Origin of the sequence: Leifsonia sp. 2TAF2, assembly GCF_052115085.1 — a bacterium.
Taxonomy (GTDB): Bacteria; Actinomycetota; Actinomycetes; order Actinomycetales; family Microbacteriaceae; genus Leifsonia.
This window is the reverse complement of record NZ_JBFRFY010000001.1, coordinates 1,123,470-1,235,404: the sequence shown is the minus strand read 5'-3', so window position 1 is coordinate 1,235,404 and position 111,935 is coordinate 1,123,470. Positions and strand designations below refer to the sequence as shown.

At 69.9% G+C, this 111,935-nt stretch carries 109 protein-coding genes and 2 tRNA genes (1 of these 111 only partly in view); 50 read left to right on the top strand and 61 right to left on the bottom strand.

The genetic code is table 11. The annotated features are described in order from the left end of the window. Nucleotides 1-9: 9 nt before the first annotated feature. Together AB4Z18_RS05955 and AB4Z18_RS05950 are read right to left on the bottom strand one after the other, a co-directional pair. A complete protein-coding gene (locus tag AB4Z18_RS05955) occupies nt 10-333 on the bottom strand; it encodes a DUF7882 family protein (protein WP_441781769.1) in 324 nt (107 codons plus the stop codon). A gap of 1 nt (nt 334) precedes the next feature. Then, nucleotides 335-712 carry a DUF7882 family protein gene (locus tag AB4Z18_RS05950; RefSeq protein WP_441781768.1) on the bottom strand — a complete coding sequence of 126 codons (378 nt, stop codon included), beginning with the start codon at nt 710-712 and terminating at the stop codon, nt 335-337. 85 nt (nt 713-797) lie between these two features. On the opposite strand from AB4Z18_RS05950, the gene AB4Z18_RS05945 reads away from it, so the two are divergent. From AB4Z18_RS05945 to AB4Z18_RS05930, 4 genes are all read left to right on the top strand, one after another. Beyond that, nucleotides 798-1,043: a hypothetical protein gene (locus AB4Z18_RS05945; protein ID WP_441781767.1), complete on the top strand. Its 246-nt coding sequence runs from the start codon at nt 798-800 to the stop codon at nt 1,041-1,043. A gap of 57 nt (nt 1,044-1,100) precedes the next feature. Then, complete coding sequence (locus tag AB4Z18_RS05940; protein WP_441781766.1) at nt 1,101-2,513, top strand: MFS transporter; 1,413 nt, start codon at nt 1,101-1,103, stop codon at nt 2,511-2,513. 48 nt (nt 2,514-2,561) lie between these two features. Further along, the gene (locus AB4Z18_RS05935; RefSeq protein ID WP_441781765.1) at nt 2,562-3,248 is read left to right on the top strand and encodes an MgtC/SapB family protein; all 687 of its coding nucleotides are present in this window, start codon (nt 2,562-2,564) and stop codon (nt 3,246-3,248) included. A gap of 344 nt (nt 3,249-3,592) precedes the next feature. After that, on the top strand, nt 3,593-4,240 hold the full coding sequence (locus AB4Z18_RS05930) for an alpha/beta hydrolase family protein (protein WP_441781764.1): 648 nt from the start codon (nt 3,593-3,595) through the stop codon (nt 4,238-4,240). A gap of 15 nt (nt 4,241-4,255) precedes the next feature. On the opposite strand, the gene AB4Z18_RS05925 is transcribed toward AB4Z18_RS05930, so the two are convergent. Further along, entirely contained in the window at nt 4,256-4,717 is a 462-nt protein-coding gene (locus AB4Z18_RS05925; protein ID WP_441781763.1) for a phage tail protein, read from the bottom strand. Between the two features lie 111 nt (nt 4,718-4,828). On the opposite strand from AB4Z18_RS05925, the gene AB4Z18_RS05920 reads away from it, so the two are divergent. From AB4Z18_RS05920 to AB4Z18_RS05910, 3 genes are all read left to right on the top strand, one after another. Continuing rightward, on the top strand, nt 4,829-5,380 hold the full coding sequence (locus AB4Z18_RS05920; protein ID WP_441781762.1) for a sugar O-acetyltransferase: 552 nt from the start codon (nt 4,829-4,831) through the stop codon (nt 5,378-5,380). Nucleotides 5,381-5,389: 9 nt separating this feature from the next. Further along, nucleotides 5,390-5,743 (top strand): antibiotic biosynthesis monooxygenase family protein, encoded by a 354-nt coding sequence (locus AB4Z18_RS05915; protein WP_441781761.1) that lies wholly within the window; start codon nt 5,390-5,392, stop codon nt 5,741-5,743. A gap of 192 nt (nt 5,744-5,935) precedes the next feature. Next, nucleotides 5,936-6,778 carry a hypothetical protein gene (locus AB4Z18_RS05910; RefSeq protein ID WP_441781760.1) on the top strand — a complete coding sequence of 281 codons (843 nt, stop codon included), beginning with the start codon at nt 5,936-5,938 and terminating at the stop codon, nt 6,776-6,778. A 13-nt stretch (nt 6,779-6,791) separates the two neighbouring features. Here the strand turns inward: AB4Z18_RS05910 and AB4Z18_RS05905 are convergent, their stop codons facing one another. The 5 genes from AB4Z18_RS05905 to AB4Z18_RS05885 all read right to left on the bottom strand — a co-directional run bounded on the left by AB4Z18_RS05905 (nt 6,792) and on the right by AB4Z18_RS05885 (nt 12,479). After that, on the bottom strand, nt 6,792-8,003 hold the full coding sequence (locus AB4Z18_RS05905; RefSeq protein WP_441781759.1) for a toxic anion resistance protein: 1,212 nt from the start codon (nt 8,001-8,003) through the stop codon (nt 6,792-6,794). Between the two features lie 100 nt (nt 8,004-8,103). Then, nucleotides 8,104-9,273 (bottom strand): acyl-CoA thioesterase/BAAT N-terminal domain-containing protein, encoded by a 1,170-nt coding sequence (locus AB4Z18_RS05900; protein ID WP_441782981.1) that lies wholly within the window; start codon nt 9,271-9,273, stop codon nt 8,104-8,106. Nucleotides 9,274-9,696: 423 nt separating this feature from the next. After that, entirely contained in the window at nt 9,697-10,380 is a 684-nt protein-coding gene (locus AB4Z18_RS05895) for a hypothetical protein (RefSeq protein WP_441781758.1), read from the bottom strand. 226 nt (nt 10,381-10,606) lie between these two features. Next, nucleotides 10,607-11,680, bottom strand: a complete 1,074-nt coding sequence (ychF, locus tag AB4Z18_RS05890) for a redox-regulated ATPase YchF (RefSeq protein WP_441781757.1) — start codon at nt 11,678-11,680, stop codon at nt 10,607-10,609. 52 nt (nt 11,681-11,732) lie between these two features. After that, entirely contained in the window at nt 11,733-12,479 is a 747-nt protein-coding gene (locus AB4Z18_RS05885) for a class I SAM-dependent methyltransferase (RefSeq protein WP_441781756.1), read from the bottom strand. A 199-nt stretch (nt 12,480-12,678) separates the two neighbouring features. On the opposite strand from AB4Z18_RS05885, the gene AB4Z18_RS05880 reads away from it, so the two are divergent. Both AB4Z18_RS05880 and AB4Z18_RS05875 read left to right on the top strand, forming a co-directional pair. Continuing rightward, nucleotides 12,679-13,260 (top strand): exonuclease domain-containing protein, encoded by a 582-nt coding sequence (locus AB4Z18_RS05880; RefSeq protein WP_441781755.1) that lies wholly within the window; start codon nt 12,679-12,681, stop codon nt 13,258-13,260. 142 nt (nt 13,261-13,402) lie between these two features. Beyond that, complete coding sequence (locus AB4Z18_RS05875) at nt 13,403-14,803, top strand: DNA recombination protein RmuC (protein ID WP_441781754.1); 1,401 nt, start codon at nt 13,403-13,405, stop codon at nt 14,801-14,803. 7 nt (nt 14,804-14,810) lie between these two features. Here AB4Z18_RS05875 and glpX read toward each other — a convergent pair whose 3' ends face one another. Further along, complete coding sequence (glpX, locus tag AB4Z18_RS05870) at nt 14,811-15,812, bottom strand: class II fructose-bisphosphatase (protein ID WP_441781753.1); 1,002 nt, start codon at nt 15,810-15,812, stop codon at nt 14,811-14,813. A 216-nt stretch (nt 15,813-16,028) separates the two neighbouring features. Between glpX and fbaA the strand changes: the two genes are divergently transcribed. Beyond that, nucleotides 16,029-17,054 (top strand): class II fructose-bisphosphate aldolase, encoded by a 1,026-nt coding sequence (gene fbaA / locus AB4Z18_RS05865; protein ID WP_441781752.1) that lies wholly within the window; start codon nt 16,029-16,031, stop codon nt 17,052-17,054. Between the two features lie 79 nt (nt 17,055-17,133). Next, the gene (locus AB4Z18_RS05860) at nt 17,134-17,793 is read left to right on the top strand and encodes a DUF6264 family protein (protein ID WP_441781751.1); all 660 of its coding nucleotides are present in this window, start codon (nt 17,134-17,136) and stop codon (nt 17,791-17,793) included. A 24-nt stretch (nt 17,794-17,817) separates the two neighbouring features. On the opposite strand, the gene AB4Z18_RS05855 is transcribed toward AB4Z18_RS05860, so the two are convergent. After that, a complete protein-coding gene (locus tag AB4Z18_RS05855) occupies nt 17,818-18,849 on the bottom strand; it encodes a 4-hydroxy-3-methylbut-2-enyl diphosphate reductase (RefSeq protein ID WP_441782980.1) in 1,032 nt (343 codons plus the stop codon). A 130-nt stretch (nt 18,850-18,979) separates the two neighbouring features. Here AB4Z18_RS05855 and xseA point away from each other — a divergent pair, with 130 nt between their 5' ends. From xseA to AB4Z18_RS05825, 6 genes are read left to right on the top strand one after another with little or no spacing between them, the layout of a single operon-like run. Beyond that, on the top strand, nt 18,980-20,269 hold the full coding sequence (xseA, locus tag AB4Z18_RS05850; RefSeq protein WP_441782979.1) for an exodeoxyribonuclease VII large subunit: 1,290 nt from the start codon (nt 18,980-18,982) through the stop codon (nt 20,267-20,269). Between the two features lie 10 nt (nt 20,270-20,279). Further along, nucleotides 20,280-20,528, top strand: a complete 249-nt coding sequence (locus AB4Z18_RS05845; protein WP_441781750.1) for an exodeoxyribonuclease VII small subunit — start codon at nt 20,280-20,282, stop codon at nt 20,526-20,528. Next, nucleotides 20,525-21,184 carry a DUF4245 domain-containing protein gene (locus tag AB4Z18_RS05840; RefSeq protein ID WP_441781749.1) on the top strand — a complete coding sequence of 220 codons (660 nt, stop codon included), beginning with the start codon at nt 20,525-20,527 and terminating at the stop codon, nt 21,182-21,184. The genes AB4Z18_RS05845 and AB4Z18_RS05840 overlap by 4 nt, the downstream gene beginning before the upstream one ends. 35 nt (nt 21,185-21,219) lie before the next feature. Next, complete coding sequence (locus AB4Z18_RS05835) at nt 21,220-21,816, top strand: carbonic anhydrase (protein WP_441782978.1); 597 nt, start codon at nt 21,220-21,222, stop codon at nt 21,814-21,816. Between the two features lie 34 nt (nt 21,817-21,850). Continuing rightward, entirely contained in the window at nt 21,851-23,257 is a 1,407-nt protein-coding gene (locus AB4Z18_RS05830) for a class II fumarate hydratase (RefSeq protein WP_441781748.1), read from the top strand. Nucleotides 23,258-23,295: 38 nt separating this feature from the next. After that, the gene (locus AB4Z18_RS05825) at nt 23,296-23,862 is read left to right on the top strand and encodes an AAA family ATPase (RefSeq protein WP_441781747.1); all 567 of its coding nucleotides are present in this window, start codon (nt 23,296-23,298) and stop codon (nt 23,860-23,862) included. 81 nt (nt 23,863-23,943) lie between these two features. Here the strand turns inward: AB4Z18_RS05825 and AB4Z18_RS05820 are convergent, their stop codons facing one another. The 3 genes from AB4Z18_RS05820 to AB4Z18_RS05810 all read right to left on the bottom strand — a co-directional run bounded on the left by AB4Z18_RS05820 (nt 23,944) and on the right by AB4Z18_RS05810 (nt 27,471). Next, entirely contained in the window at nt 23,944-25,308 is a 1,365-nt protein-coding gene (locus tag AB4Z18_RS05820; RefSeq protein WP_441782977.1) for a PhoH family protein, read from the bottom strand. A gap of 221 nt (nt 25,309-25,529) precedes the next feature. Then, nucleotides 25,530-26,648 carry an aminotransferase class V-fold PLP-dependent enzyme gene (locus AB4Z18_RS05815; protein ID WP_441781746.1) on the bottom strand — a complete coding sequence of 373 codons (1,119 nt, stop codon included), beginning with the start codon at nt 26,646-26,648 and terminating at the stop codon, nt 25,530-25,532. A gap of 37 nt (nt 26,649-26,685) precedes the next feature. Next, a complete protein-coding gene (locus AB4Z18_RS05810) occupies nt 26,686-27,471 on the bottom strand; it encodes an isoprenyl transferase (protein ID WP_441781745.1) in 786 nt (261 codons plus the stop codon). Between the two features lie 72 nt (nt 27,472-27,543). Between AB4Z18_RS05810 and trhA the strand changes: the two genes are divergently transcribed. Then, nucleotides 27,544-28,377: a PAQR family membrane homeostasis protein TrhA gene (trhA, locus tag AB4Z18_RS05805; RefSeq protein WP_441781744.1), complete on the top strand. Its 834-nt coding sequence runs from the start codon at nt 27,544-27,546 to the stop codon at nt 28,375-28,377. Nucleotides 28,378-28,717: 340 nt separating this feature from the next. On the opposite strand, the gene AB4Z18_RS05800 is transcribed toward trhA, so the two are convergent. After that, nucleotides 28,718-29,170 (bottom strand): Lrp/AsnC family transcriptional regulator, encoded by a 453-nt coding sequence (locus AB4Z18_RS05800; RefSeq protein WP_441781743.1) that lies wholly within the window; start codon nt 29,168-29,170, stop codon nt 28,718-28,720. A gap of 95 nt (nt 29,171-29,265) precedes the next feature. Here AB4Z18_RS05800 and AB4Z18_RS05795 point away from each other — a divergent pair, with 95 nt between their 5' ends. Next, entirely contained in the window at nt 29,266-29,901 is a 636-nt protein-coding gene (locus AB4Z18_RS05795) for a LysE family translocator (RefSeq protein WP_441781742.1), read from the top strand. 35 nt (nt 29,902-29,936) lie between these two features. Here AB4Z18_RS05795 and AB4Z18_RS05790 read toward each other — a convergent pair whose 3' ends face one another. After that, the gene (locus tag AB4Z18_RS05790; RefSeq protein WP_441781741.1) at nt 29,937-30,203 is read right to left on the bottom strand and encodes a hypothetical protein; all 267 of its coding nucleotides are present in this window, start codon (nt 30,201-30,203) and stop codon (nt 29,937-29,939) included. After that, nucleotides 30,200-31,054, bottom strand: coding sequence for a mycothiol conjugate amidase Mca (gene mca / locus AB4Z18_RS05785; RefSeq protein WP_441782976.1), 855 nt, complete (start codon nt 31,052-31,054; stop codon nt 30,200-30,202). The genes AB4Z18_RS05790 and mca overlap by 4 nt, the downstream gene beginning before the upstream one ends. Nucleotides 31,055-31,170: 116 nt before the next feature. Here mca and AB4Z18_RS05780 point away from each other — a divergent pair, with 116 nt between their 5' ends. Together AB4Z18_RS05780 and greA are read left to right on the top strand one after the other, a co-directional pair. Further along, on the top strand, nt 31,171-31,572 hold the full coding sequence (locus AB4Z18_RS05780) for a DUF4307 domain-containing protein (RefSeq protein ID WP_441781740.1): 402 nt from the start codon (nt 31,171-31,173) through the stop codon (nt 31,570-31,572). Between the two features lie 118 nt (nt 31,573-31,690). After that, entirely contained in the window at nt 31,691-32,179 is a 489-nt protein-coding gene (gene greA, locus AB4Z18_RS05775) for a transcription elongation factor GreA (protein ID WP_441781739.1), read from the top strand. A gap of 112 nt (nt 32,180-32,291) precedes the next feature. Here greA and ilvA read toward each other — a convergent pair whose 3' ends face one another. The 6 genes from ilvA to AB4Z18_RS05745 form a co-directional block, all read right to left on the bottom strand. Continuing rightward, nucleotides 32,292-33,551: a threonine ammonia-lyase gene (gene ilvA, locus AB4Z18_RS05770; RefSeq protein WP_441781738.1), complete on the bottom strand. Its 1,260-nt coding sequence runs from the start codon at nt 33,549-33,551 to the stop codon at nt 32,292-32,294. 62 nt (nt 33,552-33,613) lie between these two features. Continuing rightward, nucleotides 33,614-34,876, bottom strand: a complete 1,263-nt coding sequence (locus AB4Z18_RS05765; RefSeq protein ID WP_441781737.1) for an AI-2E family transporter — start codon at nt 34,874-34,876, stop codon at nt 33,614-33,616. 100 nt (nt 34,877-34,976) lie between these two features. Next, nucleotides 34,977-36,050, bottom strand: a complete 1,074-nt coding sequence (locus AB4Z18_RS05760; protein WP_441781736.1) for an ABC transporter ATP-binding protein — start codon at nt 36,048-36,050, stop codon at nt 34,977-34,979. A gap of 1 nt (nt 36,051) precedes the next feature. Further along, nucleotides 36,052-36,906 (bottom strand): ABC transporter permease, encoded by an 855-nt coding sequence (locus AB4Z18_RS05755; RefSeq protein ID WP_441781735.1) that lies wholly within the window; start codon nt 36,904-36,906, stop codon nt 36,052-36,054. Continuing rightward, entirely contained in the window at nt 36,894-37,889 is a 996-nt protein-coding gene (locus AB4Z18_RS05750) for an ABC transporter permease (RefSeq protein ID WP_441782975.1), read from the bottom strand. The genes AB4Z18_RS05755 and AB4Z18_RS05750 overlap by 13 nt, the downstream gene beginning before the upstream one ends. Next, complete coding sequence (locus AB4Z18_RS05745) at nt 37,868-39,004, bottom strand: ABC transporter substrate-binding protein (protein WP_441781734.1); 1,137 nt, start codon at nt 39,002-39,004, stop codon at nt 37,868-37,870. The genes AB4Z18_RS05750 and AB4Z18_RS05745 overlap by 22 nt, the downstream gene beginning before the upstream one ends. 139 nt (nt 39,005-39,143) lie before the next feature. Between AB4Z18_RS05745 and AB4Z18_RS05740 the strand changes: the two genes are divergently transcribed. After that, nucleotides 39,144-40,361, top strand: coding sequence for a winged helix-turn-helix domain-containing protein (locus AB4Z18_RS05740; RefSeq protein ID WP_441781733.1), 1,218 nt, complete (start codon nt 39,144-39,146; stop codon nt 40,359-40,361). 20 nt (nt 40,362-40,381) lie between these two features. Next, nucleotides 40,382-40,822, top strand: coding sequence for a hypothetical protein (locus AB4Z18_RS05735; RefSeq protein WP_441781732.1), 441 nt, complete (start codon nt 40,382-40,384; stop codon nt 40,820-40,822). 183 nt (nt 40,823-41,005) lie between these two features. On the opposite strand, the gene AB4Z18_RS05730 is transcribed toward AB4Z18_RS05735, so the two are convergent. From AB4Z18_RS05730 to AB4Z18_RS05720, 3 genes are read right to left on the bottom strand one after another with little or no spacing between them, the layout of a single operon-like run. Continuing rightward, the gene (locus tag AB4Z18_RS05730) at nt 41,006-41,740 is read right to left on the bottom strand and encodes an ABC transporter permease (protein WP_441781731.1); all 735 of its coding nucleotides are present in this window, start codon (nt 41,738-41,740) and stop codon (nt 41,006-41,008) included. Then, the gene (locus AB4Z18_RS05725; RefSeq protein ID WP_441781730.1) at nt 41,737-42,543 is read right to left on the bottom strand and encodes an ABC transporter ATP-binding protein; all 807 of its coding nucleotides are present in this window, start codon (nt 42,541-42,543) and stop codon (nt 41,737-41,739) included. Before AB4Z18_RS05725 ends, AB4Z18_RS05730 begins: the two co-directional genes overlap by 4 nt. 33 nt (nt 42,544-42,576) lie before the next feature. After that, entirely contained in the window at nt 42,577-43,203 is a 627-nt protein-coding gene (locus AB4Z18_RS05720; RefSeq protein WP_441781729.1) for a TetR/AcrR family transcriptional regulator, read from the bottom strand. A 219-nt stretch (nt 43,204-43,422) separates the two neighbouring features. Between AB4Z18_RS05720 and AB4Z18_RS05715 the strand changes: the two genes are divergently transcribed. Next, entirely contained in the window at nt 43,423-43,989 is a 567-nt protein-coding gene (locus AB4Z18_RS05715) for a LemA family protein (protein ID WP_441781728.1), read from the top strand. Between the two features lie 7 nt (nt 43,990-43,996). Beyond that, nucleotides 43,997-44,884, top strand: a complete 888-nt coding sequence (locus AB4Z18_RS05710) for a M48 family metalloprotease (protein ID WP_441781727.1) — start codon at nt 43,997-43,999, stop codon at nt 44,882-44,884. Between the two features lie 230 nt (nt 44,885-45,114). On the opposite strand, the gene AB4Z18_RS05705 is transcribed toward AB4Z18_RS05710, so the two are convergent. The 4 genes from AB4Z18_RS05705 to AB4Z18_RS05690 are packed head-to-tail and all read right to left on the bottom strand — an operon-like array spanning nt 45,115 to nt 49,617. Beyond that, on the bottom strand, nt 45,115-46,428 hold the full coding sequence (locus AB4Z18_RS05705; protein ID WP_441781726.1) for a D-arabinono-1,4-lactone oxidase: 1,314 nt from the start codon (nt 46,426-46,428) through the stop codon (nt 45,115-45,117). Next, nucleotides 46,425-47,714, bottom strand: a complete 1,290-nt coding sequence (locus tag AB4Z18_RS05700; RefSeq protein WP_441781725.1) for an amino acid deaminase/aldolase — start codon at nt 47,712-47,714, stop codon at nt 46,425-46,427. Before AB4Z18_RS05700 ends, AB4Z18_RS05705 begins: the two co-directional genes overlap by 4 nt. Beyond that, on the bottom strand, nt 47,714-48,970 hold the full coding sequence (locus AB4Z18_RS05695) for an MFS transporter (RefSeq protein WP_441781724.1): 1,257 nt from the start codon (nt 48,968-48,970) through the stop codon (nt 47,714-47,716). The genes AB4Z18_RS05700 and AB4Z18_RS05695 overlap by 1 nt, the downstream gene beginning before the upstream one ends. Next, entirely contained in the window at nt 48,967-49,617 is a 651-nt protein-coding gene (locus tag AB4Z18_RS05690) for a TetR/AcrR family transcriptional regulator (protein ID WP_441781723.1), read from the bottom strand. Before AB4Z18_RS05690 ends, AB4Z18_RS05695 begins: the two co-directional genes overlap by 4 nt. A 191-nt stretch (nt 49,618-49,808) precedes the next feature. Between AB4Z18_RS05690 and AB4Z18_RS05685 the strand changes: the two genes are divergently transcribed. After that, complete coding sequence (locus AB4Z18_RS05685; RefSeq protein ID WP_441781722.1) at nt 49,809-52,085, top strand: Ig-like domain-containing protein; 2,277 nt, start codon at nt 49,809-49,811, stop codon at nt 52,083-52,085. Here the strand turns inward: AB4Z18_RS05685 and AB4Z18_RS05680 are convergent. Beyond that, complete coding sequence (locus tag AB4Z18_RS05680) at nt 52,025-52,435, bottom strand: YchJ family protein (protein WP_441781721.1); 411 nt, start codon at nt 52,433-52,435, stop codon at nt 52,025-52,027. The two genes, AB4Z18_RS05685 and AB4Z18_RS05680, sit on opposite strands and share 61 nt — an antisense overlap. 359 nt (nt 52,436-52,794) lie before the next feature. Here AB4Z18_RS05680 and AB4Z18_RS05675 point away from each other — a divergent pair. Together AB4Z18_RS05675 and AB4Z18_RS05670 are read left to right on the top strand one after the other, a co-directional pair. Further along, nucleotides 52,795-52,868 (top strand) — tRNA-Leu (locus AB4Z18_RS05675). Between the two features lie 123 nt (nt 52,869-52,991). Further along, the gene (locus AB4Z18_RS05670) at nt 52,992-54,131 is read left to right on the top strand and encodes a Fic family protein (RefSeq protein ID WP_441781720.1); all 1,140 of its coding nucleotides are present in this window, start codon (nt 52,992-52,994) and stop codon (nt 54,129-54,131) included. 5 nt (nt 54,132-54,136) lie between these two features. On the opposite strand, the gene AB4Z18_RS05665 is transcribed toward AB4Z18_RS05670, so the two are convergent. Genes AB4Z18_RS05665 through fae form a run of 6 tightly spaced genes read right to left on the bottom strand, consistent with a single transcriptional unit; the run spans nt 54,137 to nt 60,759 of the window. After that, nucleotides 54,137-55,543, bottom strand: coding sequence for an FGGY-family carbohydrate kinase (locus AB4Z18_RS05665; RefSeq protein ID WP_441781719.1), 1,407 nt, complete (start codon nt 55,541-55,543; stop codon nt 54,137-54,139). Further along, nucleotides 55,540-57,012, bottom strand: a complete 1,473-nt coding sequence (locus AB4Z18_RS05660; RefSeq protein WP_441781718.1) for an FAD-binding oxidoreductase — start codon at nt 57,010-57,012, stop codon at nt 55,540-55,542. Before AB4Z18_RS05660 ends, AB4Z18_RS05665 begins: the two co-directional genes overlap by 4 nt. Nucleotides 57,013-57,050: 38 nt before the next feature. Continuing rightward, on the bottom strand, nt 57,051-57,827 hold the full coding sequence (locus tag AB4Z18_RS05655) for an SDR family oxidoreductase (RefSeq protein WP_441781717.1): 777 nt from the start codon (nt 57,825-57,827) through the stop codon (nt 57,051-57,053). A 3-nt stretch (nt 57,828-57,830) separates the two neighbouring features. Further along, nucleotides 57,831-59,309, bottom strand: coding sequence for an NAD-dependent succinate-semialdehyde dehydrogenase (locus AB4Z18_RS05650; protein WP_441781716.1), 1,479 nt, complete (start codon nt 59,307-59,309; stop codon nt 57,831-57,833). After that, nucleotides 59,306-60,235 carry an NAD(P)-dependent oxidoreductase gene (locus AB4Z18_RS05645; protein WP_441781715.1) on the bottom strand — a complete coding sequence of 310 codons (930 nt, stop codon included), beginning with the start codon at nt 60,233-60,235 and terminating at the stop codon, nt 59,306-59,308. The genes AB4Z18_RS05650 and AB4Z18_RS05645 overlap by 4 nt, the downstream gene beginning before the upstream one ends. Next, the gene (gene fae, locus AB4Z18_RS05640) at nt 60,232-60,759 is read right to left on the bottom strand and encodes a formaldehyde-activating enzyme (protein ID WP_441781714.1); all 528 of its coding nucleotides are present in this window, start codon (nt 60,757-60,759) and stop codon (nt 60,232-60,234) included. The genes AB4Z18_RS05645 and fae overlap by 4 nt, the downstream gene beginning before the upstream one ends. Before the next feature lie 119 nt (nt 60,760-60,878). Here fae and AB4Z18_RS05635 point away from each other — a divergent pair, with 119 nt between their 5' ends. After that, the gene (locus tag AB4Z18_RS05635; protein WP_441781713.1) at nt 60,879-61,721 is read left to right on the top strand and encodes an IclR family transcriptional regulator; all 843 of its coding nucleotides are present in this window, start codon (nt 60,879-60,881) and stop codon (nt 61,719-61,721) included. 106 nt (nt 61,722-61,827) lie between these two features. After that, the gene (locus tag AB4Z18_RS05630; RefSeq protein ID WP_441781712.1) at nt 61,828-63,189 is read left to right on the top strand and encodes an MFS transporter; all 1,362 of its coding nucleotides are present in this window, start codon (nt 61,828-61,830) and stop codon (nt 63,187-63,189) included. A gap of 86 nt (nt 63,190-63,275) precedes the next feature. On the opposite strand, the gene AB4Z18_RS05625 is transcribed toward AB4Z18_RS05630, so the two are convergent. The 8 genes from AB4Z18_RS05625 to eno all read right to left on the bottom strand — a co-directional run bounded on the left by AB4Z18_RS05625 (nt 63,276) and on the right by eno (nt 70,162). Next, nucleotides 63,276-64,691, bottom strand: a complete 1,416-nt coding sequence (locus AB4Z18_RS05625; RefSeq protein ID WP_441781711.1) for an NAD(P)/FAD-dependent oxidoreductase — start codon at nt 64,689-64,691, stop codon at nt 63,276-63,278. Between the two features lie 39 nt (nt 64,692-64,730). After that, the gene (locus AB4Z18_RS05620; RefSeq protein ID WP_441781710.1) at nt 64,731-66,113 is read right to left on the bottom strand and encodes a S8 family peptidase; all 1,383 of its coding nucleotides are present in this window, start codon (nt 66,111-66,113) and stop codon (nt 64,731-64,733) included. 13 nt (nt 66,114-66,126) lie between these two features. After that, complete coding sequence (locus tag AB4Z18_RS05615; protein ID WP_441781709.1) at nt 66,127-66,642, bottom strand: DUF501 domain-containing protein; 516 nt, start codon at nt 66,640-66,642, stop codon at nt 66,127-66,129. Between the two features lie 9 nt (nt 66,643-66,651). Further along, nucleotides 66,652-67,182, bottom strand: a complete 531-nt coding sequence (locus AB4Z18_RS05610) for an FtsB family cell division protein (protein ID WP_441781708.1) — start codon at nt 67,180-67,182, stop codon at nt 66,652-66,654. A 108-nt stretch (nt 67,183-67,290) separates the two neighbouring features. Continuing rightward, a complete protein-coding gene (locus tag AB4Z18_RS05605) occupies nt 67,291-67,536 on the bottom strand; it encodes a hypothetical protein (RefSeq protein ID WP_441781707.1) in 246 nt (81 codons plus the stop codon). After that, a complete protein-coding gene (locus tag AB4Z18_RS05600; protein WP_441781706.1) occupies nt 67,533-68,129 on the bottom strand; it encodes a hypothetical protein in 597 nt (198 codons plus the stop codon). Before AB4Z18_RS05600 ends, AB4Z18_RS05605 begins: the two co-directional genes overlap by 4 nt. A gap of 127 nt (nt 68,130-68,256) precedes the next feature. Continuing rightward, nucleotides 68,257-68,637 carry a hypothetical protein gene (locus AB4Z18_RS05595; RefSeq protein ID WP_441781705.1) on the bottom strand — a complete coding sequence of 127 codons (381 nt, stop codon included), beginning with the start codon at nt 68,635-68,637 and terminating at the stop codon, nt 68,257-68,259. Nucleotides 68,638-68,881: 244 nt separating this feature from the next. Then, the gene (gene eno, locus AB4Z18_RS05590) at nt 68,882-70,162 is read right to left on the bottom strand and encodes a phosphopyruvate hydratase (RefSeq protein ID WP_441781704.1); all 1,281 of its coding nucleotides are present in this window, start codon (nt 70,160-70,162) and stop codon (nt 68,882-68,884) included. A gap of 168 nt (nt 70,163-70,330) precedes the next feature. Between eno and AB4Z18_RS05585 the strand changes: the two genes are divergently transcribed. From AB4Z18_RS05585 to AB4Z18_RS05570, 4 genes are all read left to right on the top strand, one after another. Further along, nucleotides 70,331-70,618, top strand: a complete 288-nt coding sequence (locus AB4Z18_RS05585) for a hypothetical protein (RefSeq protein ID WP_441781703.1) — start codon at nt 70,331-70,333, stop codon at nt 70,616-70,618. Between the two features lie 205 nt (nt 70,619-70,823). After that, nucleotides 70,824-72,017: a hypothetical protein gene (locus AB4Z18_RS05580; RefSeq protein ID WP_441781702.1), complete on the top strand. Its 1,194-nt coding sequence runs from the start codon at nt 70,824-70,826 to the stop codon at nt 72,015-72,017. Then, entirely contained in the window at nt 72,014-72,418 is a 405-nt protein-coding gene (locus tag AB4Z18_RS05575; protein ID WP_441781701.1) for a hypothetical protein, read from the top strand. The genes AB4Z18_RS05580 and AB4Z18_RS05575 overlap by 4 nt, the downstream gene beginning before the upstream one ends. A gap of 394 nt (nt 72,419-72,812) precedes the next feature. Further along, entirely contained in the window at nt 72,813-73,202 is a 390-nt protein-coding gene (locus tag AB4Z18_RS05570; RefSeq protein ID WP_441781700.1) for a hypothetical protein, read from the top strand. Between the two features lie 7 nt (nt 73,203-73,209). On the opposite strand, the gene hisS is transcribed toward AB4Z18_RS05570, so the two are convergent. After that, the gene (gene hisS / locus AB4Z18_RS05565) at nt 73,210-74,502 is read right to left on the bottom strand and encodes a histidine--tRNA ligase (RefSeq protein ID WP_441781699.1); all 1,293 of its coding nucleotides are present in this window, start codon (nt 74,500-74,502) and stop codon (nt 73,210-73,212) included. A 440-nt stretch (nt 74,503-74,942) separates the two neighbouring features. On the opposite strand from hisS, the gene AB4Z18_RS05560 reads away from it, so the two are divergent. From AB4Z18_RS05560 to AB4Z18_RS05545, 4 genes are read left to right on the top strand one after another with little or no spacing between them, the layout of a single operon-like run. After that, nucleotides 74,943-75,992 (top strand): iron-siderophore ABC transporter substrate-binding protein, encoded by a 1,050-nt coding sequence (locus AB4Z18_RS05560; RefSeq protein WP_441781698.1) that lies wholly within the window; start codon nt 74,943-74,945, stop codon nt 75,990-75,992. A 6-nt stretch (nt 75,993-75,998) separates the two neighbouring features. Then, on the top strand, nt 75,999-77,072 hold the full coding sequence (locus tag AB4Z18_RS05555) for a FecCD family ABC transporter permease (RefSeq protein WP_441781697.1): 1,074 nt from the start codon (nt 75,999-76,001) through the stop codon (nt 77,070-77,072). Beyond that, nucleotides 77,069-78,145 (top strand): FecCD family ABC transporter permease, encoded by a 1,077-nt coding sequence (locus tag AB4Z18_RS05550; protein WP_441781696.1) that lies wholly within the window; start codon nt 77,069-77,071, stop codon nt 78,143-78,145. Before AB4Z18_RS05555 ends, AB4Z18_RS05550 begins: the two co-directional genes overlap by 4 nt. A 3-nt stretch (nt 78,146-78,148) precedes the next feature. Then, nucleotides 78,149-78,964, top strand: a complete 816-nt coding sequence (locus tag AB4Z18_RS05545) for an ABC transporter ATP-binding protein (RefSeq protein ID WP_441781695.1) — start codon at nt 78,149-78,151, stop codon at nt 78,962-78,964. Nucleotides 78,965-78,976: 12 nt separating this feature from the next. Here AB4Z18_RS05545 and AB4Z18_RS05540 read toward each other — a convergent pair whose 3' ends face one another. Then, nucleotides 78,977-79,693: a MazG family protein gene (locus AB4Z18_RS05540; protein ID WP_441781694.1), complete on the bottom strand. Its 717-nt coding sequence runs from the start codon at nt 79,691-79,693 to the stop codon at nt 78,977-78,979. 113 nt (nt 79,694-79,806) lie between these two features. On the opposite strand from AB4Z18_RS05540, the gene nhaA reads away from it, so the two are divergent. Beyond that, nucleotides 79,807-80,994 carry a Na+/H+ antiporter NhaA gene (nhaA, locus tag AB4Z18_RS05535; protein WP_441781693.1) on the top strand — a complete coding sequence of 396 codons (1,188 nt, stop codon included), beginning with the start codon at nt 79,807-79,809 and terminating at the stop codon, nt 80,992-80,994. 234 nt (nt 80,995-81,228) lie between these two features. On the opposite strand, the gene mfd is transcribed toward nhaA, so the two are convergent. Continuing rightward, nucleotides 81,229-84,846: a transcription-repair coupling factor gene (gene mfd, locus AB4Z18_RS05530; RefSeq protein ID WP_441781692.1), complete on the bottom strand. Its 3,618-nt coding sequence runs from the start codon at nt 84,844-84,846 to the stop codon at nt 81,229-81,231. Nucleotides 84,847-84,915: 69 nt separating this feature from the next. Beyond that, a complete protein-coding gene (locus tag AB4Z18_RS05525) occupies nt 84,916-85,620 on the bottom strand; it encodes an alpha/beta fold hydrolase (RefSeq protein WP_441781691.1) in 705 nt (234 codons plus the stop codon). An 85-nt stretch (nt 85,621-85,705) separates the two neighbouring features. Here AB4Z18_RS05525 and AB4Z18_RS05520 point away from each other — a divergent pair, with 85 nt between their 5' ends. Next, on the top strand, nt 85,706-86,242 hold the full coding sequence (locus AB4Z18_RS05520; RefSeq protein ID WP_441781690.1) for a hypothetical protein: 537 nt from the start codon (nt 85,706-85,708) through the stop codon (nt 86,240-86,242). A gap of 42 nt (nt 86,243-86,284) precedes the next feature. Here the strand turns inward: AB4Z18_RS05520 and pth are convergent, their stop codons facing one another. Together pth and AB4Z18_RS05510 are read right to left on the bottom strand one after the other, a co-directional pair. Then, the gene (gene pth, locus AB4Z18_RS05515) at nt 86,285-86,899 is read right to left on the bottom strand and encodes an aminoacyl-tRNA hydrolase (RefSeq protein WP_441781689.1); all 615 of its coding nucleotides are present in this window, start codon (nt 86,897-86,899) and stop codon (nt 86,285-86,287) included. An 8-nt stretch (nt 86,900-86,907) separates the two neighbouring features. Further along, nucleotides 86,908-87,519 carry a 50S ribosomal protein L25/general stress protein Ctc gene (locus tag AB4Z18_RS05510; RefSeq protein WP_441781688.1) on the bottom strand — a complete coding sequence of 204 codons (612 nt, stop codon included), beginning with the start codon at nt 87,517-87,519 and terminating at the stop codon, nt 86,908-86,910. Between the two features lie 240 nt (nt 87,520-87,759). Here AB4Z18_RS05510 and AB4Z18_RS05505 point away from each other — a divergent pair, with 240 nt between their 5' ends. Together AB4Z18_RS05505 and AB4Z18_RS05500 are read left to right on the top strand one after the other, a co-directional pair. Continuing rightward, nucleotides 87,760-88,197 carry an SRPBCC family protein gene (locus AB4Z18_RS05505; protein WP_441781687.1) on the top strand — a complete coding sequence of 146 codons (438 nt, stop codon included), beginning with the start codon at nt 87,760-87,762 and terminating at the stop codon, nt 88,195-88,197. Further along, complete coding sequence (locus tag AB4Z18_RS05500; protein ID WP_441781686.1) at nt 88,190-88,663, top strand: MarR family winged helix-turn-helix transcriptional regulator; 474 nt, start codon at nt 88,190-88,192, stop codon at nt 88,661-88,663. Before AB4Z18_RS05505 ends, AB4Z18_RS05500 begins: the two co-directional genes overlap by 8 nt. A gap of 12 nt (nt 88,664-88,675) precedes the next feature. Here the strand turns inward: AB4Z18_RS05500 and AB4Z18_RS05495 are convergent, their stop codons facing one another. Further along, entirely contained in the window at nt 88,676-89,191 is a 516-nt protein-coding gene (locus AB4Z18_RS05495) for a gluconokinase (RefSeq protein ID WP_441781685.1), read from the bottom strand. 185 nt (nt 89,192-89,376) lie between these two features. Here AB4Z18_RS05495 and gndA point away from each other — a divergent pair, with 185 nt between their 5' ends. Together gndA and AB4Z18_RS05485 are read left to right on the top strand one after the other, a co-directional pair. Then, a complete protein-coding gene (gene gndA / locus AB4Z18_RS05490; protein ID WP_441781684.1) occupies nt 89,377-90,834 on the top strand; it encodes an NADP-dependent phosphogluconate dehydrogenase in 1,458 nt (485 codons plus the stop codon). A 119-nt stretch (nt 90,835-90,953) separates the two neighbouring features. Beyond that, nucleotides 90,954-91,322: a hypothetical protein gene (locus AB4Z18_RS05485; protein ID WP_441781683.1), complete on the top strand. Its 369-nt coding sequence runs from the start codon at nt 90,954-90,956 to the stop codon at nt 91,320-91,322. On the opposite strand, the gene AB4Z18_RS05480 is transcribed toward AB4Z18_RS05485, so the two are convergent. Continuing rightward, complete coding sequence (locus AB4Z18_RS05480; protein WP_441781682.1) at nt 91,273-91,941, bottom strand: TetR/AcrR family transcriptional regulator; 669 nt, start codon at nt 91,939-91,941, stop codon at nt 91,273-91,275. The genes AB4Z18_RS05485 and AB4Z18_RS05480 overlap by 50 nt on opposite strands. Nucleotides 91,942-92,010: 69 nt before the next feature. Between AB4Z18_RS05480 and AB4Z18_RS05475 the strand changes: the two genes are divergently transcribed. Then, nucleotides 92,011-93,342: a glycosyltransferase gene (locus tag AB4Z18_RS05475; RefSeq protein WP_441781681.1), complete on the top strand. Its 1,332-nt coding sequence runs from the start codon at nt 92,011-92,013 to the stop codon at nt 93,340-93,342. Nucleotides 93,343-93,356: 14 nt separating this feature from the next. Here AB4Z18_RS05475 and AB4Z18_RS05470 read toward each other — a convergent pair whose 3' ends face one another. The 3 genes from AB4Z18_RS05470 to AB4Z18_RS05460 all read right to left on the bottom strand — a co-directional run bounded on the left by AB4Z18_RS05470 (nt 93,357) and on the right by AB4Z18_RS05460 (nt 95,892). Then, complete coding sequence (locus AB4Z18_RS05470) at nt 93,357-94,334, bottom strand: ribose-phosphate diphosphokinase (RefSeq protein WP_441781680.1); 978 nt, start codon at nt 94,332-94,334, stop codon at nt 93,357-93,359. Then, nucleotides 94,335-95,792, bottom strand: coding sequence for a bifunctional UDP-N-acetylglucosamine diphosphorylase/glucosamine-1-phosphate N-acetyltransferase GlmU (gene glmU / locus AB4Z18_RS05465; RefSeq protein WP_441781679.1), 1,458 nt, complete (start codon nt 95,790-95,792; stop codon nt 94,335-94,337). Nucleotides 95,793-95,820: 28 nt separating this feature from the next. Further along, a tRNA-Gln gene (locus tag AB4Z18_RS05460) sits at nt 95,821-95,892 on the bottom strand. Between the two features lie 66 nt (nt 95,893-95,958). Between AB4Z18_RS05460 and AB4Z18_RS05455 the strand changes: the two genes are divergently transcribed. Beyond that, nucleotides 95,959-96,462 carry a MarR family winged helix-turn-helix transcriptional regulator gene (locus tag AB4Z18_RS05455; RefSeq protein ID WP_441781678.1) on the top strand — a complete coding sequence of 168 codons (504 nt, stop codon included), beginning with the start codon at nt 95,959-95,961 and terminating at the stop codon, nt 96,460-96,462. Nucleotides 96,463-96,509: 47 nt separating this feature from the next. Continuing rightward, nucleotides 96,510-99,014 (top strand): CDP-glycerol glycerophosphotransferase family protein, encoded by a 2,505-nt coding sequence (locus AB4Z18_RS05450; RefSeq protein WP_441781677.1) that lies wholly within the window; start codon nt 96,510-96,512, stop codon nt 99,012-99,014. Nucleotides 99,015-99,074: 60 nt separating this feature from the next. Here the strand turns inward: AB4Z18_RS05450 and AB4Z18_RS05445 are convergent, their stop codons facing one another. Continuing rightward, entirely contained in the window at nt 99,075-100,700 is a 1,626-nt protein-coding gene (locus AB4Z18_RS05445) for an acyl-CoA dehydrogenase family protein (protein WP_441781676.1), read from the bottom strand. A gap of 43 nt (nt 100,701-100,743) precedes the next feature. On the opposite strand from AB4Z18_RS05445, the gene AB4Z18_RS05440 reads away from it, so the two are divergent. Together AB4Z18_RS05440 and AB4Z18_RS05435 are read left to right on the top strand one after the other, a co-directional pair. After that, complete coding sequence (locus tag AB4Z18_RS05440; RefSeq protein ID WP_441781675.1) at nt 100,744-102,567, top strand: ABC-F family ATP-binding cassette domain-containing protein; 1,824 nt, start codon at nt 100,744-100,746, stop codon at nt 102,565-102,567. Between the two features lie 139 nt (nt 102,568-102,706). Next, nucleotides 102,707-105,526, top strand: coding sequence for an AAA family ATPase (locus AB4Z18_RS05435; protein WP_441781674.1), 2,820 nt, complete (start codon nt 102,707-102,709; stop codon nt 105,524-105,526). Between the two features lie 175 nt (nt 105,527-105,701). Here the strand turns inward: AB4Z18_RS05435 and AB4Z18_RS05430 are convergent, their stop codons facing one another. The 5 genes from AB4Z18_RS05430 to rsmI form a co-directional block, all read right to left on the bottom strand. Then, nucleotides 105,702-106,637, bottom strand: a complete 936-nt coding sequence (locus AB4Z18_RS05430; protein WP_441781673.1) for a 4-(cytidine 5'-diphospho)-2-C-methyl-D-erythritol kinase — start codon at nt 106,635-106,637, stop codon at nt 105,702-105,704. A gap of 151 nt (nt 106,638-106,788) precedes the next feature. Then, nucleotides 106,789-107,640 (bottom strand): 16S rRNA (adenine(1518)-N(6)/adenine(1519)-N(6))-dimethyltransferase RsmA, encoded by an 852-nt coding sequence (gene rsmA / locus AB4Z18_RS05425; RefSeq protein WP_441781672.1) that lies wholly within the window; start codon nt 107,638-107,640, stop codon nt 106,789-106,791. Next, on the bottom strand, nt 107,637-108,566 hold the full coding sequence (locus AB4Z18_RS05420; protein ID WP_441781671.1) for a TatD family hydrolase: 930 nt from the start codon (nt 108,564-108,566) through the stop codon (nt 107,637-107,639). The genes rsmA and AB4Z18_RS05420 overlap by 4 nt, the downstream gene beginning before the upstream one ends. Then, nucleotides 108,563-110,152 carry a methionine--tRNA ligase gene (metG, locus tag AB4Z18_RS05415; RefSeq protein WP_441781670.1) on the bottom strand — a complete coding sequence of 530 codons (1,590 nt, stop codon included), beginning with the start codon at nt 110,150-110,152 and terminating at the stop codon, nt 108,563-108,565. Before metG ends, AB4Z18_RS05420 begins: the two co-directional genes overlap by 4 nt. 97 nt (nt 110,153-110,249) lie before the next feature. Beyond that, nucleotides 110,250-111,068: a 16S rRNA (cytidine(1402)-2'-O)-methyltransferase gene (gene rsmI / locus AB4Z18_RS05410; protein WP_441781669.1), complete on the bottom strand. Its 819-nt coding sequence runs from the start codon at nt 111,066-111,068 to the stop codon at nt 110,250-110,252. Nucleotides 111,069-111,125: 57 nt separating this feature from the next. On the opposite strand from rsmI, the gene AB4Z18_RS05405 reads away from it, so the two are divergent. Continuing rightward, a protein-coding gene (locus AB4Z18_RS05405) for a dolichyl-phosphate-mannose--protein mannosyltransferase (RefSeq protein ID WP_441781668.1) crosses the window boundary here: on the top strand, nt 111,126-111,935 show its 5' portion. It continues 804 nt past the right edge of the window; the window shows 810 of its 1,614 coding nt (coding positions 1-810); it begins with the start codon at nt 111,126-111,128; its stop codon lies off the right edge, out of view.

Below are 111,935 nucleotides of genomic sequence, written 5' to 3'. Positions count from 1 at the left end.
CGGCCGGGATCAGTGCTCCCGTGCGCCCTGTTCCGCCTCCGCCTCGGAGACGACGACCATGCCTCCCGTGCGCTGACTCGAGCGGAGCAGCGCCTCCATCCACCGCTCGTTGAGCTTCGGCGGCCTGTTGCTGTTGAAGACGAACGCCATGGGGACTTCGCGGCTGATCCATAGGCTGATCCGGCCCCCGCCGCGGTCGGCAGGAACCTGCCAGTTCAGGAGGAAGCTCTCGTGCCTCCGGAGCTTCGTGACGATCGCCATCTTGACGTGCGACAACGTTCGGTCGTCGAACTCGTACTCCCGGTTGAGGTACCCGTAGATCAGGGTCGCCACGTCACGCCCCGTCCGGCCGCTTCCCGTTCCTGGATTTGCTCGCGCGGTAGCTGCCCTGCGGTACCTCTTCGCGGATCTCGGCCCGCAGGTCGTCTTCAAGCATCAGCCCGGAGTTGCTGTTGGCGCGCTCACTCAGCAGGGTGAGCCAGTCGCGGTTCAGCTCCGGAAGCGTCGGCCCGGCGAACACGAACTGCACCGAGATGGACGGGTCGAGCCAGATCGAGCGCAGGATGCCGTCCGCCCCCGCCGTGCGGTCCGTCCAGATGAGGAGGAACCCCTCCCGGCGCCTCAGTTTCGTCTGGATGACCGCCTGCAGGTGCGCCAGCACCCGGTCATCGAACGTGAAGCCGTCGGCACCGTCGTAGATCAGCGTTCCCACGCGTCTCCCTCCTCGTGTGATCACTTTCTCCAAACGACCGCGCGCCGTCAAGTCCGGCCCCCGCGCGCCGAAGTAAAGTCCGGTCATGGACGCTCTTACGCGAACCATCAAAGCGGCCCTCCTCTACGAGGACGGCCGGACCCTCGACAGCGTCGTGGTCGTGCCGCTGATCGGCGGCTGCCCGCCGGGCGAGATCCGCGTCGCCACCACGTTCGCAGGCGCACTCGCCTACGACGTCTACGAGCTGGCCGACGAGGAGGAGTACTCCTCGATGCCGGCCTACCCGTACCGTTCCACCGTCCCCGTGACCACCGACGACCTGGCCGACTGATCACCCGCGGCGCCCGTCGGCCCAGTGCGCCCGTTCCGCGCGGGTAGCCTTGCCGGAGTGACTCCCTCCGACGAATCGCCGCGCCCGCGCACCGGTGCAGCGGTCGCCGCGCTCAGCCTCGGCACGCTCCTCAACCCGCTCAATTCGTCGATGATCGCCGTGGCCCTGGTGCCGCTCCAGCACGACTTCCGGGTGGATGTGACCGCCGTCACCTGGGTCATCACCTCCTTCTACCTGGCCTCGGCGGCCGGGCAGCCGCTGATGGGCCGGCTGGCGGACCGCTTCGGCCCGCGCAGACTCTTCCTGTTCGGGATGCTCGTCGTCGCGCTCGCGTGCGCGCTCACCCCGTTCGCCGGGTCGTTCGCCGCGGTGTGCGCCGGCCGCGTGGCGCTTGCCATCGGGACGGCGACGGCGTTCCCGTCTGCGATCGCCATGCTCCGCCCGCTGTCGAAGGGGTCGGGCGTCGGAACGCCTCGGCTGCTCGGCCGCATCCAGATCGCCAACACCTCCGGCGCCGCGATCGGACCGGTCCTCGGCGGCGCGCTGATCACATTCCTCGGCTGGCAGTCGATCTTCTGGGTGAACGTGCCGCTCGCGCTGGTCGCGTTCGTGGGCGCCTGGCTGTTCGCGCCTCATGACGCGGTGCGAGCGCGCACCTCCCTGGGGCGCACCCTGATCGAGTCGGACATCCCCGGCATCCTGCTCTTCATCGCCACCCTCACCTCGCTCCTGGTGTTCCTCCTCGATCTCCGGCCGCAGCCGCTGTGGTGGCTGCTGCCGGTCAGCGTGGTCGCCGCGGCGCTCTTCGTCTGGCGGGAACTGCGCTCGTCCCACCCGTTCCTCGACCTGCGGCTCCTGGCTAAGAACCGCCGGCTGCTGATGGTGTACCTGTCGTTCGCCATCTTCAACGTGGTCTACTACTCGGCGTTCTTCGGCCTGCCGCAGTACCTGCAGACCCACGGCGGCTACTCTGCGGGCGTCGCAGGTCTCTTGATGTTCCCCCTCGCGGCCGTCACGATCGTCGTGACGCCCGTCGCCGCGCGGGCGATCGAGTCGATCGGGCTGCGTCCGACGCTCATCGCGGGCGCCATCGCGCTGGTGGCCGGAGCCGCCCTGCTGGCGGTTGCCGCGGCCACGACCGCGCCGTGGGTCGTGCTGCTCCTCACGGCCGCCCTCGGTATCCCCTACTGCGTGGTCAGCATCGGGATGAATCAGGCGCTGTACGCGTCGGCGCGCCCGGAGGACAGCGGCGTCGCCGCGGGAATCTTCCAGACCTCCCGCTACATCGGCGCGATCGTCGCGACGACCGTGCTGGGTCTGCTGTTCAGCGGCGGGACCACCGCCGCGAGCTGGCTCACCGCGGTCGCTGTCGCGACGACGCTTTCCGTCGTGCACCTGGCGCTGCTCGTGCTCGTGCGCCCACGGGGGCCTCGCGCGGCGGGGCCGAGCGCGCAGCCGGCGGCGGGCTGACGCAGATCACCGGTGCGCGGTTGGAGTCGCCGCACCTACAATCCCCCCATGGCGCTCTGGCTGGGCGGGACCGAACTGGTGACAGAACTGCTGCTGCTCCTGTTCGCGTTCGTGCTGTCTGCCGTGATCGGGATCGAGCGGGAGCGGCGGCTGAAGAGCGCGGGGCTGCGCACGCACATCCTGGTCGGCCTGGGATCCGCCCTCTTCACGCTGGTCTCGGCCTACGGATTCGCGCCGCTCGGGCTCGAGACGACCGATCCGTCCCGGATCGCCGCGCAGGTCGTGACCGGGATCGGCTTCGTCGGCGCCGGAGTGATCTTCGTCAACCGCGGCAACGTGGTGGGACTGACGACGGCAGCATCCATCTGGGTGACGGCTGCCGTCGGGATGGCGTGCGGCGCCGGGCTGCCGCTGATCGCCCTGGCCGGGACGGCGCTTCACCTCGTCGCGGTGGGAACGCTCCCGACCGCCGAACGGCTGCTGCGCCGCACCTCCGGGACGCTGGTCACGATCCAGGCGGAACGGGCGGGCGATGCTCTCGCCCGTGCGCTCGAGGCGTGCGCGACGTCCGGAATCCGAACCCACGTCGGCGACCTGCGGAGCATCGCCGGCACCGATCGGGTGGAAGTCGGCGTACGTGTGCGCGGGAACGCGTCCGACACCCAGCGGTTGGTCACCGAGCTAGCTGCCCTCGACGGCGTGACGAGCGTGCACACGGGTCCGCTCGTGCAGTGAGGCTGATGCTCGGTGCCGGCGGCTCAGGCCACCAGCGTGGCGCTGCCGGGTGGGGCGGTGCGCTGTTCGGTCGTCGACAACGGGCACAGCGGATTCCGGCAGCCCACCGGCACCGTCACCACCGCCCAGCTCCCCCGGGACGTCGGCATCAGCCGCCGCTCCGCAGAGATCGGCCCTCCGCACACTCTGCACACTTGTGAGTCCGCGACCATCGTGATCATCCCCATCCGACCCGTGGCGCCCGCTTCGCCACTTCCATGGTCCGCCCGCGGAGCGCCGGAATCAAGAGCCCGCGGAGCGCCGGAATCAAGAGTCAGAGGGCCGAGTCGAGTAGCGTCGGGACCATGCAGCTCGACATCCCCACCTCCGTCGGTCCCGGGCGGCTGACGGTCGCCGCCGCCGAGGACGCCCGTGCCGTGCTGTGGCTCGGGCACGGCGCGGGCGGCGGCATCGACGCTGTGGACCTGTCCGTCCTCGCGTCCCGCCTGCCCGCTAGGGGCATCACTGTCGTGCGCTACGAGCAGCCGTGGCGGGTGGCCGGGAAACGGGTCGCGGCGAGGCCTGCGACCCTCGACATCGCGTGGCGGGAGACCGCACCGGCGGTGCGCGACCTCGCGGACGGCCTGCCGCTGGTGACAGGCGGTCGCAGCGCGGGCGCCCGCGTCGCCTGCCGCACCGCGGACGAGATCGGGGTGGCGGGAGTGGTGTGTCTCGCGTTCCCGCTGCACCCGCCGGGAAGTCCCGACAAGTCGCGGTTGGAGGAGCTGCTGGCGCCGGTCGCGCCTACGCTGGTGGTGCAGGGCGGAGGCGACACGTTCGGGAGCGCGGAGGACGTCAGAGCGGCGGTCGGGCCGTCGGACCGCATCCGGATCGTGGAGGTTCCCGGTGCCGATCACGGCATGAAGGTGCCCAAGGCGTCGCCACTCGGCGCGGCCGGCGTCCGCGACCTCGTCACGGCAACGGTCGCCGAGTTCGTCCTCGCTCTGGTCTGAGATCGCCAGTCGCCGTCAGTACTCGCCCTTGATGACGAAGTACGAACCGCGGATGGTTCCGGCGAGCTTCGACTTCTGGCGGGCGAATTTGAAGGTCGACAGCTCGTCGGGCACATCCATCCCGTCGGAGAGTTTGAAACCGACCGCGCGCTTCCCGCCCTCGGCCAACGTGTACATCACGTTGATGGACAGGCCGGACTCGTAGAAGACGTAGGTCATGTGGATGCCGTCGACCTCGAAGTCCGTCGCCTCGAGCGGCCGGGACGCGATGACGATGCCGCGCTCCTCTTTGAGGATGTGCGCCACGCGCTCGACCGCATCCGCCTCCTCCGCTGCCGTCCCGACCGTGAACGTGTGGTCGTACTTGTTGCGGTGGTAGCGCGCCTCGTTCGCGCGCAGGCCGGCAAGGGCGTCCGGGACCGGAGACGACTCCAGCCCGGTGGTGGAGACGTTCTCGAAGTCGACGACGTACGGCATGGGACCTCCCGGGGTGCGGTGTTCCGACCAACCGTAGCGCGCGGGCGCCGATCGGGGTCGCGCGGGCGTGTCCGCTATCCGCCGCGCCGGCGGCGGTCCAGGATCGGTGAGGTGTCCGAGTTGCTCATGCGCATCCACAGTCCCGAGTTCCAGGCAATGTCCGAGCGGGTGCTGGAGGTGACCGCGCTGACGTCGCGACTCAACGTGCTGCCGTTCGACGACGAAGCGGGAAAGGCAGCCCTGTTCGAGCAGATCCTGGGCGCTCCCCTGCCGCAGCGGACGACCATCTACCCGCCGTTCTTCACCGACAACGGCCGCAACCTGCACCTCGCCGAGCGGGTGTTCATCAACCAGAACTGCACGTTCCTCGACTACGCGGGGATCCGGCTGGCCGAGCGGGTGATGGTCGCGCCGAAGGTGACCTTCATCACCGTCGGCCACCCGGTCGACACCGACGACCGGCGCGTGTGGCTGACCGGCGGTCCCATCCACGTCGAAGAGAACGTGTGGATCGGCGCGGGCGCGACCATCCTGCCCGGGGTGACGATCGGCCGCGACTCGGTCATCGCCGCCGGCGCCGTCGTGGCCGACGACGTCCCCCCGCGGAGCCTGGTCGCCGGGACGAAGGCAGCCGTCCGCCGCACCTGGGCCACCGCTGACTAGGATCGCGTCATGAGCAGCGCGGCCGTCTACACCTCCACCTTCATCTTCGAGACGAAGCCGTACGACGACGACTTCCACCGCCTCAACGACGAGATCGCCGAGCGGGCCCGCGCCATCCCCGGCTTCCTCGGCGAAGAGTCGTGGCACAACCCGGAGACCGGCCTGCACTCGGAGGTCTACTACTGGAGCAGCCTGGACGCCCTGCACCAGCTCATCGGAATGGACACCCACCGCGAGGCGAAGCGCCTCCACGAGCGGTGGATCGGCCCCTACCGCGTCGTCATCGGCCAGGTGCTCAGCACGTACGGCCAGCCCGGGCTCGGCCTGGAGCACGTGCCGGAGTCGGCGCGGCTGCCGGGCTGACGTGCGCATCCCGCCGCGCCTCCTGTTTTCAGGATGCGGATTCGGCACGAATGTCGATAATCACCCCCCGAAAGTCGACATTCGTGCCGAATCTCGCCAGGGTTTCCGAGCGGCGGCCGAGAAGGACGCCGGCAGTGTTCTCCAAACGCGTCGGAAGTGCTTGGATGAGCGGGTCAGGCATGGAGCACAAGTATGGAGCTGGACAGGCTGAGCAGAGCGGGAACGGACTCCGACGCGGAGTCGCTCCTGCGTGAACTCATCGACAGCGTGACGCGTTCGCTCCCGGCCGACGTCGCCTCGAGTGCGCTCTCCGTCGAACGCACTCGCTCCCTGTCCGATCGGATCGCCCACCGCCCCGGCGCCATCACCCGAGTCCGGCTGTCCGGCCAGACCGAGGCCCTGTCCCTACGGTGGGAGCCGGGACCTCGCTGGACTGCGGAGGTCGAGCAGCATTACGGAGCCGTCTCGCTCTCGACCCGCACCATCCCTCTCGGTCAATGGTTGACGGCGTTCGCCCAGCTCGTCGCCCGCCTGGCCGTTCATGCCGCCGAAGATTCGGCGGATTCGGCGCGCGCCCTGCAGACGCTGGGCATTCTGCCGCCCGGCTCGGAGATCCACGTCGACGATGCGAACCTCGCACGCGACCTGCTGACCCTTGCCGCGCGCGTCGGGCGCCGTATCCCGGACGAGGCCGTGGCGGCCGTCGGCCGGATCGGTGAGCTGCTCGCCGACACCCTTCCGCGCGTGGCCGGGTCGGGCGAGCCGGAGGTGATCGTGCGGGTGGCGGCGACCGTCTACCTTCCCGACACGTTGCGGGCCTACCTCGCTCTGCCCGCCGAATGGGCTGCCGAGCACGTGCTGGCCGGCGGACTCACACCGGCCCAGGCGCTGATCGCTCAGCTCGACGCGCTCGAATCCGCGGCGCGGACGATGAGGGATGCGGCGGTCGAGCAGGATGCGTCCGCCCTGCTGATCAACGGCCGCTTCCTGGCCGACCGGTTCGCCGGGTCGAGGCTGAAGCTCGACCTGCCGTGACGTGCCACGGCGCTCAGCTCGTGCTGGAGCGCGACCGGTCCAGGTAGCTCCGCGACCGCGCCACCTGCTGTTCGAGCGCATCGACGGTGACGGCCATCGACTCCACCGCTTTCGCGCGGTACCCGTCGACGGCGTCGATCGTCGCGAAGACGTTGTCGAAGGCGCGCTGCAGCGTCTCCACGCTCACCCCCGACGACGACGCCTGATCGTGGACCATCCCGGTCTGCTGCTTCAAAAGCTCGCTCGTGCGGTCGATCATCGAATTGGTGGTTTCGTTGAGGGCGCCGATCTGGTCGAGCACCAACCGCTGGTTCTCGAGCCCGTCGGCCACGACCACGGCGGTGCGGAGCGCTGAGATGGTCGTCGTGCGTGCGCGCTCGACAGCTTTGATGAGCTCCGCGTTGTTCTTCCGGAGCACATCCAGCGCCAGATAGCCCTGCACCGACACGGCGATCTGCGTGGTCAGATCCTGCCGGCGCTGACGGATGGGGAACAGGGCGTCCGCAGTCATCGTGTCGGCCCGCGCAGGGTCGGACGCCCGAAGCTCCGCGATCCGGGCAGCAGTGGCGCCGTCGAGCGCGGAGGCGAGGGCGTTGTACTCAGCGAGCGTGCCCATCGTCGTCCAGAGTCTCTCCCGTTCAAGCTCGATCGCGGCGTTGTCTTTCAGGAGCTCATCCTGACCCGAGATCAGCGCTCTGAGGATCGCGTCGAGCTGCTTCTGCGCCGACTGGTACCGCTCGAAGTAGCGCGTCAGCTTGCGGCCGCCCGGGATACGGATCAGCGCACGCTTGGGCGCGGTCAGGTCCGCGCGGCCCGGGTCGAGGTCGGTGATGGTCGTTCGCAGGTCCTGCAGCGCACGCGCCACCTGCGCCTGCGGTTCCGACGCCGCGCCGCGTCCCCGCGCGGCCGCGAGCGAGGTCGACGGCCGCTCGAGCATCCGGTTCGCCATATCCGCGGACGAGCGGATCTCCTTCTCGCCCAGGCGTGTGACGTCGACGATCTTGCGGGTGAACTCCGGGCTGCCAGGCTCAAGAGCAGCCAGCTCGTCCACAAAGGTCTGCGCCTTATCCTGCAGCTCGGCGCGTTTCCCCGGCGGGACCGCGACCATGCCGATCGCCTGCTCCTCCCGAATCTCCGGGACGGCAGCGGGCGGCGTGAGGACGACTCCAGCGTTCTCGGGGCCTTCGGGCAGGGTGGACGGCTGGTCCCCCTCGAGTTCGGACATGCGCGTCTCCTCTCAGGAGCGGCAGTGCCCCCGAGGTCAAGAGTAGAACGACTGGCCTTCCGCGCCGTGGCAGAATTGCTCGCCCCGCGACGTCACCTCTTCAGTCGGCCACTTCTCGCAGCACCCGACTGACCGCATCCCAGAATTGCACCCTCGCCTTCTCCGTGGCTTGGGCGGTCTCGCCCTCCGGCAGCGCGATCGGCAGGCCCGGGGGCGCTGTCATCTCATGCACCGCGTCGGGGGCGCGAATGATCACATCCCCGACCCGTGGACCCCGAATCCGCACGGCCGCGTCGAGCCAGGGGCAGGCGTTCGGTAACACGTCGTCGCGACCCGCGCAGCCGAGCACGACGGGGGCCGTGACCGATCCGAGCGGGAGGAGGGCGCCGTCGTCGATCACGTCGGCTCGCTGGTGGCACGGGACAGGTACGCCGTTCTCCGACACGGGCGAAGCGCCGGCTCCGCGCAGGCAGAGCAAAGCAGTGGCTCCGCCGGCGGCGAAAACGCCTGCTACGCGATCATTGAAACGGGCAGCCGCCCACAGCGCGAACTGAGCCGACTGAGAAGTGCCATAGGTGAACACTTTGCGCTTGTCCACGTCGGGACGCTGGTCGAGCCAGTCGAGCAACGCTGCAAAAGCCGTCGTGTCGAACACGCTCGCAGCATAGACTCCGGAATCGCTGACCGTCACCGGCAGCACGAAGACGGCCGCACCGAACCGCCTCAGCAAGGGTCCGATGTAATCGGACGACTCCCCCACGGCTTGGTCATCGAAGACGATCACCGTGGGCGCCCGTGATCCCGGCGCGGATCGTGCGGCGAAATAGGACCCGATCGCGGTGTCTTCCCGGGAGCTCTGAGGCAGGAACCTCTCGCCCGCTGCGACGGCTGACTGGGCGAGATCGAAGGTGCTGACCGTGATGGGCGCTGCCGCTGCCCCGTACCCGCCGAGGGGGAACTTGCGGCTTGCGATGATCCGGCCCCTTTCGCTGGCCTCCACCGTCACCGCCACAGTGGACCGGGTCCAGAGTTGCACCAGTTCAGATGACGCGACGTCAGGCCCCCGCAACGACCAGAACAGCCCGCTCGAATCGGGCTCCGTGAATGCGGCAAGTTGTGGCCTGGCAGTGCCTAGATCGAGAATCCCCGATCCCGGCACGGAGTAGCTCGCTGATGACGCCCACTTGCCAAGCTCCGTGTCGAGCCACGCTCTGAGGTGGATCCGGCTGCCTGGTGCGACATCCACAAGACGCAGGTCCCGGGCCCACATCATTGCCGTTTGGCTGACAGGCGGCGATGTCACAAAACGCGGTCCCTGGCGGCTGTTCAGCGCGACGGTGCACCCGGCGAGAACAACAGCCGCAGTCAGCGCCAGAGCGACGGAAGTCGCCGCTCTGCTTTTACGCCCCCGGCGTCGCATACCGTCACCGTCATCCTCGCCAACCGAACGGTTCGCAGAGCGCGCATACCGCCAGTGCTCTCGCCGACGGATCGGCCGTGGAGATGACCATCGGTCCACTCCTCATCAGGTGTTCCGCTGAGAAGGGAAGCCCGATCGGTCTGCGGGTCGACAGTCAGCGGATCGCCCCAGTATGAACCCCGACCCCTCGGCCGGGAAGGGTCTGAGGCGAGCTGAGGGGAGCGATCAGCCAAGAAGTCAGACGGTGAAGCGGCGGGGGCGCCACCGTGCCGGTCAGTCGCAGACGTCGATGACGTTGTTCCTGCTCGTCGAGAGCATGCTGATGACGGTTCGCGCGCCAGACGGTGCCGCGGCGACCTGGAACACGAGGTAGCGCCCACCGGACGGGCCGTCCGCGTACGTGGTGTACCCCATCGAGTCGTCATACTTGGAGTGCGTCTTCTGAATGTTCGGGTACGCAGCCAGGAGATCGGACTCCGTCGATCCGATCCGGATCCCCGCGTCGGTGGAGGGTGAAGACGAGACAACCGCCTCCGACGGTTCACGCACCGCGAACCGCGCGTACGAGAAGGTCGGGTCCGGCACCGCAGTCCCCCGCGAACCCTCTTGCATCACCGAGATGTTGATCGCAGCGGGCGGCGCCTCCGGGTCAGTCCAATACCCGGGCGGGCAGTCGACCGTGTCTTCCACAGGCACCAGCTCGGCTGCGGACGCGAGGGCGGTCAGCGACTGACCGACACGGACGTCGGCAACCCGGTCGAACCCCAGAATCCAGGTGCTCGGGTCGGCAGGATTCTGAGTCGGTTCCGGAGTCGCGGACTCGATCGCAGTGGGGTTCGGAACCTGTGTCACCGTCGTGCTGGGGCTCACTGGCACGGCCGGGACCGCTGACGCGCATCCGCCGAGAAGCAGGACCACGGCGATCCATACTGCTCCAGCAACCGTTCGTGACTTCATGTTTCCTCCGATAGGCGTTTACCTACCAATGTCCGGTCGGGTCGATATGGTTCCCTTTCAGGTTCGCCGCAGAACTGCCCCGGCGTCCTGTGTTCGGGAGTTTGATCAAACGGATGCGACCACGATGGAAAGCGCCCTTGCCTTCATCGAGCGACCGTCTCGGGTCCGGCTACCCGATCAGAGGCCCTTCAATCAGGCACGAACGTAGCAGGAAACCCCAGATCAGCTAGACGTTGAACCGGAACTCGACCACGTCGCCGTCCTGCATGACGTAGTCCTTGCCCTCCATGCGTGCCTTGCCGCGGGAGCGGGCCTCGGCGATGCTTCCGGCATCCATCAGGTCGTCGAAGGAGATGACCTCGGCCTTGATGAAGCCCTTCTCGAAGTCGGTGTGGATGACGCCGGCCGCCTGCGGGGCCTTCGAGCCCTTCCGGATGGTCCAGGCGCGCGACTCCTTCGGGCCCGCCGTCAGGTAGGTCTGGAGGCCGAGGGTGTCGAAGCCGATGCGGGCGAGCTGGTCGAGGCCGGACTCCTCCTGGCCGGTCGACGCGAGCAGTTCGGCGGCGTCGGCGGCGTCGAGGTCGATGAGCTCCGACTCCAGCTTGGCGTCGAGGAAGACGGCCTGGGCCGGCGCAACCAGGGCAGCCAGCTCGGCGCGACGGGACTCGTCGGTCAGGACGTCCTCATCCACGTTGAACACGTAGATGAACGGCTTAGCGGTGAGGAGGCCCAGCTCGCGGACGGGCTCCAGGTCGATGGACGAGGTGGAGAGCGGCTTGCCCGAGTTCAGGTACTCGATCGCGGCGCGCGCGGTCTCGAGGACGATCGGCTCGAGCTTGCGGCCCTTGACTTCCTTCTCGTACCGCTGCTCCGCCTTCTCGAGGGTCTGCAGGTCGGCGAGGATGAGCTCGGTGTTGATGGTCTCCATGTCACCGGCGGGGTCGGTCTTGCCGGCGACGTGCACGACATCCTCGTCGCTGAAGCCGCGCACGACCTGCGCGATGGCGTCCGCCTCGCGGATGTTCGCCAGGAACTTGTTGCCCAGGCCTTCGCCCTCGCTCGCGCCCTTCACGATTCCGGCGATGTCGACGAACGAGACGGGTGCGGGCACGATGCGCTCGCTGTGGAAGAGCTCGGCCAGCTTGTCGAGCCGCGAGTCGGGCAGGTTCACCACGCCGACGTTCGGCTCGATGGTCGCGAACGGGTAGTTCGCGGCGAGCGCGTCGTTCTTGGTCAGCGCGTTGAACAGGGTGGACTTGCCCACATTGGGCAGCCCGACGATTCCGATAGTGAGAGCCACGGTCGTCCATTCTACGGGCCGGGGTGGATGCGACCGGTCGGTCCTCCTGTATTCAGGACTCGCGGGCGGCCCGATAGCTGCGCGTCACGTACGGCAGCTCGAAAGTGTCGCGGCCGGCGAGGTCGGGATGCTCGCGCGCGAGCCGGCGGAGCGACTGGATCACCGCGGCCTGGGCGTCCGGATCCTTCGTGATGAAGTAGCTGCGCGAGCGGGCGAGGTCGAGCAGCCCGTCCAGGTCGAGCGGCTGCACCCATCGCGTCTCGTGCTTCTCGATCGGACCGAACGGAGACGCCAGAACCGGGTCGGCCTCGTCGTCGAAGGAGGCCGAGCCCGCATCCATCAGCTCGCCGAGCTCCTCGACCCAGGCGACGCTCTCGTCGCGTTCGTTCCAGATCAGCCCGAGGCGGCCGCCCGGGCGGAGCACGCGCGCGACCTCGGGGATGGCGCGGTCCGCATCCACCCAGTGCCACGCCTGTGCGACGACGACCAGTGCGAAGGAGGAGTCGGGCGAGGGGATGCGCTCGGCGGCTCCCTCGCGCACCTCGGCTTCCGGGATGCGGTCGCCCAGCACGCGCAGCATCTCCGGCGACGGGTCCACCGCCGTGACGTCGAACCCGCGCTCGACGAGGGCGGCGGTCAGCTTGCCGGTGCCTGCCCCCAGGTCGAGGACCGGGCCGTCGATCCCCTCGGTGAGCCAGCTCACTGCGTCGGCGGGATACGAGGGACGCGCGGCGTCGTAGACGTCCGCCGCCTGCTCGAAAGACGCCGCGTGGAGGTCGCGCTGGTGACGGGATCGCATGCCGCCGATCGTACGCGCGGGCGGGCCTCCGTGACCCCGGCTGGTCGCCGAGGTGCTCGTAGTTGCGCTCACGTGCGGCGTGTCGGGCGCAACAACGAGCACCTCGGCAAAGCGTCGCGGTGCGAAGGCGAGCAGCGGATGCGGCGGCGCGCGGTTCGGGATGCGAGGCGGCGTCGGTGGGCCGTGTCAGCATGACGACGTGACCCTGGATTTCACCGCCATCGACTTCGAGACCGCCAACTCCTCCGCCGCGTCGGCCTGCTCGGTCGGGCTCGTGAAGGTCAGGGATGGGAAGGTCGTCGATCGGGCGGGATGGTTCATCCGGCCGCCGCTGGGGCACGACCACTTCCAGGAGTGGAACGTCCGCATCCACGGCATCCAGCCGGAGCAGGTGGCCGACGCGGCCGGCTGGGTCGACCAGCTCGCCGACCTCGTCGAGTTCGCGGAGGACGACCACCTGGTGGCCCACAACGCGGGATTCGACATGGGCGTGATCCGCGCGGCGTGCGCCGCCACCCTGGTCGCCTGCCCCGAGTACAGCTATCTCTGCAGCCTCCAGGTCGCCCGGCGCACGTACCACCTGGCGTCGTACCGTCTGCCCGTCGCGGCGATGGCGGCAGGATTCGAGGACTTCGCGCACCACGATGCGCTGGCGGACGCCGAGGCGTGCGCTGCGATCGTGATCCACGCGGCTCGGCGGCATGAGGCTGCCACGATCGCGGACCTCGCGGCCCTGACCGGCGCGCGCCTCGGCCGCATCGGGGTGCCGGTCGCGGCCTGAGCCGCGCTAGCGCCGCCTTCTCGCTCGCTGAGTGGTGACATCTCGTCGCAACTCGCGCCCGATTCCCGCGATTACTCACGTCTCGGCGGGACTCGCGGGGCGCGGAACCTCCAGTGTCGGCGGCCGCTGACACACTGAGGACATGGACATCCTCGCCCTGCTCCTCGGCCTCCTGATCGGGCTCCTGGCCGGCGCCATGGGCGCGGGCTTCGCCGTCGCGAAGCTCATGCGCTCGCGCGCCTCCGCCGAGCCGGCGGTCCCGGTGGTCGACCCCGCTCTGCTCGCCGCGCAGCATCAGGCGGAGGTCGCAGAGGTGCGCGCCGCAGAGGCGGCGGTGCAGGCCGAGATCCGGGCCGACCTCGCGGCCGCGCACGGACGAGTGGATGCACTTCAGGAGCAGGTGCGCGCCGCCCAGGAGCAGTACCGCGAGACGGTCGAACGGCACCGCGCCGAAATCGCGGCGCGGGAGGAGCGGGAGCGCGCCGAGAGCAAGGTGCTGCAGGCGCTGGCCCCTGTGCGCGAGAGCCTGAGCGACATGCAGCGCAAGGTGATCGAACTCGAGACGCAGCGCAGCCAGCAGCACGGTCAGCTCACTCAGCAGCTGCGTTCCGCCGCAGAATCCGAGGAGCGGCTGCGCAGCACCGCCGAAGCGCTCGCCTCCGCGCTGCGCTCGAACAGCACCCGAGGCGTCTGGGGCGAGACGCAGCTCCGGAGTGTGGTCGAGGCGGCCGGGCTGCTGGAGCGGGTGGACTTCGATGTGCAGTCCAGCATCCACTCGGAGTCGGGCGCCGGCCGGCCGGACATGATCGTGCGGCTGCCCGGAGGCAAGAACATCGCGCTCGACGCCAAGGTGCCGTTCAACGCGTACCTGGAAGCCAGTCAGATCCCGGCGACCGCGACCGGCGCGGAAGGCGCGCAACGGCAGGCGCTGCTCAAGCAGCACGTGAAGGCCGTCCGCGACCACATCACGGCCCTCGGCAGCAAGGCGTACTGGACCGGCCTGGAGTCCTCGCCGGAGCTGGTGATCGCGTTCATCCCGAGCGAGTCGCTGGTGTCGTCCGCGCTCGAGGCCGACCCGTCCATCATGGAGTTCGCCTTCGGCAAGCGGGTGGCGCTCGCGTCGCCGGTGACGCTCTGGTCGGTGCTGAAGACCGTGGCGTTCAGCTGGCAGCAGGACGTCCTGACGCAGGAGGCCAAGCAGCTCTTCGACCTCAGCCGGACGCTGTACAGCCGGCTCTCCACGACCGCCACCCACATCGAGAAGCTGGGCCGCTCGCTGGAGCGCACGGTCAAGGACTACAACGGATTCGTCGGATCCTTCGAGCGTCAGGTGTTCCCCGCCGCCCGGAAGCTCAACGCCCTCGACGAGTCGAAGGTCATCGGGGCGATGGCGGGCATCGAAGAGGCACCGCGCGAGCTGACCGCGTTCGAACTGGTCAGCGAGCTGGAGCCGCGCGACATGCACGGCATCGACAAGCTCGCCATCGAAGAGAAGGAGCGCGCCCACGCCCTCGACGCCGAGAACGAGTCCGGCGTGGCGTAGTCGCAGGTCAGAGCTGGTCGCGCTCCAGCCACTTCTCCGCGAGGTGGTCGGCGATCACGCGGCGGGCCGTGCCCGACTTCGAGCGCAGCACGATCGACTCGGTCCGGATGATCGGACCCTTGCGACGCACGCCCGCCACCAGCTGACCGTCGGTGACGCCGGTCGCCACGAAGAAGGTGTTGTCGCCCTTCACCAGGTCGTCCGCGTCGTGCACCTTGTCCATGTCGAGACCGGCGGCAATACCCCGCGCGCGCTCGGCGTCATCCTTCGGGGCCAGCCGGGCCTGCATGAACCCACCCAACGCCTTGATCGCGCAGGCTGTCGTGACACCCTCCGGGCTGCCGCCCACCCCGACACACATGTCGATGCTCGACTCATACCGGGCCGCATTGATCCCACCGGCGACGTCCCCATCCAACATCAACCGCGTGCCGGCGCCGGCGGCACGGATCTCCTCGATCAAACCCTCATGCCGCGGACGATCCAGCACCGCCACCCGGATCTCCCCTACGGGCTTGCCCTTCGCCTTCGCCAGCTCCCGGATATTGTCGCCGATCGACTGCGAGAGGTCCACCACGCCGTGGCCCACGGCGCCGGTCACGATCTTCGACATGTAGAACACGCTCGACGCATCCAGCATCGTCCCGCGATCCGACACCGCAATCAGCGACACCGCGTTCTGACGGCCGGCTGCCGTGAGCGAGGTCCCGTCGATCGGGTCGACGGCGATGTCGACCGCCGGTCCCCGCCCGTTGCCGACGTGCTCCCCGTTGAAGAGCATGGGCGCGTTGTCCTTCTCGCCCTCGCCGATCACGATCACGCCGTCGAAGTTGACCGTCCCGAGGAACTTGCGCATCGCATCCACCGCCGCGCCGTCGGCCGCGTTCTTGTCGCCGCGCCCGATCCATGGCGTGGCCCGGATGGCCGCCGCCTCCGTCGCCCGCACCAGCTCCATCGCGAGGTTCCGGTCCGGGTGCTGATAGTTGGTGGCGGTGTCGGTCATGCTCATGATGGGTCCTCCCGGACGGATTCGGAACGTCGTCGTCGATGCCGCCGCGGGACGGGACCCGTGCGGTCGCTGCCAGTGTATCGAGCGGCCTGCACGGCGTCAGGGGGTGTGCACGAACGTCCAAGCGCAGTTCCCCGCGAGAGGCCCGGCCGCCGAGCGGCACACACCGCGCCGGTATGATGAGGGCGTTCGACATCCCCATCCCAAGGAGCCGCAATGCCCATCGCCACGCCGGACCAGTACGCAGAGATGCTCGACAAAGCGAAGGCCGGCGGGTTCGCCTACCCCGCTTTCAACGTGTCGTCGTCGCAGACGATCAACGCGGTGCTGCAGGGTCTGACCGAGGCGGGCAGCGACGGTATCATCCAGGTCACCACAGGCGGCGCCGACTACTTCGCGGGCCAGACCGTGAAGGCCCGCGCCACCGGCGCGCTCGCCTTCGCGAAGTTCGCGACCGAGGTGGCCAAGAACTACCCCATCACGGTCGCTCTGCACACCGACCACTGCCCGAAGGATGCGCTCGACGGCTTCGTCCTGCCGCTCATTGCCGCCTCCGAGGAGGAGGTGAAGGCGGGCCGCAACCCGATCTTCCAGTCGCACATGTGGGACGGCTCGGCCGTGCCGCTCGACGAGAACCTGCGGATTGCCGAGGACATGCTGAAGCGCACCAAGGCCATCAACGCCATCCTCGAGGTCGAGATCGGCGTCGTCGGCGGCGAGGAGGACGGCGTCAGCCACGAGATCAACGAGCACCTGTACACGACGCTCGACGACGCCATCAAGACTGTCGAGGCTCTGGGCCTCGGCGAGCAGGGCCGCTACATGGCGGCTCTCACCTTTGGCAACGTCCACGGCGTGTACAAGCCGGGCAACGTCAAGCTCCGCCCGGAGCTCCTGAAGGACATCCAGGACGGCCTGGCCGCGAAGTACGGCCACGGACCGAAGCCGCTCGACCTGGTCTTCCACGGCGGCTCCGGCTCGACCGACGAGGAGATCGCGGAGGCCGTGCGCAACGGCGTCGTGAAGATGAACATCGACACGGACACGCAGTACGCCTTCACCCGCACCATCGCCGGGTACATGTTCGACAACTACGACGGCGTCCTCAAGATCGACGGCGAGGTCGGCAACAAGAAGGTCTACGACCCGCGCGCCTGGGGCAAGGTCGCCGAGTCCGGCATGGCCGCGCGCGTCGTCGAGGCGACCCAGCAGCTCGGCTCGGCCGGTCACTCGGGCAAGTAGCAGTACCGGGCGGCGGCTGCGCGCGACGCACCGCCGCCCGTCTCAGTCAGCCACACGCAACAGGAGGGAGGGCGTAGCGATGGCAGATCAGGAACAGCCGGATGAGCGGCCGCGGCCGCAGTACGGCGAGCTCGCCCCTCCCGGCTGGGTGTGGCATCCGCCCGCGGACGCCGACCGCCTCGACACGTCCCGGCCGCTCGAGCGGGAGGATGCGGGACCGCCGGCCTACGGCGTGGCGACGCCCGGGGCGACGGCACCCCGTTCTGGCGACCCAGCCGCACCGGCCGCCGCCCCGAGCCACACCGTGCACGGCCAGACCGCCCCGGGCGCCGACCCGCAGTCTCGGCAGGCGCCGACCTGGAACCTGACGCTCACCGTCCTGCTCGGCGTCTTCGGCTTCTTCGGGATGTCGTACTCGATCGCGACCCTGCAGGCCATCCCTGCCTCCATGCAACTGCTGCACAGCACCAACGGGCTGGGCGACTACACCCCGGTGCCACTGGTCGGCACGCTGGTGACCATCGGGTCCATCGTCATGGCTCTGGTCTGGGTCGTCTCCGCCGTGATCGCAACCCTGCTGCTGGTGAAGCGCCGGCTGGCCTTCTGGGTACCGCTCGTCGCCGGGATCGTCGCGATGGTCGCGCTGCTGATCTTCGCCGGCGCCGTGCTCACCACGGACCCCGTGCTCCTCGGCTTCTACAGCGGGATGACGCCGTCCAGCCCGCTACCCACGCCGTAGCGCGGCAGCCGAGCAGCGCGAACGCTAGCGGGCGTGGCCTCCGAGGGCCCGCGCGTCCTGCTTGCCGCTGACGTCCTTGCGGAGCTCCTTCGGCAGGGAGAACATGAGGTCCTCCTCCGCCGTCTTGACCTCCTGAACGTCCCGGTAGCCGGCGCCCGAGAGGTCGTCGAGGACCTCCTGCACGAGCACCTCGGGCACGGAGGCGCCGCTGGTAACGCCGACGGAGGCGACGCCGTCCAGCCACTCCTGCTTGATCTCGGTCGCGTAGTCGACGCGGTACGCGGCCTTCGCGCCGTACTCGAGCGCGACCTCGACGAGGCGCACCGAGTTGGACGAGTTGGCGGAGCCGACGACGATGACGAGGTCGGCCTGCTCGGCGACCTTCTTGATCGCGACCTGGCGGTTCTGGGTGGCGTAGCAGATGTCGTCGCTGGGGGGATCCTGCAAGTTCGGGAAGCGCTCGCGCAGGCGCCGAACCGTCTCCATGGTCTCGTCCACCGAGAGGGTGGTCTGCGTGAGCCAGACGACCTTGTCCGGGTCATCGACTACCACGGAGTCGACATCGTCCGGGCCGTTCACGAGGGTCACATGGTCGGGCGCCTCGCCCGCGGTCCCTTCGACCTCTTCGTGGCCGGCGTGGCCGATGAGCAGGATCTGGAAGTCGTCGCGTGCGAACCGCACCGCCTCGCGGTGCACCTTGGTCACCAGCGGGCAGGTCGCGTCGATCGCGCGCAAGCCGCGATCCGCGGCCGCGTTCACGACCGCCGGCGAGACGCCGTGCGCCGAGAACACGACGTGGGAGCCCTGCGGCACCTCATCCACTTCATCGACGAAGATCGCGCCCTGCTGCTCCAGCTCGGACACGACGTGGACGTTGTGGACGATCTGCTTCCGCACGTAGACGGGCGCGCCGTACAGGTCGAGGGCCTTCTCGACGGCCACGACGGCCCGGTCGACACCCGCGCAGTACCCGCGCGGAGCGGCGAGCAGGACCCGCTTATGTCCGACGACCGGGTTATCCTGAAGCCGTCGCCTCGCGCCGGGAATCCGCGGCATCGGGAGGCTGATGGTTGCGTCGCTCACCCTTCAATCCTAGGTGAGCACGCTGAACACGAAATGGGAGGCACGGCCTGTGAGCCAGACGGGTACCGCCCGGCCCTCGACGGGCACCGCCTCGCCCGTCACCATGCAGCCCGCTCCCCCGACCGTGGACGCGCCGTGGCCGGTCGCGCTCCTCAACAACAAGATCAAGGGATGGATCGATCGGCTCGGCACCGCGTGGGTGGAGGGCGAGATCACGCAGTGGGGCATCTCCGGCGGCAACGTCTACGGCAAGCTGAAGGACCTCGACGAGGACGCGACGATCAGTTTTACCATCTGGTCGTCGGTGAAGGCCCGCATCCCCACCGACCTCAAGCAGGGCGACCGGGTGGTCGCGGCGATCAAACCGAACTTCTGGGTCAAGGGCGGCACCCTGACCATGCAGGTCTACGACATGAAGCACGTGGGCCTCGGCGACCTGCTCGAGCGGCTGGAGCGCCTGCGACAGCAGCTCGCCGCTGAGGGCCTGTTCGGTCTGGACCGCAAGAAGCGCCTCCCGTTCCTCCCGCACACCATCGGCCTCATCACCGGCAAGGACTCGGACGCCGAGAAGGATGTGCTGCGCAACGCGCAGCTGCGCTGGCCGCAGGTGCGGTTCCGCGTCGTGCACGCCGCGGTGCAGGGCGACCGCACGGTCCCGGAGGTGATCTCGGCGATCCGGAAGCTGGATGCGGACCCCGAGGTCGAGGTGATCATCGTCGCCCGGGGCGGTGGCGACTTCCAGAACCTGCTCGGGTTCAGCGACGAGCGGCTGGTCCGCGCCGCCGCAGACGCCCTGACGCCGATCGTCAGCGCGATCGGGCACGAGGCCGACCGGCCGCTGCTGGACGACGTCGCCGACCTGCGCGCATCCACCCCGACGGACGCCGCGAAGCGCGTGGTGCCGGACGTCGCGGAGGAGCTCGCCCGCGTGCAGCAGGCGCGTGCGCGCCTCGGCACGCGGGTCACCCACCTCATCGCGCACGAGATCGACCGGATCGGGCACCTGCGCACGCGCCCGGTGCTCGCATCCCCGTCGTGGATCGTGGATGCGCGCGCCGAGGAGCTCACGCGGTACGTCGCGCGCGGCACGGAGCTGGTCGGCCGCTGCGTCGAGCGCGAGACGACGCGGGTCGCCGAACTGTGCGGCCAGCTGCGCGCGCTCTCCCCGCAGGGCACGCTCGACCGCGGCTATGCGATCGTCCAGACGGCCGCCGGTCACGTCGTCACCGACCCGGCGGAGTCGCCCGAGGGCACGGCGCTGCGGCTCACGGTCTCGGGCGGCTCCCTGGCCGCCACGGCCGGAACACCGCTGCCGTCGCCGGCCGGTCCGGCCGGTCCGGCTGGTCCGGCCAGTTCTCCACAGGCCCCAGCGGACCCCCAGCGGGGCAAATAGAATGGACGGCATGCCCACTCCCGAGACCTCCCCCGCCGGAGATCCGCTCAGCTCGCTCAGCTACGAAGAAGCGCGCGACGAGCTGATCCGCGTCGTCGGCGAACTCGAGCAGGGCGCTGCGACACTCGAGGAGTCGATCGCCCTGTGGGAGCGCGGCGAGGCCCTCGCGCGGCACTGCGAGGAGTGGCTGATCGGTGCGAAGGCGCGGCTCGACGCCGCCCGGGCCGGCGCCGGCGTAGGAGCCGCTGAGCGCGAATGAGCCCTCGCAGCAAGCCGCCCGCGGTCGTCGCGGAGCTCGGCCGCCCGGAGACGCCCGAGGAGACGGCGGCCCGCAAGGCCGAGAACTCGGCGAACCACCGCAGTCGTCAGACGATCAACAACCTCGTCTTCTCGCTTCTGGCGACCCTGGCGCTCGTCGCCGTCATCGTCCTCGTCGTGCCGCGCGGCAATCCGACGTCGACGACGCCCCCGGTCGACTACGCCTCCATCGCCCAGCAGGCGGAGGGCAGCGAGCCGGATGCACTACTCGTCCCCAAGCTGCCGTCGACCTGGAAGTCGAACAACGCCGAGCTGCGCACCAAGACCGCCGACAACGTCGATTCCTGGTACGTCGGTCTCATCACCCCCAAGCAGCAGTTCATCGGGATGACGCAGGGATTTGCGGCCAACGACAGCTGGGTGTCCCAGCAGGTCAACAAGTCGATGATCAAGGGCACGCGCGAGATCGACGGCGTCACGTGGGATGTCTACGACAACCGCACCTCCAGCGCGGACGACGGCAACGTCGAGTACGCCCTGGTCACGCAGTCCGGCGACAGTTCCGTCATCGTCTTCGGCACAGCGGACGACGGCGAGTTCCGCACGCTCGCGTCGTCGCTCGCCGATCAGATCCGCTCACTCGGAGGAGGAAAGTAGTGCCCACAACGCGCCCCGGAAAGATCTGGGCCTCGATGCTCGACGGCAACGCCCGCTTCGTGGCAGGTGAGCCGCAGCATCCCCATCAGGATGTGACCCGCCGCGAGTCGGTCGCGGAAGGCCAGGAGCCGACCGCCGCCATCTTCGGCTGCGCGGACTCCCGGCTCGCCGCGGAGATCATCTTCGACCTGGGGCTCGGTGACGCTTTCGTGGTCCGGAACGCCGGGCAGGTCGTCTCCGACTCGGTCGTCGGGTCGCTGGAGTACGCGGTCGCGGTGCTACATGTCCCGCTCATCCTGGTGCTCGGGCACGACAGCTGCGGCGCGGTGGCGTCGGCCATCGCCTCCCAGGCGGAGGGCGCCGAGCCGCTGCCCCCGCACATTGCCGACCTCATCGCGCCGATCCTCCCCGCCGTGCACCGCGTCACCGGAGCGGGCGCCGTCGACCCCGCGACGGTCGATGCCTCGGAGGTCGGGCGCGAACACCTGCGCGACACCGTGTCGGAGCTGCTCGCGCAGTCCGAGATCATCTCGTCCGCGGTCGCCGAGAACACTCTCGCGATCGTCGGCGCCAACTACCGGCTCGCGGAGGGCCGGGTCGTACCCGACGTCGTCGTCGGCCTGCGCGACTGACACGACCTCCGCCAACAGAAAGGAAAGACACACCGTGGTGGACACCCAGGCGGACGCCGAGTACCGCATCGAACACGACACGATGGGCGAGGTGCGCGTCCCCAAGTACGCGCTCTACAGCGCGCAGACCCAGCGCGCCGTCGAGAACTTCCCCATCTCGGGCTCGGTGCTCGAACCGGCCCAGATCGCCGCGCTCGCCCGCATCAAGAAGTCGGCAGCGCTGGCGAACGCCCGCCTCGGCGTGCTCGATCAGGACGTCGCCGAGGCGATCGCCTCGGCCGCCGACGAGGTCGCCGCGGGCGCCCACGACGCCGAGTTCCCGATCGATGTGTACCAGACCGGGTCGGGCACCTCCTCGAACATGAACATGAACGAGGTGCTGGCGACGCTCGCCTCCGAGCGCCTCGGCCGGCCCGTGCATCCCAACGACCACGTCAACGCGTCGCAGTCGTCCAACGACGTCTTCCCGACCTCGGTGCACATCGCCGTGACCGGCGCCCTGACCGACGACCTCATCCCGGCGCTCGACCACCTCGCGGTCGCGCTGGAGGAGAAGGCGGAGCTGTGGGCAGAGGCCGTCAAGAGCGGTCGCACGCACCTCATGGATGCCACGCCGGTCACCCTCGGGCAGGAGTTCGGCGGCTACGCCGCGCAGATCCGTTACGGCATCGAGCGCATCCGTGCCGCCCTCCCCCGCGTCGCCGAGGTGCCGCTCGGCGGCACGGCCGTCGGCACCGGCATCAACACCCCGCTCGGCTTCCCCCAGCTCGTCATCGAGCTGCTGACGGCCGAGACCGAGCTGCCGATCACCGAGGCGCGGAACCACTTCGAGGCGCAGGCCAACCGCGACGCGCTGGTCGAGGCGTCCGGCGCACTGCGCACCATCGCCGTCTCGCTGACGAAGATCTCCAACGACCTCCGCTGGATGGGCTCGGGCCCGAACACAGGCCTCGGCGAGCTGCACATCCCGGACCTTCAGCCGGGCTCGTCGATCATGCCCGGCAAGGTCAACCCGGTCATCCCGGAGGCCGTGCTGATGGTCGCCTCGCGCGTCATCGGGAACGACGCCACCATCGCCTGGAGCGGCGCATCGGGGCTCTTCGAGTTGAACGTCGCCATCCCGGTGATGGGCACCGCGCTGCTGGAGTCGATCCGCCTCCTCACGCAGGCGAGCCGCGTGCTCGCCGACAAGACGGTCCGTGGACTCGAGGCCAACCTCGAGCGTGCCCGCGCGTTTGCGGAGTCGAGCCCGTCGATCGTCACCCCGCTGAACCGCGTCATCGGCTACGAGGCGGCCGCCAAGGTCGCCAAGCACGCCGTCGCCCGGGGCATGACCGTGCGCGAGGCCGTCATCGACCTCGGCTTCGTGGACCGCGGCGAGGTCACCCTGGAGCAGCTCGACAGTGCGCTCGACGTCCTGTCGATGACCCACCCCGGCTGAGCGGATCGGAGCGTCCCCCGACCGCTTAAGCTCGGGGGATGCTCCGGTACGACGACGAACTGCCGCACCGACCGCGACGCGTGATCGTCGCGGGAGTCGCCGGGAGCGGCAAGACGACGCTCGCCGCCCGGATAGCCGTGATCACCGGCGGCCCGCACACGGAGATCGACGGCCTGTTCCACGGGCCGAACTGGCAGCCGCGACCGGAGTTCGTGGATGATGTGCTCGCCTTCACGTCCGCCCCGGAATGGACCACGGAGTGGCAGTACCGGCTCGCCCGAGATGCCCTCGCCGAGCGAGCCGACCTCCTGGTCTGGCTCGATCTCCCTTATGTCCGCGTGACCTTCCCGCGGGTGGTCCGGCGCACCCTCAGCCGACGCCTGCACCGGACGCGGCTGTGGAACGGCAATCAGGAGCCTCCGCTGCGCACGTTCTTCACCGATCCGGAGCACATCGTCCGCTGGTCGATTGCTAGTCGCCGTCTCTATCCCGAGCGCGTGGCCGCCGCTGAGCGCGAGCATCCCCAGCTCATCGTCGTCCGCCTCCGCTCGCCCCGCGAAGTAGACGCGTGGCTGACCGGCCCACTCGCCTCCGCCATCCTCTGATCCGCAGTCGAGTACGCAAAGACTGCACGCCGAAATCGGTTTCGGCGTGCAGTCTTCGCGTACTCGGTGGTGGCGAGGCGGCTAGGCGAGCTCGTTGGCCTCCAGCATCTCGGTGACGAGGGCGGCGATCGCCGAGCGCTCCGAGCGGGTCAGGGTGACGTGGGCGAAGAGCGGGTGGCCCTTCAGCGTCTCGATCACACTGGCCACGCCGTCGTGCCGGCCGACCCGGAGGTTGTCGCGCTGGGCGACGTCGTGGGTGAGCACCACGCGCGAGTTCTGGCCGACGCGGCTGAGGACCGTGAGGAGGACGTTGCGCTCCAGCGACTGCGCCTCGTCCACGATCACGAACGCGTCGTGCAGTGAGCGGCCACGGATGTGCGTCAGCGGCAGCACCTCCAGGATGCCGCGGTCAAGCACCTCGTCGAGCACGTTCTGCGACACCAGCGCGCCGAGCGTGTCGAATACCGCCTGACCCCACGGGTTCATCTTCTCGCTCGCGTCGCCGGGCAGGTAGCCGAGCTCCTGACCGCCGACCGCGTACAGCGGCCGGAACACCATGATCTTCTTGTGCTGCCGCCGCTCCAGCACAGCCTCGAGCCCGGCGCACAGCGCGAGCGCCGACTTTCCGGTTCCGGCGCGGCCGCCGAGTGAGAGGATGCCGATCTCCGGGTCGAGCAGCAGATCGATCGCGAGCCGCTGCTCCGCCGAACGGCCGTGCAGGCCGAAGACGTCGCGATCGCCGCGCACCAGCTTCACCTCGCCGTCCGCGACGACGCGGCCGAGAGCCGATCCGCGATCCGAGTGGATGACGAGCCCCGTGTTCACCGGAAGGCCCGCGGCCTGCTCGGTGCGCATCCACTCGTCTTCGTAGAGGGAGGCCATCTGGTCGCTGCCGAGGTCGATCTCCGCGAGCCCGGTCCAGCCGGAGTCGACGACCTGCTCGTGCCGGTACTCCTCCGCGGCCAGGCCGATGGAGGCGGCCTTGACGCGCAGCGGAAGGTCCTTCGAGACGACCGTGACAGCGAGACCGTCGTTGGACAGGTTCAGGGCGACCGCGAGGATGCGCGAGTCGTTGTCGCCGAGCTGCATCCCGCTCGGCAGGACGGACATGTTGGAGTGGTTCAGTTCCACCCGCAGTGAGCCGCCGTCACCGACGGGGATCGGGAAGTCGAGTCGCTCGTGCTGAACCCGCAGGTCGTCGAGGTTCCGCAGCGCCTGCCGCGCGAAGTAGCCGATCTCCGGATCGTTGCGCTTGCCCTCGAGCTCGCTGACGACGATGACCGGGATGACGACAGCATGTTCCGCGAACCGGAAGATGGCCTTCGGGTCGGACAGGAGGACGGACGTGTCGAGCACGTACGTGCGCTCTTCCGTCTTCGCCGCTCCGGGCGCCGAGCCGTTCGACCGGGTTGCTGCCTGTCGGGTTGTTGATTCCGCCACGACCACTCCCACCCCGCCGGTCCCTCAGGAGCCGGCGGATCTCACTGGCGAGTCGGCCGCTTGGGTTTCGAAACGAACTTACGTGGCCGTCTCGATCGGGCGCGGTGCCCGATGGCTTGAACCTACGCCCGGCCACGGACACGCCATCGTTGGGGGGCCGCGTGTCGTGTTTCGTTCAGGTGAACATTCGCCCCCAGTTCGGGGTTGCGATCAGTTCAGCGGGCGGTTCAGCTGACGGTGGCGTACGACGTGAACGCTCCGCGCAGCATGTCCAACGTCTCCTCGCCCGTCCCGGCGTGCACGCTGAGCCGCACCGAACTCGCCCGCACCGACGCCGTGACGCCGTGGTTGTGGAGGGATGCGCTCAGCGCGGTGAGCTGCTCGGGGAGCGGTTCGAGCACGACGATCCCGGCGCGCTCGGCGGGGCTCCGCGACGAGCCCACCGGCACCGCGAACTCGTCGGCGAGCTGGAGCACCTGCTCCACATTGTCCGCGACCGCGTCCGCGATCGCGTCCACCCCGACCGCGGCGACCTCCTCGAGCGCTGCGGCGAACCGCGCCTCCGCGACGAGGTCCGGGTTGGAGATCGAGAACGCGCGGGCCCCGCGGGCGGGCTCGAGCACCTCGTCCCACGGCTGCTCCGGGCCTGAGCCCGTCCAGCCGCTGAACACCGGCGTCAGGTGGTCGATCGCCCGCTCGCTGAGCGCGAGGAATCCTGTGCCCCAGCCGGCGCGCATCCACTTCTGGCCACCCGAGACGACGACGTCAGCCACCTCCCACGGGGCGTCGACCACGCCGAATCCCTGGATCGCGTCCACGATCAGGAGGCGATCCCCGATGACCTGCCGGATGCCGTCGATGTCCGCCAGATAGCCCGTGCGCGAATCCACCAGGCTCACCATGACGGCGGACGTGCTGTCGGTGACCTGCTCCCGGATGCGCGCGGGCGTCACCCGTCCGTGGTCGGTCTCGAGCCAGGTGGGTGTGATGACGCGCAGCGCCTGTGCGGCGCGCTGGGCGGCGTACGTGATCGACGGGAACTCGGCGAGCGACAGCAGCACATCGCCGCCGGTCAGGCCGAAGGCCGCATGCAGGAGACCGCTGGATGCGTTCGGCTGGAAGACGACCTGGTCGGCCGGGAAACGGGTCAGCGCGCTGACGGCGTCGCGCAGGCGCTCGTCCTCCGCCCGCATCCGCTCGATCGTGCCGTAGCGGGCCTTCGAGAGGATCTCGTACTGCCCGAACGTCTCCGCCCGCACCGCTGCGGACAGCGGGCCGACCCGCCCGTAGTCCAGGTAGCCGGGCTCTTCGCCGAATCCGCGGGCGTACTCCTCGAGCGTCGTCACGGTCCGATTCTCCCGTATGCCGCAGAGAGCGGGGAAATCAGCCGCCGAATCGGCGGTGCCGACGGGAGTAGTCGCGGACCGCACGCAGGAAGTCGACCTCACGCAGGTCCGGGCCCAGGGCCTCCACGAAGTAGAACTCGCTGTGGGCGCTCTGCCAGAGCATGAAGTCGCTCAGCCGCTGCTCCCCTGACGTTCGGATGACGAGGTCGGGATCGGGCTGACCGCCCGTGTAGAGGTGCTCGCCGATGAGGTCCGGCGTGAGGAGGTCGGCCAGGGTCTCGAGGCTCCCGCCGTCGGCGTGGTGGGCGGCGACGATGCTGCGCATCGCATCCGTGATCTCCTTGCGGCCGCCGTAGCCGACCGCGAGGTTGATGTGCATCCCGGTCTTCCCGGCCGTCCGCGCCTCGGCCTCGGCGAGCGCCTCGACCAGCCGAGGAGGCAGACCCGTCGCCGAGCCGACGTGCTTGACGCGCCAGTCGCGGTAGCGGGAGAGGTCGCCTGCGAGCTGCGCGATGATCTCGATCAGGTCGCCCAGCTCTCCGCTCTCGCGGTTGGTCAGGTTGTCGGACGACAGCAGGTAGAGCGTGACCACCTCGATCCCGAGCTCGTCGCACCACTCCAGGAACTCGCGCATCTTCGCGGCGCCCGCCCGGTGGCCGTGCGCAACGGTGGTGAGGCCGGCCTGCCGAGCCCAGCGACGGTTGCCGTCGATGATCATGGCGACGTGCTTCGGGAGGGCGTCGCGCTCGATGTCCCGGCGCAGACGTTTCTGGTACAGCCCGTAGAGCAGCCCGCTGGCCCCGGGCGATGCTCGTCTACTCACGCTGCTACGTTAGCGCGCCACGGCGACCCGTCTCACAGCATCCCGGCACCCGTCTTCCCCTACTCTTGATTCATGTCGCCCCGTAACACCCCGAACCCCGGCACGAGCGATCGCGACCGCGCCAACGAGGACGTCGGCGAACTCCTCGAGGAGCCTGCGGCGCAGCTGGATGCCTCCGACGCGGCCGTCCAGGCGGACGAGCGGGGCGGACCGGAGCTCCCCAACATCCCGCTGCTGGATGCGTCACCAGCGTTCCCCAGCGAGGTCAAGCCGACCTGGCGCGGCTGGATCCACGCCGGTACGTTCCCGGTCACCATCGTCCTCGGGATCGTGCTGATTTCGCTCGCCAACGGCGCCCCCGCCAAGTGGGCGTCGGCCGTCTTCGTGCTGACCTCGATGCTCTTGTTCGGCAACTCGGCGCTCTACCACCGCTTCAACTGGCAGCCGCGTACCAAGGTGGTGCTGAAGCGCATCGACCACGCCAACATCTTCCTGCTCATCGCCGGGACGTACACGCCGCTCGCGGTGCTCGCGCTGCCGCCGTCGAAGGGCATCCTGCTTCTGACTCTGGTCTGGGCTGGGGCGCTGATCGGCATCGGGTTCCGCGTCTTCTGGATCAACGCGCCGCGCTGGCTGTACGTGCCGATCTACGTCGCGCTCGGCTGGGCGGCGCTGATGTACATCGTCGACCTGCTGGATGCGAACGTCGCCATGATGGTGCTCGTGCTCGTCGGCGGCATCTTCTACACCGTGGGCGCAGTGATCTATGGGATGAAGCGGCCGAACCCGTTTCCGGGGAAGTTCGGGTTCCACGAGATCTTCCACACGCTGACGGTGCTGGCGTTCCTGTGCCACTGGACGGCGACGCTGCTCATCGCGATGCATCCTGCGTACAACGCGGGGTGACGGGGCGGTCCTGTATTCAGGACGTGGGGCCGGCTTGGTGCGGCGCCGTGGTCCTGTATTCAGGACATGGCGCGTTGTGTGTCCAGCCATGTCCTGAATACGGGACATAGCTGCACGTCGCCGCCTTGATGTCCTGAAAACAGGGCCCGTTCACGGGATCGGCGCCGCCCGCGCAACTGCTCCCGTATTCAGGAGATCGGGCGCAACTCGTGCAGCCATGTCGTGTATTCAGGACGTAGCTGCACGGGAGAGCGCCAGAGTCCTGAAAACAGGAGAGTCCTGAAAACAGGAGAGTCCTGAAACAGGAGAGTCCTGAAAACAGGACCGGCACCCGCCGCACTCACGTCGGCAGCGCCCGCCGACCGGTCACCTGCTTCATGACCAGGGTCGAGGACAGCTTGCGCACTCCGGGCAGCGCCCCGAGCGGACCGTCGAACAGCTCCTGGTACCCGGTGAGGTCTGCGGTCAGCACCCGCAGCATGTAGTCCGGGTCGCCGAAGAGCCGCTCGGCCTGCACGATGTTCGGGATGGCGAGCACGCCTTCCTCGAAAGCACCGACCGTCTCCGGATCGGTCCGGTCGATCGTCACGAACACGATCGCCTCGAAATCGAGCCCGACGGCCGCCGGCGACACCACGGCGCGGTACTGCTCGATCACACCAGCGTTCTCCAGCTCACGGACGCGCCGGTGGCAGGGCGACAGCGTGAGCCCCACCCGGGCAGCCAGGTCCGTGAGGCTCAGCCGGCCATCCTCCTGCAGTGCAGCAAGGATCTCCCGGTCAATCGCATCCATGAAGCAGATCCTTCCACAGAAACGGCGTGAACGCGCCGAACTCGCAAGCACTTGCGGTCCAAAACGCCATAGCTTTCCTGCAAAGGGAGGCACAGATGGATCCGGCACTGATCATGGGTTTCTGGGGCGTCGCGGCGCTGCTCGTCTGCACCCCGGGCGCCGACTGGGCGTACGCGGTCACCGCGGGCCTCGGCGGGCGGGCGCTGCTGCCGTCGATCGGCGGCATCCTGTTCGGGTACCTCCTGGTCGTCGTCGCGGTCGCCGTCGGGCTCGGTGCTCTGGTCGCCGCCAACCCCGTGCTGCTCGACGTGCTGACTGTCGGCGGCGCGCTGTACCTGCTGTGGATCGGCATCAACGGGCTCGTGCGGTCCGCCGGACCTCTCTCGGCGCACACCGCCGACGGAAGCGTCTCGCCGTTCGCGTCGTTCCTCCGCGGCGCCGGGGTCAGCGGCTTCAACCCGAAGGGCCTGCTGGTGCTCGTTGCCCTGGTCCCGCAGTTCACCACCACGACCACGGCTCACGGCGCGTGGGCGCCCGCGGCGCAGATGCTGCTCCTCGGCGGACTCTTCGTGGCGACCTGCGCCGTCGTCTACCTGACGGTCGCCGTGCTAGCGCGCCGGCTGCTCGCAGCAAGACCACGAGGCACCATCGTGCTGGCCCGCGTCTCCGCGATCGCGATGACGCTCATCGGGCTGGGACTACTCGTGGAGCGCGTCGCCCAGGCCTTCTGAGAAACGCCTTCGCAGCGTGCCGACCGTGAACCGGCTCAGCGGGCGGGAGACTCCGGCTCGTCCCGATCCTCGCCGGCCTGTTCCGCATCCAGCTTTTCGGCGATCTCCGCCCGGTACCGCACCCGGCGGATGCGACGGACCATGTCGAGCACGAGCAGGACCACGGCCACCGCGAGGAAGAAGGTGACGACGAAGCCGAGCACCCCCGGGGTGACGGAGTCATCGCTCGGCGCGCCCGACGGCGTCGGCGCGGGCGTCGCCGCCAGCCGGACGGAGAGGCGCAGGATGGCGTCCGCGATCACTCGGGCACCACGCCGGCGAAGAGGTCGGTCTCGGGCATCTCGGTCTCCACTTTCGAGTCGATGAGCTGGAACTCCTCCGTCGGCCACGCCTGGCGGAGGATGTCGTTGGGCCAGAAGAAGAACGCGCTGTCGGGCGCGACCTGGCTGGCATGCGACCGGAGGGCCGCATCCCGGACCTCCAGGACGTCGCCCACGGGGACGCGCGTGGTCACGACCGACGGCGCATCGTCCATCCACGAGCGCATCTGCGTGAGCTGCTCGAGGAGCGGCGACGACGGCTGGGCGGCGACCAGGGCCTCGTGCACAGCGCGGACGCGTTCGCCGTTGAAGATCCGGTCGTAGTACAGCTTCGAGACCTGCCACGGCGCGCCGAGCTCCGGGTAACGTGACGGGTCTGCGGCGGCACGGTACGCCTCCACACCGACCACATGGGCGCGGATGTGATCGGGATGCGGGTAGCCGCCGTTCTCGTCGTACGTGACGAGCACGTGCGGGCGGAACGAGCGGATGAGCTTCACGAGCGGCGCGACCGAGATCTCCAGCGGGATGGATGCGAACGAGTTCGGCGGCAGCGTACCGTCCTCCCGAGCCATGCCCGAGTCGACGTAGCCGAGCCAACGGTGCTGGATGCCGAGCACCGCCTGCGCCGCCGCCATCTCCCGACGGCGGAGGCCGGGGAGGTCGCGCGACGCCATGGCCAGCGCGTCGGGGGCAAGCCGCTCGTTGAGGACGTCGCCGCGCTCGCCGCCGGTGCAGCTGACCACCATGACCTCGTCGCCCCGGCGCACGTACGACGCGTACGTCCCGGCGCCTTTGCTGGACTCGTCATCGGGATGGGCGTGCACGGCCATCAGCCGGCGGGCGTCAGCATTCACAGCTTTCTCTCCTAGTCTGGTCTCAGCCTACCGTCGCCCGGCGGCAGGCCTCAGACGCGGGAGGCGGAGCTGGACGGCATGGCGGTGCACGCATGACGGCGACCCCGAACCTCGACACCCGCTACGGGCGTACCCGCGAACGCAAGCGCCGCGATCGCTGGCTGCTGATCGGCGGAGCGCTGGCCGTCGTCGCGATCGTCACCGCCTGGGTCTTCTGGGCGGGCTGGGACAACGACCAGGCCAACCTGGAGACGACCGACACCGCCTTCACCATCCCGGACGACCACCACGTCGACATCTCGTTCACGATCAACGCGCCGGTCGGAACGCCCGTGACGTGTGCGCTCCAGGCCCTCAACGAGGACTTCGCGATCGTCGGCTGGCGGATCGTCGAATACCCGGGATCGCCGTCGCGCGTCACCACCCACAGCGAGGCGATCCGAACGGTCATGAAGCCCAACACAGGTTTGATCAACACCTGCTGGCTGGCCTAGTATTGTCCGGATACGCCCCGGCATCGCCGGGGCGTCGGCTTTAGCACCGGTACCGAACCGGCCCTATCCACGGTGCTATTTCAACTGCGGCCACGGCCGCAGCGCAAAGGAGTTCATCATGTCTCAGGAGTCGCAGGTCAGTTTCTTGACCCAGGACGCGTACGACCGTCTGTCGGCCGAACTCGAAGAGCTCAGCGTCAACGGCCGCAACGAGATCGCGAAGCGCATCGAGGCGGCCCGCGAAGAGGGCGACCTCAAGGAGAACGGCGGCTACCACGCCGCGAAGGACGAGCAGGGCAAGATCGAGGCCCGCATCGTCCAGCTGACCAATCTGCTGCGCAGCGCCACTGTCGGCGCCGCGCCGGAGAGCCACGGAGTGGTCGAGCCCGGCACGGTCATCACCGCGACGATCGCCGGGGACGAGAGCGTGTTCCTGATCGGCAACCGCGAGATCGCGGCCGGCACCGACCTCCCCGTCTACAGCGAGCAGAGCCCGCTCGGCGCGGCCATCTTGGGCCTCAAGGTCGGCGACAAGACGGAGTACACGGCCCCGAACGGCCGCCAGATCGCCGTCGAGGTCACCAAGGTCGAGACCTACACCGGCTGACCCCTGCCCTTTCTGCCTCAAGCCAACAGCTCCTGAGTTTTTCCGCCTTCCGAAAGGAAATCGGCGAAAAACTCAGGAGCTGTTTGCGTAGAAGAGGAAGGGAAGGAGCGGGCTATTCGTCGTCGACGACGGGGTCGTAGCCGGCCGCGCGGAGCGCGTCGATGACGTAGCCACGGTGCTCCGTGCCCCGCGTCTCCACGCTGACGTCGAGCTCGACCTGGCTCAGCTGCATCCCGCGCCCGTGCCGGGTGTGCAGCACCTCCACCACGTTGGCATTGACGCCGGCGAGGATCTCGGCGATCCGTGCGAGCTGGCCCGGGCGGTCGGGAAGCATGATCCTGAGCTTGAGGTAGCGATCCGCCGCGGCAAGGCCCTGGCTGATCACGCGCTGCATCAGCAGCGGGTCGATGTTGCCCCCGGAGAGGATGGCGACGGTCGTTCCCTGCGCGTGCACCGCTCCGGCGAGGATGGCCGCCACCCCGGCCGCACCGGCCGGCTCCACGACGAGCTTCGCCCGTTCGAGCAGCACGACCATGGCGCGGGCGATGTCGTCCTCGGAGACGGTCACGACTTCGTCCACGGCGTCGCGGATGATCTGGAAGTTCAGGGCTCCCGGCCGGCTGACGGCGATGCCGTCCGCGATGGTGGCGACCAGCGAGATGTCCGTCGGCTCGCCCGCGGCGAGGGACGGCGGATAGGCGGCCGCGTTCGCCGCCTGGACGCCGATGACCCGCACGGACCGCCCGTCGGCGGCCGCGCGCTGCTTGACCGCGCTGGCGACGCCCGAGATGAGCCCGCCTCCGCCGATCGGGACGACGATGGTCTCGACGTCGGGTACCGCTTCGAGGATCTCGAGGCCCAGCGTGCCCTGACCGGCCACGACATCGGGATGGTCGAAGGGCGGGATGAGGACGGCCCCGGTCTCGGCCGCGAAGTCGGCGGCGGCGCGCAGCGTCTCGTCGACGTAACCGCCGCTCAGCACCACATCCGCCCCATACGCCCGCGTGGCCTGGAACTTCGGGATGGCGACGCCCACCGGCATGAAGATCGTCGCGTGGATGCCCAGTTCCCGCGCCGCGAACGCGACGCCCTGCGCGTGGTTGCCCGCCGACGCCGCCACGACTCCGCGGGCGCGCTCCTCGGCGTTCAGCTTGGACATCCGGTTGTAGGCGCCGCGGATCTTGTAGGAGCCCGTGCGCTGGAGGTTCTCGCACTTCAGGAGGACCGGCGCGCCGAGGAGGTCGGTCAGGAAGCGCGAGCTCTCCATCGGGGTCGGCTGCGCCACCCGGGCCACGATGGCGCGCGCAGCCTCGAACTCGTCCAGGCTCGGACCTGCGAACGGGGTGCGCGTGTGTTCGGTCGCGGTTGCCACGGGCTCAGCCTAGCGGCGGTCGTATTCTCCGGGCCGCATGGGGCCCGCGAAGAGGCGGCGACTCATGCCTTGCCCGGAGGCCGGCGGACGGCGCGCGGGACCGTCTCCCAGATGGCGCGGTCGGGCGCATCCTGCCACGGCGTCGGCGGCGAGCTGCGCCAGGCTCCGCCGGAGATGTAGTGCACCATGACGTTCAGCACGGCGACGAACGGCACCGCGAAGAGGGCGCCGGGGATACCGGCGAGCAGCGACCCGGCCGCCACGGCGAGCACCACGGCGAGCGGATGCACCTTCACCGCGCTGCCCATGATCAGCGGCTGGAGGATGTGGCCCTCGATCTGCTGCACCAGCAGCACCACCCCGAGCATGATCAGGGCGAAGACCCATCCCTTGAACACCAGTGCGATGAAGATGGCCAGGGCACCGGTCACCACGGCGCCGACGACCGGGATGAACGATCCGAGGAACACCAGGACCGCGATCGGGATCACGAGCGGCAGCCCGAGGAAGAACGCGCCGAGCCCGATGCCGAGCGCGTCGATGGAGGCCACGAGCACCTGCACCTTCGCGAAGTTCCGCAGGGTCACCCAGCCGGCCTGGCCCGCTCCATCGATCGCCGCGCGGGCGTTCTTCGGGAAGACGCGGACGATCCATCCCCAGATGCTCTTGCCGTCGATCAGGATGAAGATGGTGCTGAACAGCGTCAGCAGCGCGCCCGCGAAGACGTGGCCGAGCGTCGATCCGACCGACAGCGCACCCGAGAGGAAGACCTGGCCGTCCTGCTGGACGGACTTCCCGATCGAGGCGAACGCGCTGCTGATCTGGTCCTGGCTGAGTCCGAGCGGACCGGTGGTGAGCCACTGCTGGAGGCCGTTGAATGCGTCGACGGACTGCTTCTGCAATTCGCCGCTCTGTCTGGTCACCTGCCAGATCGCGAGGTAGAACAGGCCGCCGACGATGATGACGAGCGCGATCAGCACCGTCAGGATCGCCAGCCACTTGGGCCAGCGGTGCCGGATGAGGAAGTCCTTGAACGGGACCAGCAGCCCCGACAGCAGCACGGCGATGAGCACCGGGATGACGATCAGCTTGAGCTGGATGATGAGGAAGATGATCACGGCGATGACGGCGCCGATCACCAGCAGACGCCACGACCAGGCGCCCGCGAGGCGCATCCCCCGCGGAACCGCCTCGTCGATGGTTTCGGCGGGCTCGCCGAGCTCGCGACGGCGGCGCTGGAACCAGGAGCGCGCGGGCGCCTGGTTGGCCGACTCGGCGCCGGGCGCGGTGACGGGCGGCGGGACGGGGCGGTCGGTGTCGGACATGCGTGTCAGTGTAGGCCGCGGGAGTCGCGGATCAATGCAGCCCGGGCGCCACGCCGGGCCCCTTCACAGCTGCCGGGCCAGCGTGTATCCGCGGTCGCGGTCACACGCCCGCGACGGTGCGTTCCGCCACGGTCACCGGCGACCCGGTCAGGCCGAGCTCGACGCGGTCGCCGGGCTCGGGTCGCTCGCGCGCACCGTGCTGCAGCGACAGTTCGGTGCCGTCCTCGAGCCGCACCCGCGTGCGACGGAGCGCCCCCAGGAAGCTGGTGGTGAGCACGACGGCGGGGATGCCGGCGGCCGTGAGCAGCACATCCTCCGGCCTCAGGTAGGCGGTGACCGGGCCGTCGGCCGCCGGGGACGCCAGCGGAACCTCCTGCCCGAGCACTCGCAGCCTGCCGTCGGCGACCGTCCCCTCCACACGGTTCGTCAGCCCCACGAACTCTGCCACGAACGCCGTCTCCGGGCGGTGGTAGAGCTCCTCCGGGCTGCCGATCTGCTCGATCCGGCCCGCGCGCATGACGGCGACGCGGTCGGCGACGGCGAGCGCCTCCTCCTGGTCGTGGGTGACGAAGAACGTGGTGATGCCGAACTCGGTCTGGATGCGGCGGATCTCATCCCGCAGCTGCACCCGCACTTTGGCGTCGAGCGCCGAGAGCGGCTCGTCGAGCAGCAGGACGCGCGGCTCTGTCACGAGCGCCCGGGCAAGGGCGACACGCTGCTGCTGACCCCCGGACAGCTGGTGGGCGTAGCGGCCGGCGTGGTGGTCGAGTCCGACGAGCTCCAGCGCCTCCGCGGCGCGGCGTCGGCGATCGACGGGCGCGACTTTCCGCATCCGCAGGCCGAACTCGACGTTCTGGCCGACGGTCAGGTGCGGGAACAGCGAGTACGACTGGAACACCATCCCGAGGTCTCGGCGGCTGGTCGGCTCGTCCGTGACGTCGCTGCCGTCGATCAGGATGCTGCCGCTGTCCACCCGCTCCAGCCCGGCGAGCGAGCGCAGCGCGGTGGTCTTGCCGCAGCCGCTCGGCCCGAGCAGGGCGATGAGCTCGCCGGGCGCTGCGACCAGGTCGAATCCGGAGAGCCCGGCGCCGCCGCCGAAGTCGCGGACGAGGTCGCGCAGTTCGACGGTCGAGCCGGTGCGGGACGAGAGGAGTGGGGTGTCGAGGGCGGTCATGTCAGCCTTTCGCTGGACGCCGGCGACGCACGCTCACGAGGCGGTCGACGACGATGAGGAGGACGAACGCGAACACCAGCGCGAGGAGCGCGAAGATGACCGCGACGAAGGGGTCGGATTGCGACACCAGCAGCAGGGAGGTCTGCAGGTTGACGCGGGACAGCAGCGAAGCGATCGTGAACTCGCCGAGCACGACGGCCACCGACAGGGCGGAGGCGGCCAGGATGCCGCGGCGCAGGTTCGGCACCAGCACTGCTGAGAAGACGGTCGCCCAGCCGGCGCCGAGGGACCGCGCCGCCTCACTCAGGGTGATCATGTCGACGGCCGCGACGTTGCTCTGGATGGCGCGATAGGCGTACGGCAGCACGGTGATGCCGTACGCGAAGGCGAGCGTCCAGGCGCCTGAGCCGAAGACCTCGGTGACCACGGCGTACGTCGGCGCGAGGCCCACCACCATGACGATCGCCGGGATCATGATCGGCAGCAGGCAGACCGCCTCCAGCAGCCGCCGGAGCTTGGGGAACCGCAGCTCGACCAGCACGATCGTCGGTAGCAGCACCAGCAGCACGATCGCGACCGTCACGACGGCCAGCACCAGGGAGTTGCCGAGGCCCTGGTACACGCGGTCGTACCGCGTCGTCTCGCCGGAGAAGACGGCGACCCAGCGGTCAAGGTTGTAGACGCCGGGCTTCGCGGTGCGGAGGGTGAACTCCACCATGGAGAACAGCGGGATGAGGAAGAAGAGCCCGAGCACCGTCCAGATGACCGCGCGGACGGCCGGCCCCGGTCCCAGCCGGAGCTGCGGCGCAGGACGGCGGCGTGGCCGTGCCTCGACGGCGCGGCTCATCGCTGCCACCTCGCCGTGCGGCGGACCAGCGCCGAGTAGCCGAGCATGACGACGACCATGACCAGCAGCATCCCGAGGGCCATCGCGCCCGCCAGGTTGGCGCGACCGAGCACGGTCTCGCTGATCAGCGCCTGCCGGATCTGCAGCGAGACGATGTTGTTCGCCTGGCCGACCAGCGCAGCGGCCGTCGCGTACGAGGAGAACGCGTTGGCGAAGAGCAGCAGCAGGCTGCCGAGGAACGACGGCAGCAGGATGGGGCCGCCCACGCGCGTCCAATAGGTCCAGCGGCTGCCGCCGAGGGTCGCCGTCGCCTCCAGCCACTGGGGCCGCAGACCCTCCAGCGCCGGCAGGAAGGTGATCACCATCAGCGGGATCTGGAAGTAGAGGTACGGCAGGATGAGCCCGGGAACGGTGTACAGCCAGATGCCGTTCTCGTAGATGTTGATGTGGGCGAAGTTCCGCAAGAGCACGGTGACCAGTCCCTGCGCGCCGATGGTCGCGATGAACGCGAAGGCGAGCATGACACCACCGAACTGGGCGAGGACGCTGCTGGCCGAGTCGACCAGCGAGCGCGCCACCCCGCCGGGGCGCGAGCGGAGCATGGCGAAGCAGAGCGCGGCGCCGGCGATCGCGCCGACCACCGCGGTCACCGCCGAAAGCCAGAAGGCGCCGAAGAATGAGCCGGCGATGGCCGGCTCGGCGAGGCCGGTGAGGTTCGACCAGGTGAAGCGGCCCGCGTCATCCACGAAGCCGCTGCCGACCGCGACCACGGTCGGCACCGCCAGGAACACCACGACGTAGAACGCGAAGGGTGTCAGGCCGAGGACGGCCGCGACGCCACGGCCGCGCCGGCGGGTGCGCTCGGCGGGTGGTCTGGCCGACGACGGCTGCCGCCGGATCTCCGTGACGGAGACTCCGGCGGCAGCACGGTCGACCGCCGGCGCCGCAGCGCCTGTGACGGTCTCGGTCATCAGCCGACCGCGTTGGCCCAGGTGGAGCTGAGCAGGGTGCCCGCGTCGGTTGCCTGCTTGTCGGTCATGACGGCGACCTCGTCCAGCTTGCCCGGGAACTCGTCCTTGTCGAGCGTTCCGGCCTTCTCCATGGCGTCGACGCGCGCCGGGTAGGCGCCACCCTTCAGCCAGGCGTTCTGGGCTGCGTCGCTGTAGAGGTACTCCTCCCAGAGGCGCGCGGCCGCGGGGTGCGGGGCGTCCTTGTTGATGGCCTGGTTGTAGTAGCCGACGTACGCGGTGCCCGGGAGCACGACGTACTCCCATTTCACGCCGCCGCCCTTGATGGTGTCGGAGGTGGCGTAGCCCTTCTGGTTGAACGACCAGTCGAGCAGCACAGGGGTCTCCCCCGAGGCGATGGTGTTCGGCTTGCCGTCGGCGGCGTTCCAGTTGCCCGCCTTCTTCAGCTTCGCGAACCAGTCCACGCCCGGCTTCAGGTCGTCGAGCGTCCCGCCGTTCTGCAGGCTGGCGTAGGCGACGGCGCCGGCTGCGGCGGCCGCCTGGGTCGGGTTGCCGTTGAGCGCGACGGCGCCCTTGAATTCCGGCTTCAGGAGGTCGTCGAACGACTTCGGCGCGGTCTTGATCTTGTTGGCGTCGTAGCCGACCGCCATGACGCCGTAGTAGCCGACCTTCCAGAGGCCGTCCTTCTCCTTCTGGGCCTCGGGGATGTCGTCCCAGCCGGTCGGCTTGTACGCCGCGAAGTACTGCGTGTTCGCCAGAGCCACAGACGAGCCGATGTCGAAGGTGTCTGGCGCCGTGTCCTGGCCCTTGAGCTTCTTCGCGGCGTCGATCTCCTCCTGGCTGGACGCGCTGTCCTGGCTCGGGTTGATCGTGATGCCGTACTTCTTGGTGAAGCCGTCGAAGATCTCCTGGTAGTTCGCCCAGTCGCCGGGCGTCGCGATGATGTTGAGACTGCCCTCCTTCTTCGCGGCGGCGACCAGCGCATCCATTCCGCCGGCCGACGTAGCGTCGGTGGCGGTGGCGATCGCGGCGGAGTCGGTGGTGCTGGCATTCGCGCCGCCGGAGCAGGCGGACAGCGAGAGTGCGACGACGGCGGCCGCGGCGGCAAAGCCTGCGACACGTGCGCGCTTGTTGATCACGGGTTCCTCCAGTGCAAGGTGTCGCCCGGGCGGAGCGCCCGGACGTCGTCACGCTAGAAAGGCCAGACGTCCGGCCGGTCGCGTGCCGGTGACGGGATGATGAACGTCGAGTGTCCGAGGTTGTCGGTAAGGTCGAGCCGTGGTCGAACAGGTCTCCCCCGCGCTCGCGCGACGCATCGCGCTCGCCGCGCAAGGTTTCGGGAGGCCGCGCCCGGCCGTCGTCGGCACTCGGCAGCTGAACGGGCTCATCGACCGGCTGGGGCTGCTCCAGATCGACTCCGTCAACGTGTTCGAGCGCAGCCACTACCTGCCCGCGTTCGCACGCCTGGGTGGGTACGACCGCACGCTGCTCGACCGGCTGACCTACGACGCGCGCAGCCCGCACACCGAGTATTGGGCGCACGAGGCCGCCTTCATGCGCAAGGAGGACTGGCCGCTGTTCGCCTGGCGGATGCGCGAATACCGGAAGAGCTACGGCGGCCCGGGCAGCTGGTACGAGGTCAACGAGAGCACTGTCGACTGGCTGCGCGGTGAGCTCGCCGCCAACGGGCCGCTGCTGGCAGGCGAGATCGAGCACGATGCGAATCACCGCACCGGCCCCTGGTGGGGATGGTCGGAGGTCAAACGCGCGCTCGAGCGCATGTTCCTGTTCGGTGAGGTGGCCATCGCGGGCCGGACGCGCTTCCAGCGCCGGTACGCCCTCACCGCCGACGTGCTGCCCGCTAGCGTCCTCGACCGCACGGTGAGCGACGACGACGCCATCCGCGAGCTGCTCCGCCGCGCCGCCGTCGCGCACGGCATCGGCACCGCCCGCGACTTCGCCGACTATTACCGGATCAAGGGCCCGCGCGTCGCCGTCGCGCTGCAGGAGCTCGAGGATGCGGGCGAGCTCGTCCCGGTGCAGGTCCCGGGCTGGGAGAGCGCGGGCCGGCCGGTGCGCGCCTGGATGCACCGCGACGCCCGCAAGCCGCGACAGCTGGAAGCCGCCGCCCTGCTCTCGCCTTTCGACCCCGTGGTCTGGTACCGCGACCGGGCGCTCCGGATGTTCGGCTTCCACTACCGCATCGAGATCTACACTCCGGCCCCGAAGCGGGTGTTCGGCTACTACTCGCTGCCGATCCTCCTCAACGACGCCCTGGTCGGCCGCATCGACCTGAAGAGCGACCGGCAGGCGGGCGTGCTGCGCATCCAGTCAGCGTGGACCGAACCGGGAGCGCCGCCGGCGACGCTGGATCGCCTCCTGCCGCTGCTCGCGGAGACGGCGGCCTGGCAGGGGCTGGAGCGCGTGGAGGTCGCGGAGGGCGCCCGCGGAGACCTCGCGCCGCTGCTCGCGACCGCGCTCGCAACACCGCTCTAGCGGGGAGTAGGGTGCGGTTCATGACGTCACCGCTGGACTACTTGGACGAGGACGGGGCCGACGAGGCCGACTACGAATCGCCGATGCGCGAGCTGTACGCCTACCGCGACGGCGACACCTGGCTCGGCGGCATCGTCACCGGGGTGAAGCCGCACGGCACGGCGGACGGCCGGACCCTCGTGCAGTTCGACGAACGGCTCTGGGTGCCGGCACACGAGGTCAAGCGGTCGGACCACTACATCGCAGTGCTGCTCAACCCCGACTCCGAGGTCTATGGGGAAGTGATCCAGTCGTGCATCGATGGGAAGCCCAAGGAGACCATCCGCGACGTCTCGATCGTCGGCGGTGACAACGTCGGCACCGAGTGGCGCGTGATCGACGAGCCGCAGACCGGCACCCGGGTCCGTTACCGCTACACGGGCACCGCCGAACTGCAGGTTCCGGACGAGGCGAGGGCGTAGCCGCGCCGTGGTCGCCCACAGGCCGTCCCACACTCCCTGCTCGCTGCGGTCGGAGATCCGCGGCCTTCCGTCGGAGATGCAGGTCTGATTCGTAAGAAGACTCCATCCGCACCGCGGTCCGTCGGGGATCCGGAGCACTTTCTCCGACGCAAGTAGGAGTCGGCGTGGAAGGATCGGCGCCGGTCAGGCCGTGCGGCGCTGGAGGGTGAGGGCGCCGAGGATGACGGCGGCGAGCGCGAACGCGCCCAGGATGAGTAGCTGGCCGCCCACGTAGGCAGCGTCGTGCGTGTCGCCCGCGACGGCGTTGAGCGCATCCACCGCGTGCGACAGCGGCAGCCAGTCGCTGATCTCGCGGAGGCCCGCCGGCAGGTCGTCGCGCGGGAGGAAGATGCCGCCGAGCAGGATCTGCGGGAAGACCAGCAGCGGCATGAACTGCACCACCTGGAATTCCGTGCGGGCGAACGCGCTCGCGAACAGGCCCAGCGTGCTGCCGAGCACCGCATCCACCACCGCGACCGCGACGAGCAGCCAGGGGTCTCCCTTCACATCGAGACCGCACACCCAGATCGCGTACGCCGAGGCGATGAGCGCCTGGACGATCGCGATCAGCCCGAAGGCGATCGTGTAGCCGAGGATGAAGTCGCCGCGGCCGAGAGGCATCGACAGCAGCCGCTCCAGCGTGCCCGTGCGGCGCTCCCGGAGGGTCGTGATCGAGGTGACCAGGAACATCACGATGAACGGGAACAGCGCCAGGATGGCCGGACCGATCGTCGCGAACACCGGAGTGTCGGTGAAGATCCAGGCCACCAGGCCGATGAGCAGGCTCGGCACGACCAGCAGCAGCACCACAGTGCGGGGGTCGTGCCGGATCTGGGTGAGGACGCGGCCGGTGGTCGCGAGCGTCCGGGTCGGGTTCATCGTGCCCCCTCCTCCGTCTCGGGCAGAGCGTGTCTCGCTTGATGGCGACGGAGCAGCGCGAGGAAGGCGCCCTCCGCGTCGGCGGCACCCGTCTCGGCGAGCAGCTGCGCGGGCGTCGCGTCGGCCAGCACGGCTCCCTCCCGCATCAGGATGAGACGGTCACAGCGGGTGGCCTCATCCATCACGTGGCTGGAGACCAGCAGGCTCGTTCCCGCCTCGGCCAGCCGGTGGAACAGGCCCCACAGTTCGACCCGCAGCAAGGGGTCGAGCCCCACCGTCGGCTCGTCGAGCACGAGCAGGTCGGGCGAACCGAGGAGCGCGGCGGCGAGAGAGACGCGGCTGCGCTGTCCGCCGGAGAGGGTGGAGACGAGCCGGCCGGAGTGCTCGGCCAGGTCCGTTGCGCCGATGGCCCGATCCACGTCGTCGCGCCCGGCGCCGAGCACCCGGCGGAAGTAGTCCAGGTTCTGCCGGATCGTCAGGTCGTCGTAGACGCTCGCGGCCTGCGTGACGTAGCCGACGCGGTGACGCAGCACGGCCGAACCGGCGGGCTGGCCGAGCACGGTGACCGTCCCGCCCTTCACCTTCTGCACGCCGACGATCGCACGCATCAGCGTCGTCTTGCCGCATCCACTCGGTCCTAGCAGCCCGACGACCTGCCCGCGCCGGATGTGCAGGTCGAGGCCCGGGATGACATCGGTCCTCCCGCGACGCACGCGCAGCGCCTCGATCGCCACCGCGGGCTCGAGGGCAGCGTCGACCGTCGTGTCGGCCGTCGCCCCGGCACCATCCCGCGAATTCATCATGTGCTGAATTATTCGCCTGCCGATGCCCGTCCGTCAAGAGACCGGTGTGCCGGCCGCTCCGAACAGGTGGTACTGGAGCACGGGACCGACGCGGCGCACCAGCTCGTCGGCCGGAGCGGTCGCGATCGGCTCCACTTGCAGCCCGTAGCGCGTCATCATGACCCCGACAAGCTGTGAGGCGGCGAGCTCGGCCCGCAGGGTCGCATCCGGCTCGTCGGAGAGGGCGGCGAGTTTGGAGAGCACCTCGCGCGTCAGGAACTCGCGCACCATCCGGGTCCCGGGTCCGCTGCCGAGGACTGTGCGCAGGATGACGACGATGCGCCGGGCCGACTTCTCGTCGTCCAGCTGCTCCAGCAGGTAGCGCACCAGCGATTCGCCCACCGCGTCGCGCGGACCGGCGAGCACGATCTCGAGCATCCGGTCCGGGCGCAGCGGCGCCTCCAGGGTGGCCGCGAACAAATCGGCCTTGCCGTCGAAGTAGTGGTGGACGAGCGCCGAGTCGACGCCGGCGCGCCGGGCGATGGCGCGGAGGGATGCGGCCTCGTACCCGCGCTCGGCGAACTCCTCGGCCGCCGCGCGGAGGATCCCTGTGCGCGCCGAACCCGCCCCGCGTTCTTTGCGCGGCCGTCCGGGACGCCGGCGCTCCGCCACCTCGCTCACGCCCCCATTGTGCACCCGGGCCGCCTGCGGCGGTCTGCCGGGTGCGCGGCCCGGGTGTGCGGCCGGGTGCGTCTGCGCGTGCCTATCGGCGCCTATCCACTGGCCAGGTGCTTGCTTCGAGTGTGATGGGAACGCCGTGGGAGCCGCCTCCCCCGAAGCTAGGATGTCGACAACGCATCTGCGTCACCCGAGGCTTGGCACACAAGGAGTTCTGCGAACATGGAATGGCTCATTCCGGTCATCATCGTCGTCGTCATCGTGGCGATCATCGGGATCTACTTGTGGGCCACCTACAACTCCCTCGTCACGCTGAAGGTGCGCGTCGACGAGGCGTGGAGCGACATCACGGTGCAGCTCAAGCGTCGTGCCGACCTCATCCCGAACCTCATCGAGACGGTGAAGGGCTACGCGGCGCACGAGAAGGGCGTCTTCGAGTCCGTCACTCAGGCGCGCGCCGAGACGCTGTCCGCGCAGAGCCCTGGCGAGGCGTCCGTCGCCGAGAACCACATGCAGACGGCACTGAAGAGCATCTTCGCGGTGGCCGAGGCGTACCCGCAGCTGCAGGCGAGCCAGAACTTCCTGCGGCTCCAGGCCGACCTCGTCGACACCGAGGACAAGATCCAGGCCTCGCGCCGGTTCTACAACGGCGGCGTGCGGGAGTTCAACACCAAGATCAAGGTGTTCCCCAACAACATGTTCGCCCGACGTCTGGGCTTCACCGAGCGCGAGTTCTTCGAGGTCGACAACCTCGCCGCGATCGCTGAGCCCCCGCGCGTCCAGTTCTAGGGCGTAAATGTACAGGGCGATCGCCAGGAACAAGCGCAACACCGTCTTCATCATCCTGCTGTTCCTGGTCCTCATCGGTGCGCTCGGATGGCTGGCGGCGTACATCTACCAGAGCTACACGATCCTCGTCGTCGTGCTCGTCGGAGCGGTGCTCTACGCCGTCTTCCAGTACTACCTGGCGAGCAGCCAGGCGCTGAGCATGTCAGGCGCGGTCCCGATCACGAAGGCCGACAACCCGCGGCTCTGGAACGTCGTCGAAAACCTGTCGATTACGACCGGCACCCCGATGCCCGCCGTCTACGTCGTGAACGACCCAGCGCCCAACGCCTTCGCCACCGGGCGTGACCCACAGCACGCATCGGTCGCCGCGACCACGGGGCTCCTCGACATCATGACCGACGCCGAGCTCGAGGGCGTCATGGCGCACGAGCTCGGGCACGTCCGCAACTACGACATCCGGCTCGGGATGATCGTCTTCGGCCTGACGGTCGCGATCGGCTTCATCGCCGACATCTTCCTGCGCATGGCGTTCTTCGGCGGCAACCGCAACAACAACAACAACGGTGGCGGGAACCCCGTGGTGCTGGTCTTCGGGCTGATCGCGGCGATCGTCGCCCCGCTGGTCGCCACGCTGGTGCAGCTCGCCGTCTCGCGGCAGCGGGAGTACTTGGCCGATGCGACCGGCGCGATGACTACGCGGCATCCGGATGCGCTGGCCAGCGCCCTCCTGAAGCTCGAGGCGTACGGCCGGCCGATGCGCAAGCAGAACTCCTCGATGGCGCACCTCTGGATCAACGACCCACTGAAGCCGGGCGTCATGGCGCGGCTGTTCTCGACGCATCCGCCCATCCCCGAGCGCGTCGAGCGCCTGGAGAAGATGGGCAGCACCTTCTAGGGCGCCGCACCCGGGTTCGTCTCGGAGGCTTCGCCGAGTCGTGAGTCGTTGCGTGCTTCCGCGCCCAGTTGCCACATCAGGTCAGCACTCGTCACGGCTGGGGCCTCGGGCTTGCGTCGGAGGAAGCTCCTCAGATCTCCGACGGGCCGCGGTATGGATGGAGATTCGTATTGGATGCGGCCGTTCCTCCGACGAAAGGCGCGAAATCGCCTACGAAAGGACCACCGAAGTCAGGGGCCGAGGACGCGGCGGAGGTAGGCGTTCTCGAAGCGGCGCTCCGGGTCGAGGCGGTCGCGCACGGCGAGGAAGTCGTCGAAGCGCGGGTACACCGTCCGCAGGGAGTCCGCATCCTGACGGTGCAGCTTGCCCCAGTGCGGCCGGCCCTCGTGCGCGACCATGATCTCCTCGACCGCCGAGAAGTACTCGCGGTGGTCCTCCCGGTAGTAGCGGTGCACCGCGATGTAGCCGGTCTCGCGCCCGTACGCGGTCGACAGCCAGTTCTCGTCGGGAGCAGCGCTGCGCACCTCTATGGGGAAGGAGATACGCCACCCGCGACGCTCGATGAGCGCCCGCACCTCAGCGAGCGCCTCGGGCACCGCCTCCCGCGGCAGGGCGTACTCCATCTCGCGGAACCGCACAGTGCGGTTGGTGACGAACACGCGCGGCGAGTGGTCGGTGAAGTCGCGGTTGCCGGTGAGGCGCTGCGCGAGCCGGCTGAACGGCGGGATGACGCCGGGCGCGACCGTCCCGAGCGCGCACACTCCCCGGTACACGCCGTTGGCGAGCAGTTCGTCATCGATCCAGCGGCCGACGCTGGGCAGCGGCGCACGCCCGGCGGTGAGCGGGAGCCTGGTGTTCGTCTTGGTCAGCGCGGTCTCCGTGTGCGGGAACCAGTAGAACTCGAAGTGGTCCTCCCCCGCCGAGCGTTCGACGTAGCTCTCGAGCGTGGCGTGCAGCGGCTCTGGACGCTCGACCGCCTGCAGAAGGTAGGCGGGCACGCACTGGATGGTCACATCCACGATGACGCCGAGAGCCCCGAGTCCCAGGCGCGCGGCGGGGAGCAGCTCGGCGTTCTCGGTCTCGTCGATCCGCAGCAGCTCGCCGGTCCCGGTGACGAGGGTGAGGCCGACGACCTGCGTCGCCAGGCCCCCGAACGAGCCTCCCGTGCCGTGGGTCCCGGTCGAGGTGGCGCCCGCAATGGTCTGCCGGTCGATGTCGCCCATGTTCGTAAGCGCCAGGCCGTGCGGACGCAGCAGCTGCGGGAGCTGGTGCAGATGCGTGCCCGCCGCGAGCGTCACCCGGCCGCGCTCGAGGTCCACATCCACGATCCCCGTCAGGTCTTCGAGGTCGAGTTGCACGCCGGGGGCGACGGCGATGCCGGTGAAGCTGTGTCCGGCGCCGACCGCCTTGATCCTCATCCCCTTGGCCGCGGCCGCCTGCACCGCGCGCTGCACCGCTTCGGGCGTCGCCGGCCGTTCGACGCGTTGCGGGCGCACGGCCTCGGTCCGGCCCCAGTTGCGCCAGAGCCCTCCCGCTGCAGTCACAGGAAGACCCTGCCGTCGCCACGATAGGTGGGCGCGACACCGACCACGCGAGCGCGACCGTCGACCGTGTCGATGAGCTGGAACCCGTCGAGGTGCTCGCTCAACTCGCCGGACTTGGTGTGGCGCAGCCAGACCCGGTCGCCGATGCGCATCAACGCGGCCGCGGCTCCCGTCAGCGGCGTCTGAACCTCGCCGGCCATCTCCCGCGCCACCATCGACACCCCGGTCGGCCACTCCACCTTCGGGAGCCGGTCGGGTCCGGGAGGGCCGGAAGCGATCCAGCCGCCGCCGAGCAGCACGGCGGTCTCGGCGTTCGGTCGGCGCACCACCGAGAGGGCGAAGGAGGCGGCAGGCGCGGGATGGAAGGACCGGTAGGTGTCGAACAGGTGTCCGCCGAACAGGCCGCTGCCGGCGGCGACCTCGGTGACGGACTCGTCGGAGGCGGTGAACTCGATCGAGCCGGTCCCTCCGCCATTCACGAACTCGAGGTCGGCGAGGCCGCGCACCGCCGCGACCGCCTCCCTGCGCCGGCTGAGCAGCTCCTCGCGCGAGTTCTTCTGCACCCAGCGGAGGGTCGCACCCCACGCGGGCTTTCCGGGTGGGTTGTCGCCCTGGCCGGCGATCTGCGCCTCGTAGGCCATCATCCCGACCAGCGCGAAGCCCGGACGGCGCACGATCTCCTCGGCGACGGTGCGGACCGAGCCTGCCGAGTAGAGCGGTGAGCGGAACACGCCGACATGACCGAGCACGGGCGCGAGCCAGGACGCGTCGAGCTCCAGGCAGAGCCGGATGGTCTCGCGTTGCGCGGGCGGGACGACCGCGTCGATGAAGTCCAGGTGGGCGACCGAGTCGACCATCAGGGTCACCCGCGCGGCGAGCTCCGGGGAGGCGGCCAGGCGGGCGATGGCGGCGCGGTCGGCCGTCGGGTAGCCGACCACCACATCCTCGATCGGCGGATGCTCGGCGTCGCCCTCGGCCAGCCACAGCGCCTCGGGGAGCGTGTACGCGAGAACTCCCGCATAGCCGGGAAGGGCGAGCACGGCATCCATCACCGAGCGGACGCGCACCGACTTGGAGGCGACGCGGATCGCTTTCGGCGCACGCCCGGGCGCTGCCGCCCTCCGCAGCATGTCGTGCGCGTTGTGACGGAGCGCCGGCAGGTGCAGCACTCCCAGCGGCGGGTCGAGCCGCGTGGTCGCCGCCGACAGCGACGGCCAGAACACGTCCGGTGTCGTCCAGGTGCGCTCGGAGGCGGCAGGAGGGGTGGACAGGTCGAGGTCGGTCACTACCGCACCGCTTTCACTCGGGCGACCGCGAGCGCGCCGGCGAAGGCGAACACGGCCGAGAGGACGAAGAGACCCGCGAAGCCGCCCAGGGCCGCGACGATCAGCGCGCCGAACAGGGGCGCCACCGCCTGCGGCACCGCGAGGGCGATGTTCATGATGCCGAGATCCTTGCCCCGGTTCTCGGCGTCGGGCAGCACCTGGGTGGCGAGCGCCTGGTCCACCGACAGGAAGCAGCCGTAGCCGATCCCGAGCAGACCTGCTGCGACGATCGCGACCGACAGTTGCGGAACGAACGCGAGCAGCAGCGCCGCGATGCCCTGAACCGCGGAGGAGGCGAACACGAACGCCTTCCGCCGCCCGAGCCGGTCGGACAGCCGCCCGAGCACCAGCGACGCGATGATCACGAACACCATGTAGACGAGGATCAGGATGAGCAGGTCGTCATCCGCATTCGGGTCGCGGAGCCCGAACTCGAGGAAGTAGAGCAGCAGGGACGTGCCGAACGCGTTGCCGAAGTTGACGAGCACCCGGCTGAGCAGGGTCCAGCCGAAGTCGGGATGCTCGCGCGGGCTGATCCACAGCCCCTCGATGACGCCGCGCATCGTCATCCGTTCGCGCAGCTCCCGCGGCAGCACGGCGTCCGGCAGGAAGAGGAACGGCAGCACCAGGACAAGCAGCAGCACGGCCATCGCGGTGTAGCCGATGAGGGCGCCGGTGAAGACGTACGTCACGAGTGCGACGCCGAGGATGATGCCGATCGCCTGCGGTGCGCTGATCCAGCCGCTCACGTAGCCGCGCTGGTCGACGGGAACCTGGTCGCTGATCGTCGCGGTGAGGGCGGCCGTCAGGATGCAGAAGCCGGTGAGCGCGAGCGACCAGAACACGCCCATCCCGACCAGTGTGGTCTGGAAGCCGAGGAGCACGAGCGAGATGGCGAACACCACCGCGCCCGCGGCGATCCACGGCCGTCGGCGCCCGAACCGGCTGGTCGTGCGGTCGGAGAGCGCGCCGGTCAGCGGGTAGGCGATGATCGCGCAGACGCCGGAGATGCCCGAGATCACGCCGAACGCCATGACGTTCTGCACCCAGTCGGTGGTGTTCAGCTGGGTCTGCACCTGGTCGGGCAGGAGCTTCTGGATGGGCGCGAGCTGCGCCATCCACACCCCGAGCCAGCCGACGGCGAAGGCGGCGATCCACCGGCCGGGAACCTTGCGGACCGGCTCGGCGAAAACCGCCGGCGTCGTGGTGTTCGTCATCGTGCACCTGCGTTCGTCGAGGGGCGGGTGGCGGATCCGGCTCGCGCCGGGGTCGTGAGGGCGGCCAGCGCGTCCGCGCAGACATCCATGACAGCGGCCGCGGCGGTGTCGTCGCGGGTGACCAACCAGGCCACGGTGAGGCCGTCGGTGAAGGAGACCAGGATGCGCGCAATCTCGTCGAGGGGACGCATCCACTCACTCCCGGTGAGCGCTGCGACCTCGGCCGCGGCTTGCGCGGCGACCTCGTGGTAGCGCGCGTACTGCCGCCGCGCCAGCGGTTCGAAGCCGGGCTCGCGGAGCGCCCAATGGGTCAGCTCGAACATCGCCTTCTCGCGGTCGGGGTCGGCGCGCACGCCGTCGAAGTAGCGCTGGAGGGCGAGGCGGATCGCGTCCCGCATCCGGATCGCCTCGGTGCCGGCCGTGAGCGCGGGCGCGAAGTCGGTCTGCTCGCCCTGCACCGCCGCCTCGATCAGTTCGGCCATCAGTTCGTCGCGCGAGGAGAAGACGTAGTGGAAGCTCGCCAGCGGCATTCCCGCCTCGGCGACGATACGTCGCGTGGTCGCCGCAGCGACACCGTCCCGGGCGATCACCCGCAGCGCGGCCTGCACCAGTGCGGTGCGGCGGTCTGCGACCGGGATGCGCGTCATCCGGACTCCTGAAGGCTCTGCCGCGCACCGTCGCGCGGGAGAAAGTGGGACACCTGACCCAGATCACAGTATGCCGTAAATGTGGCGATCCGTTTGACAGCGGAGTCCCGTACCCCCTGGAATGGGGTGGAATGCGGGGATTTACGAGCGATGTGTCACCACCAGTCCGGCCACGGGGGTCGATCGGACTGGTGTCTCTTGCGACCGTCGCCGCTCTCGCCGCGCTCCTCCTCAGCGCCGCCGGCCTGATCGGGACCGCCCCTCCCGCCTCCGCCTCACCCGCCGCCTCCGCACCGCGACCCGCAGTCGCATCCCCGGCATCCCGTTCCGCAGCATCCCGTTCCGCAGCCTCCGCTTCGCCCGGCACCGTCCGCCCGGCCTCACCACCCACCGCGGCCGCAGCCGCCCCCACGGACTCCGCCTCCCCGTCCGGCACCCCGTCGCCGCCGCCCACTCCGCAGCGGCCCGTGCTCGACGACCTGCCGAACGGTCTCATCCGGTCGTTCCCCCTCACCGTCTCCGGCTCCGGGACTCCCGGCGACGTGATCGACGTCTCCGGCGGCTCGTCGCCGGGCGCCGCCGAGAGCTGCCGCCAGACCGTCGGCGACGACGGCCGCTGGAGCTGCGCGCTGCAGTCGCTCCCCGACGGACCGGGAGTGCCGGTGCGCGCCGAATCCGCCACCGGCGGCGGTGCTGACAGCGGACGAGTGGATGTGCTCCGCCCGCCGATCATCGCCGGCGACGGCGTCGTCGCCACCGGCGGCGGCGTCCGCGGAACCGCCTACCCGGGCGCCCGGGTGACCGTGACGGCCGAGACCGGCGCGAGCTGCACGTTCCCGGCCGACTCGAACGGGGCCTGGGCGTGCGTTCTGAGCGGCAACCTCCCCGACGGTCGCCACAGCGTCACGGCGACGCAGCTGGCCGGATTCTCCTCCCAGCGCTCCGCCAGCAGCGCCCGGGTCCCGATCGACGTGGACCGTACGGCGCCGGGGGCGCCCGGCATCACGGCACCGGCAGGCGGGGCCTCCGTGCGCGCCGGCGAGCCGGTCGCCTTCGGCGGCACCGGCGAGACCGGGGCGCACGTCACCCTGTACGCGTCGACCTCGCAGGGTGCTTCCGTCGTCTGCGCGGCCGACGTTACGGCCGGCTCCTGGGGCTGCCAGGGGGCACTGCCTGCGGGCGGCTACACGCTCTCCGCGCTGCAGCGCGACGCCGCAGGCAACGTGAGCCCAGGGAGCAACGTCATCGCGCTGACCGTCGAAGCGGCCGCCGCAGCGCCCACGCCATCCCCGACGCGCACGCCCAGCCCCTCCGCCACGCCCACACCCGTTCCCGCCGCGCCGGGTGCCGTGCCGCCCCGGCTGACCGCTCCGCGCGACACCGACGATTGGATCGCGACGCCCTTCTCGACCGCGTCGGCTCCCGTCGTCTCGACGGCGTCACTGCCCGGGTGGATGCGCTCCGTGGGACTCGCGATCGCCGCCATCCTGCTTCTCGTGCTCCCTGCGCGCCTGCTGACCGTCGCCCTCGCGCGCGGCCGCTCGGGCACGGGCCGACGACGCAGCGTGTCCGTCTTCGGCCGCAACCGGCCCCGTTCGGAGATGTCCGATGCCTCGCCGCTGTTCGGCGGTACGAAGAAGCCGCCGGTCGCCGTCTCCGCTGCCGCCCCTGCGGCGGGAACCGCAGCAGCCGCCTCCGCGACCCGGCAGCCCCCGTGGCTGGCCCCTCTGGTCGCCCTGGCTTCTGCCCTGCTCGTCACCCTGTCCACTCCCCTGCCCGACGCGGCCGCGTTCGGGCGGGTGCTGCTCGCGGTGACGATCGCGGTCGCCGCGGTGAATGCCGTCTGGCTGCTCGCCGGCCGCGGTCTCGCGCCGCACCTGGGGTTGCCCGTCCCGCGGGTGATCGTCCGTCCCGGTCTGCTGATCGTCGTGGCCGTGGCGGCGATCGGATCGCGACTGGTCGGCCTCTCCCCCGCTCTGCTCTTCGCTCTCGTCCTCGGCCTGTCCCTCGGCCCGCACGCCGGCCGGGTGCGGCGAGGCCGCGTCGCGGCCGTCCAGCTCTCCGCGGTGGCGGCCCTCGGCGTGCTGGCGTGGCTGACCGTCGGGCTGATCGGCACGCCCACGGGGGCGTTCAGCGCCTTCCTGCTCGAACTCGCGAACGCGCTGGCCCTCGTCGGCATCGGCTCCGCAGCCGTGATGCTGCTGCCCCTCGGCGGGCTGGCGGGCCGGGCCGTCGCACAGTGGTCGCGGTGGCTGTGGACCGGTTTGAGCCTCGTGGTCTACACCGTGCTGTTCGCCCTGCTGCTGCCGGTCGCCTCCCTTGTCGAGCGCGGCGTCGGCGTCATCCTGATCGTCGGACTCGCGGCCGGGTTCGCGGCGGCCAGCGTCGCGGTCTGGCTGTGGGAGCGTTACGTGGCGCCGGCGCTCGACCGCTCCGGCCCCGAGGACGGCGTCAACGCCTCGACGTAGAACCAGTCGCGGTCCTCGCGCACGAAGCGGGACACCTCGTGGAGGCTGCCGCGTTCGGTTCCCTTGAAGTGCGCGACGAACTCGACGATGCCCTCGCGATCGAACGGCCCTCCCCGCTCGGTGCGTTCGACATCGAGCCGGTACCACCGGAGGCCCGGGTCGAGGACCAGCTCGGTCGGCCGGGTTGAGGGATGCCAGCTCCGCAGCAGATAGTCGGCGTCGCCGAGGGCGAACGCGCTGAATCGGGACCGCATGAGCCGTTCGGCACTGGGTGCGGGCGCCCCGCGGTGCAGTGGACCGCAGCACGCGTCATACGTCTCGCCGCTGAGGCAGGGGCACCGGGAGCTCACGGTTCGAGCCTAACCGCCGGCCGCTGGATGAGATGGAGACGGTGGAGATCCGGCCAACGCCCGCGTCGGGGGAGCCCGGGCGCCGGCCGGATCGGGGACACCTCACCAGAAAGGGTGTCGCACGTATTGTCGGCCGCGTGGATGGGCGCACCCTTCAGAAGATCTGAGGGAGTTCGCAGACGCGCTGCCTGATGGCGACGGTGTAGCGTTGAACCCATGGAAGGTCTGCTCATCGGTCTCATCTGGCTCGTCGTGATCGTCGGGGGCGGCCTCGCCACCGGGGCTGTCATCCAGCTGGTCAAGTCGCCGTACCGCGACCGCTGATCCGTCGCTCGCGGACCGTCTTCCGCAGATCGTCGGCCCCCATAGCCCAATCGGTAGAGGCAGGCGACTTAAACTCGCCCGAGTGTGGGTTCGAGTCCCACTGGGGGTACCGCGTGACGTCATAATCCGCTTCGGCCGTTTTTATGAGCTAAGGTCTTACCTCATAAGAACGGGAAAGGTCGTTATGACTTCCGGAGGCTGGCCAGCGCTCACCACGGAGCAACAAACCTGGGTGCCCAGCACCGTCGTGTCGGAGGGCCCACGATCCCGCGCCCGGCGCGCGACGTATCAGGCGGCCGTCCCCCCGCTGATCGCGGAGCTGGCGCCGCATCCGCGTGCGGATGTCGTGTCAGCGGCAGAGCACGCCGCCCGCGAGTTGAGCCGCTTCGATGCCGAGCTCGGCGTGCGGGTGAACTCCTTCGCCCCGGTGCTCCTCCGCTCGGAGGCCGCATCGTCGTCGCAGATCGAGAATCTAACCGCCTCGGCGCGTGCCATCTTCAGCGCCGAACTCGGTGCGAAGACCGGACGCAATGCCGAACAGATCGCGGCGAACGCGCGCGCTCTCCAGGCGGCCATCGGCCTGTCGGAAAGCATCAGTTCCGCTTCCATCGCCGAAATGCACGCGGTCCTGATGGCCGAACAGCCGAGGCACACCCCGGGCGACTGGCGCGAGGAGGCCGTGTGGATCGGCACCCGGTCGGACACCCCGGTGGGCGCCGAATTCGTGGCCCCGCACCACGCCCGCGTCCCCGAACTGATCGATGACCTGGTGGTCTTCGCCAACCGCAACGACGTGGCCCCGCTCGTAGCGATCGCGGTGGCCCACGCTCAGTTCGAGACCATCCACCCGTTCTCCGACGGAAATGGGCGCACCGGCCGTGCATTGGCTCAATCGATGCTCAGGCACCAGGAAGTCACCCGCAGTGTGGCCGTGCCGGTGTCCGCAGGGCTTCTGGCTGACGTCGAGGGATATCACGCCGCGCTCACGGCATATCGTGCCGGCGACATCGACCCGATCATCGCCGCGTTCGCTGATGCGTCGCTCCGTGCGGTCACCAATGCCCGGCGACTCGTCGCCGAGATCGACGCCGTGCGAGCCGACTGGGAATCGCGACTGACCGCGCGGCGCGACAGCAACGCCTGGAAGCTGCTCGATGTCCTCGTCCGTCGGCCGGTCCTGGACTCCGCCTCAGCCGCTGCGGAACTGGGCGTGAAACAGCCCAACGTGTACCCGCCGCTGCGCGCCCTCGTGGACGCCGGCATCGTCCGGTCCAAGGCGGAGCATCGTCTCGGGCCGTTCTGGCGCAGCGATGAGGTGCTCGCGGCGGTCGACCGATTCGCCGCCCGCGCCGGCCGCCGCGAGGCCCCCTGAGTCGATCAGCCGGCCAGGTCGGCGCTCAGCGCCCGGATTCCGGCACGCACCCGGCGGTGCTCCACCCGGAGCCGCCGGTACTCGTCCGCGTGCGCGGAGGGCGCCAGCGGCTCGCCGAGCCGGACCATCGCGGCGAGCGCTGACTCCCACCCGTCGTGCATCCCGGAGCCGACCGCCGCACAGACCGCCGCGCCGAGACCCGCCGCATCGTCGACGTCGGCCCGCCGAACGGGGAGCCCGGTGCTGTCCGCGACGATCTGCGGCAGGATGCGGGATCGAGCTCCCCCGCCGGTGACGATCACCTCGGTGAAGCGTCGCCCCAGCTCCGTGGCCATGTCTTCGCCGTTGTCCGCCATCTCGAAAGCGATGGCCTCGAGCAGCGCGCGGTAGATGTGCGCGCGACCCTGCGGCCCGGAGAACCCGAGCAGTGCGCCACGCCGGGTCGGCTCGTCCGCCGGCGCCAGCCAGTCGAGCACCGCACGGACGCCCTCGCTCCCCGGCGGGAGCTGCTCCGCCTCTCGGTCGAGCACCCCCTCCAGGTCGTACATGGCGTCGTCGCGGATGCCGTCGCCGTCGAGCAGCGAGCGCAGCCAGCTGATGGTCCACATCCCGCGCCGGATGCCCGCGCTCTCGGCGAGGTACTGTCGCGGCCGCGAGCCGAAGTTCACCCAGTGGCGGTCCCCGCCGCCTGGCGCGTCGGTCACGGTCATCGAGGAGATGTAGGTGCCGAGCGACAGCAGCAACTGGTCGGGACGGGCGAGACCGGCGCCGAGCGCCTCGACCGCCTTGTCGTTGGCGGTCGCGAAGACCGGGACTCCCGCAGGCAGGCCGGTCGCTTCCGCGGCCGCTGCGGTGACCTCCCCAAGGAGGTCGCCCGGGTCCACCAGGTCGAACAGCAGTTCGCGCGGCATCCCCGTCGACGTGTACGCGTCCGCATCCGCCGACCAGCGCCATGTCTCCTGGTCGATCGGCCAGACGCCCTGGTAGTTCGCCGCCGTGTCGACGAATCGACCGGTGAGCCGATGGGAGACGTAGCCGGAGGAGGTGGTCAGCCACCGCACGCGCTCGTCGTCGCGCTCATACGGACGCCCGACGCGCTCGTCCATCCAACTGAGGAGCGGCTCCGCCAGCTCGCCGTCCGCGGTGAGCAGCGCACGGCAGAACCGGATCGTGCAGAGGCCCACACCTACGATGCGGTCCCGGTCGCCGGTGAAACGGTCGAGAGCGATCCGGCAGGCCTGCCGGATGGAATCCCACACGTCGTCGCCGGGATGCACGGCCCGGCCGGGCGCCGGGTGCGCGTACGGCAGCAGCCCCACCCGCGCGGAGGCGTGCACCGTTCCGTGCTCGTCCACGACGAGCACCTTGGTGCTCTGCGAGCCGTTGTCGATGGCGACGACGTACGAAGTCACGCGCCCTCGGTCTCCAGCGGGAAGATCGTGCCCGGGTTCATGATGCCGTTCGGGTCGAATGCCGCCTTCAGGCGCACCAGCAGCTCGTACGCCGAGCCGTGCTCCTGGGCGGTCCAGTCCGTCCGGTACTTGCCGATGCCGTGGTGATGCACCATCGAACCTCCCAACCGCAGGGCCTCTTCCACGATGATGGCATTGAGCGGCTTGTGGTAGACCTCGATCTCCTCGCGCGGCTCGCAACGGATCTCGTAGTCGTAGACGAAGTACAGGTTCGTCCCGGTCTGGTAGCTGTGCGAGGAGTGCGCGCCCAGGAGTGTGAGGTCCTCCGCGCGGTCGTACGAGCTCCGGATGCGCGTCATCACCGAGTCGTACAGCTCGGGAACCCGTGACCAGTCGACCGACACCTCGGTGGTGTATCCCAGATGCCGGGTCTCCAACATCTGCCGCTTCTCGGCGTCGATCTTGTCCTGTCCCCAGTTCAGGTTGTCGAACCAACGACGGATGCGCTCGTCGTCGACCCGGGAGAACACGGGCTCGGTGAACTGCTCCTCGATCGCCGCAGCGGTGGCGTCCGCGATGCCCCGTGGCCCCTCGGCGACCAGCACGACGACGTTCTTCCCGTCGGAGAAGTCGGCGAAGTGCTGCCGGGCGTCCTCCGGCGAGTAGAGCCGACACACCGACGGCCGGTAGCCGGCCGTGATGAGCTCCCGCAGCGCGGCGGCGCCGGCGGCGAAGTCGTCGACCAGGAAACCGAAGAAGCGGTAGTTCTCCGGCTGGAAGCGGAAGACCTTGATCGTCACCTCGGTGACGAAGAACAGGGCGCCCTCGTTGCCGATGACCAGGTGCCGGATGTCGGGACCGGCCGCACGCCGCGGGACGTTCTTGATACGCGTCACGGTTCCATCCGGAAGCACCGCCTCAAGGCCGACGACCATGTCCTCGATGCCGCCGTAGAGCGTGGAGAACTGCCCGATCGATCGGGTCGCGGTGAGACCGCCGTACTGCGCCAGGGGCTTCGACTGGGGCGAGTGGCCGGTGGTGAGGCCCCGCTCGCGCAGGGCGTCCTCCAGCCGCTGCAGCGGGACGCCGCACTGCACCGTCACCATCATGTCTATCTCGTTCACGTCGAGGACCGCATCCATTCGGGATCCGTCCAGCACGATCGCGTCGGCCACCACGGTCTCAAGCCCTCCCTCGGTGGCGGTGCGGCCGGTGCGCGGCACGACCGCCACCAGGTTCTCGTCGGCGAAGCGGAGCACGGCGGCGACGTCGTCGGTGGTGCGCGGGTAGGCGATGGCGGCCGGGAACGGACCGTCGAAGATTCCGTGGACGGCCGTGTACTTCTTGAACCGGTCGACGCTGGCCTCGCGGAGCGCTGCGTCGTCGGTGTCGACCTGCTCGGCACCGAGCAGCTGCACGAGCCGTTCGGGGATCTGGTCGCGGGAGAGAGTGGAGCGGGAGGCAGGCATGGAGGGTTCCTTGCGGTGTCGTGGATCGGGCGGGGAGGTCAGCGGAGCAGGTAGCCGCCGTCGACGACGAGCGTGTGCCCGGTGACGTAGTCGGCGGCCCTGCTGGAGAGGAAGACGAGGGCGCCCATCAGGTCGGCCGGGTCGCCCCGGCGGCCCGCAGGCACGTGGTCGACGATGCGCGCGTTCGCCACGGCGTCCGACCGGGTCTGCTCGGTGAGCGCGGTCGCGAAGTAACCGGGGGCGATGGCATTCACTTGGATGCCGTACTCGCCGAGCTCGTCGGCGTACGCCTTGGTGAATCCGACGATCCCGGCCTTTGACGCGGCGTAGGCCGGCGACTGCCGCCCGCCCAGGAACGAGAACAGCGACGCGATGTTGACGATCTTGCCAGAGCCCTGCGGGATCATCGCTCCGGCCGCCGCGTGGGCGAACTCGAACGCGGCGGTCAGGTTGACCGCGAGCATCGGATCCCACTTGTCACGGCCGAATGCCTGGACGTCGTCGAGCAGGTTGATGCCCGCCGAGTTGACCAGGATGTCCAGGCCGCCGAGCTCGGCGACGCAGCGATCGACCAGCTGCCGCGGGACGCCCGGAGCGGTGATGTCCGCGGCGGCGAACGCGTACGTCCGGCCGTGCTCCCCCACCAGTCGCGCGGTCGTGCCGTCGTCGTCGGCGAGGCTCGGGACGAAGACGTCCGCGCCCGCCGCCGCGAGGGCGACGCTGAACGCCCGGCCGAGGCCGCCGTTGCCGCCGGTGACCATGGCGCGCTTGCCCTCCAGCGAGAACAGCGCCGTGCTGAAGTCGGTGATCTCCATCGTCTACGCCTTCCTCGTCGCGAACGGGTCGGCGATGCCGACATACCGGGTCTCCAGGTATTCCTCGATCCCCTCGAGTCCGCCCTCGCGGCCGAGTCCGGACTGCTTCACGCCACCGAAGGGCGCGGCGGGGTTGGAGACGACGCCCGCATTGATGCCGAGCATGCCACTGTCGAGCTCCTCCGCGAGACGCAGTCCCCGGTTGAGGTCCTGGGTGTACACGAATGCCACGAGGCCGAACTCGGTGGCATTGGCGAGCCGGATGGCCTCCTCCTCCGTGCGGAAGGTGGTGATCGGGGCGACCGGGCCGAAGATCTCCTCGCCCAGGATGCTCGCGCCCGCCGGGACGTCGGTGAGCACGGTCGGCTGGTAGAAGTAGCCGGCACCCGCGACGCGGGAGCCGCCGACCGCGACGGTCGCGCCGTCGGCGACGGCCTGCTGCACCAGCGCCTCGACCTTGTCACGCGTCGCCGCATCCACCAGGGGACCCATGGTGATGCCCTGCTCGGTGCCGCGGCCGACACGGAAGCCGGCGATGCGCTGGGCGAACGCGGCGGTGAACTCCGCCGCAACGGACTCGTGGACCAGGAAGCGGTTGGCGGCGACGCATGCCTCCCCGCCGTTGCGCATCTTGGCGAGCACCGCGCCGTCGACGGCCGCCGGGATGTCCGCATCCTCGAACACGAGGAAGGGCGCGTTGCCGCCGAGCTCCATCGAGACGCGGAGCACCTGGTCGGCGGAGTCGGCGATCAGCCGGCGACCGACCTCGGTGGAGCCGGTGAACGACAGCTTGCGGAGGCGGGCATCCTTGATCAGCGGCCCGGTGACGGCACCGGCGCGTGTGGTCGGGATGACATTGAGCACGCCCGCGGGCAGGCCCGCCTCCCGCAGAACGTCGGTGAGCAAGAGAGCGGTGAGCGGCGTGAGGGCCGCCGGCTTCAGCACCATGGTGCAGCCGGCCGCGATCGCCGGCGCGATCTTGCGGGTGGCCATCGCGAGCGGGAAGTTCCAGGGGGTGATGAACAGCGACGGACCGACCGGTCGCTTCACCACCATCAGACGGTTCGCGCCATCTGGGGCGGTGGCGTACCGGCCCGAGACACGAACGGCCTCTTCGGAGAACCAGCGCAGGAACTCGGCGCCGTAGGCGACCTCCCCGCGTGCTTCCGCGAGCGGCTTGCCCATCTCCAGCGTCATGGCGAGCGCGAAGTCGTCGGCGCGGGCGGTCACCAGTTCGAACGCGCGGCGGAGGATCTCGGCCCGCTCGCGCGGAGCCGTCCGCGCCCAGTCGCGCTGCGCGGCGTCGGCGGCGGCGAGGGCGGCGTCGCCGTCCTCGGGCGTCCCGTCCGCCACGCGGGCGAGCACCTGCTCCGTCGCCGGATCCGTGACGTCGAAGGTGGCGCCCGAGGACGACGCGCGCCAGTCGCCGTCGATGAACAGCCCGGTGGGGATGCGCCCGAGCAGGTTGCTTTCGGCGCTCATCGGGCCACCTGCCCTGCGGTCGCAAGGCGCAATGGTGTGCCGATCAGATCCTCGTACAGCTTGAACGGCGCCATCTCGCCGGCCCGGTCGCCGTACTGCGCGCGCCCGCGGCGGAACACCTGGTCGACCAGGGACGACAGCTCCACCGGGACGCCGACGGAGCGGGCGAGGTCGACGGAGAGGCCGAGGTCCTTGCAGGCGAGGGCGAGGGCGAAGCCCTCGTCGTAGTCGCCATCCTGAAGGATCGAGAGCACGTCGTTCTGCACGAAGTTGCTGTTCGCGGGACTCGCGACCAGCGAGTCGCGCAGCACCGCCAGATCCACGCCGGCCTTGACGCCCACCGCCAACACCTCGGCGGTGGCCACCAGGTGCGAGAACCACAGCTGGTTGATCATGAGCTTGACCGCGTATCCGGCTCCGTGCCCTCCGACGTGCAGGATGCGCTCCCGGTCGCCCATGGCCTCGAACACCGGGCGCAGGCGCTCGACGTCGTCGGCGTCACCGCCGACGAAGATCTGCAGCGTGCCGTTGGCCGCGCCCACAGACATGCCGCTCACCGGGGCGTCCACGATGTGGAGGCCGCGGTCGGCGTTCGCCTCACGCACGGCGTTCGCGACCTCGGGAACGGAGGTCGACATGTCGATCCACGTGCCGCCGTCGGCGATGCCGGCGAGAATGCCTCGCGGGCCGTTCACCGCGTCGGAGACGTGGCGCGGAGTGGGCAGCATGGTGATGACCAGGTCGCTCGCGGCGGCGACCTCGGCCGCCGTCTCGGCCCAGACGGCGCCGCCCGCGACGAGCTCGGCAGCCGACTCCGGGCGGAGATCGGTCACGACGAGCGGATAGCCGGCGGCGAGCAGGTTGCGGGTCATCCCGCCTCCCATGCTGCCCAGGCCGACGAAGCCGACGGTGGGAAGGGGGCTCATCGGTTCTCCTCCGACGTCGGGTCTGCGCTCTCCGGAGCGGTGTAGAAGGGGTTGGCCGGGCGGTGGCGCGCGGCGAGGACGGCCTCGATATCCGGACCGCCGGTCACGCCGTTGCGGAGGGCGGTGCGGGTGGCCTCCCGGTTGTTGCGGTACACGGCGTCCGCATCCTCGGCTCCAGGGTTGACCCAGACCGCGGCGATCACGACATCCGTCTCAGCGTCTCCCCGCGGGATGACACCCTCAGCGACCGCGTCGGCGACGCCCGCGGCGACTCCCGCCTGCGCCGGACCCCAGATCATGGTGCCGTGCGCATCGTCGACCGGGGCGGACTTCGAGACGAAGAGCGTCAGCGGCTTGACCGGGAGGGAGGGCGCCAGCACGGCGACGAAGGGGACATGGCCGGCACTGGGCGACGCCAGCGCGCCCGCCCAGGCGGCTCCTGCCGGTCCGGACCGGGGGCCTGCGACCGTGTTGATATGCGCGGCGTTCACACCGTCGCCGACGAAACTCTCGCCGATCCTCATGGGGGTCCTTTCTCTGCTCTGCATCGAGCGCGGAAGCGCGACCTCACCGTAGCGCGACCGATGCCACTTCGACACAGCCGGATGCTCATATGGCAACGCTCGGTGGTATCCTCGCCGTCATGTCCTCCCCCACATCGAGCCCCCGCCGCAACGCGTCCGGCCTGCTGCGCGATATCGAGATCCTGGAGCTACTCGGCGGCCCCGAAGCCGCCGACACCGGCCTCGGGGTCGTCCAGGTCGCCCAGCGCACAGGCCGCGACAAGGCGGTCATCTCGCGCTCGCTCGCGACGCTCGCCGAAGCCGGGCTCGTCGTCCGCGACAGCTTCACCATGAATTACCGGCTCGGCCCGCGCCTCTACGCCCTCGCAAGCCGAACCGTCGATGGCCGCCTCGCCGGGCTGGCACGCGGCGCCCTCCGCCGGGTGACGCAGAACACGCGGGAGACGGCGCACCTCTGCGTCCTGCGCGGCGGCAACGTGCTCACCATCCTCAGCGAGCTCAGTCCGCACGAGTTCCGGACGACCGGATGGGAGGGCGTCACCACGGCCGCGTGGCGGACCCCTTCCGGCCGGGTGCTGCTCTCCGACTGGGATGAGGAGAGTCTCGCCACCTGGTATGCCGAACACGGCCAAGACACCGCGATTCTCGGCCCGCTTCCCCCGAGCGGGGCCGGCATCTCCGTGCTGCCGGCCCCACCATCGGGCAAGGCGGTGGTGAGCGACTTCGACACGCTCCTCGTGGAGCTCGACCGCATCCGCCGCACCGGGTACGCCCTCCTCGACGAGGAGCTGGAACTCGGCGTGGTGGGCGCCTCCGCCCCGATCATCGACCACACCGGCCGCATCGTCGCCGCGCTGAACGTGAGTGCGCCGAAAGTCCGCATCGGTGATCGCTTGGAGAGCCTGGGCCGATACGTCGCGACCAGCGCACGAGAGCTTTCCCGGTCGCTCGGAGGGGCGTAGCGGTTTGCCATATGCGCAACGAGGTTTGGCGAATGGATCACCATCGGTACTCTCAGGCCGTACCGATGCGGGCGCCGATGCCCCTCGATGACGAGATTGGTGAACCATGACCTCACAAGCCCCTACCGGCTTCATGGACGCTCAAAGCGTCCGGCCCGAAGCGATGAACCCACAAGCCAAGCGCTTCCTGACCAGGCTCACCGCGGTCACGGCGGGCGGGATGTTCATCGACGGCTACGTCTTCGCCGTCATCGGCGTCACGATCGCTCTCCAGACGTTCCAGTCCGAACTCGGCGTCACGCCCTTCTGGCTCGGGATGATCTCCTCCTCGACACTGATCGGCATCTTCGTCGGAGCCTTCCTGTTCGGCTGGCTGACCGACCGATTCGGTCGGCGCCCCCTTTTCGTCGCCGACCTTGCCCTGTTCACCGGCGCGGCCATCCTGCTGTTCTTCGTGCAGGAGCCGTGGCAGATGTTCGCCCTCGGGATCGCGCTGGGCCTCGCGGTGGGCGCCGACTACGCCATCGGCACGCCGCTGCTCTCGGAGTTCTCGCCGCGCGCGTCCCGCGGCCGGCTCGGATCGACACTGCAGATCGCCTGGAACGTCGGCTACATGATCGCGTTCTTGATCGGCTACCTCATCACCACCGCCAACCCCGACGCCTGGCGCTGGGTGCTGCTGTCCGCGGCCGTCCCCGCGATCATCTGCCTGATCGCGCGCCACGGCCTGCCCGAATCGCCTCGCTGGCTGATGAGCAAGGGCCGCACGGACGAGGCGAAGGCCGTCCTGATGCGCCTCGGCTGGACGCTCGAGTCGGGAGACTTCCACGCGGAGACCGGCGAGCACACCCGCGTCTCGGCCCTGTTCGCGCGAGGTCAGCTGAGCCGCACGGTCTTCGTGTGCGCATTCTGGCTGTGCCTGGTGATCCCCTACTTCGCGATCATCTTCTTCCAGACGGCGGTCTACGAGGCGCTGGGCGTGTCCAATGCGATCCTCACGGCCCTGCTCGGCACGATCGTGGTCGTCGCAGGCGCATCCCTCGGCACGTTCCTGGTCGACCGGATCGGTCGACGGAAGTTGCTCATCGTGCCGTTCTGGATCATGGCGGCCGCGCTCGTCACCGTGATCTTCGAGCAGGTCCTCCCCGCTCCGGTCATCGTGATCTGCTTCTTCGCCTACTTGTTCTCGTACGGTGTCGCATCCGTTCTGTGCGGCGTCTACCCGATGGAGCTCTTCCCGACGGCCATCCGCACCACGGGTGTCGGGTTCGCGAGTTCCATCAGCCGCATCGGCTCGGCGATCGGCACCTTCGCCTTCCCGCTGGTGCTCGCATGGAACGTTCCCGTCGCGATGGCGATCATGGCGGGCGTGTGCGTGATCGGCGCGATCGTGTCGCAGCTCTTCGCGCCGGAAACGACGGGCCGCTCCCTCACGGACGTCGCCACCGGCGCGCTGCGCGCGCGCTGAGGCCGACCCGCAGTTCCGTTCCCGCGCCCGATGCACGAAGGCCCGGCCCCTTTCGGGACCGGGCCTTCGCGGTGTTCGCTCGGCGACTACTTCGCGGTGACTTCCGCCGGCTCCTTGGCCGGGTCGGCCTTCTTGCGGGCCGCAGCCTTCTTCACCGGCTCGGCCGGAGCGGCCTCGACGGCCGGCTTCGGGCGGGCGGCGAACTCCTCGAAGTTGGCGCGCGGGTGCTGTACGGCCTCAATCGAGACGATGTCGCGGCCGAGCCAGAAGTTGTTCCACCAGCCCCAGATGACGCGCCACTTGCGCTCCCACGACGGCATCGCCAGGCCGTGGTAGCCACGGTGCGCGAGCCAGCCGATCGGGCCCTTGATCGCGATCTTGCCGGACTGCAGCACGCCGATTCCGACGCCGAGACCCGCGACCGCGCCGAGGCTCTTGTGGTAGTACTGGCGCGGCAGCTCGCCGCGGAGCGTCGCGATGATGTTCTTGGCGAGGAGCTTGCCCTGGCGGACCGCGTGCTGAGCGTTCGGCACGCAGTAGCCGCCGACGCCGGCACCCGTGAGGTCGGGAACGGCGGACACGTCACCGGCGCCCCAGGCGTCCTCGACGATCTCCTCGTCGGTGCCCACCCGCAGGTCGGCGCGGACGCGCAGGCGACCGCGCTCCTCGATGGGGAGGTCGGTGTGGCGGACGATGGTCGGGTTCGCCATGACACCGGCGGTCCAGACGATCAGGTCGGTCTCGAAGCTCTCGCCGGTCGACAGCTGGATGACGCCATCCACCGCGCTGCTCAGCTGTGTGTCGAGGTGGATCTGCGCGCCGCGCTCGGCCAGGTTCTTGATGACCCAGTGGCTGGTCTTCAGCGACACCTCCGGCATGATCCGGCCCATGGCCTCGATCAGGTGGAAGTGGGTGTCCTCGAACGCGATCTCCGGGTAGCGCTTGAGCAGGTTGCTCGCGAACGAGCGCAGCTCGGCGAAGATCTCGATGCCGGCGAAGCCGCCGCCGACGACGACGACGGTCAGCAGCCGGTCGCGCTCAGGGCCGGGCGGGAGGCTGGCGGCCTTGTCGAAGTTGGTGAGGAGCTGGTCGCGGATGAACACAGCCTCCTCGATGTTCTTCAGGCCCACCGCCTGGTCTGCGACGCCCGGGATGGGGAACGTGCGCGAGACCGCGCCGGCCGTCACCACGACGATGTCGTACGCGAACTCGTACGCCTCGCCGACGGGCGGCTGGATGGTCGCCACCTTGCGGGCGTGGTCCACGTACGTGACCTTCGCGGTGATGACATTGGTGGTCTTGAGGTGGCGGCGGTGCGCGACGACCGCGTGACGCGGCTCGATCGAACCCGCGGCGACCTCAGGGAGGAACGGCTGGTACGTCATGTACGGCAGCGGGTCGACCATGGTGACCTCGGCCTCGCCCGGGCGGAGCTGTTTCTCTAGCTTCCACGCGGTGTAGAAGCCGGCGTATCCGCCGCCGACGATCAGGATTTTGGGCACAGTGATGCGTCTCCTCAACACGAAAAGTTTGGGCCTACATTACTCCTTGCTGCGCATCCGCCTGAAATGCAGCCACGCGCCGACGCCGCCGAGGGCGACGAGAGCGAGGAAGCCGGCTATCAGGCCGAACGGCAGCCAGAATGCGGTGAGGACGCTCCATTGCGGCCAGAAGATTCGATTCCATGGTAGCGCGCGTTCGGGGGTCAGCTTCGCCGGCGCCGGAACGGCCTGCGGTTCCCCGGGCGATGTGGTCGGCGGCGAGGCGGCCGACGGGGCCTCCGCACGGCGGTGGATGCGGATCCACTCGCCCAGATCGCCCATCGGGTTCGCCGTCACGCGCGGGACGTCGGCGGTGACCGCGGCCGCCGCATCCAGCAGCCCGTAGCCATAGATCGGGCTCGGGACGGCGCCGCCGGCAGGCCGGGCGGTGCGGATGATGCGCTCGATCACATCCGGAGCCTTCAGCTCGGGATGCGCGGCCCGCACCAGCGCGACGGCGCCGGCGACCAGAGGCGTCGCCCCGCTCGTGCCCGCCCACTGCACGTACCCGCCGCCGGGATTGGCGCCGACGAGCTGCTCGCTGGGGGCGGCGACGCCGATCGTGATGCCCTGCGCGGACGCGTCGAAACTCGCCGTGCCGCGCCGATCCACACCCGCGACGGTCAGCACCCCCGGGATGGTGGCGGGCGCGCCCACCTCGCTGGTGCCGCTCCCCCGGTTGCCCGCGGCGGCCACCACGACGACATCGTGGTCGAAGGCATACTGGAACGCTTCATCCCAACTGGTCGGCCAGTCGAGGGTGTTGCGGGTCAGCGACATGTTGATCACCGAGGCGCCGTTGTCGACGGCCCAGCGGATCCCCTCCGCGATCTGCTCGTCACTGCCGACCGGGCCCATCGCCTTGCCGAGGGCGACCGACACGGCCAGGATGCTCGCCTCCGGAGCCGCGCCGAGCACGCCGCTGTCGGGGCCCGTGCCGCGGCCGGCCAGCAGGGATGCGACCCAGGTGCCGTGGTTGGCGCTCTCCGCATCCCCCAGGGGCTTCTGACCGGATGCGGCGCCGACGCCGGACGTGTCCGTTCCGGCGACCACGGCGCCTGCCAGGTCGGGCACCGAGCCGTCGACGCCCGTGTCGATGACCGCGACCTTCACCCCCGCTCCCCTGGTCGTGTTCCAGGCCTGCCGGAAGCCGTAGTCGTTCAGCCAGTACTCGAGGTCACGGACCTGGTCCGCGTGCGCCGCCGTCGCGGGCACGAGGGTGGATGCGAGGGCGATCGCCAGGGCGGAGGCGACGACGGCGAGGCGGCGGCGCGGGCCGCGCGGGGCGTGCGGGGCGCGCGGGACGCGGCTGTGCACCCCGGCTCCCGCCCGGCCTCCGGCCTCTGCCTCGCGCATCCGCATCCCGCGCATCCCGACCCCCATCGAGCGCCTCCGGCTACTCGGCGACGTGGATGCGGCACTCGCAGACCGCGGGCGACCACCCGCCGCGGGCGAGCGCCAGGTCGCCGATGGGGTTGACTCCCGGGCCGGCGGCCAGAGCGTGCGCAGCGAGCGCGTGCAGGCACTTCACCCGCGAGGGCATGCCGCCGGCGGAGATACCGGCGATCTCGTCGACGACCGCGATCGACTCCCGGTCGGCCAGGTACTGCTCGTGAGCCGCACGGTACTGCGCCGCCACGTCTTCGTCCCCGGACAGCAGCTCGTTGTACTCGTTCATCACCTGGGTCGCCTCGAGGGCCGACATCGCAGCCGTCGCGGCCGGGTGGGTGAGGTAGTAGAAGGTCGGGAACGGCGTGCCGTCGGCCAGGCGCGGCGCGGTCGAGACGACGGTCGGACGTCCGCAGACGCAGCGCGCCGAGATGCCGACCACGTTGCGGGCCGGTCGTCCGAGCTGCTCGGAGACGACGGCGATGTCCTCGTCGGTCACGGGGTCGAAGGGGGGTCTGGTCATGAGCGGTTCTTACTTCTTCGGAGCGGGCGCGGTCGGGGTCGGGACGGAACCTGGTGCCGGGGTGCCGCTCAGCTGCTGCGGGGTGGCGTCGGTGAGGCCCGCTCCCATGATGGATCCGAACAGGGAGGAGACCCAGTCGGTCTGCGTCTTCACGAGCTTGGAACTGACCGGTGCCGCATCCTGCTTCGCCGCCGGCGGCCGATCGTCGACGACGAGGTAGCTGACCTCGCCCGGCATCACGTAGTACAGCCGGTCGCGGGCCTGCGCACGCAGGTAGCTGGGGTCGTTCCAGCGCGCCCGCTGATCCTTCAGGGTGTCCACCTGCGCCGCGAGCTGGTCGACCTGGCGCTGCTGGTCGGCGATCTGCTGCCGCTGCGCGATCAACGCCTGCACCGTCGGCGCGAGGATGAGCACGGCCAGCACGAGCACGCCCATCATCACGAGCGAGAACGCCGAGAAGTGCAGCTGGCGCAGCCAGCGACCGGACCCGGTCGGGCGCGACATGCGCACCGGGACGCGACGTGTGCGCGGCTTCGGCATGGGCCCCTCCGGGATGACACGGGCAGTGGAACGGAGCCGGTCGGCCCCCTCTCATCGTAGGCGATGGCATGCTCGCCGCCGGAGGCACGACGGGGTGTCGGGATGCGCTCAACCTCCGGTCAGCAGGAGGGCCAGCCGGATGATCCCCAAGGCGACGAAGGCGAGTCCGCCGACCGTGAACACCGCCCCGAGGGTGCGGGCGTCGCGGTCCCGGAAGCGCCGTCGGGCATCCGCGTCGGCGAAGAAGGCCGCCGTGCGCCCCGGTCGGAGCAGCAGGAACAGTCCCAGCACGGCGAACAGAGCAGCCAGCGCAAGAAACAGGACGAGCGGCACGGCCTCGGACTCGGTGGTCACGATTGTCGGTCTCCGCGTCCGAGGCGGTAGGCGAATCCGGCGATCGTCGGCAGCGCGACCGCCAAGACGAGCACCGCGACCAGCAGGATGGGCGAGCCGAGATGCGTCGCCAGCGGCTTTCCGATCGTGACCACCAGAGCGGCGACCCCTGCCCACACGGCGCCCGTGCGCCACGTTTCAGACGCCGCCCGCCGTGCAACGCGTTCACTCCAGTCGTAACGGAGCATCGCAGCGCGGTAACCCGCGGCAGCCAGTGCGACGGCAGAGGAGGGCGAAAGCACGAGGAGCAGCCCGAGAGCGAGGAGTGCCGCGCAGACCCCCGTCTGGTAGCGGCGGATCGCGGCGGGGCTCAGCTCGCGGTATGCCGCAACCCCGAAGTAAGCGAGCGCGACGGCTGCAGCCAAGGTGACCGCACCGCCCGCGACCACGAGCACCGCGGTGGCGAGGGTGGCCGCATGCGTCATCACGATGAGCGGAATGCCGACCGCGGCTGCGGCGAGGAGGAATGGCGGGAGCGCGACGTCGTACCAGTGGAGGGGCGCACCGACGAGGATGGGCTCCTCCTCGGTGTCGTCACGGTCGGTATCCCGCATCCCTGCACGATACCCGGCGACGAGTGGTGAGTCCTTGTCGTTCTGCGCGTCGGGTGGCGACGAGATGTCGCAACTAGGTGCTCACATTCGGACGCGACGCCTCACCGGAGGGCCATGACGAGGCCCGCTAATCCGTCGCGATCTCGGCGTGGCAGACGACCGGCTTCCCCGGCTGACCGACGGCGGAGTCGAGCACCTTCTTACTGCCGACGGCCGTCAGCTCGCAGCGGGCGACCCCGTCCGCCGAGGGCATCACGACCAGGCGCGGGCCATGGCCGCCATCGAGCTTCTTGCTCCACGTGGGGCCGCCCGGATTGGCGGGCAGGCTGATCGCGCCGTTCGGGCCGTCCACGAAGTCGTAGCGGACCTCGGCGATCGTGCCTCCGTCGACCTCCCCCGAGTAGCGGACGCTCCGATCGGCGCCTGCTCCGGCACAGCCGCTCAAGGTCACGCAAACGGCGGCTACGGCTACGGCGGAGAGGGCGAGACGGAATGGATGACGTTTCATACCTCGACGATATTTCACGCCGTTCGGGCTGCGCATCCATCGCGGGATGCATTCCCCTCATCCCCCGGTACGATCCCCCGCTCACGTCCGCATCGGGCCGCCACCGAGGGGCACGTCGTTGCTCGCGACACGCCGCGTGAGCCCGCAACTACGTGCCCTTCGCGAGACAGAGGGGGCGAAGGGGCGGGCGCGGAACGCGGAACGGCCCCCGAGCGGTGCTCGGGGGCCGTTCGTACGCGAGGCGTTACGCGGTGAAGCGCGGGAAGGCGCTGCGGCCGGCGTAGACGGCGGCGTCGCCCAGCTCCTCCTCGATGCGGAGCAGCTGGTTGTACTTGGCGACGCGCTCGGAGCGGGCCGGGGCGCCGGTCTTGATCTGGCCGGCGTTGGTAGCGACGGCGAGGTCGGCGATCGTGGTGTCCTCGGTCTCGCCGGAGCGGTGCGACAGAACGGCGGTCATGCCGCTGCGCTGGGCGAGCGACACGGCGTCGAGCGTCTCGGTGAGGGTGCCGATCTGGTTCACCTTGACGAGGATGCTGTTCGCGGCGTGCTTGCTGATGCCGTCGGCGAGGCGCTTCGGATTGGTGACGAAGAGGTCGTCGCCGACGAGCTGCAGCTTCGAGCCGAGCTCGGCGGTAAGGTGCGCCCAGCCCTCCCAGTCGTCCTCGGCCAGCGGGTCCTCGATGGAGACCAGCGGGTAGTTCGCCGCGAGCTCCTGGTAATAGGCGCTCATCTCGGCGGCCGTGCGGTCCTGGCCCTCGAAGCGGTAGACGCCGTTCTCGAAGAACTCGGTGGAGGCGACGTCGAGGCCGAGCGCGATGTCGCGGCCGACGGTGAAGCCGGCCTTCTCGATGGCCTCCGAGATCAGGTCGAGCGCGGCGCGGTTGTTCTCGAGCTCCGGAGCGAAGCCGCCCTCGTCGCCGAGGCCGGTGTTGAGGCCCTTCGACTTCAGCAGCGCCTTGAGCGAGTGGTAGGTCTCGACGCCCCAGCGGAGGCCCTCGGAGTAGGTCTCGGCGCCGAGCGGCAGGACCATGAACTCCTGGATGTCGACACCGGTGTCGGCGTGCGCGCCACCGTTGATGATGTTCATCATCGGAACCGGGAGGATGTGCGCGTTCGGGCCGCCGACGTAGCGGAACAGCGGCAGGTCGGCCGAGTCGGCCGCGGCCTTGGCGACGGCGAGGCTGACGCCGAGGATGGCGTTGGCGCCGAGGCGCTTCTTGTTGTCGGTGCCATCGAGCGCGATCATCGCTTCGTCGACGAGGCGCTGGTCGGCCGCGTCGAAGCCTTCGATCTCCGGGCCGATCTCGTCGAGCACCGCGTCGACGGCCTTGAGCACGCCCTTGCCCAGGTAGCGCTCCTTGTCGCCGTCGCGCAGCTCGTAGGCCTCGAACGCGCCGGTGGATGCGCCGGACGGGACGGCGGCGCGGCTGACCGTGCCGTCCTCGAGGAGCACCTCGACCTCGACGGTCGGGTTGCCGCGCGAGTCCAAGATCTCGCGAGCGCCTACAGCTTCGATTGCAGCCACAACTGTCTCCTTGCGTGGTTTTTCGTGGGGTTTGCGAAGTCAGTCTAGTGAGGCAGGGTGACGGGAAGCACCGGCGTCTCTGCGGCAGGGATGGCCGCAATCGATCGCGACGCCCCGAGCCCACCGCCATTTCGCTACCGTTGTCAAACTTCGAGAGTAGGGAGCGGCATGGGTGGAGCAGTCACCGTCGATACGGCGCAATTGAGGGAGGGCGCGGAGGTGCTTTCGGAAGCGAGCGACGATCGCCCCACGACGGAGACCACGGCGAGCGACCTCGGGTCCGCAGTCGCAGGGAAGGCGTTCGAGAAGTTCGAGCAGTACTGGCCTCCCTCGCGGTCCTTGCTGACAAGCAGCGTCGTCGCTATAACCCGGGCGCTCCAAGCGGCAGCGGACACGCACGAACGCCGCGACGCCCAGGACGCCACAGCATTCCAGGCGGTAGATCGTGCGATCTAGCTACACGGACTGGTCGGTGGTGGGCCTTGAATCGGATCCCGCACCTGGCGAGGTCGAAGCGACGCACGCGTGGGGGTCAGCGCTGCAGAGGGAGTCCGAGTGGCTCGGGCACCAGTCGAAGGTGATGAGCCGAGCGCGGGAGATGGTCGCGGCTCCGCACTGGACTGGGCTGGCAGCACAGGTCTTCGCTGAGACTCTGCAGAGCATGATCGACGCTGCCACGCACGCGTCCGCGCAACACAGCAAAGCCGCCGATGCTTCCAGGGCGTGGGCCGGAGCTATGGCGGAGCTGCAAGGCGGGGCTGACGAGGCATGTCGCGCCGCTGAAGAGGCGGAAGAGGACATCGCTGCCGCGCAGGAGCAGCTAGACGTCTTCGGCCCCGAGCATGCGGCCCTGCTGACCGCGCTGACCGCGCTGGAGAAGATATACAAGCAATACGCGAATGTGCCACCCCCGCCGGGAATCCACGTACCCGCATTGTCCGAGATCACGGCAGCGCGCCGCCAGGAAGCGAAGGCGGACGACCTGCAGACCAGCGCCCGCCGACACCTCGAGGACGCCCAAGAACGCCTCGAGGACGCCAAGAAGAAAGCTCGCGAGGCCAAACACGAGTACGACGCTGAAGCGAAGACCTTCGCCCACCGGCTGGAGGCCACCTTGCACGGCGCGATCAACCGCGCCACTGACCCGGCGCTGAACGAGGACTTCGTGCCCGTTCTGGCCGCTCTGACCGCATACGATCCTGTCGCGAGCGCCCTGACCCGCGGAACCGTGCGCCCAGCCTCAATCGCCGTGCCCGGAGCAGGCGCAAGCACCCAGCAGATCATTCAATGGTTGGTCACCGGTGCCTTCACCGCGAGCGAGCTGATAGCCGCGTGCGGTCCCGTCGCCGTTATGGTCGCACTTGCCGTCATCGCCGTCGGCGGGGTCGGCACCGGGTCCACCAGCGGATCGAGGTTCCTCACCCCGCAGGAGCAACTCGAACGCGCGCGTCTCGCCATGTACTACTGGACGCACAACCTCGACGGAACGCTGAAACAGTACGTTGGCCCCGCCCCCACGGAACTTGGGAAGTACCTCAACGAGGGACCCAACTTCGACGATGTCAACGACATCGTCAACGGTAAGACCCGGCCCGGGAAGAGCGAGCCACACCGCGAGGTCGACACACCCGACGAACTCGTCGACGTCTACAAGGACATCACCCGCGGCGGCAAGCCAACGGAAACTCCCGAAAGTTACGACGGCACACGCGTTGAGCTGCCCGATGGCACCAAAATCGGGCTGCGCAATAAGAGCCGTTCTGGGGGACCCGCAATCGACATCGAACCTCCGCCAGGTGCGAACTTGAAAGACAAGTCGATAAAAGTGCACCTTCCAAAAGGATATGGAAAATGAACATTGACCCGGACACTCTCGAGCATCTAGTGCTCCAGCAGGCCGAGGCGGACTGGCTGGAAATCGGAAACGCCAGCGCCTATGCCGGAGACTTCGAAGAGGATCTCTCGAAACGCAAGGCTCTGCTCTTGCGCACGATCCGTTCACTCGCCGAAGCCGGGTACATCCGGATCGGTCATCTCCAACGCCACGACCCCGCAGACCCGGACAGCCTCGACTGGGCGGAATGGCCGGGGACCCTGGACGACCAGATGACGCGCCTTGCCGAGGTCTACACCCCCGAGGTGCCGGACCACGACGCGTGGTATTGGGCGTGCTGGCTCAACCTCACCGACGCGGGGCAGGAAGTTGTCGAGGCGCTCCCGAAACCTAACAAGCGATTCTTTGATGGGCTGCTCTAACCGCGCCATTCACGCGCGCGTGTCGAGGCCTACATCACCGCGGCGCGCCCCCGGGCTCAGAAAGCGAACGAACAGTTGACCGGCACTCACAGTCGCCACAAGAAGTCCACGAACGCGTCTACGACGCGCGAGTTCTGATGAGCGGTTCGTCGAGTGATGCGGGTAAGCAGATGAGATCGAGAAGGCTGATGACAACAGAGAAGGCAGACGTCGAGGGCGAATCTCGTACCGAGGGCGACAGCATCCCCTGGCTATACCCGGGCGAGTTGCGCCGGCTCCCAGACGGAACCGAGATCGGCAAGCGAGATGCCAGTAAGTCCGGGGGTCCCGCCCTCGACGTTTGGCATCCCTCCGGGAGGTTCATCATGGTACGGGTCGCAAAGGAGGCGGAGGAGTGATCATTCAGCCGGACAACATCGAGCACCTCATGATGTACGGGTCCTCCAACGAATGGTTGCCTCTCGCGGGCGCTGATGCGTACGCGAGCAAATTTCAATCAGACCCGGCGCAGCGGCGCCAGCTCTTCCTCTCGGCAGCACGTTCGCTGGTCGAAGCCGGCTACCTCCATGTGGGATCGCTCGAGCACAGCGACGCCGACGACCGCGGTCTCGGATGGGCGAGGTGGTCCGGATCCACAGATGAGCACTTCAGGTACCTGAACGACCTGTGCTCGATCGGCGACGAATACACCGGTTGGGTCTGGGCGTGCTGGTTTGATCTGACCGAGACCGGCCAAGAGATCCTGGACGGCCTGCCCGAGCCCGACGATCGGTTCTTCGAGTAGCGCCTCGTCAACCCAGCGGCTTCAGCTCGAGCCCCGAAGCATCCGCCGTGTCCGGGTTCACGAACGCGAAGGAGCGGAAGCCGGATGCCGCGGCACGGTCGAGCACCGCCTTCAGGTTCTTGGCCCGGCGGTCGAGCCGGACCCGGCTGCCCCGCGCGACGAGTTCCGACTTGATGGCGACGAGTCGATCGAGGGGCACGGCGGGGTCGTAGACCAGGACGACGGACTCCTGGGCGGCATCGTCGGGCAACTCGATCAGGTCGACGACCCGCTCGAAGCCGATGGAGAATCCGGCCGCCGGCACGTCGGTGCCGAGGAAGCGGCCGATCATCCCGTCGTAGCGTCCGCCTCCTCCCACGGACGAGCCGGATCCGGGGTGCGCGATCTCGAAGATCGTGCCCGTGTAGTAGCCCATCCCGCGCACGAGTGTCGGGTCGAAACGCAGGCTGACACCGGGCGGGAGCGTGTCGAGCGCGTGCGCGAGCGCCTCCAGGTCGGCGACGGCGTCGGTGTCCACACCTTCGGGCAGGATGCCGGTGATCGCCTCGACGGTCAGCTCCACGCCGCCCTCGGCGAGGTGCGGTTCGAGCTGCGCCAGGATGCCGCCGAGCACGGAGGCGGAGTCCGCACCGCCTTCGGCGAGCTCGGCCACGACGCCCGACGCACCGATCTTGTCCAGCTTGTCGATGGAGATCAGCACCTGCGGCCAGCGCGCCTCGTCGAATCCGCAGTACTCCAGCAGGCCGTTCAGGATGCGCCGGTCGTTGATCCGGATGGTGCTGCCGGTCAGCCCGAGCGCCTCCAGAGCGGCCGCCGTCGCGGTGATGAGCTCCACTTCGGCCAGCTGCGAGGGCTCGCCGATGATGTCGATGTCGCACTGCACGAACTGGCGATAGCGGCCCTTCTGCGGCCGCTCGGCCCGCCACACGGGCGCGATCTGGATGCTCCGGAACACCGGAGGGAGCTCGGCCCGGTGCGAGGCGTAGAAGCGCGCGAGCGGCACCGTCAGGTCGAACCGCAGCCCCAGGTCGGCGAGGTCGAGCAGATCGCCGGAGTCGATGGCGGCCGCGAGGTCGTCGCCATCGAGCCCGCGCTTGAGGATGCTGAACGAGAGCTTCTCGTTGTCGCCGCCGAGACCCGAGTGCAGCCGTTCTACGTCTTCGACCACCGGGGTCTCGATCTCGTCGAAGCCGTGGGCCGCGAACGCGCGGCGGATCACCCCGAGTGCATGCTCGCGGCGGGCCTTCTCAGCGGGGAGGAAGTCGCGCATGCCGCGGGGCGGGGTGATCGGTGAGGCCATGCGTCGATTCTTCCATGAAGGCCCGCGCCGCCACCTCGCCCACCACGACCTGTGGAGAGATCGCACCCGAACGCGCCGGTGGACACCTCCCCGGGGGATCGCGGTTCCCCGACCCTGCGCGTATCATCGCGTGCGTTGCCACCCTGATGCCTCGCCTATGTGCCTGGAGCGGTGGTGTCCTCAGAACGAGGACCTGGCATGAGTCGCATCCGTCCGACCACGGCGCTTGCTCGCTGCCAGACACGGGCCGACAACGCGTCTGCCGGAGACCAGGAGAGCGCCGCCGAAGGCGTCGCCTCACCCGAATGGCGGAGGGTATCCCGGGCGGACGCGCTGCCGGCCATCTTTGCGCCGGGGCACCGCGCGTATTAGGTTAGGCTTGCCTAAGGTCGACCGGCGCTTGCGCGGTCCCGCATCCCATCCCCCGTTCGAGGAGAACCATGCTGCCTGCCCCCCGCATCGCCCGCCGGTCGCGTCTCGCCCTGATCGCTTCGGCAATCGTCGCCTCCGCCGCCCTGGTGCTCACCGGGTGCAGTGCGGGCAGCCCCGCCGATTCCGCCACGTCCGGCGGCGACGCCGCCTTCCCGGTGACCGTGAAGAGCGCCCTCGGCGAGACCACGATCGAGAAGAAGCCGGAGCGGATCGTCACCTGGGGCTGGGGCGCGCAGGACATCGTGCTGGCGCTGGGCATCATCCCGACCGCCATGCCGAAATTCACCTACAGCGGCACGGCTGACGGCGTGCTGCCGTGGGACGCCGACCGCATCAAGGAGCTGGGCGGCAAGACCCCGCAGCTGCTCACCTTCGACACGGGCGAGGTGCCGTTCGAGGAGGTCGTGAAGGCCAAGCCGGATGTCATCCTCGCCCCCTACTCGGGCCTCACCCAGACCGAGTTCGACACCCTGAGCAAGCTCGCGCCGGTCGTCGCTTACCCGGAGAAGCCGTGGTCGACCAGCTGGCGCGACCAGACCGCCATCGTCGGCAAGGCGCTCGGCCTCACGAAGCAGGCGGACGCACTGGTGACGAAGACCGAGGACACGGTGACGACCCTCGCCGCGAAGTACCCGGTCCTGAAAGACAAGACCTTCTTCTACGCTGCCGCGAACGAGCCCGGCAAACTGAACGTGTACCGCGCAGACGACCCACGCGTGCAGCTGCTCAACGATCTCGGGCTGAAGAACTCCCCCAGCATCGCCGACCTCGACGGGTCGAAGGGCGACGGCAGCTTCTTCTACCAGTTGAGCTACGAGAACCTGTCGAAGATCGACACCGACCTGCTGGTGATGTACTTCGACAAGCAGTCCTCGGTGGATGCGTTCACCTCTGACCCGCTCGTCGCCGCCATGCCTGCAATCAAGGAGGGACGCTTCGCGCCGATCGTCGGCGAGTCGTTCGTCGCCGCCACCAGCGCGCCGAGCGTGCTCAGCATCCCGTGGATGCTCGACCGCTACGTGCCGCAGCTGGCCGAGGCCGCCGGCAAGGTCCGCTAGCAGACGATGCCCGCGAGCGTGGCCGCCTCGGCGGCACGGACACCCGATGGTGGACGTGCGGGGACGCACCCGCACGTCCGCCGTCGCCGGCGGCTGGTGACGGGGTTCGTCGTCGCCGCCGTGCTACTGGTGGCCGTGTCCGTGCTGAGCCTCATGGTCGGCGCTCGCACGATCGCCCCGGCCGACGTCGTGCACGCGCTGCTGCACTACGACGGGTCGGATGCCGATGCGCTCGTCATCGTCGACAGCCGCCTCCCCCGCACGCTGCTGGGGCTCGCGGCGGGCCTCGGCCTGGGGCTCGCCGGGACCGTCATGCAGGGGCTGTCGCGCAACCCGCTCGCCGACCCGGGCATCCTCGGCGTCAACTTCGGCGCATCCCTCGCAGTGGTCGTCGCGATTGCGCTGCTGGGAGTGACCGCGCCCTCCGGCTACCTGTGGTTCGCGTTCGCCGGCGCGGCGCTCGCCTCCGCCCTGGTCTACACCGTCTCGTCGCTCGGCCGGGAGGGGGCGACACCGGTGAAGCTGGCGATCACGGGAGCCGCGGTCTCCGCGGCCCTCAGCTCGCTCATCATCGCGGTGGAGCTGACGAGCCGCACGTCGCTGGACGCCATGCGGTTCTGGCAGGTCGGGTCGCTCGCCGGCCGGGGTTTCGGAGTGCTCTGGCAGGTGCTTCCGACGCTCGCCGTCGGCGCCGTCCTCGCCCTGGGCCTCGGGAGGCTGCTGAACGGGCTCGCACTCGGCGATGACGTCGCCCGCGGCCTCGGTCAGCGCGTCGGGGTGACGCGGGCGCTCTGCGGCATCGCGATCGTCCTGCTCTGCGGCTCTGCGACCGCCGCGGTCGGCCCGATCGCCTTCGCGGGGCTCATCGTGCCGCATATCGCGCGCCGGGTCGTGGGCGCGGACTACCGGTGGATCCTCGCGTACTCGGCCGTGGTCGCGCCGACGCTGCTGCTGGGGTGCGACATCCTGGGCCGCGTTGTCGCTCCTCCCGGCGAGCTGCAGGTCGGAGTCGTGCTCGCCCTGGTGGGGGCGCCCGTTTTCATCGCCCTTGTCCGCCGGCGCCGGATGGTCAGCCTATGAGCGCGGGACGGACGGTCAAGCCGGATGCTGCGGTCGCAGCCGACGGCGTGGTCGCCCGTGTGCGTGCGGACCGCCGCCACGGGCAGGTACTGGCCCTCCGGGTCTCCGTCGTCCTCGCCCTGATCGTGGTCGTCGTGGCGGCCGTGTCGCTCACGCTCGGTGCCGCCGCCGTCGCGCCCGCCGACGTCCTCGCCGCTCTCGTCGGCCGCGCGGACCGGCTGACGTCGTTCGTCATCCTGGACCTCCGCCTCCCCCGGCTTGTGGCCGGTGCGCTCGTCGGCGCGTGCCTCGGGCTCTCCGGCGCGCTCATCCAGTCGGTGGCGCGCAACCCGCTCGCGAGCCCCGACATCATCGGCATCACGGCGGCGGCGAGCGCGACCGGCTCCATTGCGCTGATCTGGTTCGGGCTGACCGGTCTCGCCCTCTCCGGCATCGTGCTCGCCGGGACGCTGGCCGCCGCCGCTCTCATCTACGTGCTGGCCTGGCGCCGCGGCGTCAGCGGCTACCGCTTCGTGCTGGTCGGGATCGGGATCGCCGCCTTCTGCAGCGGGATCGTGTCGTACGTGCTCACCCGGGCCGACCTCTCGGACGTGCAGCAGGCGCTGGTGTGGATCACCGGAAGCCTCAACGCCGTCGACCCGGCCGCGCTGACCGTGCTGGGGATCGGGACGGTCGTGCTGCTCCCCTGCGCCCTCCTCGTCGGCCGGCCCCTCGGGATGCTGTCGCTGGGCGACGACCTGGCGTCAGGGCTCGGCGTCCGGCCAGAGCGAACGCGCCTGCTCGTCGTCGGCGTCGCGGTCGCCCTCGCGGCCATCGCGGTCGCGGTCGCCGGCCCCATCTCGTTCGTCGCCTTCCTCGCCGCACCGATCGCCCGGGGGCTCGTCGGACGCGGATCGCTCGCCCTCATCCCCTCCGCACTCCTCGGAGCCCTCATCGTCGTCGTCTCCGACATCGCGGCGCAGTTCGCCCTCCCCGGCGTCGTACTGCCCGTCGGCGTCGTCACCGGGATCATCGGCGCCCCCTACCTCCTCTGGCTGCTCGCCAGGACCAACCGCATCGGCCGTGGAGGCTGACACATGACACACGAATCGCCGGCCGTCGTGCCGGAACTCGCCGCACGCGCCCTGTCGCTCGCCTACGAAGGCCGGGCGGTGGTCGACGCGCTCGACCTCGACATCCCCGCCGGGCGCGTGACCGCCATCGTCGGGCCGAACGCCTGCGGCAAGTCGACCTTGCTGCGCGGGCTGTCGCGGCTGCTCCCGCCCGCATCCGGGACGGTGCTGCTCGACGGCGCTGACATCCACTCGCTGCCGACCAAGCGGGTCGCCCAGCGGCTCGGCCTGCTGCCGCAGACGCCGACCGCGCCGGACGGCATCACCGTCGCCGACCTCGTGTCACGCGGGCGGTATCCCCATCAGGGCTGGTTCCGCCGGTGGACGGCCGACGACGACGAAGCCGTCGCCGAGGCGATGACGGCGACCGGGATCGCGGACCTCGCCGACCGTGCCGTGGATGAGCTCTCGGGAGGTCAGCGGCAGCGGGCGTGGATCGCGATGGCTCTGGCCCAGCGGACCGACATCCTGCTGCTGGACGAGCCGACGACCTTCCTCGACATCAGTCACCAGCTGGATGTGCTCGACCTCCTGCTCGACCTCAACGCGGCGCGCGGAACCACCATCGTGATGGTGCTGCACGACCTCAACCTCGCGTCGCGGTACGCCGGGCACCTCGTCGCGATGCGGGAGGGAACGGTCGTCGCGGCGGGCGACCCGGCGGCGGTCGTGACGGCGGAGCTCGTGCGCGACGTGTTCGGGGTCGAGTCGGTCGTCGCCGACGACCCGGTCACCGGGACGCCGCTGGTCGTGCCGCTCGGGCGGCACCACCTGCGCTGACCGGCGCGCCAGTCACTCGGCGGAGCCCGTCTCCTGGTCGCGGATCTCGCCCTGCAGGTCGCGGAGGGTCGAGCGCAACGCGCGCTCCGCATCCAGCCCCTGCGCCTTCGCCGAGGCGACGATCGCGAGGAGCAGCGGGCCCAACTCGTCCTCGCTGCCCACCTGCACGCCGCCCTGCTGCTGCAGGTCGAGCAGGCCGACTTTCTCGGCCCGGCCGAGCAGCTTATCCGCGAGCGCGAGCGAGGGCATTCCCTGGGGGATGCCGTCGAGCACGCTCGTGCGGCCCGGCTTCTCCTGCTTCTTGAGCTCGTCCCAGAAGCCGACGACATCCTCCGCCGTCTCGGCCGTGCGAGCGTCGGCCGCAGCCCGGTCGCCGAAGACGTGCGGGTGCCGGCCCACCATCTTCGCGGTCATGTGCGCGGCCACATCCTGGATGTCGAAGTCCTCGCCCGGAGTGTGAGCGGCGATGTCGGCGTGGAACAGGACCTGGTACAGGACGTCGCCCAGTTCCTCCAGCAGCTCGTCCCGATCGCCGGTCTCGATGGCGTCGATGAGCTCGTACGTCTCCTCGATGAGGTACTGCACCAGCGACTCGTGGGTCTGGTCCGCATCCCACGGGCATCCTCCCGGAGCGCGCAGCTGCGCCATCACAGCGACGAGCTCGTCGAGCTTCGTGGCGGCCTCCGGCACCACCGCCGGCGTCGTGCTCGGACTCACTGCCTCGCCCATCCGGACCTCCTCGCTCTACCCTTCAACCATCCTGCCACCCGGTAGAGTCGTAACCGGTGTGCCGGGAAGTCTGGTCGGCGTCGTTTCTGTGACCCCGCACGAATGGTGGACGTATGAGCATCATCCGATCCGAGCGCACCGCCGCCGGACTCCTGCTGGGGGCGGCCGCCCTCGGCCTCCTCCTCGCCAACACGCCGGTCGGACCTGCGCTGGTCGACCTGCAGCATTCGCACCTCGGCGCAGGACCTTTCGACCTCAGCGTCGGCCACTGGATCAGCGACGGACTGCTCGCGATCTTCTTCTTCATCGTCGCCGTCGAGCTCAAGCACGAGCTGGTCGTCGGCGAGCTGAACAGCGTGCAGAAGGCCATCCACCCGGCCATCGCGGCGGTCGCGGGCGTGGTGGTCCCGGCGGGGCTCTACCTGGCGCTGACCGCCGGGTCGGGGCTGCCGCAGGGCTGGCCCATCCCCACGGCGACCGACATCGCCTTCGCGCTCGGCGTGCTCGCCGTCTTCGGGCGCGGGCTCCCCAACCGGCTGCGCGTCTTCCTGCTGGCGCTCGCCGTGCTCGACGACCTCATCGCGATCCTCATCATCGCCGTCTTCTTCACAACGGATCCGAACCTGCTGGAGCTGCTGCTCGCCGCCGTGACCATCGCGCTGTTCGGCGTGCTGAGCGGGATGTTGCGGGGGCGGATGCGCTGGCCGCTCGGTGTCCTCATGGTGCTGCTGGCGGTGCTCGCCTGGTGGCTGGTCTACGACTCGGGGGTGCACGCGACGATCGCGGGCGTCGCGCTCGGACTCGTAATGGCGCGTCAGCCGGCCGGCCGAGTCACCCACGTGCTCGAACCGTGGTCGAACGGGGTGATCCTCCCGCTGTTCGCGTTCTCCGCGGCGCTTGTCGTGATCCCGCAGGTGTCTCCGTCTGAGCTCTCGCCGGCCTTCTGGGGCATCCTGGTCGCGCTTCCGGTCGGCAAGCTCATCGGAATCACGCTGGGTGGATGGCTCGGATCGTTCACGAAACGCGGTGCGGAACGCGGGCGCATCTCCGTGTTCGGGCTCATCACGGTCGCGGCGCTCGGCGGCATCGGATTCACCGTCTCGCTGCTGATGAACGAGCTGGCCTTCGCCGGCTCCGAGGAGGTGCGGGCCGAGGGCACGCTCGCAGTGCTGCTCGGCTCGGCGGTCGCGATCGTGGTGTCCGGGTTCCTGGTCAGCGCGCTGGCCCGGCGCAACCGGCGGCAGCATCCGCATCCGCAGGCGCACGCGCAACCCCACGTGGACGCGCACCCCGACTCCTGAAAACAGGACCGGCGCTCCTGAAAACAGGACCGGCGCTCCTGAAAACAGGTCCGGCATCCCCACCACAGGCGACGCTCCTGAAAACAGGACCGGCACCGGTCGGAGGCGCGCTAGCGAAGGAGAAAGGTGCCCAAATCTCCTTCACACCGCGGTAGTGAAGGAGATTCGGACGCGACGCGGCCGAATCTCCTTCGATAGCCGATTCGCAGACCGGCCCGCGCGAACCCGAAACCGCTAGCTCGCGCGCTCGGCGGCCGGCTCCTTCTCGGGGAACAGGGCGCCCAGCAGGTCGGCGACCCACGCGATCAGGTCGGCGTCCTCGAGCGCCTCGCCGTTCACGCGGGGCAGCGGCACCGTCGCGACCTTCGGCGCGGCGTGGTACTTCGAGCCCGGGTACATGCGCTGCAGGCGCACCTGCAGCGAGTCCGGCAGGATGGCCGGCGCCAGCCGCAGATTCGAGCCCATCGCCACCACCTCTCCGAGCCCGGCCTTCTGAGCCGACCGGCGCAGCCGCGAGACGGCGATCAGGTTCGTGACGGGCTCCGGCGGCGCGCCGTAGCGGTCGGTCAGCTCCTCGAGCACGAGGTCGATCTGGTCGTCCTTCGCCGTGGGCGAGGCCGCCGTCGACAGCTTCTGGTAGGCCTCCAGACGCAGCCGCTCACTGTCCACATACTCTTCCGGGATGTGGGCGTCGACCGGCAGTTCGAGCCGCAGTTCGGTCTGCCCCTCCGCGACTTCACCGCGGAACGTGGAGACGGCCTCGCCGATCATCCGCAGGTAGAGGTCGAAGCCGACGCCCGCGATGTGACCGGACTGCTCGCCGCCGAGCAGGTTGCCCGCTCCTCGGATCTCGAGGTCTTTCAGCGCGACCTGCATGCCGCTGCCGAGGTCGTTGTTGGCCGCGATGGTCGACAGGCGGTCGTGCGCCGTCTCGCTCAGCGGCTTGTTCTCATCCCACAGGAAGTACGCGTACGCACGTTCGCGCCCACGCCCGACGCGGCCGCGCAGCTGGTGCAGCTGGCTCAGGCCGTACTTGTCGGCGCGGTCGATGATGATCGTGTTGGCGTTGGCGATATCCAACCCGGTCTCGATGATCGTCGTCGAGACGAGAACGTCGAAGCGGCGCTCCCAGAAGTCGACCACGACCTGCTCCAAGGCGTGCTCGTTCATCTTGCCGTGGGCGACGCCGATGCGCGCCTCGGGCACGAGCTCCGCCAGCTTTGCGGCCATGCTCGTGATCGAGCCGACCCGGTTGTGCACGAAGAACACTTGGCCCTCACGCAACAGTTCGCGTCGGATGGCGGCGGCGACCTGCTTGTCGGAGTACGGCCCGACGAAGGTGAGGATCGGATGCCGGTCCTCCGGCGGCGTCGCGAGAGTCGACATCTCGCGGATGCCGGTCACCGCCATCTCCAGCGTGCGCGGGATGGGCGTGGCGCTCATCGCGAGGATGTCGACGTTGGTCTTCAGCTTCTTCAGCGAGTCCTTGTGCTCGACGCCGAAGCGCTGCTCCTCGTCGATGATGACGAGTCCGAGGTCTTTGAACGAGACGCCGTCGGCGAGGATGCGGTGCGTGCCGATGACCACATCCACCGTGCCGTCGGCCATGCCGCGCAGCGTCTCCCGCGCCTCCTTGTCGGTCTGGAACCGGCTCAGCTGGCGCAGGTGGATGGGGAACCCGGCGAAGCGCTCCTGGAACGTCTCGGCGTGCTGCTTCACGAGCAGCGTGGTCGGGACGAGCACAGCGACCTGCTTGCCGTCCTGCACCGCCTTGAACGCGGCACGCACCGCGATCTCGGTCTTGCCGAAGCCGACGTCGCCCGAGACGAGGCGGTCCATCGGGATGGGCCGCTCCATGTCGGCCTTCACCTCGTCGATGGTCTGCAGCTGGTCGGGCGTCTCGGCGAACGGGAAGGCCTCCTCCAGTTCGCGCTGCCAGGGGGTGTCCTGGCCGAAAGCGTGTCCCTTGCTCGCCATGCGTGCGGAGTACAGCTTCACCAGCTCCACGGCGATGTCGCGCACGGCCCGGCGGGCCCTGCCCTTCGCCGCCGCCCAGTCGCTGCCGCCCATCTTGGAGAGCTGCGGAGCCTCGCCCCCGACGTAGCGGGTGAGGAGGTCGAGCTGGTCGGTGGGCACGTAGAGCTTGTCGCCCGGGTAGCCGCGCTTGGAGGGCGCGTACTCGAGCACGAGGTACTCGCGCTTGGATTTGACCGCGTTGCGGCCGCCGCTCGACACCTCGCGCTGCGTCAGCTCGACGAACCTGCCGATGCCGTGCGTCTCGTGCACCACGTAGTCGCCGGGCTTCAGCGCCATCGGGTCGACGACGTTCTTCCGCCGTGCCGCGAGCTTCTTCACCTGGCGGGAGTCGTAGCCGACCGACCGGCCGTAGAACTCGGACTCGCTGATCAGGGCGAGCTTCGTCTCCGGCACCTCGAACCCGTGCTCGGCGGTCGCCTTGATCAGGTACGCGATCCCGGGCTCGGGGTCGGCGGGGAACTCGTCTACGGGGCGCGCCGGAAGTTCGGACTCGGCGAGGACGTCGGCCGCACGCTCGACCAGGCCGGTGCCCGCAGCGACGATCGCCACGCTCCAGCCCTCGCGCAGGCGCGAAGCGACGTGCTCGACCGCACCGGACACATTGCCCTGGTAGCTCGGCACAGCCTCGGCCTGGATGCGCACCTGCAGGTGCTCCTCGAGCTCGCGCTCCTCGGGCAGCACCTCATCGGCCTGGAACCCACTCATGGTCCACCACGGGTGGTCCGGGCTCTCGGCACCCGGACGGCTGAACTTCACCGAGTCCTTCAGCTGCTGCAGGGTGAGGAAGTCGCCCGCGGCGAGGTCGATCGGGGCCGCGGCGCCCACCGTGGCGGCGCTCCACGCCGCCGAGAGGAACTCGCGATTCGTCTCGGCCAGGCTGACCGCGCGCGACGCCACGCGCTCGGGCGACATCACCGCGACGGCCGCGCCGTCCGGAAGGTAGTGGGTGAGCGGCACGAGCCGGTCGACGAGCGCTGGAGCCAGCGACTCCATCCCCTCGACCGGGATGCCCTCGCCGATCTTCGCCAGCATCGCCGAGAGGCTCGGGAACTCGTGCTCCATCTCGCGCGCCCGCTGCCGCACGGACTCGCTCAGCAGCAGCTCGCGGCTCGGCGGGAGGCTGACTTCCGCGATGGGCTCGGGCAGCGACCGCTGGTCGGCCACTGAGAACGCCCGGATCTGGTCGACCTCGTCGCCGAAGAAGTCGATCCGGTACGGGTGGTCGGCCGTCGGCGGGAAGACGTCGAGGATGCCGCCGCGGACGGCGAACTCGCCACGCCGGGTCACCATGTCGACGCGGCCGTACGCGAGGTCGACCAGCTGCGTGGAGAGGCCGCCGAGATCGAAGCCGCGTGCCGCGGCGCGGAGCTCGACGGTGGAGTAGTCGGTCAGATTGTCGGCCAGCGGCTGGAGCGCGGCACGAACGGACGCGACCAGGATGAACGGGGTCGTCCGCTCCCCCTTCGCCCAGTCGGCGAGGCGGCGCAGAGCGAGCAGGCGCTTGCCCACGATCTCCGGGCTCGGGCTCAGCCGTTCGTGCGGCAGTGTCTCCCAGGCGGGGAACTCCACGATCTCGGCTTCGGGAAGGAGGCACGGCAGTGCGCCGCGAATCGACTCGGACTCACGCCCGGTCGCGGTGATCAGCAGTACGGCCTGCAAGGCGCCCTGCTCCGCCCTGCGGCGGAGGAGGCCGGCGAGCAGCGGACCGCGCAGCCCGTCGGTCAGCGAGAAGTCGGCGTCGCGCGCCGCATGGGTGAGCGCGTTGCTGAACGAGGACTCGCGCGCGAGCGCGTCGACAAGACCCTGGAGTATCACTCGGTCGATTCTACGTGGGACCACCGACACGTCGAGGGGTGGCGGCCATCCTCATCCACAGATCGTGCGTCAGATCCACCCGTCGAGCGCCCGCATGAACCCCTCGTGGTCGTCGCGGTTGATAACGTGCCCGGAGCCGGGCACGATCCGCACCTCGTATCCCTCGGCCCGCAACCAGTCCGCGAGCTCGGGTTTCACGAGCTGCGAGTTGTCGGCCAGCATCACCATCGACGGCACCGACATCACCTCGGGCGCGCGCATCGCCGATGGCGTGACGACCACCGGCAGCACGGCGCGGTCGAACGACTTGAACGTCTCCACCTCGATGGCGACATCGGCCGGATCCCATCGCGGATTGCGCTTGGCGATCCGGGCGGCCGACTGCCGCGCGAGTGTCCGCAGGAAGGCCGGAGCCAGCATCCGCTGGAACCAGTTCGCGGCCGGGCAGGAGAAGGCCGGGTCGACGTAGATGACGCGCTGCGGATCGAGGCGTTCGATCGCCAGGCTCACGGTCAGGCCACCGAGCGAGTGCCCCACCATGAGCTCGGGATGCGCGGGCACGCTGTCGACGATGTCCTGCGCCATGAGCTCGGCCGAATACTCCTGGGCTCGCGGACTGCGGCCATGACCGCGCAGATCGACGGCGATCACGTGATAGCCGCGCTCGGCCAGCACCGGCCCGACGCGGCGCCAGTTGCGCGAGTCCGACATGACCCCGTGGACGAGGACGGCGTACCGATCGCCCGACCCCCACTCGCGCCTGAACAACTGCATGCCGGTCACGGTACGCGCCGTTCCCGATCCCTAGCAGGGCGTCCGCTACGCTTCGGCTGAACGCTCGCCGTGACCAGGAGGACCCGTGACCGACCCGATCCAGCCGCCGCAGCCGCCGCAGTACACGCCGGCGCCGCAGTACGCGCCTGCACCGCAGTATGCGCCCGCCCCGCAGTACGCCCCCGCACCGACCGCATCCGCCCCTTACGGGACGAATGGATGGGGCGCCCCGGTCGCACCGGCCACTCGCCCCCGTACCCTCGGGCTCGCCGCGATGTTCGTCGCAGCTCCCGTCTTCGTGCTGTCGATCGTCGCGTCGGTCGTCGTCGGCATGTCGGCCGGACCGCTCGCCTCGCGGACCAGCAGCAGCTTCACCTTCAACACCAACGACCTCTCGCCCGAGCAGGCGGCGTCGTTCGCTCCCGTCGCGGTGCTGATGGCGGTGCAGATGCTGCTCGGGACCGCACTCGGCATCCTGGCGCTCGTGCTCGGCATCATCGCCGTTGCGACCAAGCGCGGCCGGCCGTTCGGGATCGTCGCGATCTGCCTCGCGGCTGCGGCGCCCATCGTGTCGTTCGCCGTCTACATCGGCTCCACGGTCGCGACGCTGCCACCCGCCTGATCGGGCGCGGGACGCGCGGACCGCGGCTCCGCGCCAGCGGAATCAGCGCGAGTGGAAGCGGTTCTGCGCCGGGGTGAGCCCCTCGGTCGCGATCTGCTTCACAGCATCCGCCGCATCCGACACCAGGATGGGCAGGTTCTTCCGCTCGGTGGCTGAGAAGGCCTTGAGCACGTGATCGGCCGCGCCGGAGGATCCGGGAGGGCGGCCGACGCCGACGCGCACCCGGGCGAAGTCTCCGGTGCCGATGGCGGCGATGACGTCACGGACGCCGTTGTGGCCGCCGTGACCGCCGCCGTTCTTCAACCGGATGGTGTCGAACGGGATGTCCAGCTCGTCGTGCACCACGATCAGGTGCGACGGGTCGAGCGAGTAGAAACGCAACAGTTGCGACACCGGGCCGCCGGACACGTTCATGTACGTGTTCGGCTTGGCCAGGACGAACCGCGGGCCGCCGGGGGTCAGCCGACCCTCGGCGACCGTCGCGTTCGTCTTGTGGGTCTTGAAGGTGAGGCGGCCGCGCGAGGCGAGCTCATCCAGCACCATCTGGCCCACGTTGTGGCGTGTGGAGGCGTAGCCGGGCCCGGGATTACCGAGCCCGACCACGAGCCACGGCCCGTCCGACGGTCCCGTGGGCGACGCCGGACGGGTGGGTTCCATGAAGGGACTTACTCGGCGCTCTGGTCGGCGTCGGCAGCGGCCTCGGCCGCAGCGGTCTCCTCGTCCTCGGCGCGGGCGGAAGCCGGCACCGCGATGTTGACGATGAGGAGGTCCTCGTCCTCGGCCAGGCTCGAGCCGGCCGGCAGGTCGAAGTCCTTGGCGAGGTACTGGGTGCCCTCCGCCGCGTCGGTGACGTCGATGACGATGCGCTCCGGGATGTGGGTCGCCTCGGTCTCGAGGCGGATGGTGCTGACCTCGAGCATGGCGATCGTGCCGGAGTAGGGCTCGCCCTCGATGTGCACGGGCACCTCGACGGTGACCTTCTCACCGCTGCGGATGAGGATGAGGTCGAGGTGCTCGATGATCTGCGACACCGGGTCCTTCTGGACGTCCTTGACGAGGGCGAGCGACGCCGTGCCGTCGATGTCGAGGTCGAGGACCGCGTTCGCCTTGCGCAGGAGCAGCGAGACCTGGTGGCCCGGGAGGGTGATGTGGACCGGGTCGCTGCCGTGACCGTAGATGACGGCCGGGATCTTGCCGACGGCGCGGATCTTGCGCGCCGCGCCCTTGCCGAAGCTTTCGCGCAGCTCGGCTGCGACCTTGTTGGACTCGTCTGCCATGATGTCTCCTCGCCGACCTGAGCCGGCTATTGGGCGAGCCGCAGGCTCGCAGTGTGATTGTTGTTCAACTCGAACGCATCGAAGTGCGCGAGGAAAGACTGCGTAGCCTGCTCCACCGCGTCGATCACGGATGCCGGACGCATCCCTCGCCGAAGTTCAGTTGACAACTCTACCCGATCGTCATAAACTAAGCGCGCTTAGTAGTTCTGATCGAGTTGCGAAACACGAATGGAGACCATCATGTGGACCACCGAGTACACCGCCGGCACCAACGCTCCCGCGTCCGAGGTCTGGTCGGCGCTCCGCGACCTGCACAGCGGCACACCGCTCGGGCCGTCGAGCGACAGCTTCGAACTGCACGGCCCCTTCGCGGTCGGCACGACGCTCACCGTCACCCCTCAGGGGCAGGAGGCGATGACCTCCGAGATCGTCGAACTCGAAACCGACCGGGTCTACGCCGACCGCACCGCCTTCGGCGAGCTCACCCTCACCTTTCGGCACACCCTCACCGCGCGGACCGACGGCGGAACGGACGTGACCCACACGCTGGAGATCGACGGCGCGGGCGCCGACGCGGTCGGCCCGGAGCTCGGCCCGCAGATCGCGGGCGACTTCCCCGTCGCCATGGCGGAACTGCTCGCCGCGGCCGAGGGACGGGCGGCTACCGGGCGTGGCTGACGGCGGCCTGGGCAGCCGGTTCCCCGCCGCATCCAGCAGCCCCGGACTCCTGCTCTGGCGTGTCACCAACCGCTGGCAGGCGGCGATGCGTGCCGCTCTTGCGCCGCACGAGCTGACGCACGTCCAGTACGTCCTGCTCGCCTCGCTCACGTGGCTGGACGAACATGAGCCCGATCGACTGGTCAGCCAGGTCGAGCTCGCCGGCTTCGCCGCCACCGATCCGATGATGACCTCGCAGGTGGTGCGCAGCCTGGAACGCGGCGGCCTCCTGGAGCGACTTCCGCATCCCACCGACGGACGCGCGCGGGTGCTCCGGCCGACGCTCGAAGGCGCCGCGGCCGCCCGCCGTGCGACCGCCGACGTGGAGGCCGCCGACGCCGCGTTCTTCGCCGAAGTGGATGTGCAGGCCTTCGCCGGACAGCTATCGGTGCTGGCCGAAGCGGGCGATGGCCCCGCGGCCGGTTAGACCGGGCCGGGGTTACGGCGTGTCGCCCGCACTGGATCGAACGGCGGCGGCGATGAGCGCCGCCAGTTCCGCGGGTGGGCGGCCGACGTCGAGGCGGAGGCCCGCCTCGTCGGCCTGGAGCGGTTCGAGCGTGGCGAGCTGCGAGTCGAGCAGCGAGACGGGCATGAAGTGGCGGGGACGCGCGCTCATGCGCGCCGCGAGCAGCTCGCGCGTCCCGTCCAGTTCGGCGAACACCGCCTCCGACGCCTCCGACCGGATGAGGTCGCGGTAGGCGCGCTTCAGCGCCGAGCACGCGACCACCACACCCGCAGGCGACGTCTCGGCCAGGACCCGACCCACGGTCAGCAGCCACGGGATGCGGTCCTCGTCGGTGAGCGGGATCCCGGACGCCATCTTGGCCACGTTCTCCGCCGGGTGCAGGCCGTCGCCGTCGACGAAGGGGACACCGAGCTCGACCGCGAGCGCCTCCCCGACGGTGCTCTTGCCCGAACCGGACACGCCCATCACCACCACCTGCGGTCCACGCACGTCGCCTCCTTATCCACACGTCCCGCCAGTATCCCCCGATTACCGCCCGGGCCTCGCGTCGTCCGGCCGCGCGCTACGCTGAGAGGACTGCTCGATTCTTGCCACCAGCGGGAGAGCTGACCCCCGGACCATACCCGTCGCGGCGGACGGCCTCCGTCTGCCGCGGCACCACGAAGGAGCATGACGTGTCACAGGAAGCAAAGGCCAACATCGGAGTCGTCGGCCTGGCGGTGATGGGATCGAACCTCGCCCGCAACCTCGCCTCCCGCGAGGGCAACACGGTCGCGGTCTTCAACCGCACCTACGCGCGCACCGAGGAGCTGGTGAACGCGCACCCGGAGGCCGGATTCGTGTCCTCCGAGCAGATGGACGACTTCGTCGCCTCGCTGTCGAAGCCGCGCACCGCGATCATCATGGTGCAGGCCGGCAAGGGCACGGATGCGGTCATCGACCAGCTCGTGGAGCGGTTCGAGCCCGGCGACATCATCGTCGACGGCGGCAACGCGAACTTCCACGACACCATCGAGCGGGAGAAGCGGATCGCGCCGTCCGGCATCCACTTCGTCGGTGCGGGCATCTCCGGCGGCGAGGAGGGCGCTCTGAACGGCCCCTCGATCATGCCGGGCGGTTCCGTCGAGTCGTACGAGACGCTGGGCCCGATCCTGGAGTCCATCGCCGCTGTCGCCGAGGGTGAGCCGTGCGTGACCCACGTCGGCACCGACGGGGCCGGCCACTTCGTGAAGATGATCCACAACGGCATCGAGTACGCCGACATGCAGCTCATCGCCGAGGCGTACGACCTGCTGCGTACGATCGGTGGGCTGGAGCCCGCGCAGATCGCCGACGTCTTCGCCGAGTGGAACAAGGGCTACCTGGAGTCGTACCTGATCGAGATCACCGCCGAGGTGCTCCGCCAGGTGGATGCCGAGACCGGCAAGCCGTTCATCGACATCGTCCTCGACCAGGCAGGCTCGAAGGGCACCGGCGTCTGGACCGTGCAGAACGCCCTCGACCTCGGAGTCCCGGTCGGCGGCATCGCCGAGGCGGTCTTCGCCCGCGCCGTCTCCTCCAAGCCGAGCCAGCGCGCCGCCGTGCAGGCCACCGTGCAGTCGCGGCCGGAGGTGCAGAAAGCGGACGACGTGCAGGCGTTCGCCGACGACGTGTCCAAGGCGCTCTACGCCTCCAAGGTCGTCGCGTACGCGCAGGGCTTCGACGCGATCATCGCCGGTGCCGAGAAGTACGGCTGGGACATCCACAAGGACCGCATCGCGAAGATCTGGCGCGGCGGCTGCATCATCCGCGCCCAGTTCCTGAACCGCATCGCGGACGCGTACGACGAGAACCCGAACATCGCCACCCTGCTCGAGGCGCCCTACTTCGCCGACGCCGTGCGCGAGGGCGAGGCCGCCTGGCGCCGTATCGTCGCCACCGCCGCGCTCTCCGGTGTGCCGGTGCCCGGCTTCGGCGCGGCCCTGTCGTACTACGACTCGCTGGCGTCGAAGCGTCTCCCCGCAGCCCTCGTGCAGGGCCAGCGCGACTTCTTCGGCGCGCACACCTACAAGCGGGTCGACAAGGACGGCGTCTTCCACACCCTGTGGTCCGGCGACCGCACCGAAATCGCCACCGAGGGCTCCTCGCACTAGCCCTCCCGCACCGCCCGCCGGGCTCCCGCCCGGTCGAGTCCGCACAGACTGCACGCAGATCGCATGATCTGCGTGCAGTTTTTGTGTACTCGACGGCCGCGGAGAGGGAGGATGGGGTGGTGACGTACGAGGACCATCCGGAGCTCGCGGAGTACGAGCCGCTCGGGGAGCGCCCCCTGCGCGGCCGCACGATGACCGTCGCGAGCCGCGTCTTCGTCGTGGTCGCGCTCGGCGCACTGCTGCTGCCGGGCATCCTCCTCACCATCAGCATCCAGACCCAGACGGCCGACTACACCTGCTCGGTGTACGCCCGCCAGTACCAGCCGGAGTCGGTGGGCGCGTCGGCACGGTTCGAGCTGTTCGGCCCGCTCGGCCCGGGCTGGCAGTGCTACGCGCTCAACACCGAAGGCGACGCGACCTGGGTGGCACCGCTCGGCCTCATCCCTTCTGCTCCGCACCAGCTGCAGCGATCAGCGTCCGCACGGTAGCGAGCAGCCACGCCGTGTAGCGGCGGAAACTCCAACCGCTCTCGCCGACGAGTTGCTGGTGCCCCTCCGGCGACATGACGAAGGAGAGGGCGTCGGCGAGTTCCCGGCGACCTTTCGCATCGAGACGGGCGATGGATGCGGTGCCGCGTTCACCGAGCAAGCCCACCATCGCCGCGTAGTCGGCGTGACGGCGCTCGAGGAGCCCCGCGAAGGCGGCGCCCACCTCCGCGTCGTCGCGCGCAGCAGCCGTGAAGGTCGCCCAGAGCCCGGAGGTCCGCGCGTTGGCGGCGGCCATGAACGGGATCAGTTCGGCCAGTATCCGCTCGGGGTCGTCGAGGGCCGCGATCGCGGCGATCTCCGGCCGCTGGGTGATCGACGACTCCCCCGCCTCGCCTCCGAAAGTGAGCTCGAACGCCGATAGGAGCAGGGCGCGTTTCGGCCCATGCACCTTGACGCTCTCGACCGAGACGCCGGCGGCGGCGGCGATGTCCGCGAGGGACGCGCTGGCGTAGCCGCGTGCCGAAAAGACGTCGGCCGCCGCCTCCAGGATGCGGCGCCGCGTCTGTTGCGCGTGCTCCTGCCGGAGGGTCGAGCGGTACGGTCGTGTGCCGGGCACCATTGACTACCTTTCACGTGTAGTGAATACTGTTGACGTTTACTCGACTCTACCCGAAATGAGGACCACCCCATGAATGCCGGCTCGCTCGACATCCTGCTCTGCAGCACTCCGGTGCACGGCCACGTCACCCCGCTTCTCGCCGTGAGCCGTGCGCTCGTCGACCGCGGGCACCGCGTCCACTTCCTGACCGGCGAACGCTACCTGGAGACGGCGGCCGCGACCGGCGCGTCCGTCCTCCGCCTGCCCGCGGAAGCCGACTACGACGACAGCGACATCGACGCGGCGTTCCCGGGGCGCGTGGGACTCACCGGTCCCGCCGGCATCCGCTGGGACATGACGGAGATCTTCCTTCGACCGGCCCGCAGCCAGCTCGCCGCAATGGATGCTGTCCTGCACAGCCTCCACATCGACGTCGTCCTCGCCGAGAGCCTGTTCCTGGGCGCCGCCCTCCTCGCGGCTCGTCCGCGCGACCGGCGACCGGCGTTGCTGAACCTGGGGATCGTCCCGCTCGGGGTGAAGAGCCGGGACACCGCGCCGTTCGGCCTCGGGGTGCCGCCACGGCCAGGCGCCCTCGGCCGTTTCCGCAACGCCGCCCTCACGGTCGTCGCCGAGAAGATCGTGTTCGCGCCGGTGCAGCGCGCCGCCGTCCGCGTCGGCCAGGAGGCCGGCACCGGGCTCGCCGGGTTCGTGCTCGACTGGCCGTCGCACGCCGAGGGCGTCGTGCAGTTCACCGTCCCTGAGTTCGAGTACCCCCGCAGCGATCTCGCGGTTCCCGTCCACTTCGTCGGTCCGGTCTCGCGCACGCAGGCGTCTGGCGCCGCCCTTCCCGCGTGGTGGGCCGACCTCGACGACGGCCGCCCGATCATCCATGTCACCCAGGGCACTGTCGCCAACGGGGACTTCGGCGACCTCGTGCTCCCGACGATGCGCGCCCTGGCCGAGCAGGATGTGTGGGTCGTCGCCAGCACCGGAGGGCGCCCGCTCACGGTTCTCGGCGAGGCACTGCCCGCGAATGCCCGCGTCGCGACCTACCTGCCGTACGACCTCCTCCTTCCCCGCACCGCGGTCTACGTCACGAACGGCGGCTACGGCGGCATCCACTACGCCATGGAGCACGGCGTTCCGGTGGTCGTCGCGGGCACCACGGAGGACAAGGCGGAGGTGTCGGCGCGTGTCACGTGGTCAGGCGTGGGCGTCTCGCTCGGCACCAACCACCCGGAGCCGGCGGCGATCGCGCGGGCTGTGCGCATGGTGCTGGACGAGCCTGCGTACGCGGAGCGGAGCGCGCGCATCGGCAGGGCGATCCGCTCGTCCTCCGGTGTGGATGGGCTGGAGCGTGCCGTCGCTCAGACGGTCGACGCGCACCGCCGGGCGGGGTGGAGGGTCGAGCGCGCGTCCTGAGAACAGGACCCGCGCTACGCGGCGCCGTCGAACATCGAGGTCACCGAACCGTCGGTGAAGACCTCGCGGATCGCACTCGCCAGGAGCGGGGCGATCGGCAGCACCGTCAGCTTGTCCCAGCGCTTGTGCTCGGGAAGCGGCAGGGTGTCGGTCACGACGACCGAGTCGATCACGTCGCTCTGCAGCAGCTCCACCGCGGGGTCGCTGAACACCGCGTGGGTTGCGGCGACCACGACGCCGGTGGCGCCCGCCGCCTTGAGCGCCTCGGCCGCCTTGACGATGGTGCGACCGGTGTCGATCAAGTCGTCCACCAGCAGGCACACGCGCCCGTTGACGTCGCCGACGATCTCGTGCACCGACACCTGGTTCGGCACCAGCGGGTCGCGGCGCTTGTGGATGATCGCCAGCGGCGCTCCGAGCTTGTCGCTCCAGATGTCGGCGACGCGCACGCGGCCCATGTCCGGAGACACCACGGTCAGGGTCGACGGGTCGAGCTCGCGGCGCATGTGCTCGAGCAGCACCGGCATCGCGAAGAGGTGGTCGACCGGTCCGTCGAAGAAGCCCTGGATCTGCGCGGCGTGCAGGTCGACCGACATGATGCGGTCGGCGCCGGCGGCCTTGAACAGGTCGGCAACCAGCCGGGCCGAGATCGGCTCGCGGCCGCGGCCTTTCTTGTCCTGGCGGGCGTACGGGTAGAAGGGAGCCACGACGGTGATGCGCTTCGCCGACGCACGCTTCAGCGCATCCACCATGATGAGCTGCTCCATGAGCCACTCGTTGATGGGCGAGGTGTGCGACTGGATGACGAACGCATCCGACCCGCGGACGCTCTCGTCGAACCGCGCGTAGATCTCGCCGTTGGCGAAGGTGCGCGCGTCGGTCGGGACGAGTTCGCTTCCCAGGCTCTCGGCGATCTCATGTGCGAGCTGGGGATGCGCGCGACCGGAGATCAGGACGAGACGTTTCTGGCCGGTCGTGGTGATCCCTGACACTTACTCTCCACTCGTTCGAGCTGCACTGCCATCTGCAGCACTGCTCGCCTGAGCAGCCCTGTCGGCGTCGGTGCCCGGCCGCTTGTCGGCGACCCAGCCTTCGATGTTGCGTTGCGGGGCGACCGTGATGGCCAGGGCTCCTGCGGGGACATCCTTCCGGACGACCGTGCCCGCCCCCGTGTACGCTCCGTCACCCATCCTAACGGGCGCGACGAGCACCGTGTTCGTGCTGATGCGCACGTGCGATCCGATGATCGTGCGGTGCTTGTTCACGCCGTCGTAGTTGGCCGTGATGACGCCGGCGCCGAGGTTGCCCTTCTCGCCCACTTCGGCGTCGCCGACGTAGTTGAAGTGCGCGAGCTTCGTGCCCTCGCCGATGACCGCGTTCTTGGTCTCGGTGAAGGTTCCGATCTTGCCCGTGGCGCCGAGCACCGTGCCCGGTCGCAGGTAGGCGAACGGGCCGACCGTGGCCCGGGCGCCGATGACGGCCAGGGTGGCGTCCGTGCGCGTGACGGTGGCGCCCTCGCCGACCTCGGTGTCGGTGAGCGTGGTGTCCGGGCCGATGGTGGCGCCCGTCTCGATGGCCGTCGCACCGCGCAGCTGCGTGCCCGGGAGGATGGTCACGTCCGGCGCGAGCTTCGCCTTCACGTCGATCCAGGTGGTCGCCGGGTCCTGCACCGTCACGCCGGCGAGCTGCCAGGTGCGGACGATGAGCGCATTCAGCTTCGCCGCCGCGTCGCTCAGCTGCGCGCGGTCGTTGATGCCCTCGACCAGCCACGACTCGGCCACAGGGAGCGCATCCACGTCGAAGCCGGCCTCGCGCAGCAGCCCGATCACATCGGTCAGGTACTTCTCGCCCTGCGCGTTGTCGGTGGACACGAGAGCCAGCTTGTCGCGCAGCGCAGCCAGGCCGAACAGATAGATGCCGGCGTTGATCTCGCCGATCTGCCGCTCGGTGTCCGACGCATCCTTGTGCTCGACGATGCGGTCCAGGTGCCCCTGCGGGGTGCGGACGATGCGCCCGTAGCCGGTGGCGTCTGCCGGGAAGGACGAGAGGATGGTCGCAGCGGCCTCGCCCGACCGGTGGGAGGCGATGAGCTCGCGGAGCGTCGCGGCGTCGAGCAGGGGGACGTCGCCGTTCACGACCAGCACGTCGCCGGAGAAGTCGGCGGGAAGCGCCTCGACGGCGAGCTCGACGGCGCGGCCGGTGCCCGGCACCTCGTCCTGGTCGACGATGACGGCCTCCGGCAGATCGGCCCCGATCACCTCGGCGAGACGGTCGCGCTCGTGGCGCACGACGGCGATGACGTGCGCCGCATCCAGCTCGCGAGCGGTCGCCAGCACGTGGGAGACGATCGGGATGCCGCCGAGCGGGTGAAGGAGTTTGGGGGTGGCGGACTTCATCCGCGTGCCCTGCCCCGCCGCGAGAACGACGATGGCGAGATTCTGGTCGGTCATGTTCCTCCAGGGGGTGGGGCTTCGGACGCTCCGCCTCCAGGACTCGAACCTGGACCTAACAGCTCCAAAGGCTGTCGTGCTGCCATTACACCAAGGCGGAACGCGCGTTTCGCGCAGATGACAGTCTGCCAGACGCCGCCCGTCGGAACCCCAATAGCATGGGGGCATGGCCGACGCACGCGACGAGGTTGACCGCATTGTCGACGCCTGGCTGCGGGAGCGCCCCGACCTCGATTTCGCGCCGCTCCAGGTGCTGTCACGTGTCGACCGCCTCTCCCGCCACCTCGACCGCGCCCGCCGCGGCGCCTTCGAGCGATCGGACCTCGATTCGTGGGAGTTCGACGTCCTCGCCGCCCTCCGCCGCGCCGGCGCGCCGTACCAGCTGAGCCCGAAATCCCTGCTGCAGCAGACCCTCGTCTCCTCCGGCACGATGACCAACCGCATCGACCGCCTGGTCGCCAGAGGGCTCGTCGAGCGTCGGACCGACCCGAACGACGGCCGCGGCATCCTGGTGCAGATGACCGCCCAAGGCCTCACCCGGGTGGATGCCGCGATCACCCGTCTCGTGGATGCGGAGGCCGAGCTGCTCGACGGCCTCTCGGCCGCCGATGCGGAGCGCCTGGCGGCCCTCCTGCGCAAGCTGAGCCTGGGCTTCGACGCCGAGGGCTGACCCCGCTCCCAGCAGACCGTTATCCCGCTCTCATAAAATCGGGGGCGATGAGACTCTCCCGACTGAAGCGACTCCCCTCTCGGGTCAAGCGCGCTGCGCGCTACGAGATCCACGCGCACTGGCGCAGCCGGCCGATCGTGCAGGGGTCCGTGCTCTACGAGTCCTTCTCCGGCAACGGGATGCTCGACAACCCCGAAGCCATCTTCCGGGAGCTCCTGGCGGCGCCGGACCTCGGCCGGCTGACCCACATCTGGGCACTGTCCGACCTCACCCAGTACCGCGCGGCGGTGGAGGAGTTCGCCGACGACCCGCGGGTGAGCTTCGTCCGCTACGGCTCCTCCGCGTACTACCGGGCCCTCGCCACGAGCCAGTACCTGGTGAACAACGCGACCTTCCCGCCCGACTTCTCGAAGCGCCCCGGCCAGGTGTACCTGAACACCTGGCACGGCACCCCGTTGAAGCGGATGGGCTACGACATCGAGGACGGCGCTCTCGCCACCGCGAACATCATCCGCAACTTCGTGCAGGCCGACTACCTGCTGTCGGCGAACCCGTTCATGTCCGAGCAGATGTACCGGACGGGTTACAAGCTGGACGGCATCTACCGCGGCGCCCTCGTCGAGGAGGGCTATCCGCGGATCGACCGGCAGTTCCTGGACGAGGCGGGCCGCGAGGACGTGCGTCAGCGGCTGATCGCCTCGGGCATCCCGCTCGGCGATCGCAAAGTCATCCTGTACGCGCCCACCTGGAAGGGTCAGACGTTCGGCCGGCCCGAGGACGACCTGGATGCGCTGCTCGCGCACATCGCGCAGATCGAGGAGGGCATCGACACCAGCCGGTACGCCGTGCTGGTGAAGACCCACCAGAGCGTCCACGCGCTCGCCGCCGACCGGCCGGAGCTCGCGCGGATGCTCGTGCCGAACGAGATCCCCACCAACCTGGTGCTCGGCGCGACCGACATGCTGATCTCGGACTACTCGAGTATCTTCTTCGACTTCCTGCAGACCGGCCGCCCGATCGTGTTCTTCACGCCCGATCTGGCCGACTACGCGGGCAGCCGCGGCCTCTACTTCGAGCCGGAGGAGTGGCCCGGCCCCGTGCTCATGTCGGCGCGCGAAGTCGGCGAGGCGCTCCACGCGATCGCGGAGAACGACGGCGCAGTGCCTGCCGAGTGGGAGGAGCGCTACCGCGACATGCAGCGGCGGTTCACCCCCTACGAGGACGGCGGCGTCTCCCGGCGCATCGTCGACATCGTGTTCCGTGGCGTGCGCGATGGGTACCGCCTCCAGACAGGGCTCGCGGACGACGGCCGTAGCAAGATCCTGCTGTACCTCGGCGGGATGCGCCCCAACGGCATCACGACCTCGGCCCTCAACCTGCTCAACAACATCGACCACGAGCGCTACGACGTCTCCGCGTTCTTCGCCCAGAGCCGGTCGCAGGTCATCATCGGGAAGCAGCGGCAGATCCATCCCGACGTCCGCCAGTTCCCCCGCGTCGGCGGGATGAACGGCGCGAAGCTGCTGCACCTGGCCCGCCACCTCGACTTCCGCCGCGGGCGGATCGCCCAGCATGCCGACATCCCGGCCCAGAACCGGCTGTGGGATGACGAGTGGTACCGCTGCTTCGGCGACAGCCGATTCGACCACGTGGTCGACTTCTCCGGCTACGGGCCGTTCTGGGCGACCCTGCTGCTGCACTCCCCGAAAGCACAGCGGGCGATCTGGCTGCACAACGACCTGGCCTCGGACGCGCACCGCGAGGTGAACGGCCAGAAGCGGATGCTGCACAGCCTCACGCAGATCTTCACCCTGTACCGGCAGTACGACCACCTGGTGTCCGTCTCGCCCACGCTGTCCGAGATCAACCGCGCGTCGCTCGCCGAGTACGCGGCTCCCGAGAAGTTCGTGTCCGCGTTGAACACGGTCGACGCCGAGCACATCCTCGAGAACGCGACCGCCGACCTGCATGAGCTGACCTTCGACGAGGAGACCGGCAGCATCCCCGACTGGGCGGAGCTGCTGCTCGCCGAAGACGACGTCACGACGTTCGTGAACGTCGGACGGCTGTCGCCCGAGAAGAACCAGGCACGTCTCATCCGCGCGTTCGCCGCCGTTCACGCGGAGAACCCGCGGACGCGGCTGGTCCTCGTGGGGTCCGGTCCCCTCGCCGCGGAGCTCGAGGGACTCGCCGCCGAGCTGGGCCTCGAGGGGTCCGTGTTCCTGACCGGGATGCAGCGCAACCCGCACGCGATCATGGCGAAGGCGGACTGCTTCGTGCTCTCCAGCGACTACGAGGGGCAGCCGATGGTGCTGCTGGAGGCGCTGGTGCTGCAGCTGCCGATCGTCACGGTCGAGTTCGCCTCGGCGAAGAACGCCCTGCCTGCCGGAAGCGGCATGGTGGTGCCGCAGACGGTCGAGGGCGTCGCCGAGGGGATGCGCGCGTTCCTGGCCGGGGCCGTTCCCGACAGCCACTTCGACTACGCCGCCTACAACCGCAAGGCCGTCGCCGAGTTCTACGCCGCCATCGGTGCCCAAGCCAACAGCTCCTGAGTTTTTCGCCCGACACGCCGTCGCGGCCCGGAAAAAGTCAGGAGCTGTTGGCTTGGCGGGTCAGGCGCGGGCGAGGAGGGCCGCGAGGTCGAGGCCGGAGGGCAGCTCGCCGTAGAGGGAGCCCCGCTCGGGGCCGAGGCGTGCGGCGACGAACGCGTCGGCGACGGCGGCGGGCGCATCCCGGATCAGCAGCGATGCCTGCAGGGTCAGCGCGAGCGCGGCGACCAGCGGTCGCACGGCCGCCTCAGCATCCGCCGTGGGTTCGCACGCGATCAGCGCCGCGACCCGCGCCCGGAGGCGGTCGTGGTGCCCATCGAAGGTCCGGTACACGCCGCGTGCGGCGGCGAGCTCGGTGTCGAACGCCTCCCACGCCGCCGGCTCCCGCCGGAGCGCCCGGAGCACGTCGAGCGCGATGACGTTGCCCGACCCCTCCCAGATCGCCATCACCGGCTGCTCCCGATACCGCCGGGCCAGCGGGAACGCCTCGGTGTAGCCGTTGCCGCCGAGGCACTCCAGCGCCTCGTAGGCGTGCCCGGGGCCGCGCTTGCACACCCAGTACTTCGTGACCGCCGTGGGGAGACGTCGGAAGGCGACGTCGGTTTCGGGTGCATCCGCGTCGTGCGCCCGCGCCAACCGGAGGGCGACCGCGGTCGCCGCCTCCGACTCCAGGGCCAGATCCGACAGCACCGCGGCCATGGCGGGCTGGTCGATGAGCCGCGCACCGAAGGCTGCTCGATGACGAACGTGCCAGGCCGCCTCCGCGACGGCCTGCCGCATCCCGGCCGCCGTCCCGAAGATGCAGTCGAGCCGCGTGCGGTTGACCATCTCGAGGATGGTGCGGACGCCCCGTCCCTCGTCGCCCAGCAGGTACCCCACCGTCCCGTCGAACTCGACCTCCGCGGAGGCGTTGGAGCGGTTCCCGAGCTTGTCCTTCAGGCGTTGGAGGAGGAAGACGTTGCGCCCGCCGTCCGCCAGCACGCGGGGAACGACGAAGCAGGACAGCCCCACTGCGGTCTGCGCGAGCACGAGGAACGCATCCGACATGGGCGCCGAGCAGAACCACTTGTGCCCGGTGAGCAGCCATCGGCCGTCGCCGTCGGCGAGCGCGCGCGTCGTGTTGGCGCGCACATCCGAGCCGCCCTGCTTCTCGGTCATCGCCATCCCGAACAGGGCGGAGGACTTGCCCACGGCGAGCCGACCGTCGTAGTCGCGGCTGAGGAGGCGCGGCATCCACTCGCCCGCGAGGGTCTCTGAGGCGGCGAGCGCCGGGACCGCCGCGTGGGTCATCGACACCGGGCACGCGTGACCGGGCTCGACCTGCGCGAACAGCATGAAGGTGGCGGCGCGGGCGACGTTCGCGCCGGGTCTCGGCTCGGCCCACGCCGACGTGTGGGCACCCGCGGCGACGGCGGCGGCGATCACGCGGTGGTAGCCGTCGTCGTACTCGACCTCGTCGATGCGGTCGCCCCACCGGTCGAAGGCACGCAGCTGCGGCTCGTGGAGGTTCGCGAGCTCCGCATCCCGCTGGAACGCCGCGGACCCGACGAGCCGCCCGACCGCGTCGAGCGAGGCGGTCGCCCATCCCGCGTCGTACCGCTGCACCCCCTCGCGGAGCGGGAGGTTCACCGCGAACTCGTCGACGTCGACGCGCGGCGGAGCCTGGTTCACGACAGCGTGGGTGACCATGGCGGGAGTCTAGTGCCGCCCGCCCGGTAGGCTGGAGACCCTCATGGCTCACCTTCTCGGCGCGGAATCGCTGCACCTCGAGTACCCGACGCGGACCGTCTTCGACTCCGTCACCCTCGGCCTCTCGGAGGGCGACAGGATCGGCGTCGTCGGCCGCAACGGCGACGGCAAGTCGACCCTGCTGCAGCTGCTCGCCGGGAGCCTGGAGCCGGACTCCGGTCGCGTCACCCGCCGGCGCGGCGTGACGGTCGGGATGCTCGACCAGCGTGACGACCTGCCCGCCCAGCTGACCGTCGGGCACGCGATCGTCGGCGACCGCGAGGAGCACCTGTGGGCGGGCGACCCGCGCGTGCGCGACGTGCTCGCCGGACTCGTCTCCGACATCCGCTGGGATGCCACCATCGGAGAGCTCTCCGGAGGGCAACGACGGCGCGTGGCGCTGGCCGCCCTGCTGGTGCACGACCACGACATCCTGTTCCTCGACGAGCCCACGAACCACCTCGACCTGGAGGGGGTCTCCTGGCTCGCGCAGCACCTGAAGGCCCGCTGGGCCGCGTCCTCGGGAGCGCTGGTCGTGGTCACGCACGACCGGTGGTTCCTGGACGAGGTGTCGACCCAGACGTGGGAGGTGCACGACGGCATCGTGGAGCCCTTCGAGGGCGGCTACGCCGCGTACGTGCTGCAGCGGGTCGAGCGTGACCGTATGTCCTCCGTCGCCGAGACAAAGCGGCAGAACCTGATGCGGAAGGAGCTCGCGTGGCTTCGCCGCGGGGCCCCGGCACGCACCTCCAAGCCGAAGTTCCGGATGGACGCGGCAGCCGACCTCATCGCCGACGAGCCGCCGCCGCGCGACACCGTCGAGCTGACGACCCTCGCCACCTCCCGCCTCGGCAAGGATGTGGTCGACCTGATCGACGTGTCGGTCTCGTACCCGCCGAAGACCGTACTGCGCGACGTGGAGTGGCGCATCGCGCCGGGTGAGCGCACCGGCATCCTCGGCGTCAACGGCGCCGGCAAGTCCACGCTCCTTGGGCTGGTCGCGGGAACGGTGAAGGCGGACTCCGGCACCGTCAAGCGCGGCAAGACCGTGCGGATCGCCACGCTCACCCAGCAACTGGCCGAACTCGACGACGTGCAGGAGGAACGGGTGAGCGCGGTCGTCGCCGGCAAGCGGACGACGTACCTCGCGGGCGGCAAGGAGGTCACGCCCGGGCAGCTGCTGGAGCGGCTCGGCTTCTCCAATGCCCAGCTCTCCACCCCGGTGAAGGACCTCTCCGGCGGTCAGAAGCGTCGGCTGCAGCTGCTGCTCATCCTCCTCGACGAGCCGAACGTGCTCATCCTCGACGAGCCGACCAACGACCTCGACACGGACATGCTCGCCGCCATGGAGGACCTGCTCGACTCCTGGCCCGGGACGCTGCTCGTCGTCTCGCACGACCGGTACCTGCTCGAGCGTGTCACCGACCAGCAGTACGCGGTGCTGGATGGACGGCTGCGGCATCTGCCGGGAGGAGTGGACGAGTACCTGCGGCTGCGGCGGGCGGAGAGCGCGGCGGGGTCGGCTTCGGGATCGGGCGCTTCCGCGGTCACGCCGGGCACAGCATCCACACCCGCATCCACACCCGCATCCACCCCCTCCCTCTCCGGTGCGACGCTGCGTGCGGCCGAGAAGGAGCTCACGGCGCTCGACCGCCGGCTGGCGAAGGTGAGCGACCAGGTCTCGGCCAAGCATGAGGAGCTCGCCCGGCACGATCAGAGCGACTACGTGGGCCTCGGCCGGCTGACGGAGGAGCTGCGCACCCTCGAGGGCGAGGTCGCGGACCTGGAGACCCGCTGGTTGGAGTTGTCGGAGCAGCTGGAGGGCTGACGCCGCCGCGTTACGCGTCGGACGCACCCCCGGACTGGGGAAAGCTGCGACCGTCGTGCTGTGCGATGATCCGAAGATCGGTCGCGCACCCGATCCGGCGCATCCGACCCGGCGCGACCGACGGGGACGGGAGCACCACGTGACTGAGCAGCTGCGGGCAGACGACACGCGACCTCTTTTCGGGCGGGACCGTGCTCGCGAGACCATGCTCCTCGTCGCCCACCGGGCGCGCGAACACGGCGGCGCTGTCCTCGTCACGGGCGAGGCGGGGCTCGGGAAGACCGCACTGCTGGCCGACGTCGCCGAGAGGCTCGAGGGCTGGACGGTCCTGCGCGTCCACGCCGACTCGTTCGAGTCCGACCTCGCCTACGCCACCGTCGAGACGCTGGTCCGCGGCCTGAGCAATGCTGCCGGCAACCGGCGGGGTGCGGGCGTCGCGGGCATCCGGCCGCCGTCCCCCGGCGAGGACCCGCTGACCGTCGGCCGCATGCTGCTCGATGCCATCGACGCGATCGGCGGCCCGGTGTGTCTCATCGTCGACGACGCCCAGTGGGTGGACGAGCCCTCGGCCCGCGCCCTGCGCTTCCTGGTGCGAAGGCTCGCCGACCAGCGCTTCCTCTTCACCGCGGCGACCCGTCCGCAGCAGAACAGTGTCGTCGCGCTGTTCGACGACCTCTCCTCCACCACGGCCAATCACGCCCGCGTGGATCTCACACCGCTGACCGTCGGCGACACCCAGGAGCTCGCCAGCCACATCCTGGGCCACCCCGTCTCCCGGCGAACAGCGACGCGTCTCACCGCGGCGACGCAGGGCTCACCCCTGCTGCTCAGCGTCCTCCTCGGCCACCTGCGCGACACGTTCGCGCAGGCGCTGCATCCCGCAGGCTGGGATCTTCCTGCCACCGCGATCACGCCCCTGTCGACGGCGATCTCGGCGTCGCTCGAAGGCGCCGATGAGTCGGTGCGGACGGCCGCCGAGCTGATCGCCGTCCTCCGCGACCCGCTCCCCCTTCCCGTCGTCGGCACCATCGCGGGGCGCCTCGGCATCGATGTGGATGTGCACGGCGCGGTCGCCCGCGGACTGGTGCTCGCCGAGACCCGCGACGGCGTGGTGCGAGTCGAACCCGCCCACGCCATCCTCGCCGACTCCCTCGCGGGGGAATTGACGCTCGAGCGCCGGGTGGCGATCCACCGCGTCGCCGCGGAGGTGCTCTCCGGTCACCGCGCCCTCCGGCACCGGGTGGAGGCTGCCGACCGCACCGACCCGACCCTCGTCGCGGAGCTCCTGGCCGCCGCCCTCGCCGTCGCCGACCTCGGGCAGGCCGAGCAGGCGCTGAGCTACGCGCGCTCCGCCGTGCAGCTCGCCGCCGGGAAGGACGCCGAGCGGGCGTTGCTCGAGCTCGGGCTGATCGCGATGCGGTTCCGGATGCACGAGCGCATCCTGGACCTGCGTCCTGCTGTCGAGGCCGCCACCCCGTCGCCCACGCGCGACGCGGTGCTCCTGGAACTGCGGACGCTCTCCGGCGACCTCCCCGGTGCCCTGGCCATGGCGCTCGCCTTCGAGTCGCGCCCGGCGACAACGCCGGACGAGCGCGCGCTCCGAGCGCACGTGGCCGAGGCACTGCCGAAGGTGCTGATGGCGACGGGCGATTTCGCCGGCGTCCTGGCGCACCTGGATGCGGCCAGGCGCGCCATCGCCGCGAGCCCGGACCCGTCCGAGGTCGCCGACCCGGCCCTCCGCTGGCTGGCCGCACCCCAAGACGACCTGACCCGGCTGCTCGGCTGGGCCATCAACTCGGCCGCCCACGCCCGACGGCCCGACCTCTTCGCCCCGCTGACGGAGGAGCTCGACGAGCTGCTCGTCGGGTTCGAATCGCCGGCGGCCGTGGACGCCCTCGTCAGCCGGTCGCGCGTGTTCATCCTGAGCGGCGACATCGCGAGGGCCCGGGCCGACCTCGCTCGGGCCGCTGACCTGGCGCGGCGCTTCCCGAGCAGCTGGACGGCCGGATTCGCGCGCACGATGTACGCGCACATCCTGTACCTCACCGGCGAGTGGGAGGAGTCGGTCACCCTCGCGGATACGGCCGTCGCGCTCGCCCTCGACGAGACCGACCTGTCCTGCTGGCCGATCGCCCTCTGGGTCTCCGCGCTGGTCCGTGCGGGCCGTGGAGAAGCGGATGCGGTCGAGGAGCGCCTGCGCGCCGCAGCTCAAGCAGACCCGCGGATCACGGGCTCCTACGACGGCGACCTCCCGCACCTGGCCCGGGCGGAGGTCGCCCGAGCGCTCGGCCGGCCGGAGGACCAGCTGCTCGCGACCGAAGAGGCCGAGGCGGCCGCCTCCCGCGGGTCGACCCTCGGCTGGCTGTCGTACCGCGTCGACGCCCTCGCGGCGCTGGGTCGGGCCGAGGAGGCGCGCGCCGCGTACGAACGGTGTGCAGCACCGGGGCTCTGGCGGCCGTACTACGGCTCGCTGCGGTGGCTGGAGAGCCGGGTGCTGGAGGCAGAGGGGCTCACCTCAGAGGCCTTCGCGGCCGCGGCCGCGGCGGTCGAAGAGCCGGGCGCACAGTTCTTCCCGTTCGCCCAGGCCGTCGCCGCGCTCGACGCCGGCCGGCTCGCGGCCGCGACAGGGGCGACCGAGCGCGCACGGGAGCTGCTGGAGGCCGCGGCGACCACGTTCCGCCGGCTCGGGGCCGCCGGTTACCTGGCGCGTTGCGTCCGTCTGCTCGACGAGTCGGCACCGGTCTCGTCTGGGATCGACCCGCTCGCGCCGCTCACCACCCGAGAGCGGCAGGTCGCGCACGCCCTCGCCGCGGGCATGACCAACAAGGAGATCGCCGAGCGCCTGTACGTGTCGGTGACGACCGTCAACTTCCACGTCCGCAACATCCTGTCGAAGCTCGGACTGCGCTCCCGCCGGGACCTCCGGTCGCTGTCGCGGAGGAGACCCGTCAAGTCTTGACGGTTTCGTCCCCCGGATGGGGAGTGTCGCGGCAGCGCGGGTTAGTGTGAAAGGACCTGGGATGCCCGGCCCGGGATGCGGAAACGCTTCTGAAGATCCCGACGAATCGTCTCAACCCGACGTGTGCCGTGAGCCGGGCATCCTCGGGCAATTCCGGTTCCAGTCGCCTGGTCGCCTAGTCGCCCATGATGCGGGCGCCGTGCACGGGGCCGGTCGCGCGGACCGCGGTCACGCGCGCCGCGCTGAGGGCGATCTGCAGGTCGATCGCCGAGTCGAGGTCGGTCGCGAGGAACGCCACCGTCGGGCCCGATCCCGAGACGATGCCGGCGAGCGCTCCGTTCGTCTCCCCCAGTTCGATCACGTCGGCGATTTCGGGGACGAGGTGGATGGCCGGCGCCTGCAGGTCGTTGCTCAGCGCTTCGGCCAGCATGGCCGGTTCGCCGGCCCGGAGCGCCTGCAGCACCGCGGAGTCGACGCTCGGGGAGTGCTGGGCCGGCGCGATGTCCGCCGCATGCCGCTCGCGATGGCGGTCGAGCTCGCTGTACACGCGCGGCGTGCTCAGCTCCCCCTCCGGCAGCGCCAGCACCCAGTGGAATTGGCCGGTCGCCAGCGCCGGGCTCAGCCGGTCGCCCCGGCCGGTCCCGATCGCGGTCCCGCCGACGAGTGCGAACGGGACGTCGGCGCCGAGTCGCGCGGCCAGCGTCAGAAGCTCCTCACGGCCGAGTTCGGTGCCCCACAGGGCGTCGCACGCGACGAGCGTCGCGGCCGCATCCGCCGATCCTCCGCCCATGCCGCCTGCGATCGGGACGTGCTTGTCGATCTCCAGCCGGACCCCACCGGTGAAGCCGGTGCGCTTGGCCAGCAGCCGTGCGGCCTTGATGGCGAGGTTGGAGTCGTCCAGCGGCAGCGAGCTGGTGTCGATGGTGCCGCGGAAGCCGACCGAGAAGTCGTCGGCCGGGTACGCGCGGACGTCCTCGTACAGGGAGACGGCCTGGTACGCGGTGGCCACGTCGTGGTAGCCGTCCTCCATGACGGCGCCGACGCGCATGAAGACGTTGATCTTCCCCGGGGCCCGCACATGCACCCCGTCGAGGTCCCAGCCGTCCACCATGCCTCCAACCTACACACCCGGGATGCTCTCCGCTGGGCGGTGCCGGGGCGCGCGTTCGCCGGGCCGACGCCGGGCCGACGCCGGGCCGCCGCCGGGCCGCTTGCGTGCGCAGTCGCAGGCCCGCTCGCGGGCTTGCTCCCGTGCTTGTTCCTCAGGCCGCGGTGACGGTCGCCAGCCGCGCGAAGTCGGCGAGGGCGAGCTGTTCTCCGCGGAGCGACGGTGCCAGTCCGGCCGCCACCAGTGCCCGCTCGGCGGACGCGGGGTCGCCGAACACCGGCGCCAGCGCTTGCCGCAGCGTCTTGCGGCGCTGCTGGAAGGCCGCATCCACCAGGGCGAAGGTTCGCAGGCGCAGTTCCTCGCTTCCGGTTGGCTCGTCGTGGCGTTCGAACCCGACGAGGACCGAGTCGACGTTCGGGACCGGCCAGAAGATCTGCCGGCTCACCGTTCCCGCCGTGCGCCACCGGCCGTACCAGGCCGCCTTGACGCTCGGCGACCCGTAGACCTTCGATCCCGGCTGCGCCGCGATGCGGTGACCGACCTCGGCCTGCACCATGACGACGCCGGACCGGAGGCTCGGGAAGTGCTCGAGGAAATGCAGCAGCACCGGCACCGAGATGTTGTACGGGAGGTTCGCCACCAGCCGGACAGGATCGGCCGGGAGGTCGGTCACGGCCAGCGCGTCGCGGTGCACCACGGTGAGGCGCGCGAGCGCGTCCGGCGCCAGCTGCCCGACCGTCACCGGCAGCTGGGCGGCCAGGCGACCGTCGATCTCGACGGCGATCACGTCGGCGCCCGCCTCGAGCAGCCCGAGGGTCAGCGAGCCGAGGCCCGGGCCGATCTCGACGACGCTGTCGCCGGCCTGCACCTCGGCGACGCGGACGATCCGCCGCACGGTGTTGGCATCGATGACGAAGTTCTGGCCGAGTTTCTTGGTCGGCGTGACGTCGAGCAGTTCCGCCAGGTCGCGGATCTCCGCCGGCCCGAGCAGCCGCAGCTCGCTCACGCGATGATCCCGATGGGACGGGTCGGCGGCGGCCCCACGGGCTCGTCGTCCCAGCGTCCGTACACCAGCTCCGTGTTGGAGTTGATCTGCGCGGCGAGGGTGGAGGCGTCGGTGCCCATCACCTCGGCCATGGCGCGCACGGTGTGCGGGATGAGGTACGGCGCGTTCGGTCGGCCGCGGAACGGCGTCGGCGTGAGGAAGGGCGCGTCCGTCTCGACCATGACCAGGTGACGCGGAGCCGCGGCCAGCGCGGCCCGGAGATTCGGCGCGTTCTTGAAGGTGATGTTGCCGGCGAACGACATGTACCAGCCGTTCTCCGCGCAGATGCGCGCGAGTTCGACATCGCCGGAGAAGCAGTGGAACACCGTCCGCTCCGGTGCGCCGACGCGCTTGAGCGTGGCGACGACGGCGGCGTGCGCGTCGCGGTCGTGGATCTGCATCGCAAGGTCGTTCTGCTTGGCGATCTCGATGTGCGCCTCGAAGGAGTGGAACTGCGCATCCCGCCGCGGCCCCTCCTCCGTACGGTAGAAGTCGAGCCCGGTCTCGCCCACGGCACGCACGCGCGGCCGGCCGGCCAGCTCCGCGATGACCGCGAGAGCGTCGTCCAGCTCTCCTCGCTCGTCGTAGTCGGGAGCGTCGTTCGGGTGCAGCGCCACCGCGGCCAGCATGCGTGGTTCGATGGCGGCCATCTCGGCGGACCAGCGCGAGGTCTCCACGTCGTTGCCGACCTGGACGACCCCGCGCACCCCGACGCTGGAAGCGCGATCGAGCTGCTCGCGGTAGTCCATCGGCTCGACGCCGTCGGCGATTTCGAGGTGCGTGTGGTTGTCGTACACCGGCACGACCAGCGCCTCGGGCAGCGGAGGGTAGGCCAGGTCGCGGCCGTCGGTGACGTGCCGCTGCCGGATGAACGACGGGTCCGTCATACGGCGGCGACCGCTTCCGCGTCGATCCGCGGGAACAGCGCCTGCAGCCCGTTGACCTCGGTGCCGGCGGGCAACTGCCCCCAGTCACCGGCGGTGCGGAGCGGCTGGGCCGTGAGCGCACCCAGCTCCCCCTCGACGCCCAGCGACTCCCAGAGCTTGGTGGTCGCCTCCGGGATGACCGGCGAGAGCAGCACCGCGAGGGCACGCAGGCCCTCGGCCGCGGTGTACAGCACCGTGCCGAGGCGCTCGCGCTGAGCGTCGTCCTTCGCCAGGGTCCACGGCTCCTGCTCGGTGATGTAGCCGTTGAGCTCGTCCACGATGCGCCAGATCGACGTCAGCGCGTCATGAATGGCGAGCTTCGCGATCGCAGAGTCGGCATCCGCAGCCGCCTCGCGCACCACCTTCTGCACCGCGAGGTCGACGTCCTGGTACTCGCCCGCCGGAGGCACGATGCCCTCGAAGTAGCGCGTCAGCATGGCGATCACACGCGACGCGAGATTGCCGAAGCCATTGGCGAGCTCCGCCTGGTACCGCGCCGCGAGGTCCTCCCAGCTGAACGAGCCGTCCTGCCCGAAGTTGATCGCGCGCATGAAGTAGTACCGGAACGCGTCGGAGCCGAAGGTGTCGGTGATCTGCGTCGGGGCGATGCCCGTCAGCTTCGACTTCGACATCTTCTCGCCGCCGACGAGCAGCCAGCCGTGACCGAAGACGCGCTTCGGCACCTCGAGGCCGGCGGCCATCAGCATGGCCGGCCAGATGACGGCGTGGAAGCGGAGGATGTCTTTGCCGACGAGGTGGTTCGCCGGCCAGCGGCGGGCGAACTCCTCGTCGTCCTGCCCGTAGCCGACAGCGGTGATGTAGTTGAGCAGCGCGTCGAACCAGACGTAGACCACGTGCGACTCGTCCCACGGCACCTTGATGCCCCAGTCGAAGCTCGACCGCGAGATCGAGAGGTCGCTCAGCCCCTGGCGCACGAAGCTGACCACCTCGTTGCGGGCGGATTCCGGCTGCACGAAGTCTGGACGCTCCTCATAGAGGGCGAGCAGACGGTCTGCGAACTGGCTCATCCGGAAGAAGTAGTTCTTCTCCTGCAGCAGCTCCAGCGGCTTCGAGTGGATGGCGCACACCTTCTGCCCCTCATACTCGCCCGTGCCGTCGACGATCTCGCTCTGCGGCTTGAACTCCTCGCAGCCGACGCAGTAGAGAGCCTCGTACTCGCCGGCGTAGATGTAGCCGTCGTCGTAGAGCTTCTGCAGGAACTTCTGGACGTTGACCTCGTGCCGCTCGTCGGTGGTGCGGATGAAGTCGTCGTTGGCGATGTCGATGGTCTGAAGGAGCGGCAGCCACTCCTCCGTCACGAGCTTGTCGGCCCACTCCTGCGGCGTCGTGCCGTTCGCGGTCGCCGTGCGCAGGATCTTCTGACCGTGCTCGTCCGTACCCGTCAAGAGCCAGGTGTCGTCGCCGGCCTGGCGGTGCCAGCGCGCGAGGACATCGGCTGCGACCTCCGTGTAGGCATGCCCGATGTGCGGGACATCATTCACGTAGAAGATCGGCGTGGTGATGTAGAAGGAAGAGCCATCGGACATGCTGACCATCCTACGGGCGGACGGACCCGCAGATCGGTGTGTTACTCCGCCTGTGGAGAACGCGCTGCACGGTCCGTCTGGGGACGAACCGCCGGCCTCATCCCCGTCGTTCGAGCGCCGCCTGATAGAGGTCGCGTTTTCCGAGCCCCGTGGCCTCCGCGACCTCGGCGGCCGCATCCTTCAGCCGGGTTCCGGAGGCGACCAGCGCCAGCACCTGTTCCAGCGCGCTCTCGGGGTCGGCGGCCCGCGCGGGAGCGCCGGCGACCACGATCACGATCTCGCCCCGGACGCCCTCGGCCGCCCACGTCGCGAGCTCCGTCGCCGTGCCGCGCCGCACCTCCTCGAACAGCTTGGTGAGCTCGCGGGCGACGACCGCACGCCGGTCCTCCCCCAACGCCGTCGCGATGTCGCCGAGGGAGGCGGCGATCCGGTTCGGCGACTCGAAGAACACCATGGTCCGCGTCTCGGTCGCGAGCGCGCGCAGCGTGGACAGCCGCTCCCCCTGTTTGCGCGGCAGGAATCCCTCGAAGGTGAAGCGGTCGGTCGGGAGTCCTGAGACGGCGAGCGCCGTCAGCACCGCCGAGGGGCCGGGGAGGGCGGTCACCGCGACGCCCGCGGCGGCCGCCGCCTCGACGAGGTGAAAACCGGGATCGGAGACCGTCGGCATCCCGGCGTCGGACAGCACCACCACATCCTGATCGCGGGCCAGCTCGACCAACTCGCCCGCACGGGCGCGCTCATTGTGATCGTGCAGCGCGATCAGCCGCGGCCGGTTCGTGACGCCGAGGCCCGCGAGCAGGCGCTGGGCGACCCGCGTGTCCTCCGCGGCGACGACGGTGGCCTCGCCGAGCACCTCCACCAGCCTCCGGGAGGCGTCGCCCAGGTTGCCGATCGGGGTGGCGGCGAGGATGATCATGGCCTCTAGTCTGTCAGCCGGAAGGCGACACCAAGCGTCCGCCTCTAGCATGGCTGGGTGACCTCCGCTCCCTGGACCGAAGCTCCGGCCGCCCACGCCGCCGCCGTGCGCCCGGGCACCCGCCTCGACGACTGGTGGGCGCGCGTGCTGGGGACCCCCACGCGGATGCGGCTGTGGTTCTGGGGCGCGCCGATCGCGGTCACGCTGCTTGCCGCGGTGCTGCGCTTGTGGAACCTCGGCGCTCCGCACTCGCTGGTGTTCGACGAGACCTTCTACGTGAAGGACTCGTGGAGCCTGTGGAACCTCGGCTACGAGGGCAGCTGGCCCGACAAGGCCGACCCGCGCTTCGCCGCCGGCCAGACCCAGATCTTCGACGCAGACCCGTCGTTCGTGGCGCATCCACCGCTCGGCAAGTGGCTGATCGGACTGGGGATGGCGGCGACCGGTCCTGACAACTCTTTCGGCTGGCGGGTCTCCACCGCTGTGGCCGGCACGATCGCCGTCCTGCTGGTGTTCCTCATCGCGCGGACGCTGTTCCGCTCGACGATGCTGGCGACCATCGCCGGGGTCCTGTTCGCGATCGACGGCCACGCCATCGTGATGAGCCGCGTCGCCCTGCTCGACAACTTCGTGATGCTCTTCGCCCTGCTGGCGTTCTGCTGCATCCTGCTCGACCGGAGGTGGGCGGCCGATCGCCTGGCCGCGAAGGTGGCGGACGCCCGGTCGTCAGGCCGCGACCCGGCGTGGGGCCCGGTGCTGTGGTGGCGGCCGTGGCTGATCGCGGCCGGTCTGCTGTGCGGGCTGTGCGCCGGGGTGAAGTGGACGGGCTTCTACTTCCTCGCGTTCTTCGCCATCTACACGGTGATC

Bases quoted from the DNA above. Each gene is read 5' to 3' on its own strand.
- AB4Z18_RS05945 (WP_441781767.1), top strand. From the start codon at position 798: ATGGACGCTCTTACGCGAACCATCAAAGCGGCCCTCCTCTACGAGGAC.
- AB4Z18_RS05935 (WP_441781765.1), top strand. From the start codon at position 2,562: ATGGCGCTCTGGCTGGGCGGGACCGAACTGGTGACAGAACTGCTGCTG.
- AB4Z18_RS05930 (WP_441781764.1), top strand. From the start codon at position 3,593: ATGCAGCTCGACATCCCCACCTCCGTCGGTCCCGGGCGGCTGACGGTC.
- AB4Z18_RS05925 (WP_441781763.1), bottom strand. From the start codon at position 4,717: ATGCCGTACGTCGTCGACTTCGAGAACGTCTCCACCACCGGGCTGGAG.
- AB4Z18_RS05915 (WP_441781761.1), top strand. From the start codon at position 5,390: ATGAGCAGCGCGGCCGTCTACACCTCCACCTTCATCTTCGAGACGAAG.
- AB4Z18_RS05910 (WP_441781760.1), top strand. From the start codon at position 5,936: ATGGAGCTGGACAGGCTGAGCAGAGCGGGAACGGACTCCGACGCGGAG.
- AB4Z18_RS05905 (WP_441781759.1), bottom strand. From the start codon at position 8,003: ATGTCCGAACTCGAGGGGGACCAGCCGTCCACCCTGCCCGAAGGCCCC.
- AB4Z18_RS05900 (WP_441782981.1), bottom strand. From the start codon at position 9,273: ATGTGGGCCCGGGACCTGCGTCTTGTGGATGTCGCACCAGGCAGCCGG.
- AB4Z18_RS05895 (WP_441781758.1), bottom strand. From the start codon at position 10,380: ATGAAGTCACGAACGGTTGCTGGAGCAGTATGGATCGCCGTGGTCCTG.
- AB4Z18_RS05885 (WP_441781756.1), bottom strand. From the start codon at position 12,479: ATGCGATCCCGTCACCAGCGCGACCTCCACGCGGCGTCTTTCGAGCAG.
- AB4Z18_RS05875 (WP_441781754.1), top strand. From the start codon at position 13,403: ATGGACATCCTCGCCCTGCTCCTCGGCCTCCTGATCGGGCTCCTGGCC.
- glpX (WP_441781753.1), bottom strand. From the start codon at position 15,812: ATGAGCATGACCGACACCGCCACCAACTATCAGCACCCGGACCGGAAC.
- fbaA (WP_441781752.1), top strand. From the start codon at position 16,029: ATGCCCATCGCCACGCCGGACCAGTACGCAGAGATGCTCGACAAAGCG.
- AB4Z18_RS05860 (WP_441781751.1), top strand. From the start codon at position 17,134: ATGGCAGATCAGGAACAGCCGGATGAGCGGCCGCGGCCGCAGTACGGC.
- AB4Z18_RS05855 (WP_441782980.1), bottom strand. From the start codon at position 18,849: ATGCCGCGGATTCCCGGCGCGAGGCGACGGCTTCAGGATAACCCGGTC.
- xseA (WP_441782979.1), top strand. From the start codon at position 18,980: ATGCAGCCCGCTCCCCCGACCGTGGACGCGCCGTGGCCGGTCGCGCTC.
- AB4Z18_RS05845 (WP_441781750.1), top strand. From the start codon at position 20,280: ATGCCCACTCCCGAGACCTCCCCCGCCGGAGATCCGCTCAGCTCGCTC.
- AB4Z18_RS05840 (WP_441781749.1), top strand. From the start codon at position 20,525: ATGAGCCCTCGCAGCAAGCCGCCCGCGGTCGTCGCGGAGCTCGGCCGC.
- AB4Z18_RS05835 (WP_441782978.1), top strand. From the start codon at position 21,220: ATGCTCGACGGCAACGCCCGCTTCGTGGCAGGTGAGCCGCAGCATCCC.
- AB4Z18_RS05825 (WP_441781747.1), top strand. From the start codon at position 23,296: ATGCTCCGGTACGACGACGAACTGCCGCACCGACCGCGACGCGTGATC.
- trhA (WP_441781744.1), top strand. From the start codon at position 27,544: ATGTCGCCCCGTAACACCCCGAACCCCGGCACGAGCGATCGCGACCGC.
- AB4Z18_RS05800 (WP_441781743.1), bottom strand. From the start codon at position 29,170: ATGGATGCGATTGACCGGGAGATCCTTGCTGCACTGCAGGAGGATGGC.
- AB4Z18_RS05795 (WP_441781742.1), top strand. From the start codon at position 29,266: ATGGATCCGGCACTGATCATGGGTTTCTGGGGCGTCGCGGCGCTGCTC.
- mca (WP_441782976.1), bottom strand. From the start codon at position 31,054: ATGGCCGTGCACGCCCATCCCGATGACGAGTCCAGCAAAGGCGCCGGG.
- AB4Z18_RS05780 (WP_441781740.1), top strand. From the start codon at position 31,171: ATGACGGCGACCCCGAACCTCGACACCCGCTACGGGCGTACCCGCGAA.
- greA (WP_441781739.1), top strand. From the start codon at position 31,691: ATGTCTCAGGAGTCGCAGGTCAGTTTCTTGACCCAGGACGCGTACGAC.
- AB4Z18_RS05765 (WP_441781737.1), bottom strand. From the start codon at position 34,876: ATGTCCGACACCGACCGCCCCGTCCCGCCGCCCGTCACCGCGCCCGGC.
- AB4Z18_RS05760 (WP_441781736.1), bottom strand. From the start codon at position 36,050: ATGACCGCCCTCGACACCCCACTCCTCTCGTCCCGCACCGGCTCGACC.
- AB4Z18_RS05735 (WP_441781732.1), top strand. From the start codon at position 40,382: ATGACGTCACCGCTGGACTACTTGGACGAGGACGGGGCCGACGAGGCC.
- AB4Z18_RS05730 (WP_441781731.1), bottom strand. From the start codon at position 41,740: ATGAACCCGACCCGGACGCTCGCGACCACCGGCCGCGTCCTCACCCAG.
- AB4Z18_RS05725 (WP_441781730.1), bottom strand. From the start codon at position 42,543: ATGATGAATTCGCGGGATGGTGCCGGGGCGACGGCCGACACGACGGTC.
- AB4Z18_RS05715 (WP_441781728.1), top strand. From the start codon at position 43,423: ATGGAATGGCTCATTCCGGTCATCATCGTCGTCGTCATCGTGGCGATC.
- AB4Z18_RS05710 (WP_441781727.1), top strand. From the start codon at position 43,997: ATGTACAGGGCGATCGCCAGGAACAAGCGCAACACCGTCTTCATCATC.
- AB4Z18_RS05695 (WP_441781724.1), bottom strand. From the start codon at position 48,970: ATGACGAACACCACGACGCCGGCGGTTTTCGCCGAGCCGGTCCGCAAG.
- AB4Z18_RS05690 (WP_441781723.1), bottom strand. From the start codon at position 49,617: ATGACGCGCATCCCGGTCGCAGACCGCCGCACCGCACTGGTGCAGGCC.
- AB4Z18_RS05660 (WP_441781718.1), bottom strand. From the start codon at position 57,012: ATGCCTGCCTCCCGCTCCACTCTCTCCCGCGACCAGATCCCCGAACGG.
- AB4Z18_RS05655 (WP_441781717.1), bottom strand. From the start codon at position 57,827: ATGGAGATCACCGACTTCAGCACGGCGCTGTTCTCGCTGGAGGGCAAG.
- AB4Z18_RS05650 (WP_441781716.1), bottom strand. From the start codon at position 59,309: ATGAGCGCCGAAAGCAACCTGCTCGGGCGCATCCCCACCGGGCTGTTC.
- AB4Z18_RS05645 (WP_441781715.1), bottom strand. From the start codon at position 60,235: ATGAGCCCCCTTCCCACCGTCGGCTTCGTCGGCCTGGGCAGCATGGGA.
- fae (WP_441781714.1), bottom strand. From the start codon at position 60,759: ATGAGGATCGGCGAGAGTTTCGTCGGCGACGGTGTGAACGCCGCGCAT.
- AB4Z18_RS05635 (WP_441781713.1), top strand. From the start codon at position 60,879: ATGTCCTCCCCCACATCGAGCCCCCGCCGCAACGCGTCCGGCCTGCTG.
- AB4Z18_RS05630 (WP_441781712.1), top strand. From the start codon at position 61,828: ATGACCTCACAAGCCCCTACCGGCTTCATGGACGCTCAAAGCGTCCGG.
- AB4Z18_RS05620 (WP_441781710.1), bottom strand. From the start codon at position 66,113: ATGGGGGTCGGGATGCGCGGGATGCGGATGCGCGAGGCAGAGGCCGGA.
- AB4Z18_RS05615 (WP_441781709.1), bottom strand. From the start codon at position 66,642: ATGACCAGACCCCCCTTCGACCCCGTGACCGACGAGGACATCGCCGTC.
- AB4Z18_RS05610 (WP_441781708.1), bottom strand. From the start codon at position 67,182: ATGCCGAAGCCGCGCACACGTCGCGTCCCGGTGCGCATGTCGCGCCCG.
- AB4Z18_RS05600 (WP_441781706.1), bottom strand. From the start codon at position 68,129: ATGCGGGATACCGACCGTGACGACACCGAGGAGGAGCCCATCCTCGTC.
- AB4Z18_RS05595 (WP_441781705.1), bottom strand. From the start codon at position 68,637: ATGAAACGTCATCCATTCCGTCTCGCCCTCTCCGCCGTAGCCGTAGCC.
- AB4Z18_RS05585 (WP_441781703.1), top strand. From the start codon at position 70,331: ATGGGTGGAGCAGTCACCGTCGATACGGCGCAATTGAGGGAGGGCGCG.
- AB4Z18_RS05580 (WP_441781702.1), top strand. From the start codon at position 70,824: ATGATCGACGCTGCCACGCACGCGTCCGCGCAACACAGCAAAGCCGCC.
- AB4Z18_RS05575 (WP_441781701.1), top strand. From the start codon at position 72,014: ATGAACATTGACCCGGACACTCTCGAGCATCTAGTGCTCCAGCAGGCC.
- hisS (WP_441781699.1), bottom strand. From the start codon at position 74,502: ATGGCCTCACCGATCACCCCGCCCCGCGGCATGCGCGACTTCCTCCCC.
- AB4Z18_RS05560 (WP_441781698.1), top strand. From the start codon at position 74,943: ATGCTGCCTGCCCCCCGCATCGCCCGCCGGTCGCGTCTCGCCCTGATC.
- AB4Z18_RS05555 (WP_441781697.1), top strand. From the start codon at position 75,999: ATGCCCGCGAGCGTGGCCGCCTCGGCGGCACGGACACCCGATGGTGGA.
- AB4Z18_RS05550 (WP_441781696.1), top strand. From the start codon at position 77,069: ATGAGCGCGGGACGGACGGTCAAGCCGGATGCTGCGGTCGCAGCCGAC.
- AB4Z18_RS05545 (WP_441781695.1), top strand. From the start codon at position 78,149: ATGACACACGAATCGCCGGCCGTCGTGCCGGAACTCGCCGCACGCGCC.
- AB4Z18_RS05540 (WP_441781694.1), bottom strand. From the start codon at position 79,693: ATGGGCGAGGCAGTGAGTCCGAGCACGACGCCGGCGGTGGTGCCGGAG.
- nhaA (WP_441781693.1), top strand. From the start codon at position 79,807: ATGAGCATCATCCGATCCGAGCGCACCGCCGCCGGACTCCTGCTGGGG.
- AB4Z18_RS05525 (WP_441781691.1), bottom strand. From the start codon at position 85,620: ATGCAGTTGTTCAGGCGCGAGTGGGGGTCGGGCGATCGGTACGCCGTC.
- pth (WP_441781689.1), bottom strand. From the start codon at position 86,899: ATGGAACCCACCCGTCCGGCGTCGCCCACGGGACCGTCGGACGGGCCG.
- AB4Z18_RS05510 (WP_441781688.1), bottom strand. From the start codon at position 87,519: ATGGCAGACGAGTCCAACAAGGTCGCAGCCGAGCTGCGCGAAAGCTTC.
- AB4Z18_RS05505 (WP_441781687.1), top strand. From the start codon at position 87,760: ATGTGGACCACCGAGTACACCGCCGGCACCAACGCTCCCGCGTCCGAG.
- AB4Z18_RS05480 (WP_441781682.1), bottom strand. From the start codon at position 91,941: ATGGTGCCCGGCACACGACCGTACCGCTCGACCCTCCGGCAGGAGCAC.
- AB4Z18_RS05475 (WP_441781681.1), top strand. From the start codon at position 92,011: ATGAATGCCGGCTCGCTCGACATCCTGCTCTGCAGCACTCCGGTGCAC.
- glmU (WP_441781679.1), bottom strand. From the start codon at position 95,792: ATGACCGACCAGAATCTCGCCATCGTCGTTCTCGCGGCGGGGCAGGGC.
- AB4Z18_RS05455 (WP_441781678.1), top strand. From the start codon at position 95,959: ATGGCCGACGCACGCGACGAGGTTGACCGCATTGTCGACGCCTGGCTG.
- AB4Z18_RS05450 (WP_441781677.1), top strand. From the start codon at position 96,510: ATGAGACTCTCCCGACTGAAGCGACTCCCCTCTCGGGTCAAGCGCGCT.
- AB4Z18_RS05445 (WP_441781676.1), bottom strand. From the start codon at position 100,700: ATGGTCACCCACGCTGTCGTGAACCAGGCTCCGCCGCGCGTCGACGTC.
- AB4Z18_RS05440 (WP_441781675.1), top strand. From the start codon at position 100,744: ATGGCTCACCTTCTCGGCGCGGAATCGCTGCACCTCGAGTACCCGACG.
- AB4Z18_RS05430 (WP_441781673.1), bottom strand. From the start codon at position 106,637: ATGGTGGACGGCTGGGACCTCGACGGGGTGCATGTGCGGGCCCCGGGG.
- AB4Z18_RS05420 (WP_441781671.1), bottom strand. From the start codon at position 108,566: ATGACGGACCCGTCGTTCATCCGGCAGCGGCACGTCACCGACGGCCGC.
- metG (WP_441781670.1), bottom strand. From the start codon at position 110,152: ATGTCCGATGGCTCTTCCTTCTACATCACCACGCCGATCTTCTACGTG.
- rsmI (WP_441781669.1), bottom strand. From the start codon at position 111,068: ATGATCATCCTCGCCGCCACCCCGATCGGCAACCTGGGCGACGCCTCC.